Consider the following 114,772-nt stretch of genomic DNA (forward strand, 5'->3'; position numbering starts at 1 on the left):
AGAATCTAAAATTCAAACTGCAGTTGACACAATCACTCTTCTTCAGATGGAAGTTGAAGAGCTGAAAGAAGACAAAGTAAAACTAGAAGCAGAAGCAAACGAGCTTCGTTCTCAACGTGAAGATCTAGAGCAAAAAGCTCAGCAAGCTCAGCAAGAGCACGCACAGTGGCAGGAGCGCATTCGTGCACTACTTGGCAAAATGGACGAAGTGGAATAATTTCACTTCTTCATCCAGAATTAAAAACACCCGCTTCGGCGGGTGTTTGTGTATTTGGGTATGAGTAGCGCTTTAGTCAACGAAAAGTGACTGGCTACTGGAAGCTACTCTTCGACCGTATCATCTAACTCAAGGTCAATATTAAGTGGCTCTGGAGATAGGATGATGCCAGTGTTGTCGGCGTAGATGTAATCTTCTGGAAGGAAGCTAACGCCGCCGAAATTTACGGGTACATCTAGCTCACCAATGCCCTGGTTTGCCGCGCCAACAGGAATTGATGCCAAAGCTTGAATGCCGAGGTTCATGTCTTCTAGTTCATCGACTTCACGGACACAACCGTAAACGACAATGCCTTCCCACTCGTTTTCTTCTGCAATCGCAGCAATTTCTGCATCGATGAGCGCTTTACGTAAGGAACCGCCACCGTCAATCAACAACACACGCCCAAGACCATCTTGCTCTAAGGTTTCGCGGATCAGTGAGTTGTCTTCAAAACACTTAATGGTGGTGATTTGCCCGGCAAATGACGCGCGTCCGCCAAAATTACTGAACATTGGTTCAACCACATCAACCTGATCAAGGTAGATATCGCAGAGTGCTGAGGTATTGTATTCCATAGCGTACCTTTCTAAACAGAAACTGGTTGTCTTTGAGTATATCTAGGCATTAAGTCAATGCAATGACAATCCTTTTTTAACTTACCAGAGTTTGAGCTACCACAATTGTTGCAAACAAAACGTTAGTGACTAATGAGCATTTTACGATAACTGGCAGCATTGGAGCGATTTGTGCAGGTTTTTCTGTATCCCAAACGGCTTTACCATGATGAATGACGACATAAACGCTCAACAAGAAGGGTAGGCTAATCCACAGTGGTTTGTCTTGAATTAACAAGTAAGCCGCAAACGCTAAAATAGCCCCCCCAAGTAAGATAAAGTGGTACTGCTTGGCTTTGTGTTGACCCAAACGGACGGCGACCGTGCGCTTTCCACATTCGCGATCGTTCTCGATATCACGCATGTTGTTGATGTTCAGTACCGCTACCGCGAGTAAACCACAGCCCAGAGCTGGTAAGAATAGAGTGGTGTCTACATGCCCAGTATGCAGGAAGTATGTACCAGATACGCCTAGCAGACCAAAGAACAGGAATACGGAAATATCGCCTAAGCCGACATAACCGTAGGGCTTACTGCCCATCGTGTAAGCAATCGCCGCGATAATGGCAAGAATACCCAAACCGATGAAGGTGATGATGCTTTCTGGCGAGCTCAGCGCGTAAAACACCAAAACCAAGCCTGAGATGGCGGTAAGCACGATATTAAAAATGATCGCCTGTTTCATCTGTTTGGCACTAACGGCGCCGGTCTGCATTGCACGCTGTGGACCTAAACGGTTTTCATTGTCGGTGCCTTTTACTGCATCGCCATAGTCGTTGGCTAAGTTCGATAGAATTTGCAATAAGGTTGCCGTAGCAAAGGCCATAATTGCGATGGTCAAAGAGAAATGACCGGCTGAGTATGCAAGTACGCTACCAGTTAGAATAGACACCAGAGCGAGAGGCAATGTTTTAGGGCGAGCGGCTTCAAGCCAGATCTGCAAAGATTGTTTCATGGAAATTTCGTGCTAGTAACCAATGTGCCCAGTATAAGCACAAAGCAGCAGATACGCTATTGACCTAAAACAAGGCAGGCATGACTGTTGGTACGTATCTGAGAATAATCTTTACGCAAATGCCCGAAAAACAAAAAGGCTACCTCTTTCGAGATAGCCTTTAAAATCAAGGTGAAATCTGAGTTTACAGAATAAAGCGACTTAGGTCTTCGTTTTCGATCGTATCGCCTAAACGTTCTTTAACGTAAGCTGCATCAATCACAAACTTAGCACCAGATTGCTCTGCTGCATCGTAAGAGATTTCGTCCATCAGACGTTCCATCACGGTATGTAGACGACGAGCACCAATGTTTTCTGTGGTTTCGTTTACCGTCCATGCCGCTTCTGCGATTTGCGTGATACCGTCTTCGGTAAATTCGATATCGACGTTTTCTGTCTTCATCAGCGCAATGTATTGTTCAGTCAGCGACGCTTTAGGCTCAGTCAAAATACGTTTAAAGTCGTGGCTGCTCAGAGCTTCCAATTCCACGCGGATTGGCAGACGGCCTTGCAGTTCTGGAATGAGATCAGATGGCTTGGCAACTTGGAATGCACCGGATGCAACAAACAGAATGTGGTCTGTTTTTACCATGCCGTGTTTGGTTGAAACGGTACTGCCTTCAATCAGAGGAAGTAAGTCACGTTGCACACCTTCACGAGACACGTCCGGGCCAGAGCTTTCGCCGCGTTTACAAATCTTGTCGATTTCATCAATGAAAACAATACCGTTGTTTTCTACGTTGAAAATCGCGGCTTCTTTTAGCTCTTCTTGGTTTACAAGTTTTGCAGCTTCCTCTTCTGCTAGCGCTTTCATCGCGTCTTTGATTTTCAGCTTACGCTTTTTCTTGGTGTCGCCGGCAAGGTTTTGGAACATACCTTGTAGCTGGTTGGTCATTTCTTCCATACCAGGAGGTGCCATGATCTCCACACCCATTTGAGGCGCTGCTACATCGATTTCGATTTCTTTGTCGTCTAGCTGACCTTCACGCAGTTTTTTACGGAAGATTTGGCGAGTGTTTGAGGTGTCTTCTTTCTGCTCGACTTGACCCCAGCTATCGCGTGCTGGTGGCAGTAGTGCATCGAGAATGCGCTCTTCAGCTTGCTCTTCCGCGCGGAATTTTACTTTTTCCATCGCTTGTTGGTGGGTCATCTTCACAGCGACATCAGTCAGGTCACGAATGATGGTTTCGACTTCTTTACCAACATAGCCCACTTCGGTGAACTTTGTTGCTTCAACTTTGATGAATGGCGCATTGGCTAGTTTAGCTAGACGACGAGCGATCTCTGTCTTACCAACACCAGTTGGACCAATCATCAGAATGTTCTTCGGTGTGACTTCGACGCGCAAGCTTTCTTCTAGCTGCATGCGACGCCAGCGGTTACGAAGGGCAATCGCAACCGAACGTTTTGCTTTGTCTTGACCAATGATGTGACGGTTCAGTTCATGAACGATTTCGCGAGGGGTCATTTCAGACATATTCTTTCCTTACTTCGTTACGATTACGCGGCTGGGGTTTCAGGCTCTGCAGTTGAGTTTAGCTCTTCTACGGTGTGGTGATGGTTGGTGAATACACAGATATCACCAGCGATGTTCAGTGCCTTTTCCGCGATTTCACGTGCATCTAAGTCAGTATTTTCTAAAAGGGCAGTTGCGGCTGCTTGTGCGTATGCACCACCAGAACCAATCGCAATCAAATCATTTTCTGGCTGAACGACATCGCCGTTACCAGTGATGATGAGTGATGCTGTTTCGTCTGCAACAGCAAGCAACGCTTCTAATTTGCGAAGAGCTCGGTCGCTGCGCCAGTCTTTTGCCAGTTCTACGGCTGCTTTCGTCAGATGGCCCTGGTGCATTTGTAGTTTGCTTTCAAAGCGCTCAAATAGGGTGAAGGCGTCCGCTGTACCGCCAGCAAAACCAGCAAGCACTTTATTGTTGTATAGGCGGCGAACTTTGCGCGCGTTACCTTTCATGACGGTATTGCCTAGAGATACTTGGCCATCACCCGCGATGACGACTTTGTTATTTCGACGTACAGATACAATGGTAGTCACAGTCGACCTCTTAATTATTTCTCTTTGGATTTAATTCAGTATATGGGGGAGAGGAACTTGGGATTCAAGGGGAGGGCGTTTTTCACATTTGCTAACGCTGATGATGCCAATAACACGCGAGGAATAAAAAAGACCAACAGCGAATGCGGTTGGTCTTTGGAGATTAGAAGTTTTCTTTCCAAATTGCGCACGGTTCGATTTTCGCGCGTTGCAATTTGTGGCGATCTTTTTCTGCATCGCGTTTGAACTTGTACGGGCCAAGTACAACACGGTACCAAGAACTGCCTTCTTTCTTACGAATTTTGCTCGAAAGACCTTGGAAAGCAATAGTCAGTTTTCGTTCTTCGGCCTGCGCTTGGGTTTTGTAAGCGCCACACTGCATTACGTATGGGATTTTAGATACTTCGATTTCTTTAGCGACGACTTCCACTTCTCGCTTGGGTAAAGATTCGACGTATTCCCACTTCTCTTCAGGTGGTGGTGGCAAATCCTTTTTCGGCTTTGGCTTACTGACGGTCGTGGTAGGTTGTTGAACCACGGGTGGTTTCGGTTCTGGATCGTTACTTAATAAATACAGACCATAGCCAAAACCGCCCACAAGCAAGATTGCAAGTAGACCACTACGCCAAGGTTTTCTTTTGGGAGGTTGTTTTTTTGTCGACTTTTTTGGAGCGCCTCGCCCCCGTCTCACATAATCTCTGTTTGCCACGGTTACTTCTGGTCATCAAGGATTCTTCCAAATATGGTAATCCAGAACGGGTCGAGAAAACACCCTATTGATGTAATCTTGATAGCTACGTATCAGATAGAGAATACAAAAAGCGGCGCCAATGGGCACCGCTTATCGTTAGTTTACATGATAGTCGCGTTGGACTACCGAGCGCTTAGGCGCGTTGCGGTGGCGCTGCGCTACCACGGACAACAAGCTTAGTTTCTAGTAAGCGTGAACCTGAATGAACGTCATGACCTTTAAGTAGTTCAAGCATCATAAGCATCGCTTGGCGGCCAATTTCATAACGAGGTTGAGAAATGGTCGTTAACGGTGGATCGCAGTATTGAGCAAAGTTGATATCATCGAAACCAACCACTGACAGATCTTGCGGAACGCGCAGACCGAGTCGTTTCGCTTCTTGGATTGCGCCGATTGCCATGGTGTCGCAGTGGCAGAAAATCGCAGTTGGTGGCTCTGGAAGTTCTAGCAACTTACGTACAGCTTTCGCGCCGCCGTCAAAAGAAAACTCAGTGATAACGCTGTATTGTGGGTCTTTACTGATCCCCGCGCGACGCAAGGCTTGTTGATAACCTTGCTGGCGGAACTGGCACAATACCGCTGTGTCTGGCCCTGAAATTTGTGCTATGCGTTTATGGCCAAGTTGAGTTAGGTAATTGACCGCTTCAAAAGCAGACGTTAGGTTGTCAATGTGCACGGTTGGTAATTCTAGCTCTGGCGCAAACTCACAAGCCATGACCATTGGTGGCAGGTTTTTCTGTTCTGGCTTGCTGACATCAAATGGCAGGTCGGTGCCAAGCAGTAACATGCCATCGGCTTGTTTGGTGAACACTAGATTCACAAATGAGCTTTCACGCTTTTTCTGCTGGCCGCTGTCACCGAGCAGTACGAGGTAGCCATGTTCCATAGCTGCGTCTTCGATACCACGAATGATTTCAGAAAAGTAAGGATCACAGATGTCAGGAACGATGGTAACAATCGTTTTTGATTCGTTTCTACGTAGATTACGCGCTAATGAATTTGGAGAATAGCCCGCTTCAAGCACGGCATCTTCGACTCTTTTTCTTGTTGAAGAAGAGACTTTTTCTGGATTCATTAATGCTCGAGATACCGTAGCTGTCGACACTCCCGCAAGCTGGGCAACATCCTTCATTGTCGCCATAGTGTTTAACCTCTCAAATTTTTGCCAAGATGACGTTATTCCCTGTCAGAAGTCGTAGGTTTTTATCACTGGTAATCAGTGCCTATCTAATCACGTTGTTAGTGGTTATTTTTAGGGAGTAGGCGATAAAGCATCGCTTGGCTACTGCTTCAAATTTTGGGAATAGTCATTGTTTTAATCTAAGCCTATGGGGTAAACCCACTTTAGACTTTGCTAATTTGGATAGTCTATTCATTTCTATCGGGAAAGTTACGGTCTGTTTAACAAAAATTGCAATCTCGATGTGAGTTTCATCACATTAAAAGGTAATTCATTACATAGTTAAACGTTTGCTAGCTGAGATCTTGTGGTTCTATGTCTAAATTCCAGCGAACTTTTTTGGAATTAGGCAACAACTCAATAGCAGGTTTGGCACTGGTTAATAACTTTTGCATTAATGAACGGTGCTGGGTTTGGAGTAACAGCTGCCAACGGTATTTGCCTGCGCGTTTGGCGAGAGGCGATGGTGTTGGACCAAGCACCATGCAGGTGTCGTCAAATAAAGGGTGCGATTCTAAGGTAAAGCGAACTTGACGCAGAAAATCTTCTACGATCTCGCTCTGATTCGCTTCGGCTTTAAATAGAGTAAGGAAACTGTACGGTGGCAACTGCGCCAGTTTACGTTCCTCTAATGCCGTCATAGCGAAGTGTCGGTAGTCCTTTTCCAATAAGGCTTGCAACAAACTGTGCTCAGGATGGTGAGTCTGCAAAACCACTTCCCCCGGCTTACTTGCACGTCCGGCTCGCCCTGCGACCTGAATGAATAGCTGCGCTAATCTTTCGGAGGCGCGAAAGTCGCTACTATATAGAGAGCCATCAACATCTAGCAAGGCGACGAGCGTTACATTGGGGAAATGGTGTCCCTTAGCCAACATTTGAGTGCCAATCAAAATTTGATATTCACCCTTACGGATGGATTCCAACGCGTCTTCTAAGCTGCCTTTTCGGCGCGTGCTATCCCTGTCGATACGGATGGCTTTGTATTCGGGGAACAGTTGTGCCAATTGTTGTTCTAACTGTTCGGTACCGACACCAACGGTAACCAGTTGAGTTGAACCACAGCCCTGACACTGATGAATCACTGGTTGCTGTGAACCACAATGGTGGCAGCGAATCTCATTGCTGTATTGGTGGAAGGTGTAATAAGCATCACAACGTTTGCATTCGGCAATCCAACCACATTCATGGCACATGAGAGCAGGGGAGAAACCACGACGGTTAAGAAACAGCATCACCTGATTGCCTGCTTTAAGGTGTTTGCGCATTTCCGCAATCAATGGGGCAGATAAACCACTTTCTAAATACTGACCTTTAACGTCGAGCACTTTATTAGTAGTAGGAACCGCAGAGCCTGCGCGTTGGGTCAGGGTTAAATGGTGATACTTGCCTGATAAGGCATTGTGCAATGTCTCCAGTGCAGGTGTAGCTGAGCCCAGAACAATCGGAACTTGTTCTTTATGGGCGCGCATTACAGCAACATCGCGTGCATGATAACGCAAGCTATCTTGCTGTTTGTAAGAGGTGTCATGTTCCTCGTCCACAATGATAATCCCGAGATCAGCAAAAGGCGCGAGTAGGGCAGAGCGTGTGCCGATAATGATTCCGGCCGCTTTGTCGCGTGCAGAAAGCCACGCATTCAGACGCTCCGTCTCGTTTAATCCGGAGTGGATAACGTCAACTGGCACATTAAAACGGCGTTTAAAGCGGTTGATGGTTTGTGGTGTTAAGCCAATCTCTGGTACTAAAACCAAAGCTTGTTTACCTTTCTCTAAGACCGGCTTGATCAGGTTAAGGTACACTTCTGTCTTACCTGAGCCCGTGACGCCTTCTAATAAATAGCAGGCAAAACCTGTTTGGCTATTTACACTCGCAATAGCCAGCGCTTGTTCGTGGTTGAGCTTGGGCTTCTCGACGTCGCATTCAACGTGCTGTCCCCACTGGGTGATTGCAGGCTTCTTCTCGATACGTTCAATCCAGCCTTTATCTTCTAAAGACTTTAGTACAGTTGAGGCTATCTCTTGGTCGACAAATTCCTGGTGAGGCAAAGCGCCGTTAACCAACATTTGCAAGACCTTCTGTTGTTTGATCGCTCGACGATCAAGCCCTTGCATCAGCTTGTCTTTACCGGATTCGGTAATTTGCCACTCTTGTAGCGTCGCAAAATCTGCAGGCTTTCCTTTACGCAGAGCTGCTGGCATCGCATTGTGTAGCGTATCTCCAAGTGGGTATTGGTAGAACTGACTGCACCAAATCAGCAACGAATAAAGCTTTTCAGGCCATACCGGCTGAGAATCAAGAACTGCTTTGATTGGCTTGAGTTGATCTTTGGGAAAGTCCGAGTGATTAACCATCGCGGTGACGATGCCAACTAACGTTTGACGTCCAAAAGGTACGGATACGCGCCCGCCAATGATAGGAAACAGGTGTCCTGGGATGGCATAGTCAAATTGTTTGTCGAGAGGTACGGGCAGTGCCACTCTAGCAATGGATGGACGCATAGATTCGTAGCTATATAAAAGAAGAAAGGACTGTAGAGTTTATTAAAATCGTCCCAGGAATACGAGTCAACCTACGGAGTGTGTTCGGAAATATACTAATATCACCGGATTGGTGAAAAAAGTGGCGAAAAAATTGCCATACGTATTGATCCTATCTAGGGGATTCATTACTATATCGCGCCTTGAGATATGGCTTCAGCAATTGGTTGGTGCGGTATCCCATTTTATTATTAATTGCGTGTGGTGTGCGGCTTAGATTCGTATAGCGACACGGCCTACTATTGAGGTTATCCCATGAAAGCTGGTATCCACCCAGAATACAAAGCAGTAAACGCTACTTGTTCTTGCGGCAACTCTTTCGAGTTCAACTCTACTCTAGGTAAAGAGTCTATCCACCTAGACGTATGTGACAAGTGTCACCCATTCTACACTGGTAAGCAACGTATCGTTGATACAGGCGGCCGTGTTGATCGCTTCAACAAGCGTTTCGGTGCACTATCAAGCGGTAAGAAATAATAGCAACTGCTATTACGATTACAGTTTAGAAAAGGACGCTTCGGCGTCCTTTTTGTTTATGACCCATTTTGCAGGTGACCATAAAACAGCAAGTTAAAAATAGTTTCGATTATTTTTCATTCAGCCCTTGCAACCTAAAGTGTGATCTGTATAATGCGTCGCACTGGTTAAGCCAGTTGTGAACCAATGAGCAGTGAGGAGCTAACTTCCTTTTAGGACGGTTAGGTAATGTAGACTCAGCTTATGTTCGCGGTTAATACAATTAGCTATCTTTTCTTCGGAAAAACTATCCCCAAAGGTGACTTTGGCACGTAGGGATTGTTAATCGAAAATTAACTGACAATGCGTCCTAATCTTGGATGCTACGGTTTCACATAAATCAATCGGCATTCTCTCGTCTTGACGAGTTTGAGTGGCGATATTGTTTGTGTAATTTTTAAAATTGGAGCTCTGTCTCATGCAGAACCAACGTATCCGTATCCGCCTAAAAGCTTTCGATTACAAACTAATCGATGCTTCTACAGCGGAAATCGTTGAAACAGCTAAGCGCACTGGCGCACAGGTTCGTGGTCCAATCCCACTACCAACTCGTAAAGAGCGTTTCACAGTTCTTATCTCTCCACACGTTAACAAGAAAGCACGTGACCAGTACGAAATCCGTACTCACAAGCGTCTAATCGACATCGTTGAGCCAACAGACAAAACTGTTGATGCTCTAATGCGTCTAGACCTTGCTGCGGGCGTTGACGTTCAAATTAGCCTAGGTTAAGGGAGATTAGAAGTATGATTGGTCTAATCGGTCGTAAAGTGGGCATGACCCGCGTATTTACTGAAGAAGGCGTTTCTATCCCAGTAACTGTTGTTGAAGTTGAAGCTAACCGTGTTTCTCAAGTGAAAACTCTTGAAACTGATGGCTACGCTGCAATTCAGGTTACAGCTGGTTCTAAGAAAGCTAACCGCGTAAACAAAGCTGAAGCAGGTCACTTTGCTAAAGCTGGCGTTGAAGCTGGTCGCGGTCTTTGGGAATTCCGTTTAGAAAACGGCGAAGAGTTCGAAGTTGGTGCTGAACTAACTGTTGAACTATTCAACGAAACTAAGAAAGTAGACGTTACTGGTACATCTAAGGGTAAAGGTTTCCAAGGCGCTGTTAAGCGTTGGAACTTCCGTACTCAAGATATGACTCACGGTAACTCATTGTCTCACCGTGCTCCTGGTTCTATCGGTCAATGTCAGACTCCAGGTCGCGTATTTAAAGGCAAGAAAATGGCAGGTCACATGGGTGCTGAGCGTGTAACGACTCAAAACCTAGAGATCGTACGTGTTGACGCTGAGCGCAACCTGCTTCTTATTAAAGGTGCAGTCCCAGGCGCAACTGGCGGCAACGTGATCGTTAAACCAGCTGTTAAAGCATAACGTCTCAGGAGTAAGTAATGGAACTAATGGTTAAAGGTGCTGATGCACTAACTGTTTCCGAAACTACTTTCGGACGTGAGTTTAACGAAGCTCTTGTACACCAAGTAGTTGTTGCGTACGCAGCAGGTGCTCGTCAAGGTACACGTGCTCAAAAAACACGTTCAGAAGTATCTGGCGGTGGCGCTAAGCCATGGCGTCAAAAAGGTACTGGTCGCGCTCGCGCTGGTACAATTCGTAGCCCAATCTGGCGTACAGGTGGTGTTACTTTTGCTGCGAAACCACAAGATCACAGCCAAAAAGTAAACAAAAAAATGTACCGCGGTGCTATGAAGAGCATTCTTTCTGAGCTTGTTCGTCAAGAGCGTCTAATCGTTGTTGATAACTTCTCAGTTGAAGCACCAAAGACTAAAGAGCTAGTTGCTAAGCTGAAAGAGCTTGAGCTAACTGACGCTCTAATCGTGACTAGCGAAGTAGATGAGAATCTATTCCTAGCTGCTCGTAACCTATACAAAGTTGACGCACGTGATGTTGCTGGTATCGATCCAGTATCTCTAATCGCGTTTGACAAAGTTGTAATGACTGCAGAAGCAGTTAAGCAAGTAGAGGAAATGCTAGCATGATCACTGAAGAGCGTATCCTAAAAGTTCTACGTGCACCGCACATCTCTGAAAAAGCAACTATGGCAGCTGAGAAAGCGAACACTATCGTTTTCAAAGTAGCTAAAGATGCAACTAAAAAAGAGATCAAAGCAGCTGTAGAAAAGCTATTTGAAGTTGAAGTTAAGTCTGTAAATACTCTTATCACTAAGGGTAAGACCAAACGTCAAGGTCTACGCCAAGGTCGCCGCAGCGACGTTAAGAAAGCGTACGTTACTTTGAAAGAAGGTCAAGATCTTGACTTTGTTGGCGGCGCGGAATAACAGGAGTAGTTAAAAATGGCTATTGTTAAATGTAAGCCGACTTCCCCTGGTCGTCGTCACGTTGTTAAAGTTGTTAACGCTGACCTACACAAGGGCAAGCCATACGCACCTCTTCTAGAGAAAAACTCTAAGAATGGCGGTCGTAACAACAACGGTCGTATCACAGTACGTCACATCGGCGGTGGTCACAAGCATCACTACCGTGTAATTGACTTCAAACGTACTAAAGACGGTATCCCAGCGACAGTTGAGCGTCTAGAATACGATCCAAACCGTAGCGCAAACATTGCTCTAGTTCTTTACAAAGACGGTGAGCGTCGCTACATCCTAGCACCTAAAGGTGTTGTAGCTGGTGATGTTATTCAGTCTGGTGTTGATGCACCAATCAAAGCTGGTAACACTCTACCAATGCGTAACATCCCAGTAGGTTCAACTGTACACAATGTTGAACTTAAACCTGGTAAAGGTGGTCAGCTAGCTCGTTCGGCTGGTGCTTACGCTCAAATCGTTGCTCGCGACGGTGCGTACGTAACTATCCGTCTACGTTCTGGCGAAATGCGCAAAGTTCTTTCTGAAGGCCGTGCAACAATCGGTGAAGTTGGTAACTCTGAGCACATGCTACGCGAACTTGGTAAAGCTGGTGCTTCACGCTGGCGCGGCGTACGTCCAACCGTACGTGGTGTAGTAATGAACCCGGTTGATCACCCACACGGTGGTGGTGAAGGTCGTACTTCTGGTGGCCGTCATCCAGTATCTCCTTGGGGTATGCCAACTAAAGGCTTCAAGACTCGTAAGAACAAACGCACTGACAAGTACATCGTACGTCGTCGTAACAAGTAATCTATATAAAGAGGAATCGCCATGCCACGTTCTCTCAAGAAAGGTCCTTTTATTGACCTACACTTGCTGAAGAAGGTAGAGAAAGCGGTGGAAAGCGGAGACAAAAAGCCTATTAAGACTTGGTCCCGTCGTTCAATGATCATCCCTACGATGATCGGTTTGACCATCGCTGTCCATAATGGTCGTCAGCACGTACCAGTATTTGTAACTGATGAAATGATCGGTCACAAACTGGGTGAATTCGCACCAACACGTACTTACCGCGGTCACGCTGCGGATAAGAAAGCTAAGAAGCGCTAAGGAGTAGATAATGGAAGCAATTGCTAAACATAACTTTGCTCGCATTTCGCCTCAGAAAGCTCGCTTAGTTGCGGATCTAATCCGTGGTAAATCTGTTGACCAAGCTCTAGAAATCCTAACGTTCAGCAACAAAAAAGCTGCTGCACTAGTTAAGAAAGTTCTAGAGTCTGCTATCGCTAACGCGGAGCACAACGAAGGTGCAGATATTGACGATCTGAATGTCGCAAAAATCTTTGTAGATGAAGGCCCAACCATGAAGCGTATTATGCCTCGTGCTAAAGGTCGTGCGGATCGTATCTTGAAGCGTTCAAGCCACATCACTGTTGTTGTAGCAGATCGCTAGAGACTAGGAGAGTAAGCAATGGGTCAAAAAGTACATCCAAATGGTATTCGTCTAGGCATCGTTAAGCCTTGGAATGCTACATGGTTTGCTAACACCAAAGATTTCGCTGACAACCTAGACGGCGACTTCAAGGTACGTCAGTTCCTTACAAGTGAACTGAAAAAAGCGTCTCTATCACGCATCGTTATCGAGCGTCCTGCTAAGAGCATCCGTGTGACTATTCACACTGCTCGTCCAGGCGTTGTTATCGGTAAGAAAGGTGAAGACGTTGAGAAGCTACGCGCAGCTGTAGCTAAAATTGCAGGTGTACCAGCGCAAATTAACATCGCTGAAGTACGTAAGCCTGAACTAGATGCGCAACTTGTTGGTGACAGCATCGCGTCTCAGCTAGAGCGTCGTGTTATGTTCCGTCGTGCTATGAAGCGCGCAGTACAAAACGCTATGCGTCTAGGCGCTAAAGGTATCAAAGTGGAAGTAAGCGGTCGTCTAGGCGGCGCTGAAATCGCACGTTCAGAGTGGTACCGTGAAGGCCGTGTGCCTCTACACACTCTACGTGCTGACATTGATTACGCAACTTCTTCGGCTCACACTCAATACGGTGTGATCGGCATTAAAACTTGGATCTTCAAAGGTGAAATCCTAGGTGGTATGCCAGCAGCTAACGCTGTAGAGCCTAAAGGCGACAAGCCTAAGAAGCAGCGTAAAGGCCGTAAGTAAGGAGTCGACAGATGCTACAACCTAAACGTACTAAGTTCCGTAAGGTTCAGACTGGTCGTAACCGTGGTCTAGCTAAAGGTACTGATGTAAGCTTCGGCGAATTCGGTCTTAAAGCTGTTGGCCGTGGTCGTCTAACTGCTCGTCAAATCGAAGCGGCACGTCGTGCAATGACACGTCACGTTAAGCGTCAAGGTAAAATCTGGATCCGTGTGTTCCCAGACAAACCAATCACAGAAAAACCACTAGAAGTTCGTCAAGGTAAGGGTAAAGGTAACGTTGAGTACTGGGTAGCCCAAATCCAACCTGGTAAGGTTATGTACGAAATGGGTGGTGTACCTGAAGAATTGGCACGTGAAGCGTTCCGTCTAGCGGCACGTAAACTGCCTTTCAAAACTACATTTGTAACTAAGCAGGTGATGTGATGAAAGCACAAGATCTACGCGAGAAAAGCGTTGAAGAGCTTAACGCTGAGCTAATGAATTTGCTACGTGAACAGTTCAACTTGCGCATGCAAGCTGCAACTGGTCAACTACAGCAAACTCATACTCTGAAAGCTGTACGCCGTGATATCGCACGTGTGAAAACTGTTTTGACTGAGAAGGCAGGCGCATAATGAGCGAAGTAAAACGTACTCAACAAGGTCGTGTTGTTAGCGACAAGATGGACAAGTCTATCACTGTTGCAATCGAACGTTTCGTAAAACACCCAATTTACGGTAAGTTCGTTAAACGTACGACTAAAGTACACGCACATGACGAAAACAACGAGTGTGGCATTGGCGACACTGTTGAAATCGCAGAGTGTCGTCCACTGTCTAAGACTAAGTCTTGGACTTTGGTGAAAGTTGTAGAAAAGGCGAAGATGTAATCTTCACTCTTCTATGATAAGAAACGGCTCCAAAAATATTTTTGGAGCCGTTTATTTTTTGACTACCCAATCACAGAAAAGGGTGGTACAATTCGCGTCCCTTATAAAGAGGCAGCCCGACCCGTGATGGGTCTAGTTATTAATATTTAGCGGAGCACTAACATGATCCAAATGCAAAGTATGCTGGACGCAGCTGATAACTCAGGCGCACGCAGCGTAATGTGTATTAAGGTTCTGGGTGGCTCACACCGCCGTTATGCACATATCGGTGACGTCATCAAAGTTACTGTTAAGGAAGCAATTCCTCGCGGTAAAGTTAAAAAAGGTGACGTTATGAAGGCGGTTGTAGTGCGCACCCGTAAAGGCGTACGTCGTCCTGACGGTTCTGTCATTCGCTTCGACCGAAATGCTTGCGTACTGTTGAATAACACTACTGAGCAACCAATCGGTACACGTATCTTTGGTCCTGTGACACGCGAACTTCGTGGCGATAAGTTCATGAAGATCGTTTCACTGGCTCCAGAAGTTCTGTAAGGAGCACGTAGAAATGGCAGCTAAAATCCGTCGTAATGACGAAGTAATCGTTCTTGCTGGTAAAGACAAAGGCAAGAAAGGTAAAGTAACTAAGGTCCTAGCAACTGGTAAAGTTATCGTTGAAGGTATCAACCTTGTTAAGAAACACCAGAAACCTGTTCCTGCACTAGGTATCCAAGGCGGTATCGTAGAGCAAGAAGCAGCAATCGATGTTTCTAACGTGGCTATCTTTAATGCAGCTACTGGTAAAGCTGACCGTATCGGTTTCCGTTTTGAAGACGGCAAAAAAGTTCGTTTCTTCAAGTCTAACGGCGAAACCGTTTCTAACTAATAGAAGTAATTTGGAGTTCTACTATGGCGAAACTGCATGATTACTACAAGTCGTCTGTAGTCGCTGAACTGACCAAACAGTTCAGTTACACAAGCGTCATGCAAGTCCCTAGAATCGAGAAAATCACCCTAAACATGGGTGTTGGTGAAGCAATCAACGATAAGAAACTGCTAGAAAACGCAGCATCTGATATGGCAACGATCTCTGGTCAAAAGCCACTTATCACTAAAGCGCGTAAATCTGTTGCAGGTTTCAAAATCCGTGAAGGCTACCCTATCGGTTGTAAAGTAACCTTGCGTGGCGAACGTATGTGGGATTTTCTTGAGCGTTTGATTAACATCGCTCTTCCACGTGTACGTGACTTCCGTGGTGTTAGCGCTAAGTCTTTTGACGGTCGCGGTAACTACAGCATGGGCGTTCGCGAGCAAATCATCTTCCCGGAAATCGACTTTGATAAAGTTGATCGTGTACGCGGTCTAGACATCACTATTACGACGTCTGCTGGTACTGATGAGGAAGGCCGTGCTCTGCTGGCTGCCTTTAACTTCCCATTCCGTAAGTAAGGTGAAGGGTTACTGTTATGGCTAAACAATCAATGAAAGCACGTGAAGCTAAACGTGCAAAGCTAGTAGCTAAGTTCGCTGAAAAGCGTGCAGCGCTAAAAGCTATCATCAGCGATGTAAACGCATCTGAAGAAGATCGTTGGAACGCAGTTCTTACACTGCAATCTCTTCCACGTGATTCAAGTGCATCACGTCAGCGCAACCGTTGTAACCAAACTGGTCGTCCACACGGTTACCTACGTAAGTTCGGTCTAAGCCGTATTAAGGTTCGTGAAGCTTGCATGAAAGGCGAGATTCCGGGTCTTCGTAAGGCTAGCTGGTAATTGCCACTTAATCATTTGGAGTAAATCATATGAGCATGCAAGATCCGATTTCGGATATGCTGACCCGCGTTCGTAACGGTCAGGCAGCAAACAAAGTTGCTGTTAAAATGCCTTCTTCAAAGCTTAAAGTTGCAATTGCTGCACTACTAAAAGCTGAAGGTTACATCGTTGACTTCGCTGTTGAAGGCGAAGCAAAACCTGAGCTAGAAGTAACTCTTAAGTACTTCCAAGCTAAACCAGTAATCGAGCAACTTAAACGTGTTTCTCGTCCAGGTCTACGTGTTTACAAGAAGAAAGATGAACTTCCTTCTGTAATGGGTGGTCTTGGTATTGCTATCGTTTCTACTTCCAAGGGTCTTATGTCAGACCGCGCTGCACGTAAAGCAGGTCTTGGTGGTGAAATCATCTGCTACGTAGCTTAATAGGAGTAGAATATGTCTCGTGTTGCTAAAGCACCTGTCGCTATTCCAGCTGGCGTAGAGGTGAAACTAAACGGCCAAGAAATCACTGTAAAAGGTGCTAAAGGCGAACTAACTCGCGTACTAAACGACGCTGTAGTTATCGCTCAGGAAGAAAACAACCTAACTTTCGGTCCTAAAGAAGGTGTTGCTAACGCTTGGGCACAAGCAGGTACTGCTCGTGCACTAGTTAACAACATGGTTGTTGGTGTTACTGAAGGCTTTACTAAGAAGCTAACTCTTAAAGGTGTTGGTTACCGTGCTGCTATCAAAGGCAACGCTGTAGGTCTAACACTAGGCTTCTCACACCCAGTTGAGCACGAGTTGCCAGCGGGTATCAAAGCTGAATGTCCAAGCCAAACTGAAATCGTGATTACTGGTTGTGACAAACAACTAGTTGGTCAAGTTGCGGCTGACATTCGTTCTTACCGTCAACCTGAGCCTTACAAAGGTAAAGGTGTTCGTTACGCAGATGAAAATGTGCGTACTAAAGAAGCTAAGAAGAAGTAAGGTAACACTATGGATAAGAAAGCATCTCGCATCCGTCGTGCTACACGCGCACGTCGTAAGATTGCAGAACTGGGTGCGACTCGCCTAGTTGTACACCGTACTCCTCGTCACGTGTACGCACAGGTTATCGCGGCTAACGGCTCTGAGGTTATCGCAGCAGCTTCTACTGTAGAAAAAGCGATCCGTGAGCAAGTGAAATACACTGGTAACGTTGATGCAGCTAAAGCAGTAGGTAAAGCTGTTGCAGAACGCGCTCTTGAAAAAGGCGTAACTGCAGTTGCATTTGATCGTTCTGGTTTCCAATACCACGGTCGAGTAGCGGCGCTAGCAGAATCTGCTCGCGAAGCTGGTCTGAAATTCTAAGGTAGGGTTGGAAGATGGCTAAAGAACAACAAGTTCAAGCGAATGATTTGCAAGAAAAGCTAATCGCAGTTAACCGTGTTTCTAAAACGGTTAAAGGCGGTCGAATCATGAGCTTCACTGCACTAACAGTAGTTGGTGACGGTAATGGTCGTGTAGGTTTCGGTTACGGCAAAGCTCGTGAAGTACCTGCAGCGATCCAAAAAGCAATGGAAAAAGCGCGTCGTAACATGACTACGATCGCTCTAAACGAAGGCACTCTTCACCACCCAGTGAAAGGTCGCCACTCGGGCTCTAAAGTTTACATGCAGCCTGCAGCAGAAGGTACTGGTGTTATCGCAGGTGGTGCGATGCGTGCAGTACTAGAAGTTGCTGGTGTACACAACGTACTATCTAAAGCATACGGTTCAACGAACCCTATCAACATCGTTCGTGCAACGATCGATGCACTAGGTAGCATGAAGTCGCCAGAAATGGTTGCTGCTAAACGTGGTCTAACTGTTGAAGCTATTTCGGAGTAAGAACACCATGGCAACTATTAAAGTAACTCAAACTAAAAGCTCAATTGGCCGCCTACCAAAGCACAAAGCTACTTTGCGTGGTCTAGGTCTTCGTAAAATCAACCACACAGTAGAACTTGAAGATACTCCGTGCGTACGCGGTATGATCAACAAGGTTTACTACATGGTTAAAGTTGAGGAGTAATCAGAATGCGTTTGAATACTCTTGCACCGGCTGCTGGCTCTAAACATGCTCCTAAGCGTGTAGGCCGTGGTATCGGTTCTGGCCTAGGTAAAACTGGTGGCCGTGGTCACAAAGGTCAAAAATCACGTTCTGGCGGTAAAGTTCGTCCAGGTTTCGAAGGCGGTCAGATGCCTCTGAAACAACGTCTACCAAAATTCGGTTTCACTTCTCGTAAGAGCCTAGTGTCTGCTGAAGTTCGTCTAGCTGAGCTAGCGAAAGTTTCTGGTGACGTGGTTGATCTAAACAGCCTTAAAGCTGCTAACATCATCACTAAGAACATCGAATTCGTTAAAGTTGTTCTTTCTGGTGAAATTAACAAAGCAGTGACTGTTAAAGGTCTACGTGTGACTAAAGGCGCTAAAGCTGCAATCGAAGCTGCAGGCGGTAAAATCGAGGAATAATCTCGAGGAACGAGGTACAGATGGCTAAGAAACCAGGACAAGATTTTCGTAGTGCTCAGAGCGGCTTAAGTGAACTAAAGTCGCGCTTGTTATTCGTAATTGGTGCACTTTTAGTATTCCGAGCCGGCTCTTTTGTGCCGATTCCTGGTATTGACGCTGCTGTACTTGCCGATTTGTTCGAACAGCAAAAAGGTACCATCGTTGAAATGTTTAACATGTTTTCCGGTGGTGCTCTTGAGCGTGCATCTATATTAGCATTGGGCATCATGCCGTATATTTCGGCATCTATTGTTGTCCAATTGCTAACTGTAGTTCATCCAGCGTTAGCTGAACTCAAAAAAGAGGGTGAAGCAGGCCGTCGTAAGATCAGCCAATACACACGCTACGGCACGCTTGTACTTGCAACCTTCCAGGCTATAGGTATCGCAACAGGCTTACCAAACATGGTCGACAATCTGGTTGTTATCAACCAAACCATGTTTACGCTAATTGCTACCGTAAGTTTAGTAACCGGCACCATGTTCCTAATGTGGTTAGGTGAACAAATTACAGAGCGTGGAATTGGTAACGGTATTTCGTTACTAATTTTTGCAGGTATTGTTGCTGGATTGCCTTCTGCAATCGGTCAAACAATCGAGCAAGCGCGTCAAGGTGAATTGCATGTACTTCTTCTGTTGCTAATCGCGGTATTAGCTTTTGCAGTAATTTACTTCGTTGTTTTCATGGAACGTGGTCAGCGTCGAATCGTCGTTAACTACGCGAAGCGTCAACAAGGTCGTAAAGTATTTGCTGCACAAAGTTCTCACTTGCCACTTAAAATTAATATGGCAGGTGTTATTCCAGCGATTTTCGCATCAAGCATTATCCTGTTCCCAGGAACACTGGCTCAGTGGTTTGGTCAGAATGGTGAGAGCAGCGCGTTCGGTTGGTTAACTGACGTGTCTTTGGCTCTTAGCCCAGGTCAGCCATTGTATGTAATGCTATATGCAGCAGCAATTATCTTCTTCTGTTTCTTCTACACGGCGTTGGTTTTCAACCCGCGTGAAACAGCAGATAACTTGAAGAAGTCTGGTGCATTCGTACCCGGTATCCGCCCAGGTGAGCAGACAGCGAAGTACATCGATAAAGTAATGACACGTCTTACCCTTGCTGGTGCACTGTACATTACCTTTATCTGTCTGATTCCCGAGTTCATGATGGTCGCGTGGAACGTACGTTTCTACTTCGGCGGTACATCACTACTAATCGTAGTTGTTGTAATTATGGACTTTATGGCACAGGTACAGACTCATCTGATGTCTCAACAGTATGATTCTGTGTTGAAGAAAGCGAATCTGAAAGGCTACGGCCGTTAATCCGGCGGTAGACTCAGTTTCATTTACGGAGTTTAGCAATGAAAGTTCGTGCTTCCGTTAAAAAAATCTGCCGTAACTGTAAAGTAATCAAGCGTAACGGTGTCGTTCGCGTGATTTGCAGTGAGCCAAAGCACAAACAGCGCCAAGGCTAATTAGCAGAAATTTTTACTTGAAAATGAAGGTTGGGTCGAGTATATTCCTCGGCCTACCTTTTGCGTGCAAAAGAAGTAGTATTCCGCAGCGTATCCATAACGGGCTTTGCTGCGGCTAATTCTTTTATAGAAACACTTAGGAGTGAATAATGGCCCGTATAGCAGGCATTAACATTCCTGATCAGAAACACGCTGTAATCGCTCTAACGGCGATCTACGGCATCGGTAAAACTCGCTCTCAAGCTATCCTAGCTGAAGTGGGTATTGCTGAAGATGTTAAGATCAGTGAACTAACTGAAGAGCAGATCGATCAACTGCGTGATGGTGTAGCTAAGTACACTGTAGAAGGTGATCTACGTCGTGAAGTATCTATGAACATCAAGCGTCTTATGGACCTTGGCTGTTACCGTGGTCTTCGTCATCGTCGCAGTCTACCGCTACGTGGACAGCGTACTAAAACCAACGCTCGCACCCGTAAGGGTCCGCGTAAGCCGATCAAGAAATAATCGGGAAGGTAGAGTACAATGGCTAAACAACCAACTCGCGCTCGTAAGCGCGTACGCAAGCAAGTTGCAGATGGCGTTGCGCACATCCATGCTTCTTTCAATAACACAATCGTAACCATTACTGACCGTCAAGGTAACGCTCTTGCATGGGCTACTGCAGGTGGTTCTGGTTTCCGTGGTTCTCGTAAGTCTACTCCGTTCGCTGCACAGGTTGCTGCTGAGCGTTGTGCTGAAATGGCTAAAGAATACGGTCTAAAGAACTTGGAAGTTATGGTTAAGGGTCCTGGTCCAGGTCGTGAATCTACTGTTCGCGCACTGAACGCAGCTGGTTTCCGCATCACAAACATCGTTGATGCTACACCAATCCCTCATAACGGTTGTCGTCCACCTAAGAAACGTCGCGTATAACGTTTCTAGGACTATTGGAGAAGAATCATGGCAAGATATTTGGGTCCTAAGCTGAAGCTTAGCCGTCGTGAAGGCACTGACTTATTCCTTAAGTCTGGTGTTCGCGCGATCGATACCAAGTGTAAAATTGATAACGCACCAGGTGTACACGGCGCTCGTCGCGGTCGTCTATCTGAGTATGGCGTTCAGCTTCGTGAGAAGCAAAAAGTTCGTCGTATGTACGGCGTGCTAGAAAAACAATTCCGTAACTACTACAAAGAAGCTGCACGTCTTAAAGGCAACACAGGTGAGAACCTGCTTCAGCTTCTTGAAGGTCGTCTTGATAACGTAGTTTACCGCATGGGCTTTGGCGCAACTCGCGCAGAAGCACGTCAGCTAGTTAGCCACAAAGCTATCCTAGTTAACGGTAAAGTTGTAAACGTTCCTTCTTTCAAAGTAGCGGCTAATGACGTTGTTTCTATTCGCGAGAAAGCTAAACAGCAAGCTCGTATCAAAGCAGCTCTAGAAGTTGCTGAACAACGTGAAAAACCAACTTGGATTGAAGTAGATGGTGGCAAGATGGAAGGTACATTCAAGCGTATGCCTGAGCGTTCTGATCTATCAGCTGACATCAACGAACAATTGATCGTCGAGCTTTACTCTAAGTAAGGTTTAAACTAAAGAGAGGACACAATGCAGGGTTCTGTAACAGAATTTCTTAAGCCACGTCTAGTTGACATCGAACAAATCAGCTCGACTCACGCAAAAGTAACTCTTGAGCCATTAGAGCGTGGCTTTGGTCATACTCTGGGTAATGCACTTCGCCGCATTCTTCTATCTTCTATGCCTGGTTGTGCAGTGACAGAAGTAGAAATTGAAGGCGTACTTCATGAGTACAGCACTAAAGAAGGCGTACAAGAAGATATTCTTGAAATCCTTCTAAACCTTAAAGGTTTGGCAGTGCGTGTAGCTGAAGGCAAAGATGAAGTGTTCATTACTTTGAACAAATCAGGCTCGGGCCCTGTGGTTGCAGGTGACATCACCCATGACGGTGATGTAGAGATCGCTAACCCTGAACACGTTATTTGTCACCTAACGGATGACAACGCTGAAATCGCAATGCGTATTAAAGTTGAACGTGGTCGTGGTTATGTTCCAGCTTCTGCGCGTATCCATAATGAAGAAGACGAGCGTCCAATCGGTCGCCTACTAGTAGATGCTACTTACAGCCCAGTAGACAAAATTGCCTACGCTGTAGAAGCAGCTCGTGTAGAACAGCGTACTGATCTAGACAAGCTTGTTATCGATATGGAAACAAACGGTACTCTAGAACCTGAGGAAGCAATCCGTCGTGCAGCTACTATCCTAGCTGAACAATTGGATGCATTCGTAGATCTTCGTGATGTACGTGTTCCTGAGGAGAAGGAAGAGAAGCCAGAATTCGATCCGATCCTACTGCGTCCTGTAGACGATCTTGAACTAACAGTTCGCTCTGCTAACTGTCTGAAAGCAGAAGCGATTCACTACATCGGTGATCTAGTACAACGTACTGAGGTTGAGCTACTTAAAACGCCTAACCTTGGTAAAAAGTCTCTTACTGAGATTAAAGACGTACTTGCGTCACGTGGTCTATCTCTGGGCATGCGCCTAGAAAACTGGCCACCTGCATCAATCGCTGAAGATTAATCGATACTAGTTAGAAGGATTAGGTCATGCGCCATCGTAAGAGTGGTCGTCAACTCAACCGCAACAGCTCACATCGTAAAGCGATGTTTAGCAACATGGCTAGCTCTCTAGTACGTCATGAAGTTATCAAGACTACTTTGCCAAAAGCAAAAGAGCTACGTCGCGTAGTTGAGCCTTTGATTACACTAGCTAAGACTGACAGTGTTGCTAACCGTCGTCTAGCATTTGCACGTACTCGTGACAACGAAGTAGTTGCAAAACTATTTAACGAACTAGGTCCACGTTTTGCTGCTCGTCAGGGCGGTTACACTCGTATCCTAAAAGCTGGCTTCCGTGCTGGTGATAAAGCTCCAATGGCTTACATTGAGCTTGTAGATCGCCCAGCTGCTGAAGAAGCTGCTGAGTAATCAGTTCGTAAGAACGAGAAAGCCGAGCGTTAGCTCGGCTTTTTTGTATCTGTAATTTGTTCAAAAATGGGAGCCTACTGTCTGTAGGCTCCCATTCTTTTTACTTCTATTTCGATGGGGATTTCGCTTAAAGCGAAATTACTTACCGCTCGTCCATAGACCGCTTAAAGACTTCAATAGTCCCTCACTTGCTCCTTGCTCATTTAGGTAACCTAAAATCACTGGTGCAAATTGGCTGATCATCGACGGGTCTAGTCCTAGTGTATTAAATGCGCTTTGTACGGCACTCAAGCTTTCGATGTTACCTAACAGGCTTTGTGCACCTTTCAAGTTGGATAATCCAGGGATCAATGACTGCAATTCCGTGCTGTTTTGTTGAGACAGTTGGCTTTGAGCAAGTGCAATTAGGGCACTGCTGCCACCTGCAGCTTGTTCTGTCGAAACTGGTAGCTGACTCGTTAGTAGCTCAGTAAGAGGTGAAGATTCTGCATTTAGGCCTTGGCTTACCATATCCATAAGACCATTTTTGCTGCTCTTATCTACGACAGTATCCAAAAACGCATGTGCGCTGCCAATATTCATTGATAGGAGAGCTAAAGTTAGGAGAGTTTTACGCATAGTACCTCCGACGGTTGAGCGATTTAACTTATTTGTTGTATTTATTTTTTGAAGGTCATTTGACTGACAACTTCTATTATTTTATAAAAAAAGCGGCGCTAATGCGCCGCTTTATGTAGGTCATTGAGAAAAGTCTCAATTATAGAATGTCTAGTAGTTCAACTTCGAATACTAGTGCTGCGAATGGAGGGATTGCAGCGCCTGCGCCACGTTCACCGTACGCAAGGTCTTGTGGGATGTATAGTTTCCACTTAGAACCTACAGGCATTAGTTGTAGAGCTTCAACCCAACCTTTAATTACGCCAGTTACTGGGAACTCAGCTGGTTGGCCGCGAGATACAGAGCTGTCGAATACTGTGCCGTCTGTTAGTTCACCGTGGTAGTGAACACGTACAGATTTATCAGCTGTTGGGATTTCGCCAGTACCTTCATTGATGATTTCGTACTGTAGGCCAGATTCAAGAACATTAACTTCTGGACGTAGAGCGTTGTCTTTTAGGAACGCTTCACCATCAGCTGCTGCTGCTTTAGCAGCTTCTTGACGAGCTGCTTCTGCGCGAGTGTGTAGCTCTTGCAGTGCATTGTTGATTTCGTCAATTTCGATTGATGGCATTTCGCCAGTCAATGCTGTTGCGATACCCGCAGCGATAGCGTCAACGCTAAGGCCTTCAAGACCAGAGCCAGCTAGTTGCTGACCCATTTGCAGACCAATGCCGTAGCTTGCTTTTTGTTCTGCAGTTTCAAATTTAATTTCAGACATGAATGTCGCTCTTATTAGGAGTGATAAAGGTAACAGGATATCAGTTTCGAGCTTAGGTTTAAATAATTGCTGGCGATTGCGTTATCTGACCAGTCAGCGTGTGACTTATCTCTTACTCCAAGTGAAATTTCTGCTAATTTAAACCAAATTCCATTTTACTTTAGTCAAAACCATATACTCTCCGCGCTGGTATTTTTATACTGGTAGTAGAAGTATTAAGGGACACATCAACATGAATCGTCGCAGAAAGAAAAAGCAGCAAGTCGACTACGTCGAGTTGGTCAAACAAAAGTTCGCTGCTATCAACTGGAAGCAGCCGTTCAACAAAAGTAAGTGGTTGGAACGTGTAGAACCAATCAAGGCATTTTGGCAGCGCTTACCTAAATTCCATCAACGAGCTTTGATGGTGTTAATGCCATTATTACTTCTACTTCTGATTGTACCGTTACCGAAAAAAACGGAAGCGTTAGTCGAACAGCAGGGTGAAGTGGATAGCCAGCGTGTTGCGATCCAGTTAAATGCGCAAAGCCTGAGTCAGCAACGTACGTCGCAAAACTCGGGGCCTAAGTCAGAAGACTGGAAAGAGTACCATGTGAAGAATGGTGATACGTTAGCTCAAGTTTTTCGCAACAATCAGCTTTCTATGGCTGACCTTAGCGCCTTAGTAAAAATAGAAGGAAGCGACAAGCCACTGAGCCATATCAAGCAGGGGCAACTCATCCGTTTTAAACTCTCAGAAAACGGCCAGTTAGATATGTTGCAACTGGAAAAGAGCGATCATTCGGTTATGTTTTTTCGCCTATCGGATGGCAGCTTCGGCCGAAACAAATAGTTTCCATTGTAGATTTAAAAAAGACGCGATTATCTCGCGTCTTTTTTATTGCAGTTTTGTAGAGGTTTATTGAGTCGATTGCTTCCTACGCATGTCTACGTGTGGAATTCCATCTTCTAAGTAACTGTCAGAAATAACTTCAAATCCATGGTGAGCATAAAAATCGATAAGATGTTCTTGTGCACCAATGTCTATGGTTTTTTCGGGCCATAACGTAGAACATGCTTGGATGGCTCGTGTGATTAGCTGATGGCCTAAGCCACCACCTCGGGCTGTTTGTTTGGTCACGACTCGGCCAATACTGACGTTATCGTAAGTGGTTCCAGCTGGCAGAAGCCGAGCGCAGGCAACTAATTCATCATTGTGGTAGCCGAGTAGGTGATGAACGCCGTCAATAATATCCTTACCATCTAGCTCCGGGTACGGGCAAGTTTGCTCGACGACGAACACATCGACGCGTAAGCGCAGCATCTCATACAGTTGTAAAGTAGTTAGTTGAGTAAAAGGCAAAGTGATCCAAGTGGTCATGTCCGTCGTCCATAATGATAGTAGAGTGCCTGAATGTACTCGCTTTTGTTTCAATACTCATTAACAATGGTTAATTTTCACTGGTCTTCCCAGAAAATCTGGCGATAATGTGCCCTCTTTTTCATCCCACCTGAGGATATTTCCCTGTGAGCAAACAAACTTTTGACCAAGTAGGCCTGAACCCTGCGCTACTAGAAACGCTGGATTCATTGAACTACACCCATATGACGCCAATTCAAGCGTTAAGCTTACCGGCGATTTTGAATCAGCGTGACGTAATTGGTCAGGGTAAAACGGGCTCGGGTAAAACAGCGGCGTTTGGTCTTGGCGTGCTATCAAATCTAAACGTAAAACGATTTCGCGTGCAGGCTTTGGTGCTGTGTCCGACTCGCGAACTGGCGGATCAAGTTGCTAAAGAAATTCGAACGCTAGGGCGTGGTATCCATAACATTAAAGTACTTACGTTGTGCGGTGGTATGCCGATGGGACCGCAAATTGGTTCGTTAGAGCATGGTGCACATATCCTTGTTGGTACTCCGGGGCGTATTCTGGATCACCTTGAGAAAGGCCGTATTAACTTGGAAGAGCTGAATACACTGGTGCTGGATGAAGCCGATCGTATGCTAGAAATGGGCTTCCAAGACGCTTTGGATGCGATTATTAATGCGGCGCCTAAACAGCGTCAGACATTGCTTTTTAGCGCCACATTCCCAGAGAAGATCGAGAAAATCGCTCAGCGTATTATGAAATCGCCAGAGATGATCAAGGTTGAATCGACTCACGATACTTCCAGCATTGCTCAATACTTCTACAAAGTAGAAGGAACTGAAGCGCGTGATGAGGCGCTAGCCAATCTTCTTTTGACTTACCAACCAGAGTCGGCGGTGGTGTTCTGTAATACGAAGAAAGAGGTTCAAAATGTTGCGGATGAATTACACCATCGTGGCTTTAGCGTGATCGATATTCACGGTGATCTTGAACAGCGTGAACGTGATCAAGCACTGGTGCAATTTGCGAACAAGAGCGTTTCTATTCTTGTGGCAACGGACGTGGCGGCACGAGGTTTGGATGTGGACAATCTTGATGCTGTGTTCAACTTTGAGCTGTCTCGTGACCCAGAAGTGCACGTGCACCGTATTGGCCGTACTGGCCGAGCAGGCAGTAAAGGTTTGGCGTTCAGCTTCTTTGGTGAAAAAGACGGTCTACGTGTTGCTCGTATCGAAGAGTACTTAGAGATGGATGTGGTACCCGCGACCTTGCCAGCGAAATCAAATCAGCAGCCATACCAAGCGAAGATGGTGACCATCAACATTGATGGCGGCAAGAAGCAAAAAGTTCGTCCTGGCGATATTCTTGGTTGTTTGACTGGCAAAAATGGCATCCCAGGTGCGCAAGTGGGCAAGATTCATTTGTTCCCTGTGCGTTCTTACGTTGCTGTGGAAAAGTCTGCCGCGAAGAAAGCATTGCAAATTATCAGTACGGGTAAGATGAAAGGGCGTCAGTTTCGAGCGCGTCTTCTTAAATAAGTCATTAGATTGAACAAAGGCTCTTCGTTGGAAGAGCCTTTTTTTGTTTGGTACGTCTCTTATTCGCTGTCTTTTGCTAAACGCGCTTTAATACGGCTCAAGCTGATAGCTGTAATGCCGAGGTAAGCCGCAATTTGGCTATCGGTAATGCGTTGTTCTAAATCTGGGTAGTGGTGGCAAAATAGCTGATAACGTTCCTCAGGCGAATACAACAGCATAAAACGTTCTTTATTCTCTTTGTTCATCAACTGCGTTTCGAGCAATTTTAGGTAAATTGAGTGCTTTTCGGCGCGCCATTGATGCAATGCCTCGATAGGCAAACAGAATAAATGACATGCGGTCAGCGTTTCCAATAAGTACGGTGAAGGTTGACCTTTTATCACGCTTTCAAAGCCGATCACCCAGTCCTTTTCCCAATAAAACTCTTTGCTGAATTCTTTGCCTTTCTCTGTGAGATAGCTTGCGTGGCATAACCCTTCCAGAATGAAGTAGATGTGAGAACTAAATTCACCTTGATGGCTAAGAATGTGCCTAGTGGGTAATTCTAACTCTTGTCCATAGACCATGAGTTGTGAGGCTTCGTCTTCTGAAAAGCCATGTTGAGTGAGATCGAAAAATACGTCGTTTTGCATGAAGGTTATCTGCAGTGAAAGGGTTAGCGCATTTGAACTATCTTAACTGCTTTGCGCAGTAACAAAAAGCGGCTCACAGAGGAGCCGCTAGTTTGAACATCGAGTCGCTTATTTGTTTAAATCGATCTGATAAATCGCAAAGCCCACTTCGTCAGTTGCGACGCGTTTCATCGGGTATTGGCCTTTGTCTTGTATAAACTTCGAAGCTTTTTCGCTCGGTGAGGTTTCAAAGCGAATATCCAGTTTTTTGTCTGACTTAATTGGTGCGAACGACCAGTTATTGTCAGCGCTTGGCGTGACTTCGCCTTTTTCCTCACTGACGCGAGAAATGTACGCAGCAACCACAGAACGGTTTTCGTCTGGAGAGTCAAATGCAATGAAGTTCGGACCAGTGCCAGGGAAGGTATTGCTGTACGCGCGGTAATTGTTAGTCGCAATGATGAAATCTTGTTTCGGATCAACTGGTTTGCCATTGAAAGTTAGATTCACGATACGCTGGGAGTCCGGATTAATGACTTTACAATTCGCGTTGTACTTCGGTGGCTGAGTGATGTCGATTTGGTATTCCACACCATCAATCACGTCAAAGTTGTACGTACGGAAGTTATCCCAATCAATTAACGATTGTGGCTGTGTCGTATTGACATCAATGTGCTTGAATTGACCTGCGCTGCACTCTAGCCATTCATGTACTTCTTTGCCTTTCACCTTCATTGCGACGAGCGTATTTGGGTATAGGTACAAGTCGGCGGCGTTGCGGAAAGTCAGTTGGCCAGATTCAACTTCAGTGAAGCCGTTCGGATCATCTTTACGTCCGCCCACTTTAAAAGGCGCTGCCGCGCTCAAAACTGGAATGTCAGCAAGGTCTGGATCGCCTTGAATGAAATGTTCCACGTAGTCTTTTTGTGCAAGGTTAACGATTTGGATTGTTGGGTCATCTTGCACCAAAGCCAAGAAGCTGTACATCACGTCATTCGCTTTACCAATTGGTTGGTTAACGAATTCGCGAGTGCCTTTGTGATCGTCTTCGAGTGCTTTAATGATGCCTTGGTCTGCTTCTGCAAGCGATTTCTTAGTCGCTTTGTCGAAAATTGGTCGAGCTTCAGATTGTCCCTCCACTACTTGCCATTGGCCGTCTTTTTGCTCGATGACTAGATCCATGACTCCCACGTGGCTACCCCAACGGCCAGGCATGACGGCAGTGACACCGTTGATGGTGCCTTTGTTGTTGTCTACGCCTTGTAGATTCTCAAATCCTTTGCCTGGGAAGACCGCGTGAGAGTGACCAAACGCAATGGCATCAATGCCTTTCACTTGCGTTAAATAGTACACCGAGTTCTCCGCACCTAGTTTATATGGATCGGTTGAAACCCCTGAATGCGGAATTGCGACAATAATGTCCGCACCTTCCTTCTTCATCTGCGGAATCAGCTTCTCTGCAGTTTCTTTGATGTCTTTGGCAACCACGTTACCTTCAAGATTTTTCTTATCCCAAACCATGATTTGCGGTGGAACAAACCCGATGTAACCCACTTTTACTTGATGAACTTCGCCATCGGTATCTTTAAAACTGTGTGTTTTGATCAGGTAAGGTTGGAAGTAATGTTCGCCAGTTTTCTTATCAAACACATTGGCGTTGATGTAGGGGAAGTTTGCGCCGGCCAGCGTATTTTGTAGGAAGTCCAAACCATAGTTGAATTCATGGTTACCAATATTCCCCACATCATAGTGCAATTGGTTCATGGCTTTGTACACAGGATGAACTTCTCCAGCCTGTATGCCTTTTGCTGCCATGTAGTCACCCATCGGGCTACCTTGAATTAAGTCGCCGTTGTCGACCAACACGCTGTTTTCCACTTCGGATTTTGCCTGCTTAACTAATGTGGCTGCGCGGCTCAAACCAATTTGTTGTGATGGTTGGTCTTTGTAGTAATCGTAATCCATCACGTTGGTGTGGATGTCAGTGGTTTCAATAATGCGAAGCTTGATCGTGTCTGCCATTGCTGGCCCTACAAGCGTCAACATGCCACTCAAAACTGCGACGGAAATAGGATTAACTGCCATTTTCATGAGGTGCTCCAATTTAATGGGATAGGAAGTCGAGTGTAACGAATTTTAATGCAACTTAATGATTAAGGTGCAGAAAACTGTGAATCAACGACATTTTACTGAACCCTTTTCATATTAAACGCCGACTTTTTCACGATTTTGAATGAGACCAAACAAAAACTTCTTAGCAGATTTTTGAATAAAAAATGAAATTTTAGAATTTCAGGTAATAAAAACACCCCGCCATAATGCCTGCATCACAATATCAATGGACGATGAGCAAGCACATGGCAACGAATGATTCAGTCACCACTTTACCTGTACAAAAGCCGAGGTTGGTTTCTGACAACCAAGTGTCTGGCGTCACTCGTTTTGCAAAGCAGTCACTCAAACCAGGCGAAGTGGCATTGGTTGGTGCTGGCCCTGGCGACCCTGAACTTCTCACCATTAAAGCACTGAACTGTTTACAACACGCGGATGTGGTCTTGTACGACTATTTGGTGTCTGAAGAGATCATGGCGCTGATCCCAAGCGATACGATTTTAGTTTGTGTTGGCAAGCGTGCAGGGCACCACAGTGTACCGCAAGAAAAGACAAATCAACTTTTGGTTGATTTTGCTAAGCAAGGCTACCGAGTAGTACGAGTAAAAGGCGGCGATCCTTTCGTATTTGGTCGCGGTGGAGAAGAGCTAGAAGTGTTGGCTGATGCTGGCATTCGTTTTCAAGTGGTGCCTGGTATTACCGCCGCAGCAGGAGCGACAGCATACGCTGGCATTCCGTTGACGCACCGTGATTATGCTCAATCGGCCATTTTTGTTACTGGTCACTTGAAAGAAGAAAGTGATGAGATGGATTGGTCAACACTGGCTCGTGGTAATCAGACTTTAGTGATCTACATGGGACTTATGAAATCACACTATATTCAGAATCAGCTCATTCAGCACGGAAGAGCGGCTTCAACTCCGATTGCTATTATCGAGCGCGGTACCCAAATTCAGCAAAAAGTTTTTACGGGAGAACTTTCCCAACTGTCTGATTTATCGAAGGAAGCTCAGGCGCCATCTTTGATTGTCGTAGGAGAGGTCGTGCGATTGTCTCAAAAGTTAGATTGGTTTTTGTCTAGTACTGATTTCAACAAAAGTGCTATTGCCAACTCCATATAATTTCAGTCCAAAGATTAGAGACGTAACGCGCCTTCAAGCTTAAAAAGGAAATACAAAACATGGACCAACAACGTTTAACTCATCTTAAACAACTCGAAGCGGAGAGTATTCATATCATCCGCGAAGTTGCTGCTGAGTTTGATAACCCAGTCATGATGTATTCGATTGGTAAAGATTCATCAGTGATGCTGCATTTGGCGCGTAAGGCGTTTTACCCAGGAAAGATCCCGTTTCCGCTGCTGCATGTGGATACCGATTGGAAATTTCGCGAAATGATCGAATTCCGCGATCGTACTGCGGAAAAATACGGTTTTGAGCTTTTGGTTCATAAGAACCCAGAAGGCATCGCAATGGGATGTAGCCCGTTTGTTCATGGCTCGTCAAAGCATACGGACATCATGAAAACGCAAGGTCTTAAGCAGGCGCTAAACAAATATGGCTTCGATGCTGCTTTTGGTGGTGCTCGTCGTGATGAAGAAAAATCACGCGCAAAAGAGCGAGTGTATTCGTTCCGTGACAAGAACCATACCTGGGATCCGAAAAACCAACGTCCAGAACTTTGGAAAACCTACAACGGTCAAGTGAATAAAGGCGAGAGCATTCGAGTGTTCCCACTTTCTAACTGGACGGAGCTTGATATCTGGCAATACATCTACCTAGAGAACATCGAAATTGTCCCGCTTTATCTTGCTGATAAACGTCCGGTTGTCGAACGCGATGGCATGCTGATCATGGTGGATGATGACCGTATGGAGCTTCAACCGGGTGAAGTAATTGAAGAGAAAAGCGTGCGTTTCCGTACGTTGGGCTGTTATCCACTGACCGGTGCGATTGAATCCGAAGCGAATACGCTGACGGGCATCATTGAAGAGATGCTGGTGGCGACCTCAAGTGAGCGTCAAGGCCGAGCGATCGACCACGATCAGTCAGGATCGATGGAACTCAAGAAACGTCAAGGTTACTTCTAAAAGATCTAAGGAAAGAGAATGAACAGTGCAGTTGAAGCTCAATTAGCCGAGCTTGGTATCGAAGGCTATTTAAAACAACATCAGTACAAGTCTCTGCTTAGATTTCTGACTTGTGGCTCTGTGGATGATGGGAAAAGCACCCTGATTGGTCGCTTACTCCATGATTCAAAACAAATTTATGAAGACCAACTAGCCGCGGTTCACTCAGATAGCCAACGCGTTGGTACGACGGGTGAAAAGCCAGATTTGGCGTTGCTTGTCGATGGTCTGCAGGCTGAGCGTGAACAAGGCATCACAATCGATGTTGCTTACCGTTACTTCTCGACGCAGAAGCGTAAGTTCATCATTGCTGATACGCCTGGACATGAGCAGTACACGCGCAACATGGCGACAGGCGCATCGACGTGTGATTTAGCGGTGATCTTGGTCGATGCCCGTAAAGGCATTTTGGATCAAACGCGTCGTCACTCTTTCATTTCAAACCTATTGGGCTTGAAACATTTTGTTGTCGCAATCAACAAGATGGATTTGGTGGATTACTCGCAAGCGCGCTTCGAAGAAATTCGTGATGAGTACCTGAAGTTTTCTGAAAATCTAACTGGCGATATTGATATTCAAATTATCCCGATTTCAGCGCTGGAAGGCGACAACGTAGTGGATAAAGGACAGAACCTGAACTGGTTTGAAGGTCCATCGTTGCTTGAGTTGCTAGAAACGGTGGATGTGGACTACGAAAAAGGTGCGGGTGAATTCCGTTTCCCTGTTCAGTACGTGAATCGTCCTAACCTTGATTTCCGTGGCTTTGCGGGCACGGTGTCGTCTGGCTCTGTGAAAGTCGGTGATGCCATCAAAGCATTACCGTCAGGTAAAACGTCGACTGTCGCTCGCATTGTGACCTTCGATGGCGACATTGAAGAAGCACAAGCTGGTCTAGCCGTTACGCTGACTCTGAATGATGAAATTGACATCAGCCGTGGTGATTTGATCGTGCTTGAGAACGCGCAAGTACAAACCACCAACCATTTGCTTGCCGATGTGGTGTGGATGACTGAGCAGCCGTTGCAACCTGGTCGCGATTACGACATCAAGATTGCAGGTAAGAAGACCGTTGGTCACGTAGAGTCGATTCGTCACCAGTACGACATCAATAACTTGTCGACACATGGTGCTGCGGAACTGCCTCTGAATGGCATTGGTTTGTGTGAGTGGTCGCTCAATGAATCAGTAGCTTTGGACAATTACCAAGACTGTGCAGATACCGGTGGTTTCATCATCATCGATCGCCTAACTAATGTGACCGTTGGCGCTGGCATGGTGAAAGAAAGCTTAACAGAGCTTGAACGCGGTTTGGCTGATGTATCTGCCTTTGAACTTGAGTTGAACGCCCTTGTTCGCAAACACTTCCCGCATTGGGAAGCTAAAGACCTAAGCCAGTTACTCAAGAAGTAATGGCAGTAATAAACCTAGGGACGTTATCAGTGTCTAGGTTCACAGCCTAACCGAGTGCGAAATGCGGTTAGGCTGCCTCTAATACCGGAATGTTCAGTGAAGCCCAAGACAACTGAGCATTCTGGCACTCTTTTTCGCTTTGCTTTGCTCTGGTTACTTGTTTTATCGCTCTGCACACTGTTGTTGTGTTGCGGTTTGTTTTGCTCGTTTCGAGCTGTTTGGTAAGGAAAGGCTATGTGGGAACAAGGATTTGTATTAGCGATTTTGCTTGGCATTATCACTTGTTTGCTTGTGACTAAGATTAAGCCGAGCTACGTTTTTGCTGGTGCAGCCTTTATTGCTTTCATGGCGGGAATGATGGATTCCACGACCATTGCTGCGAACTTTACCAACTCATCATTGTTAACTTTGGTCCTGTTGATTCTCGCTTCTTGTGCATTAGAAAAAACGTTACTGATCAGTTGGGTGAGCCGTAGTATTTCAGAAGGTCATTTAGGCAGTGTGATCGCCAAGCTTGGGTTATCGACCGCCTTACTGTCTTCCTTTACCAACAATACGGCCGTTGTTGTGTCTTTGATTGGTGCGATTAAACGCAATCAACAGCACGCGCCTTCTAAGCTACTGATTCCACTTTCTTACGCGGCGATATTTGGCGGCACATTAACGCTTATCGGTACTTCGACCAACCTTATTATTAATAGCTTTGTGGAAGATGCAGGGCTACCGAGTCTGAGCTTTTTTACTCCGACGATGATTGGCTTGGCTGTCTTAGCGGGTGGTCTTTTAATTCTTATTCCGCTGAGCTATTTGCTGCCAAGTTACGATGACCAAAACCAAGAAGACTTACCGTATTTCCTTGAATCTCGTGTTGAACCAGGTTCCCCTTTGGTTGGCCGTACCATCAGTGAAAACAATCTGCGTGCGCTGCGTAAGTTGTTTCTTGCAGAGGTGGTTCGTGATGGCGTGACGGTATCGTCAGTAGGCCCCGACTTCGTGCTGAAAGCGAAAGATCGTCTGTTGTTTTGTGGCGATGTCGAAAGTGTGGCGACCTTGCAAGAAATTCCGGGGCTGACGCTATTTGGGCAACAGCATTTGAATGGTCAAAACTTTATTGAAGTGGTGGTCAGCTCCTCTGCAACCTTCTGCCATAAGACTTTGAAAGAAAGCCGCTTCCGCGATCGTTTTGATGCGGTTGTTGTCGCCATTCGTCGTGGGCATGAGCGTTTGGAAGGTGGGTTGGGCAGTATTACCTTAGCTCCGGGCGATACTTTAGTGTTGGTGCCGGGCAAGCGTTTCGAATCTGAGCGTCGAGCGCACCGTAAAGAATTTGTGTTAGTGCACGACTTAGATTCCAGCGCACGTTTAGACTCCAATAAATCGACGATTGTGTTGATTGGTTTTGCTGCGGTTATCGCCTGTGCACTACTAGAACTTGTGCCGATCATTAAAGGGCTCGCGGTATACATCATTGCACTCATTGCGTTTGGCATAGTGCAAATCTCTGAGCTTCGCCGCCGTTTTCCCATTGATATTGTGGTGATTGTGGGCTCTGCGCTCTCTATTGCGCAGCTGATGATTTCATCGGGCTTGTCCGTCAGGATGGGCGAAATGTTTATCGAAGCGTTTAACGGCTGGGGCGTATTTGGTGCGCTGGTGGCCACATACATCATGACCTTGGTGCTGACTGAATTGGTGACCAACAATGCCGCTGCCGCGTTAGCATTTCCGATTGGCTATAGTATGGCTGTCGGGTACGGAGTGGATCCGATGCCATTTATTATGGCGGTATTGTTTGGCGCAAGCGCGAGCTTTATTTCTCCCTACGGGTATCAAACCAACTTGTTGGTTTACAGTGTAGGTAATTACAAATTGACCGACTATGTGCGAATTGGTGTGCCGATTTCGATTGTGTATTCCGTATTGGTACTGACATTGATTCCGGTCTTCTTTCCGTTTTAATTCCGATAAATACAAGGATTCGTTATGACCGCTGAAACACCGGTAAAAGATGAAAACATTGTCTGGCATCAGCACACGGTTGATAAACAGTTTCGTGCTGAGCTGAAAAAACAGAAACCAGCAGTGCTTTGGTTTACTGGTTTATCTGGTGCAGGTAAGTCAACCGTCGCGGGCGCGCTGGAGAATCGTTTAGCTGAGTTGGGCTACCACACTTATTTGTTGGACGGTGACAATGTTCGTCATGGCCTGTGTAGCGATCTAGGCTTTTCTGAACAAGATCGCCGTGAAAATATTCGTCGTATTGGCGAGTTGGCGAAACTGATGGCAGATGCGGGTTTGATTGTGTTGTCCGCGTTCATTTCTCCTCACCGTGCTGAGCGTCAACTCGTTCGCGATTTACTGCCCGAAGGTGAGTTCATTGAAGTGTTTGTGAATGCATCTCTCGAAGTGTGTGAAGGCCGAGATCCAAAAGGTTTATACAAAAAAGCGCGAGCAGGTGAGATCCCAAATTTCACGGGTATTGATTCAGAATATCAAGCGCCAATCAATCCAGAAATCGATTTGCCAGCAGGCGAGAAGAGCGTCGAAGAGTTGGTTGAATTGTGTTTGAATGAGCTTAAACAACGTCGTGTGATCAGCTAACTCAGCTTTTGGATCATAGGTAGCCAAAAGCCTCGTGTACTGCTTGAGGAGCTTTTAGATCATGGGTGACCTAAAGCTCCTAGAGCGAAACTAAACGGTATAGTTCACGCTGCTGCTTGCTTCGGTGCTTACGCTAAACTTTTGATTTAACAAGGCGAGCATTTGGTCGTAGTACTGAGAATTTGGCTTGTTGCCAAGCAGCTTGCACAGTTCGTTACCCGTCGGCGTGAAACGGTAGTACAGCAGACGGATGCCCTTCGTATTCACTTGCAGAGACAAATTCTTGCCTTGATATGCCAGTATCAATGGCGTTTCAATGCCGATCTCTCCTGATTCCAGTTCTGTGCTATGCAGTAACCCCAATTCAATCAATACTAATAGACTTGAGTAAGGCAATTGAAAGCTGCCCATATTCAGATTGCTGGTGGTATCTCGTTTTCCAAAGTTGAATATTCCGCCATGTGCTTTATAGCCTATCAATAACTTTTTACTGTTATCACCGCCAAAACTGCACGCCAAAGAGGCCGCTCTTTGTAGTGTTTGCGCTTCTTTTGGGGACATATCCTTAAGGACTTTCAGCGCTTTCATCGACGTGGAACCTGGGTTGGTCACTTCACGCTTCATCACTTGCGCCCACAACTTCTGCATTGAACTGTTGTGGATGTCTTGGGCCATATCAAAAAATCGATACAACCAATCTTGATCGGGTTCGCCTGCGGTTTCATCGCGGCAAGCGCTGTGCGCGAGTTTTAGGATTTGCTCAAGGTTTTTTTGTCTTTGCTCTTGGCGTCGTTGGTCTCGCAGTTGTGCTCTTTCTAATGCGGATTTGGCAGGAGGGTCAGTTTGCAACAGAGCGTCGAGGCCATGAGATTGAGCGATGTTTTTAATTCTGCTCGCACTGTCTTTGATGTAACCCGTTTTCTTGTCGTGGTGACCGTTTTTCTGCGTATTAGGCTGGTGTTCAATCACTACAGGTTGTTTCGTTGGTTCTGCCATGTATTTTCCTACCAAGAGCTTGCGTTTGACGCTTGCCTCAATTTACACCTTAATCCGCGAGGCGACCAGAGAGAGCGTCTCAGATTTTGAAGGAATAGGTCTATCCAAAATGATAATGAGTTGTTAAAATTGTTATCGTTATTTTGGAGGGGCGATGAAGTTCTCGGAAGCAAGTAAACTGAAAAAGCACCTGTCGATAGCGTTTCTTTTGATTCTTTATGTGGGCGTGTTAGCGTACTTATCGCGCTACATTGTTTAACATTTAAAGATGACAAAGGCGCCGATACGACGCCTTTGGTGTACCTCGAAATCGAAGACTACATATCGTCGTAGGCTTCGATTTTTGAACCTTCAATCAAATACGCTGTTTCTGCCAGTTCATGGTTAATGGTTTCGGTTTTTAACGTTCCCACCACGTAAATGACATCCCAAAGTTCCTGTACTGGTGCGCCTTTCGGAAATTTCACGTAAATGATTTGGTTTGGTGGTGGTGGTGGCACGTGGATACACGCCCCAAAATACGGCACCAACAAAAATTCCGTCACTGTGTTGGCATCTCCCTCAAGAGGAATCACGAAGCCAGGGATTTTGACCTGACTGCCATTGAGCTCTGGTCTGACGTTACCGATTTTTGATTGCTGCGCCGCGCCACCACTGTGATCAGATGCGGGCATCCCCACGCTGTCGAACAGCTTACGTTCCGCTTCAGGAACCAGATCGATCCAGTCGAGCGTTAATGGCTCATCACTCGCCATGACCGGCGTCGTAAATGCAATCGCGAGTAAGCAACTGGCTAAAACTTTTTTCCACATCGTTAGATCCTTATGGTCATTCCGTCACTGAGTGACTGTCTGTAGGCGCGGAATGCTGGAATAAAACCAATCACAATACCGGCGCATTGTACAAAGCTAAGCAGCATCCATTCGTACGCAGAAAGCGTGCTTAACGTGAGATTTATACCGTAGTGTTGTTGAATTAGAGGCTGAAGTAGGGCGAGTATCGCATACAGCCCCAAAACGCCGGTGACGATACCTGCTGCTGTGAGTAAACTCGCTTCACTAATGAGCAGAGAAAAAACGTGGCGCGGGCGTGCTCCCATAGCGCGTAAGATGGCCATTTCTCGTCGTCGTTCTTGTAAGCTGGTCAGTAGGCTGCTTAACATGCCGAGTAAACCCGCGATAACCACAAAACCAGAAACCGCCATCAAGGCCTGTTCTGCGACAGACATCATGCCCCACAATTCGTGTAGCGCGACACCGGGCATAATTGCACTGAGAGGCTCTTTCGGGTAGTTGTTGATCTGCCTTTGCAACGCAAAAGTTTGAATGCGCGATTTCAAGCCCACAAGCATGGCAGTGATCTGTTTTGGTTGAAAATCCCTTTCTTGTAATACCTTGGCATCCGGCGTTGGGCCCAAGCGTGCGCCACTTTCCCAACCGACATGAATGGCTTCGATCGCTTCTAACGAGACGTGAACAGTCTTATCTACTGGTGTGCCAGTTGGAGCTAAAATACCAACAACTTTGAATGGCAGTTTATCGTGACGGCTGAAGCCAACATCGCTGATACCATGGGCAATGATGATTTCACTGCCTATCTGGTAACCCAATTGTTTGGCGACGTCCGAGCCGAGTACGGTTTCAAATAACCCATTGAACTCTTTCCCTTTCGAGAAAGTAAGTGGTTGCTTACTTCCGTACTTATAATGCTCAAAGTAACTATGATTGGTTCCCATCACTCGAAAGCCTTTGTGAGAGTCTCCGAGCGAAATGGGAATTGCCCAATCAACCGCGCGATGCTGGCTGAATTCTTGGTAGCTTTTCCAATCGATATTATTAGTGGCATTACCGATACGAAAGACTGAATACAGCAGTAAGTTCACTTGGCCTGAGCGTCCGCCGACAATCAGGTCCGTTCCTGAAATGGTGTTCGCAAAGCTGTCTTTTGCTTGAGTGCGGATACGTTCTACGCCAAGCAGCAAGATTACCGATATTGCTACCGTCATGATCGTCAACACTGCTGTCGCTTTGCGGTTCATCAAGCTTTTCCAAGCGAGTTTGATTACAGCACTCACGCTAGCACCTCCATGTTACTGCTTTGGTTTATTTCTGGCAGATTAATGGTGCGATCGAACAAGCTTTCCAGAGTTGGATCATGGCTGACAAAGATTAATGTCGCTTTGGCTTCATTAGCCTGTTCCATCAGCAGTTCGATGAACGCCATGCGATTATCATGATCGAGTGCAGATGTCGGCTCGTCAGCAATGACTAACGCAGGATGCCCTATCAGCGCACGAGCTGCAGCCACTCGCTGTTGTTGTCCAATACTCAGCTCTGACACTGGGCGAGAGTGTAAATTTGTCGGTAAATGAAGCCGCTCCAACAAGGTTGTCGCTTGTGATAAAAGCTCGGTTTTGGAGGCGTTTGGTGCCACGCGATCTTGTCTCACTTTACTGAACTGGCAAGGAAGTAATACGTTGTCGATGACATTCAAATACGGCAGCAAGTTGAATTGCTGGAAGATATAACCAATGTGGTCGGCGCGGAATCTATCTCTGCGGCTTGAGCTCAGCGTCGCTAAGTTCGTATTGAGTACTGATAACGAGCCTGAACTTAACGTATTGATTCCGGTGAGCAAAGCTAAAAGTGTGGATTTTCCACAGCCACTTGGCCCTTTGATAAAGACATGCTCACCCGTCGCTATCTGCAAATCAGGAATATTGATCACCGCGGTCTCTGAACCGGGCCAGACAAACTGAGCCTGTTTGAGCTCAACCACGTTTGATGCTGAATCAGTCATAGTAAATCACCAAAGCGAATTAAAAAAACACAGCGTGTAAGTGGGTACTTACACGCTATTTGGGTTATTTGATTGCGATTTGAGTGTTGCTTTTGGTTAAGCTAGTGGCTGATTGAGTCGTATCAGTGAATAGGTTTACATTTACCGATTCAGTACTTGGGAATTGGTTAAACCAATCAGTTTGAATACGGCTAAGTTCGCCGACTTGGGCACAATGAAAGCGATATTGCACGGTAAATTCACCGTGGTCGCTGTGCTCTGAATGGTCGTGACCTTCATGATCGTCGTGCTCATGTTTGTCGTGATCGTGATGGGCGTGTTCATCATGGTCATGGCCTTCATGATCATGGTGCTCATGTTCTTCATGTTGCCCCCCAAGCGAGTGTTCAACATGAACTTCTTCAATTTCGCATTGTGCTTGTGGGTTAATCGCAAACAGTGCGTTGCTATCTTCTAGCGTTGCGACCGCGTGTTGCAGAGTTTTCTCTTGCTCTGCATTTTCTGGTGCGTGTTCAAAGCCGACCACATCTGCACCAGGAGCTGTGATTTCGAGCAGCAAGTCACTGCCGTCTTGGGCAATATTAAATTCAACATGACCATGAACGTGTGCACTGTGTTGGCGGTATTCTTCTGCTGTTGCGACTGTCGATAGAGACAAACCGATAATGATCGCTAAAACCTGTTTAGATGGCATTTTACTTTCCTAATTTTGCTGATAAATCCGAGATCTGGTTGATTTCAGATTAGTACTCATTTGACGTTCTGTTATTGAAACGCGTCTATACACGTTGGAAATAACGTAATTGGTTGTGTTTGAGTGTTTACGCAAAATAAGGCGGTGCACGCGCAGCGCTGAATACTTCTTCTACATGATGCGAGCGCTCTGAGACATCATCATAATGGGCCCGTGTGTATGACGGCACTGGGATTGCTGGTTGTGCTTTAGCGAGACCATGTTGCGCGCCAGCAAAGAGTTGGCAGTGATGATGGGTATGATGCTCTGGTGTGAGGTCGACTTGATGAAAGATCGAAGCAAAATTCCAGATGATCAGCAAAGCAACACTGAAAAGTACAACAGTGCGATGCCAAGATCTGAAAATGGTTTGCCAAGAAAAGTACATCTGAACGCCTGAAATCCTAACGGGTGTTATAATATAACACTCATTATTGGCAAAAGTTCACTCTTTTGTCTGGTGAGGAAAATTTAACACAGCATATTAGTGGGACATGGTGTGATTGAGGCTCCTGATTGGTGCCGAGTCAGGAGCCGCATCTCGAACTAAATACTTTGCTTGATAAGGTCAATCACTTGTGTAATTTCGTCTTGCGTCAATGCGCCTTCTTTCACAAACAGAACTTTGCCTTGTTTGTCTTGTACGATGATCGCAGAGCTTTCTTCTTTTAGCCCCCAAGTGTTCGCCACCAGGCCATTTTCATCCAATACCATTGATGACCAAGGAAACTCTTTTTTACTGTCTTGTGCAGAAGATTTCACAAATGATCCAGTGCCCCAAATCGCATCATCTTGGTTGATGATGGTGGTGGTCTGGTAGCTATCTTCTGGGAATTTAGCGGCGGTAATTGCAGTCATCAGCGGTGCGTTCATCTCTTTTGAACTGCTGCGACCAGCAATCGCTTGAATTACGCGGACTTTACCTAACATATGCTGTGTTGCCCAAGGCTGGTAAGCCACACCTTCACCTTGTAAAACAATTTCACCGTATGCGCCGACTTGTGCAGGTGGAACGATTTCACCCACCGACAAGTTATGTGCGAAAGCCAAACTTGGAGAAAGAGCAAGCAGTATAGGTAGGAGAGTCTTAGTTTTCATATTGTTATATTCCGTTTGGGTTTGGGAGTTAAGCCAGTATATATCCAGTCCCGGCAAATTTGTAGAATTGTTGATAACATTTATTTAACGTATGCAGTGGTGTAATGTTGCGTTGTAGTTAGAATTTGCTACACTGAACTCCGTCGCAAAATGCGCATTAAGGTTGCAGAGAATAAGCAATCGGGGTTTTCTCAAAGGAATTGAGGTGAATTATGCTACGTGAGTTTGCTGTATATCGACCACTGCAAGTGGCCCGTTTCGTAAAGACGTTGTTTAAAGGGCAATTCTTCATTGTCGGAGTGGGAAGTTTCTGCTTTGATAATGGCAAAGTGCTGCTTCCTGATGTGAAAGATCAAAAGCGACTGGCTGTCTTTAAAGAAGTAAACCAAGCAATTTCATCATTATCCGCCTAAACCATTCATGGCGTGTTAACCCAAAAAACGAAAGATTAAAAAGAGCGACCTTGGTCGCTCTTTCTCGTTTCAGTGCAGTTTGATTAGCCTTGCAAGCTTGGTGGGAAGCAAACACCTGTGCCGCCTATGCCACAGTAGCCATCCGGATTCTTTGCAAGATACTGTTGATGGTAGGTTTCTGCAAAATAGTAAGTCCCTGCTAGGACGATCTCAGTAGTAATCGTTGAGCGAAGCTCAGCTTCTAATGCTTGTTGATACAGAAGTTTTGATTTTTCAGCAATTTCTTGCTGCTCTTGAGAGTACGTGTAAATCGCAGAGCGATATTGTGTGCCGAGATCGTTACCTTGGCGCATGCCTTGAGTCGGGTCGTGTTTTTCCCAAAATACCGCAAGGAGTTGTGCTAGTGAGATAACACGCTCATCAAACACGACTCTCACAACCTCAGTATGACCGGTTTTACCCGTACACACTTCTTCGTAGGTTGGATTTGGTGTAAACCCACCCGCATAACCCACAGATGTCGAAACCACGCCATCCAATTGCCAAAAAAGACGCTCGGCGCCCCAAAAGCACCCCATGCCTAACAAAATCTGTTGCTGATGATGGGCTAATGGTGCCGTTAGACTCGATTGATTTACAAAATGACAATCTTCAATCTGCATTGGTTGTTCTCTACCAGGCAGGGCATCTTCTATACTGATTAATGTCTGTTTGTTGAGCATGGTATTTGTCCTTTAATACGTGTCTTAAATTTGCGAACTTTTTCATTTCGTCTGTATCTGATGTTGTTATGACATAGACCGCAGTAAACCTATTAATATTACAGACTTAGCCTTTAATTGGCGTTATCATTATTTACGTTTATTTAACCTCATTCAGCTAAAAAAGCATGATAAAAAAAGCTCTCCCCATCATTGTTGGCTTGTTGGTTGTTTCTCAGAGCGCGTATGCCGATGTTTCTTTAAAGCTTAAAGGCATCGATGGCGCACTGGAAGATAACGTGAAAGCGTACCTGTCTTCGATTCCAGAGAAGGATTACTCCACTTCGCTGCGCTTTCAGGCGCGATTGGATCAAAGTATCACCGAAGCGCTTAATGCGCTTGGCTATTATCATGCAAAAATTTCATACTCTATTTCCGAAGGGAATGATGAGCTGATCGTTAACATCCACAAAGGCTTACCAGTTAAGATCAAAGTAATGGATGTCGTGATCAGCGGTGAAGCGAAAGAGGATGAAGAATTTGCGAATCTCATCGCCAAATCGCCTTTAAAAGTTGGGCGGATTTTAAATCAGGGTGAGTATGACAGCCTTAAATCAGGGATTCGTAACCTGGCTTTGCAACGTGGTTACTTCAATGGTGACTTTAAGCTCAACAAGCTGGAAGTGATCCCTGAATTGAATGAAGCCAATGTGCGTTTGCACTACGACAGCGGTATTCGCTATCACTTTGGTCCGGTAGAAATTACGGGAAGCCAGATCTGGGAAAACCGTGTTGAGTCGATGCGACCTTTTGAAATTGGTGAACCTTACCTTGTCTCTGATGTGGGTGAATACAACCAAAACCTCTCTAACACGGATTGGTTCTCCTCCGTGTTTGTTGAGCCTGACTTAAGTAAGCTTGAAGATGGGCGCGAGCTGCCGATTAAAGTCTCGTTAGCGCCTGCTGCGAAAAACCAAATTGAAACCGGTATTGGTTACTCCACCGATACGGGTGTGCGCGGTACTTTAAAATGGAAAAAACCATGGGTAAGTGCGCGCGGCCATAGCTTTAATACGGCGCTTTCTCTCTCCAAACCAGAACAAACCATCACCGCCGGCTACAAAATTCCATTAGACGACGTCTTACGTGAATACTATCAATTGCAATTTGGTCTGAAGCATTTGGACAACCGTGATACTGAGAGTTTGGAATCAAACCTTGCGGTAGAAAGACACTGGTTAACCGACGGTGGTTGGCACAAAACCGTGTACGTTCGTCACTTGTACGAAAACTTCTCGCAAGGTTTGCAAGATGATGGCGTGCAGTTTGTGCTTCCTGGCGCAACCTTTTCGCGTACTCGTGTCCGTGGTGGCAGTATGCCAATGTGGGGCGATAAGCAAAGCGTAACGGTTGAATACGGCGATCCGGCGCTACTGTCTGAAACGCGCGTATTGCGTTTGCTTGGGCGATCTTCGTGGATTCGTGGCATCGGCGAAAACCATCGTGGTTTGTTCCGTCTCGAAGGGGGGGCTAACATCACGGAGGAATTTGAAAAGCTTTCGCCATCGTTGCGTTTCTTTGCTGGTGGTGACAACAACATCCGAGGTTATGGTTATGAATCCATCTCACCTGTCGATGAAAGTGGCGCATTAACGGGTGCGAAATACATCTTAAGCAGCACCTTAGAGTATCAATATCGTGTTTACGGCAACTGGTGGGCCGCAACGTTCTACGATATTGGTGATGCATTTAATGACACACCTGAATGGAAATCTGGTGCTGGGGTTGGTATTCGATGGGCTTCACCTGTGGGACCGGTAAGCTTCGACTTTGCGTGGGGGCTGGATGAAAAGCCAAACAACGAATTCCGCATCCACTTCTCTTTGGGGCCTGAGCTATGATCAAAAAGATATTTAAGTGGACCAAGTGGTTATCACTAAGTTTGATTGGTCTGCTGTTGTTAATCACTATTTTTGTCGCAACGGTACTGTTTACCCATCCGGGATTGAAGTTGGCGATTTGGGGCGCAGAGAAAGCCTTACCTCAACTCAAAGTCGAGAACATTCAAGGTTCGCTATTCCCTCGTTTTGCACTGCAAAATGTCAGCTTTGTTGATGAGTCTTTACATATTGATGCTAAAGTCGAGCGCCTTGCGTTGGCGATTAACTTCCGCTGTTTCTTTGACCCAAAAGTGTGTGTTGATGAACTGGCGCTGCAAGGTGTTAACTTCCAAATGCCAGAATTGCCACCTGCCAGTGAAGAGCCTGAAGAAGAAACACCACCGCTGCGTTCTATCAGCACGCCAGTGCCAATTTTTGTCAATAAAGTCAGCTTTAATGACATCAACGTCAATGTGTTAGGCAATCAGATTGATTGGCAAACGTTTTCGACCGCTTTGTCGATGCAGGGCGATCGTTTGGTGATCGCACCAACCGCATTGAAAGACATCAATGTTGCGCTCGCACCAAGTGAAGCTGAACCTGAAGCGGCTGCCGAGGAGCCGAAAGAAACTGACGCTACGCCGCAAGATATTGTGTTACCAGAAGTATGGATTCCGCTGACGGTGGAAGCGCGACGTCTGGATATTCACAATTTTAAACTGGCAGGTGAAACGCCAGTGATCGTCAATCATCTTGGTTTGGTTGCAAGAGCGGGTGGTGAGCGTGTTGATGTCAAAACGTTAGAGCTCGACATGCCAGAAGTGGAAGGCAAGTTAAGCACACAAGTGACCCTTTCTGCTGATTACCCAATCAAAGCGCAATTGGACGCGTTAGTGAAGCAAGCGGATGCGAAGGGACAAAAACTGTCGCTTTCGGCCTCTGGTTCGGTTGGGGATTTATCGTTAAATGCTACGCTTTCTGAGCTTGTACAAGCGGAGATCAAAGGTGACATCCAACCGCTTAAAACGCAGTTGCCGTTTGATGTATCGATCAAAAATGTTCAAGCGCAATGGCCGCTATTTGGGCAAAGTGATTATCAGGTTTCTGTACCAAGTTTGGCGGCAAAAGGTTCACTTGATGGTTACGAAGTCGCATTAGAAACCAAAGCGTCAGGCAAAGACATTCCCGCCGTTGATGTTGCGCTGAACGGCAAAGGTACGCTGGAGCAAATCGATCTCGAAAGCCTTGTAGTGAAAACTTTGGGGGGCGAACTTTCCGGTAAAGTTATGGCGAATTGGGCGGCGCCAATCAACTGGCAAGCCGACCTGAACCTGAAAAACATTCAACCAGGATTGCAGTGGAAAGAAGCAGAAGGGGATATCAGCGGTAGCCTCTCGACTTCGGGATCGTTAACGGAACAAGGTGGTTGGCAAGTCAGTTTGCCTAAGTTAGACATCGACGGCATTTTGCGAGGTTATCCATTGAATGTCGAAGGGCAACTTGAAGCGTCTGATAAGAATGGCAAAGGTGAAGACATCCAACTTACCACCCAAGGTTTAGCGCTTTCTCATGGCCCGAACCAACTGAGTGCGAAGGGCAAGATCGACAAACAAATCTTGATGGATGTTGAGGTTAACTTCCCTGACTTTGCGAAAAGTGTTCCGGATCTTGCGGGTAAGATGCAAGGTAAAGTAGCGCTACGTGGTAGTTTGAAAGAGCCTGACATCAATCTTGATCTCGCTTTAAATCAGATCAACTGGCAGCAACAGGCGAATGTAGAAACGATCACCTTAAAGGGCGATGTGACGCCTCTGCCAGCACCCAAAGCGAACTTAAGTCTTATTGCGAATAACATTACCTACGACGATATTAAAGTTGATAGCGCGGATCTTGAAGTCTCTGGAGATGAAAAACTGCATCAACTGACGCTTGATGTGGTGTCTGATCTGGTTTCGACCAGTTTGGAAATCGAAGGGACGTTTAAGCAGAAGCCAGAAATGATTTGGGATGGGGCGCTGCGCCGCTTGACGCTGAGCTCGCAACAAGGTCCTTGGTCACTGCAAAAATCGACTGCGGTGAAGGTCAATATCGACAAACAGATCGCGAATGTTCAAGCCCATTGTTGGTTGCAAGCGAAGTCTAGTGTGTGTCTAACCGAAGATATTAGTGTCGGTAAGAGTGGCCAAGCGAAGTTAGCGATCAATGATTTTAATTTCAACCAAATTAAACAATTCCTGCCGCCAGAAACCAAGCTGCAAGGCTCAGTTAATGCACAGGCTTTTGCTAAATGGGCGCCAGAGAAAAAGCCTGAAGTTACCTTGAGTGTCAACATGCCAAAAGGCCAAGTTGAACAAGCACTAGAGCAGCCAATTAAAGTGGGCTGGGACAGTTTCAGCTTTAAAGCGGCATTAGCGAAAGACAAGCTTGATACTGAGTGGTTATTTGATGTGAAAGATAACGGTGACTTGTCTGGTAAGGTTTCTTTACTGAATGTCTCATCTGAGAAGCCAACTATTGACGGTAAGGTTGCGCTTTCTACGTTCCACTTGGACTTCTTGGCTCCGTTGATCGGGGAATACAGCTTGTTCAAGGCGAATATGAATACTGATTTGGCCTTGTCTGGTGATGTCATGCATCCAAAAGTGAATGGTCAGTTCCTTATCGATCAAATGAAACTGCAAGGCGAAGTGACGCCAATTGACATCAACTCCGGACAAGTCGTGATTAACTTTAAAGGTCACCAAGCGGATCTGGATGCTGGGATCATTACGCCTGACGGTAAGCTAGAAATCACCGGTGATGCTGACTGGCGTGACTTGCAAGACTGGCGCACTCGTGCCCGCGTGTTTGCAAAAGAACTAAAAGTTGATATGCCGCCGATGGTCAAAATCAAAGTTGAGCCGGACATGACCATCGATGTCACGCCGCAGTTGGCGAAGGTGGAAGGTAACATCAATCTGCCGTGGGGGCGTATCGTCATTGAGGAACTGCCACCAAGTGCGGTTGGGGTGTCGAGTGATACCGTGATTTTAAACAAGGATTTACAGCCAGTTGATGAAGTGGCGGCTATGCCATTCAACGTCGAAACGGACATCAACATCAAGATTGGTGACGACTTCCAACTTGCGGCGTTTGGCTTGAAGGGCGGCTTGAAAGGTAGCCTTAACGTGACACAAAAAGACAAAGGACCATTCATCGTTGGTGAGGTAAACATCGTTGACGGCTCTTACCGTTCATTTGGTCAAGATTTGGTGATCGAAGAAGGTAAGATTTTAATGAACGGTCCCGCGGATCAACCGTATGTATCGATCAAAGCGATTCGTAACCCTGACAATACTCAAGACGATGTGATCGCAGGTGTGCGTGTGACTGGCCCTGCTTCCGATCCGAGTGTGGAAATTTTCTCGGAGCCTGCGATGCCACAAGCCAACGCGTTGTCTTACCTGCTTCGTGGTCAAGATATTGATGGTGAGTCGGGTGGTAACGCGATGACGACTACATTGATTGGTCTGAGTTTGGCGAAAAGCGGTCGTGTTGTTGGAGAAATCGGTGAAGCCTTTGGCGTACAAGATTTACAGCTTGATACGGCAGGCTCGGGTGATGACTCTCAAGTGACGGTGAGTGGTTACATTTTGCCAGGTCTACAGGTTAAGTATGGTGTTGGCATCTTCAACTCGCTGGGTGAGTTCACGGTGCGTTACCGATTGATGCAAGACCTGTATTTAGAGGCGGTATCTGGTGTAGATAGCGCAGTTGACCTACTCTATCAATTTGAATTTGATTAGGGCGCACGTCCTAACCACACAGAACTCATAGCTAAGGAGTGGTTATGCAGCATTTGATTTTTGTCTACGGGACGTTACGTAAGGGAGAGTACAACCATCATTATTTGAGCTCGGCTCAATTTCTTGGTTTACATGAAACGGACGCCCAATTTTCGCTCTACGATGTAGGCTCGTACCCAGCGCTGTCAGAAGGGCAGCGCTCAATCCAAGGCGAAGTTTATCTGATTGATGATGATACTTTGGTGGCGCTCGATAAGCTTGAAGACGTACCTGTCGAATATCGTAGAGAGAGCATTGCAACGCCATTTGGCCAAGCGTGGATTTACTTGTATCAAGACACGGAGCAGCTTACGGAAGAAATAGCGTCTGGCGATTGGTGTCAAAGGGTGTGAACTATACTTAAGTAACCATCGTAAGAACGTTGTCGAGATTTAAAAACGTTTCTAAACACGTTAGAAAACGACAAGTCAGAAAAGTAAGGAGTGATGATGAGAGTGTTAATAATTGGCGCGATGATGATGCTTCTGTCTGCTTGTGCGCAAACCACCTTACCAGCTTCAACCAGTGTGACAGATTGGCAAGCATTCGGGAAACAGTCTGCCTTAGATGGATTACGAGAGTTGTCACAAGAGCGGATAGCTAAGTTGGATGGCACTAACCACGCAACGCCAGAACTGATCATGGCCTACCAAAACGGTTATCAAGAAGGCAAGCAAGAGTATTGTGAGCAAAGTGCCTATATGCTGGGTGTGGTTGGACGACCGTATTTCGGAATCTGCGATGACGTTGACCCGTTCTTCCAACACGATTATGACGCTGGTCGTATGTCCTCCGCGGGAGCTCCTATCTAAGGCAGCGTTTAGGTTATAAAGCAAAAGAGCTGCACTTTGCAGCTCTTTTTGTATTCGGGGTTGGCGTTTACGCTTATTTGTTTTGCGCACGCTCGTAAGATTGTAGAATCTCTGCTTTTGCCGCTTCTACATCTGCCCAGCCATCAACTTTCACCCACTTTCCTGATTCCAACTCTTTGTAGCGCTCAAAGAAATGCGTGATTTGCGCTTTTAGCAACTCAGGAATGTCGCCCACATCTTGAATGTGTTCATACTCTTTAGAGATTTTAGAGTGCGGTACGGCAACGACTTTGGCATCTTCGCCCGATTCATCTGTCATCTTCAAAACGCCAACAGGTCGGCAGCGAATAACAGAACCAGGCATGAGTGGGTATGGCGTTGGGACAAGGACATCTACTGGATCACCATCAAGCGAAAGAGTGTTGTTCACGTAACCGTAGTTACATGGGTAAAACATTGGCGCAGACATGAAACGGTCGACAAATACAGCACCAGAGTCTTTATCTACTTCGTATTTGATAGGGTCTGCATTGGCAGGGATTTCGATAACGACGTAAATATCTTCAGGTAGCGATTTACCTGCTGGTACATGGTTTAGGCTCATTTGAATATTCCTTTTCATTGAGGATGAGTAGCCAGAAGATCGCCCTCATCTATGATTAATTCGCATTTCACTTTAGCGACAAAAACGCGGCAGGTAAACACCTGCCGCGTTGGACAAAGGTCTGAGATTATTCTTCGTCACGGTGCAGTTCAAGGAACTCTTCAACTTTGCGAACCATGTTCTTCGAACCCACAAAGAAAGGTACACGCTGGTGTAGCTCAGTCGGTTTGATGTCCATGATGCGATTCACGCCATCTGATGCAATGCCGCCCGCTTGTTCGATGAGAAATGCCATTGGGTTGCATTCGTAAAGCAGGCGAAGTTTGCCTTGTGGGTGACTTTGCGTACTTGGGTAAAGGTAGATGCCACCTTTAAGCAGGTTGCGATGGAAATCCGCCACCAAAGAACCAATGTAGCGAGAGGTGTATGGACGACCGTCTTCAGGCACATTCTCTTGGCAGTATTTGATGTACTTTTTCACACCTTGTGGGAAACGAATGTAGTTACCTTCGTTGATGGAGTAGATCTTACCATCTTCAGGAATCATCATGTTTTCATGAGACAGGCAGAAGCTGCCGATGGATGGGTCGTAAGTAAAGCCGTTTACGCCGTTACCTGTGGTGTACACCAACATAGTTGATGAACCGTAAATTACGTAACCTGCTGCAACTTGCTTATGACCTGGCTGAAGGAAATCTTCTTCTGTCGCGGGTGTGCCAATAGGCGAAACACGGCGATAAATAGAGAAGATGGTACCGACAGACACGTTTACGTCGATATTCGAAGAACCATCAAGTGGGTCCATCAATACAACATACTTTGCGTTTTGGTTAAGTTCTTTGTTGAACGCAACCGCTTCATCTTCTTCTTCACTGGCAACGCCACAAACTTGGTCACGAGCTTCAAGCGCCGCTTTAAATTTGTCGTTCGCGTACACGTCTAGCTTTTGCTGTGCTTCGCCTTGGACATTTTCCGTGCCGACAGCGCCAGTGATATCACCAAGACCTGCTGCGTTGATTTCACGGTTAACGATTTTTGCAGCTAAACGAATGGATGCTAAAAGAGATGAGAGATCACCGCTAGCGTGGGGGAAATCCGCTTGTTTTTCAACAATGAATTCGCCTAGGGTGCGCATTCCTGACATGGTTAATCCTTACATTTACATTTCATTGGGGGTGTTGCGCTACGGGCATCTCTTTATGGATGTTAAACGTTTGCGCTAGATGTAATTTTAAGTCGTGGATCTTTTTAATGGTAATGAAGTAACTGTCTGAGATCTCAATTTATTTGTCTGCTCAAATCAGGGATTCATTCGCAGGTCAGAGCGCTGTACAGTCTCTGTTCAACCTTGTCATATTTGTGAAAGGGACTGCAAGAAGAAGGCTAAAGTCACTCGCTTTTCTGGTCGTTATCGCGATAATGAAGGCATCAAAGAACGCATTACAAGGTTTAGTTTATGCACATTCATATCTTGGGTATCTGTGGCACGTTTATGGGCGGCGCAGCAATTTTAGCGCGTCAATTAGGGCATAAAGTGACGGGTTCTGATGCCAATGTTTACCCACCGATGAGCACATTGCTAGAGTCTCAAGGTATTGAAATTATTGAAGGCTTCGACCCATCTCAACTCGATCCTCAACCTGACCTTGTGGTGATTGGTAACGCGATGAGCCGTGGCAATCCGTGTGTTGAGCATGTACTTAATAGCAACATGCGTTACACCTCAGGACCACAATGGCTGAACGAATTTTTACTGCATGACCGTTGGGTGTTGGCTGTTTCCGGTACACACGGCAAAACGACCACTTCGAGCATGCTGGCGTGGATACTCGAAGACTGTGGTTACCAACCTGGTTTCCTCGTTGGTGGCGTGTTGGGTAACTTCGGTGTGTCGGCTCGTTTGGGCGAAAGCATGTTTTTTGTTGTTGAAGCGGACGAATATGACAGTGCTTTTTTCGATAAGCGTTCTAAGTTTGTGCATTACCATCCTCGCACTTTAATCATGAACAACCTTGAGTTCGATCATGCTGATATTTTCGATGATCTAGAAGCGATCAAGCGCCAATTCCATCATTTAGTGCGAACGGTACCGGGCAATGGTTTGATCTTAGCTCCGAAGCAGGATCAAGCTTTGGCGGATGTATTAGAGCGTGGCTGCTGGACGGAAAAACAGTTCTCTGGTGAGGATGGTGACTGGCAAGCGCACAAATTAGTGCTTGATGGCTCAAAATTTGAAGTTGCTTTGCAAGGCGAGAAGGTCGGTACCGTCGAATGGGATTTGGTGGGTGACCACAATGTGGATAATGCACTGATGGCGATCGCTGCCGCACGACACGTTGGCGTAACGCCAGAACTTGCTTGTCAGGCGTTGGGGCGTTTTATCAACACTAAGCGTCGTTTAGAGCTCAAAGGTGAAGAACAAGGCATCACGGTTTACGATGATTTCGCGCATCACCCTACGGCAATTGAACTGACACTGGGCGGTTTGCGTAACAAAGTGGGTGAAAAACGTATCCTTGCTGTATTGGAGCCTCGCTCTGCCACCATGAAGCGTGGTGTTCATAAGAATACACTCGCGGATTCGCTACACAGCGCAGATGAAGTGTTCTTATTCCAGCCAGACAATATCGAATGGTCGGTGCAAGACATTGCTGATCAATGCAAGCAGCCAGCGTTTGTCGATGCCGATATAGATAACTTTGTGGCTAAAATTGTCGAACGTGCTCAGCCTGGAGACCAAATTCTGGTAATGAGTAACGGTGGCTTTGGTGGTATTCACGGAAAACTTCTTGAGCAGTTAAAACTAAAAGCCTGATTGATATGCACAACAAAATACAACCCTCTCAGAAAAAAGCCATCACGTTGGCATTAACGGGTGCCTCTGGTGCTCCTTATGGCCTTCGTCTTTTAGAATGTTTGGTCGCGGCGGATTATCATGTCTACGTTCTGATTTCTTCGGCGGCTCGCGTTGTGATGGCAACCGAACACAACCTTAAGCTGCCAAGTGGGCCAGACGCCGCAAAGCAAGCGCTGGTGGAACATCTCAACTGTGATCCAAATAACATCACTGTTTGTGGTAAAGATGACTGGTTCTCACCGGTAGCGTCTGGCTCAGCGGCACCAAAGCAAATGGTGGTTTGCCCATGTTCAGCAGGAAGTGTTGCGGCGATCGCGCATGGTATGTCGGACAACTTGATCGAACGGGCGGCTGATGTGGTAATGAAAGAACGCGGGCAACTGTTGCTCGTGGTTCGTGAAACGCCATTTTCAACGCTACATCTGGAGAACATGCACAAGCTATCGCAAATGGGCGTCACCATCATGCCAGCGGCTCCGGGCTTCTACCATCAGCCAAAGAGCATTGAAGACTTAGTGGATTTTATGGTGGCGAGAATTCTCGACCACTTAGGTATTGAGCAAGGTTTAGTGCCTCGTTGGGGCTATGACCAGCGCTCGTGAGCTGATTGTGTAACCACTCAAATACCTTTACAATCCATCCAACTCATCGGGGAGCAAACCCATTTTGCATTGAGTCAATCAATGCATTTGGGCGCTGAGACCTAAGTGCTTACTAGGGACCCGTATTACCTGAACCAGATAATGCTGGCGTAGGAATTGAGTCTGGATATTGGAAATCCTTAATAGCCGCCTCAAACCCTGTGCCGCTCAACTTATTTCTCTGAAATACTCATGGAGAGCGAGCAGTGAAAACCACTCTAAATCTGATTGCCCTAGCTGCAATCACTTCTACTTCAGCGTTTGCCGCTGAAAACACATTAACTATCTATACCTACGACTCTTTTGCTGCAGATTGGGGGCCGGGTCCTAAAATCGAGCAAGCTTTTGAAGCAAAATGTGGCTGTGACGTTAACTTCGTAGCGTTGGACGATGGTGTGTCGATCCTGAATCGTCTTCGTCTTGAAGGCGGTAATAGCAAAGCCGACATCGTGTTAGGTTTGGATAACAACCTGATGGCTGAAGCGAAGAAAACCGGTCTGCTTACCGAACACAATGTGGATACGGCCAACACAGTGTTACCAGACGGTTGGAGCGATACGACGTTTGTACCGTACGATTACGGCTACTTCGCGTTTGTGTACAACAAAGAGAAACTGGCTAATCCGCCGAAAAGCATGAAAGAGCTGGTGGAAACGCGCGACGATTTGAAAGTGATTTATCAAGATCCGCGTACGTCAACGCCAGGCCAAGGCTTGATGCTGTGGATGAAATCCATTTATGGCGACGATGTGACGCAAGCGTGGCAGAAGCTAGCAAGCAAAACCGTAACGGTCACGAAAGGTTGGTCAGAAGCGTATTCCATGTTCCTTAACGGCGAGTCGGACTTGGTACTTTCTTACACCACGTCACCTGCGTACCACTTAATTGCGGAAAACGATTCAAAGTTTGCGACGGCGAATTTTGCTGAAGGCCACTACATGCAAGTTGAAGTAGCTGCCAAAGTGAAAGGGTCAAAAAATTCAGAACTTGCTGATCAGTTTATGAATTTCATTTTAAGTGATGAGTTCCAATCAGCGATGCCAACGGGCAATTGGATGTACCCAGTTACTGACGTTGAGTTACCTAAAGGTTTTGAAACCTTGAGCGTTCCAAGCAAGTCGTTGAGCTTTAGTGCTGATGAAGTGGCAAAAATGCGTAAGTCTTGGATTCGCGAATGGCAAAGTGCACTGACGTTTTAGCTGACGTTTCCACCCTCATCTGAATGAGATAGGTTTTACCTTTGAATTCTGTTCCAAAAATAGGTTTAGGGGTCGCGATGATCATCGCGACCTTTGTTATTTCTGCCCTAGGTGCTTTGATTGTTCAAGCCCCTTCACTTGATGTGTCTGTGGTATGGGACGACCCGTATTATCAACATGTCACCAAGTTCAGCTTTTACCAAGCTTTTCTTTCCACATTGCTCAGTGTTGGTTTTGCCATTCCAGTTGCGCACGCGCTTTCGCGTCGCCAATTTTTGGGTAAATCATTACTGCTTAAGCTATTTGCATCGACACTGGTTTTGCCGGTTTTGGTTGGTGTTTTTGGGCTATTAGCGATTTATGGCAATAGCGGTTTGTTAGCGCAATGGCTGCAAGGTTTCGACACCAAACTTCCATTTTCTATTTATGGTTTGAATGGCATCTTACTTGCCCATGTGTTCTTTAATTTACCTTACGCGGCACGCTTGCTGCTGCAAGCCTTGGAGTCTATCCCTGCTGAGCAACACAAGCTGTGTGCGCATCTTGGTATGAGCCATTGGGATAAGTTTCGCTGGGTGGAATGGCCGCGTTTAAGGCAGCAACTTCCTCACGTTTGTGGCTTGGTATTTATGTTGTGCTTCACCAGTTTTGCCACTGTGATGGCGCTGGGTGGCGGGCCAAAATCCACCACTATTGAGCTAGCCATCTATCAAGCGATTAAGTTTGATTTTGATTTGCAAGCTGGTGCGTTATTGGCGCTGTGGCAGATGCTGTTGTGTGGACTACTTGCGATTGGAGTACAGAAGTTAACAAAGCCTGTTGCTATCAGTGCTGGCAGCACATCGGTACAGCAATTTTTAACGAAGGATCATGGGTGGTCAAAAGCTTGGGATAGCTTTTGGATCATAGGTGCCTTTTTACTGGTGATACCGCCGTTACTGATGGTGTTACTGAGTGGTATCAACCAACAAGTTTGGACGGTGTTAACCGATGAACGTTTTTGGTCTGCGTTATCTAACTCGCTCAAAGTTGCAGGGTTAGCCAGTGCGCTTGCGGTCGCTGCGGGAGTGTCTATATTGTTGACCAGTCGCCGTTGGCGTTTGCAGTATAAAAACACGCGAGCTGATCAGATAGAGTTAATCGGTACCATTATTCTAGTGACGCCGGGGCTGGTGATTAGCACTGGCCTATTCTTACTACTGCGATCATTTACCGATGTTTTTAGCTTGGCGTTTTTTGTCGTGATTTTGGTGAATGGTTTGATGGCTTTGCCTTACGTGATCAAAACGCTAGCGCAACCGATGCTGCACATTGAGCAACAGTATCAGTATGTCTGTGCCAGCTTAGGCATGCGTGGCTGGCAACGATTTAAAGTGGTGGAGTGGCAGGCGCTGCGCAAGCCGTTTGCACATGCGTTTGCGATCAGCTTTATGTTTGCAATAGGGGATTTAAGCGCGATAGCGCTGTTTGGTGGACAAGAATTTCGTACCTTACCTCTGTATTTGTTCCAGTTGCTTGGCAGTTATCAGATGGACGCCGCTGCAGTGGTGTCCGTGACGTTATTGTTGTTGAGTGTGGGCTGTTTTGCCTTGATTGAGAAAGTATTGAAAACGAAGGAGAAAGCATAATGCTAGTGTTGGATGATGTGCAGTACACCTACCAACGTGAACTGTTTCGTTTTGAGTTGAGCATTGGACGTGGTCAGATTGTATCGCTGATGGGACCAAGTGGGGCTGGAAAATCGACGTTGCTGGCGTTGGTGGCTGGGTTTATCCATCCTGACCAAGGTGACATTCGGGTTGATCGTGAGTCGATTGTGCACAAAGAGCCTTATCAGCGTCCTTTCTCCATGCTGTTCCAAGAGCATAACTTGTTTTCTCACTTGTCGGTGCGTGACAACATTGGCTTAGGTTTACACCCAGGGCTAAAGCTTACGGTAGACCAAAAACGTCAGGTTGAACAAGCGGCGCAGCAAGTTGGCGTTGCAGAGTACCTCGACCGTTTGCCTGAGCACCTTTCTGGAGGGCAGCGTCAACGTGTTGCCTTGGCGCGTTGTTTTGTTCAGCCTCATCCCATGTGGCTGTTGGATGAGCCTTTCTCGGCACTTGATCCGGTGTTGCGTGAAGAGATGCTGAGCTTGGTAAAAAAACTGGCTGCGGAGCGGGGAATTACCGTGTTGATGGTTACGCATCATCTTAGTGATGCCAAAGCGATTGCGAGTCACTTTGTCTTTGTTGCTAACGGAAAAGTAGAAGCGGTGGGTGAGATTGATGCCCTGACTGCCGAACATCCCAGCAAGACCTTACAGGCCTTCGTTTGCGCCGCCGGATAATGATGAGAGATACAAAAAAGGTTGATGCGAGCATCAACCTTTTTTCTTTTCTTGAGTGGTCGTAAGCTTAACCTTGCGGCTTCACTACCATCACGTTGATTGGAGAATACTCCACAACTTTACTTGCAACCGAACCAAGCATCACTTTGTTAATTTTCGAACGCTTGTGACTTGGCATGATAATAAGGTCTGCGCCCAAACGTTCGGCGTAATCAAGAATTGTTGCGTAAGCTTTGCCTTCGGCAACGTGCACTTTGTAAATCACTTCATCATCAATGTGCTCGCTGGCAAATGCTTTTAGCTGCTGCTTCACATCTTGCTTCATTTTCGCCGCTGCGTCTTTTGGGAAGTAAGTTGCGACCATCGACATGTGAATACCTGGCAAAACAGTGAGCAGGTGGATTTCTGCGTTTGCTTGTTTTGCTTGCCACACCGCCAGTTCAACCGCTCGGTCTGAGAAGCCTTGGTCATTTAGATCAACCGGAACAAGAATTTGTTTATACATTCAATGTCTCTCACTAAGGCCCCAGATGCGGGGCCAAATCGGTTATGCGCTCAGTTGTTCCTTGCGAGCACGACGTTTTTGGTTCATGGCAAGTACCAGCAGAAGAATCAAGCAAGGTACAAATACCCATTCTTTCATTGGACGATCTGCGTCTTGAACGACCCATTTGATTTCCCAATCAAAGTCGATACCAGATGACTCCGCAGGGCTACCAAATTCAACCATGTCGACGACCATTTTGCCGTCGTTCTCAGTCAGCATCAGACCCATTGAAGAGATACGCTCTTCAGCCGTCGTTGCTCTGTCTTCGAATGGCAGACGTACCGTTTTCTCGACGTATTCGCCTTCGAGGTTTTGTCCGGCAACACGTAACTCAATGGATTCTCCTACATTTAGGTTTTCCGTGATTTGAGCTATCTCAACCCCAGGAGAAAGAACTTTCGCTGGGTATAACATGTCCCACCAAAAACCAGGTCGGAAGAATGAGAAAGTTAATACTAATAATAGGACGGTTTCCCACCACTTGTTACGAGTCAGCCACCATCCCTGCGTAGCGGCAGAGAAGATCAGCATCGCAATGATGGAAGAGATTACCGTGAGTGCTAAATGCCACCAAGAATCGATACCCATCAACAATAATTGGGTATTGAAAACAAACATGAATGGCAGAATGGCGGTTCGAATATCGTAGGTAAAGCCTTGGATACCGGTACGAATTGGATCGGACTTCGCGATTGCTGCAGCGGCAAAGGCAGCCAGACCGACCGGTGGTGTATCATCGGCAAGAATACCGAAATAGAACACGAACAAGTGCACCGCAATCAGTGGAATGATAAGACCGTGCGCTGCGCCGAGCGTTACGATAACTGGCGCCATTAGCGTTGATACTACAATGTAGTTTGCTGTGGTAGGCAGGCCCATACCGAGAATCAGACTGATAACCGCAGTAAACAGCAGCATTAGGATGACACTACCGCCAGAGATAAACTCAACAAAGTCCGTCATCACCAAGCCGATACCAGTTAGTGTCACAACGCCAACAACCGTACCTGCCGCCGCTGTTGCGACACCGATACCGATCATGTTGCGAGCACCAGCCACCAAGCTTTCAGCGAGATCGACAAAACCCTCTTTGGTTTGCTGTACTAGGTCGCCTTCTTTCGCAAGTAACGCCATCAGAGGGCGTTGTGTTAGCAAAATGAAGACCATAAAGACGGTTGCCCAAAACGCTGATAAGCCAGGTGAGAAGCGCTCTACTGTTAAACACCAAACCAGTACCACGATAGGTAGCAGGTAGTGTAAGCCAGACTTCACTGTAGGACCCGGATCTGGCACTTCAGTCAGCTCCGCATCAATCTCAATTGCGCCATCTTTCATGTGGTTCGCAGAAATTTTTACGAGACCGACGTAGGCGATGAGTAGCGCGATCGTTACTATCGTAGTCGCTGCGTCGCCAAAGACATCTTTCGTCCAACCTACACCGTAGTACACCAAAGCGCTGATTACACAAAGACCTAAAATGGTAGCCGTGAATGAAAGTAGGCTTTGCAGTAACGTTGGATTATGACGACGAGGTAAGCCAGTCATGCCCGCTTTGCATGCTTCAAGGTGAACGATGTAAATCAACGCAATGTAGGAAATCAGCGCTGGAAGTAATGCCGCTTTGATAACCTCTACGTAAGAAATCCCAACGTATTCCACCATCAAAAACGCTGCCGCACCCATGATTGGCGGGGTGAGCTGACCATTGGTTGACGCTGCCACTTCAACTGCACCCGCTTTTGTGCCCGGGAAGCCGACTCGTTTCATCAATGGAATGGTAAAAGTACCCGTGGTTACGACGTTTGCGATCGATGATCCTGAAACCAGACCCGATAGACCAGATGCGACAACCGCGGCTTTAGCTGGGCCGCCTTTCATATGACCAAGTAGAGAAAATGCGACTTTAATGAAGTAAGCACCTGCACCCGCACGCTCTAGCATCGCGCCAAACAGTACAAACAAGAATACGAAAGAAGTGGATACACCTAACGCAACACCAAATACCCCTTCGGTGGTTAGCCACAGATGCGACATCGCTTTACCTAAGCTTGCGCCTTTGTGGGCTATGACATCTGGCATGTATGGGCCAGCAAATGTGTAAGTCAGGAACACGGCGGCCACAACCATTAACGGAGGCCCTAATGCACGACGAGTCGCTTCAAGTAGCAATATCATGCCAACGACCGCAACCACAATATCTGCAGTGGTGGGAGCGCCGGAACGTCCTGCGAGTTCGGTGTAGAAAAGGTAGATATAGGCAGCCGAAAAGCTACCCGCTAACGCGAGAATCCAATCCACAAGAGGAATGTGATCACGCGGAGAGTTCTTCATTGCTGGATAAGCAGTGAAGGCCAAAAATATCGCGAAAGTGAGGTGAATCGCTCGCGCTTCAGTGTCATTCAGCACGCCAAAATTGAAAATAAATGGTAGCGGGGAGGCGTACCATAATTGAAATAGTGACCAACACAGAGGGACTAACCAAAGGATTCGTCCTTGCACTCCCGAAGGGTTACGTGCGCCCGTGTCTGCTTGAGCCACCATTTCTTGCACATCTTGAGACGGAGTCTTATTCGTCGCCATGTACTTTTTCCTTATTATTGATGGTCCTGTCCGTTCTTCTATCGAGAACCACACTTCGCCTTTATCAGTGTAGTGAATGGAGCGAAGTTTGCTTTCGAGTATTCCGCTGCCGAATCACAAAGCAAGAGTACCGAGTGCTTTGTTGGCGGCGTTAAAGTGTTTTCTTGGGTATTGAGTGCGCAGTTCTAAGAAAAACTGGCAAATGAACAAAGCATGCTGGTTCAACGTGCTACAACCAGCATACTCAATCAGGCAGAAAACCATCTTTTTCTGCCTGAGATTGAAATAAGTGAGTGCTTACTTAATTAGACCCACTTCTTTGTAGTATTTTTCTGCACCAGGGTGAAGAGGGATAGAAATACCTGCTTTCACCATGTCTTCTTTTTTCAGGTTAGCAAAAGCTGGATGCAGACGTTTGAAGGTGTCGAAGTTCTCGAACACGGCTTTAGCAACGTTGTATGCAACTTCATCAGAAACATCAGATGTTGTTACCATTGTTGCCGCAACACCAAAGCTCTTCACGTCTTTATCTGTACCACGGTACATACCAGCCGGCACTGTGCTGAATGCGTAGTACGGGTTATCTGCGACGATCTTGTCGATCTTAGGACCAGTTGCAGGCACTAGCTTCGCATCACATGATGTTGTTGCTTCTTTGATTGAACCGTTTGGATGGCCAACCATGTAGATGAACGCATCAATTTTGTTGTCACAAAGGGCTTGAGAACGCTCTGAGCCTTTTAGCTCTGAAGCAAGTTTGAAGCTGTCATTTGTCCAGCCCATTGCATCCATTACTACGCCCATTGTCGCGCGGTCACCAGAACCTGGGTTACCGATGTTGACACGCTTACCAGCTAGGTCTTGAACGTTTTCGATGCCAGAGTCAGCACGTGCGATGATGTTGAAAGGTTCAGTATGAAGAGAGAACATTGCACGCAGTTTTTTGTACGGGCCTTGTTCCGCAAACTTGCTCGTACCGTTGTAGCCGTGGTACTGCCAATCCGATTGCACGATACCAAAATCTAATTCGCCTGCACGGATAGTGTTAACGTTGTAAATTGAGCCACCAGTTGATTCTACTGAACAACGGATGTTGTGGTCTTTACGACCTTTATTTACCAACTTACAGATAGCACCACCAGTAGGGTAGTAAACACCAGTTACAGAGCCAGTACCGATAGTAATAAACTCTTGAGCGTTAACTGCGCCTGCGCCCATTACAGCTGCAGCGATAGCGCCTACTTTGAGAAGTTTGTTAAATGCCATGAATTTCCCTTCCTTATATTCATTATTTACCCGGAAATAACCATAAATCACTTCTGGAGTTTCCTATTTGGAAACGGCATCTTTTCCAATCCAATTGTTTGAAAAAGCGAGCAAATCATAACAAAAAATTGGCAGAAAATTATCCGAATGTTAAATGTTATAGCGAATAAGTCTAAAGCTTGCGACAGGGTATGGTGATTGATCTTTGATTTAATTCTTTTTATAACAGTTAGTTAGGTGTGAATAAGGCAAGATGGTGAAAAAGATCAATTGCGTGATATTAATCACAAAAGTGGTGAGTGAAAAGTAGTCGCATGAAGCAATTTGTTTACATAAATAATGGGCTACAAAATAGTACTTCTTTCATAGCCCACAAAGAGTTACTTAAACCAATGTTCGTCGGTCTCAGCCTGTGTACTCGAATAGCTCACATACAGACTTGAACAATTGTTCAGTTGATACTGGCATTGTAGGGGTAATAAAAATGGTATCGTCACCCGCTACTACGCCAAGAATACCCTCGGATTTACCTAACGAGTCGAGTAGGCGAGCAATAAGCTGTGCTGCGCCAGGACCTGTGTGAATGACAACCAATGCCGCATTGTGATCGATGTCTAAAACCAGTTCACGTAGAGAGCTGCTTACTGTTGGTACGCCCAGCTCAGCCGGTAGGCAGTACACCATTTCCATTTTTGCGTTACGAGTACGAACAGCACCAAACTTGGTCAGCATACGTGAAACTTTAGATTGGTTAATGCTTTCAAAGCCTTGCTGCTTGAGTGCGTCAACAATTTCACCCTGTGAGCCAAAGCTCTCTTCTTTTAGCAGGGCTTTAAAGGCGCGGACTAGGTTATCTTGTTTCTCTGAATTGCGCATAGTCATTATGATTCTCTTAGTACGTGTCAGCAATTTTGCATATTCTCGCATATATATTCATGCAGTGCCAAAAAGTCCCGGCATTCTGTTAGTTGCATCACTGTAAACCATAAACAGAACAGGATTCTTTAAGATTATTCAACCAGTCTCGTTTTGTCCTATTGAATTTCTTGTCATTTCAACAGAATAAAAGAATAATCCAACCTTCATTTGTAGCACGACAACAGCGAGTTGCGCGAGGTCGCAAAGCTGGCGTTAATTGATTGTAATCAAGTTGTGATTCCGATAGCTTATTTCAGTTGGTTACAAACTACCCTACGAATACGTTTATAAGAGAAATACTCTCAAGGAGAACTACATGAAAGTAGCCGTTATTGGTGCCGCTGGTGGCATCGGTCAAGCCCTTGCCCTTCTGCTTAAGAACCGTCTTCCTGCTGGTTCTGATTTAGCCCTATACGATATTGCTCCAGTTACGCCTGGCGTAGCAGCAGATCTTAGCCACATCCCTACACCAGTATCGATCAAAGGTTACGCTGGTGAAGATCCAACTCCTGCGCTAGAAGGTGCAGATGTAGTTCTTATCTCTGCGGGTGTTGCTCGTAAGCCGGGCATGGATCGTGCGGATCTGTTCAATGTAAACGCTGGTATTGTGAAATCACTCGCTGAAAAGATTGCGGTTGTTTGTCCTAAAGCATGTGTAGGTATCATCACTAACCCAGTGAACACAACAGTGCCAATCGCTGCTGAAGTTCTGAAGAAAGCGGGCGTTTACGACAAGCGTCGCCTATTCGGTATTACCACACTAGACGTGATCCGTTCAGAAACGTTTGTTGCTGAGCTAAAAGGCAAAGATCCTAGCGATATCCGTGTACCAGTTATCGGTGGTCACTCTGGCGTGACAATTCTTCCTCTTCTTTCTCAAGTAGAAGGTGTGGAGTTTACAGCTGAAGAAGTAGAAGCTCTGACTAAGCGTATTCAAAACGCAGGCACAGAAGTTGTTGAAGCAAAAGCGGGTGGCGGTAGTGCGACACTTTCTATGGGCCAAGCGGCTTGTCGTTTCGGTCTAGCACTTGTAAGAGCTCTTCAAGGTGAAGAAGGCGTTGTTGAGTGTGCTTACGTTGAAGGTGACAGCGAGCACGCACCTTACTTTGCACAACCTGTGAAGCTGGGCAAAGAAGGCGTAGAAGAAGTACTAAGCTACGGCGAATTGAGCGACTTCGAAAAAGCGGCACTAGATGGAATGCTAGAAACGCTAAATGGCGACATCAACATTGGTGTTGAATTCGCTAAATAATCTCTATAACGCGAATTAAGAAGAAAGCCGAGCTTAGGATCGGCTTTTTTGATCTTTTTGCTCTGAATTACGTATCACAAGCGAACCAAAACAACATTGTTAAGGAGAAGATGATGGAAGCAAGTCGAATCCGAAAAGGCATGGTTGTTGAGTGCCAAGAAGGCGTCGGTACGATTTTGGTTGTCGACCGTGAAGCAGAGACCGTTTTGTTATCCAAGCAAGGCTCAGATCAACAGATAGCAGTGAGTTTTGATGAGATAGAGGACGATCCACAGCTGCACGGTGGAAGCGAACGATACTATTAGTCAGAGTCGTTGAAATTGTCTAGAGCTGAGACGAAAAAGGAAGAGCGAAATGCTCTTCCTTTTGTGTTTCTTGCTAAAGGGTCTGATGGTGCTAGCGGGTGCGTTTTACCGCAACATGAGCCAGCGTGATAAGCGCTTCTTTGTATTCTGATTCTGGTAGTACTTCCAGTTCAGCGATCGCCTTATCTGCTTCTTCTAACGCTTTCTGCGTAGTGTATTCTAACGAACCAGCCTCTTTCATAACGGTTAGGATTTCATCTAAGCGTTCCATGCCATTGGCTTTTTCAATCGCTTCGCGAATCATCAGCGCATTTTCTGGCGTCGTATTACGCATTGCATGCAACAGAGGCAGAGTCGGTTTTCCTTCAGCCAAATCATCACCAACGTTTTTGCCCATGTCTTCGCCATCGGATGTGTAGTCCATCACATCATCAATAAGCTGGAATGCAGTGCCTAGGTATTTACCATAATTCTGCAGAGCCAATTCAACGTGCTCTGGAGCATCATTTAAGATCGCGCCAATTTGCGTTGCAGACTCGAACAAGCGTGCAGTCTTTGAGTAGATGACTTGCATGTAGCTTTCTTCGGTCGTGTCAGGATCGTTACAGTTCATCAACTGTTGAACTTCACCTTCGGCGATCACATTTACTGCATTACTCATTAGTTGAAGGATCTTCATGGATCCTAGCTCAGTCATCATCTGAAATGAGCGAGTGTAAATAAAGTCCCCAACAAGTACGCTCGCGGCATTACCAAACGCAGCATTCGCTGTCGCTTTTCCACGGCGCATGTCTGATTCGTCCACGACATCATCGTGCAGCAAAGTCGCTGTGTGGATGAACTCGATAAACGCCGCTGCCATCGTATGGCCAGTGCCTTGGTACCCCAATGCACGTGCTGACAATATTGCCAGTAACGGTCGTAGACGTTTGCCTCCACCACTCACGATATAGAAACCGAGCTGGTTGATTAAAGAGACATCAGAATTTAGTTGGGCTTGAATTGTTTCATTCACTTTTGCCATGTCATCGGCAGTAAGCGCTTGGATAGTTTTAAAATCCATCGTATATCCGGCTGAAGTTAGACCCTGCAAGGCTTATTCGATTTATATAATTGTCGAATAATACACTAAAAAACGTTGATTAATACATTACTAAAGGGCATGATTGCCGCACTTTTCTTTGGCGATTAGCTTTTCGCCAATTTTTTCAAAATATGGCTTGTCATAGGGGCATCTCTTCTGTAGAATCTGCGCCCTATTGATGATTAGTTTAGCGCACACCCTCATGAAAAGGCTGTGCGGAAAAAGCGGAGTAAAATATGTACGCTGTTTTCCAATCTGGTGGTAAACAACACCGTGTAAGCGAAGGTCAAACTCTTCGTTTAGAGAAATTAGACGTTGAAACTGGTGCAACTGTAGAATTTGATAAAGTTCTTCTTGTTGCTAACGGCGAAGACATCAAAGTTGGTGCTCCTCTTGTAGAGGGCGGCAAAATTGTTGCTGAAGTTGTACAACACGGTCGTGGCGATAAAGTTAAAATCGTTAAGTTCCGTCGTCGTAAGCACTCTCGTAAGCAACAGGGTCACCGTCAGTGGTTCACTGAAGTGAAGATCACTGGTATCAACGCTTAATCTATTAGGAGAGTTTAACAATGGCACACAAAAAAGCTGGTGGTTCTACTCGTAACGGCCGCGATTCAGAAAGCAAACGTCTAGGTGTTAAGCGTTTCGGTGGTGAATCTGTACTTGCAGGTAACATCATCGTTCGTCAACGTGGTACTAAGTTCCACGCTGGTAACAACGTAGGTATCGGTAAAGACCACACTCTATTCGCTCTTACTGAAGGTAAAGTGAAGTTCGAAGTGAAAGGTCCTAAGAACCGTAAGTTTGTAAGCATCGAAGCTGAGTAATTAGGTTTTTACCAAGTTACTTAATAGCTTTAAGCTGAATTCAAAAGCCCTGCCGAATCGGCGGGGTTTTTTATTTATGGCAGTCGACATATCGAAGTTTCTCGTGAGAATCCGAGGCGATTTGAATCTGGGAGCTTAGATCTGTCATCTGCTAAAATTGTCGGATGACACAGTAGATTTAATCCACGCACGAAGTAGTCGGAGTAAAAGATGAAGTTCGTAGATGAAGCGGTAGTAAAAGTTCAGGCTGGTGATGGCGGTAGCGGCGTTGTCAGTTTCTGGCGTGAAAAATTCATCACTAAAGGTGGCCCTGACGGCGGTGATGGTGGTGACGGCGGTGATGTTTACATCCAAGCTGATGAAAACCTAAATACCCTAATTGATTACCGTTTCCAACGCTTCTACGAAGCGGAGCGTGGTGAAAACGGTCGCGGTGGTAACTGTACTGGTAAACGTGGTAAAGACATCGTTCTTCGCGTACCAGTGGGTACTCGCGCAGTAGATATCCACACTAACGAAATTGTGGCAGAAGTTGCTGAGCACGGTAAGAAAGTGATGGTCGCGAAAGGCGGCTGGCACGGTCTTGGTAACACGCGTTTCAAATCTTCAGTAAACCGAGCGCCTCGTCAAAGAACGCTAGGTACGAAAGGTGAAATTCGTGAAATCCGTCTTGAGCTACTGCTGTTGGCGGACGTTGGTATGCTTGGCTTGCCAAACGCAGGTAAATCGACGTTTATTCGCGCGGTATCAGCGGCAAAACCAAAAGTAGCAGACTACCCGTTTACCACGTTAATCCCAAGCTTGGGTGTGGTGAGTGTTGTTCCTGAAAAGAGCTTTGTGGTTGCTGACATCCCGGGGCTTATCGAAGGGGCTGCTGATGGTGCGGGTTTAGGTATTCGTTTCTTGAAACACCTAGAACGTTGCCGAGTGTTGCTGCACATGATTGATATCATGCCGATTGATCAGTCTGATCCTGTACAAAATGCACTAACCATCATTGATGAGCTAGAGCAATACAGTGAAAAACTGGCAAGCAAACCTCGCTGGTTGGTGTTCAACAAAGTTGATCTGATGCCTGAAGAAGAAGCGAATGAAAAGATCCAAGAGATCTTGGATGCGCTAGGTTGGGAAGACGAGTACTTCAAGATCTCTGCGATCAACCGTTCTGGCACAAAAGAGCTTTGCTACAAACTTGCTGACTTTATGGAAAACCTACCTCGCGAAGAGGAAGAAGTGGCTGAAGAAGATAAAGTTAACTTCATGTGGGATGATTACCATAAAGATGCAATGGCAGGAAAAGACGTTGTTACTGAAGATGACGACGACTGGGATGATTGGGATGACGAAGAAGATGACGGTCACGTTGTCTACGTTCGTGACTAATTGTTCTCTCCAAGCGATGTCTTGCTAGAAAATTTAATAAAGCCGCAAAATCTATTGCGGCTTTTTTTGTATCTAAATCATATTTAGATGATGTGATTTGCGGCACAATAGTGGCTTCGCGTGATAATTCGGGACTGTTTGGCCTCCTTCACGTGAGAGTAAGCAACACCCTAAAAGGACTTAGACCTATCTATGAATCTAGAAACCATACCGTCTGGAGAGTTGACGGTATCTAACCAACGCTCCATTTCTCGACTTGTCGCTCAAGCCGGACAAATGCTGTTGGCCCATGGCGCAGAAAGTACACTTGTGTGCGATATCATGCGTCGTATTGGCTTAGCTTGTGGCGTGCATGAAGTGGCTGTAGCCCTCTCAGCCAATGCCTTGGTTGTCACGACCGTAATGGATGGACATTGCATCACAACTACTCGAAGCTGTGCCGATCGTGGCATCAACATGCGCGTTATTACGCAAATTCAACGTATCTGTATCATGATGGAGCGCGGGTTACTCGATGCTGCCATGGCGCAGAAAAAACTGAATACCATCAGCCCAGAACGGTACAACCGCTGGCTAGTGGTGCTTATGATTGGCTTATCATGCGCGGCATTCAGCCATTTAGCGGGTGGCGATTGGGGCGTATTTATTATGACCTTCTTGGCCTCGGCTGGTGGCATGATCGTGCGCCAAGAGATTGGCCATCGTCACTTCAATCCATTACTTAACTTTGCTGCTACCGCATTTGTAACCACGTTGATTTCTGCTCAAGCTGAAATTTATCAAATTGGTAATTTACCAACCGTAGCGATGGCATCGTCGGTATTGATGTTGGTGCCTGGTTTTCCACTGATTAATTCGGTAGCAGACATGCTAAAAGGTCACATTAACATGGGTATTGCTCGGTTTGTAATGGCCAGTTTGCTGACGTTAGCAACGTGTTTGGGCATTGTGGCGGCAATGAGTGTAACTGGTATTTGGGGGTGGGCAATTTAATGAATATTTTTGATTTAACGCTCGGTTTGCTCAATGACATGTTTTTTGCAGCCATCCCTGCAGTCGGCTTTGCGTTGGTGTTTAATGTGCCACAGCGAGCTTTGATCTATTGCGCGGTAGGTGGTGCGATTGGTCACGGAAGTCGTTACTTGATGATGCAGTTTGGAGTACCGATTGAGTGGGCGACCTTCTTCGCTGCCACCTTGGTTGGCATGATAGGGGTTCATTGGTCTCACCGCTTTTTGGCTCATCCAAAAGTGTTTACTGTCGCTGCATTGATACCTATGGTTCCGGGCGTTTTTGCTTACAAAGCGATGATTGCGATGGTGGAGATTAACCATTTGGGTTACTCGCCAGAGTTAATTGCGACCTGCATGGAGAATTTTCTTAAAGCCATGTTTATTATTGCTGGTCTAGCAGTTGGCCTCGCTGTTCCTGGGCTGTTATTCTACCGCCGCAGACCGATAGTATAAGGACCCGACATGATCATTAGTATGATTGCCGCGATGGCAGACAACCGCGTTATTGGCAAAGATAATCAAATGCCTTGGCATCTTCCTGCGGATTTTGCTTGGTTTAAACGTTGTACGATGGGGAAGCCCGTCGTAATGGGAAGAAAGACTTACGATTCAATTGGTCGCCCTTTGCCAGGACGTTTGAATATTGTCATTAGCCGAGATGAATCATTGAGTATTGAAGGCGTTACGACGGTGACTTCAGTTGAAAAAGCGTTAGAGGCTGCGGGTGATGTTGAAGAAGTAATGATCATTGGTGGTGGTGCTATCTATGCTTCTTGTTTAGCGATGGCAAATAAACTGTACGTTACACATATTGATGCTGTAGTTGAAGGTGACACACAGTTCCCAGACTGGGGTAATGAGTTCAAAGAGACATATTCTGAAACGTACCAAGCGGATGAGAAAAACGCTTACAACATGCGTTTTACTATTTTAGAAAAGCAATAGTTAGAAAAGTCTCTCGAAGCAGAATAGAAAAAGCACCGTAAACACGGTGCTTTTTGTTTTCGGAGTAACGATCTAGTGATTAATCGAGAGCGTCTTGGGTAAAGAGTTGTTTGTCTTCCCAACGGATCATCGTCAGCGAACCACCCCAGACACAACCTGTATCGAGTCCAATGACTTTTTCATCGATATAGCCCTGCAATGCTGCCCAGTGGCCGAATAACACTGTTTTTTCTAACGGTATGCGGTGCGGCAGTTCAAACCAAGGTACCAATTGGTCACCTGTGACTTCTTGCGGAGGCAGTTTGCAGTCCATATCTAAACGACCATCAGAAAAGCAGAAACGCATTCTTGTAAAGGCATTGATGATATAGCGATAGCGATCCAGACCTTCCAGTGAGTCATCCCAAAGATCTGGTAAGTTGCTGTACATGTTTTTTAGCAACCACGGCAACTCTTCGCCTTGGATAATATGTTCTACTTCGCGAGCGCATTGTCTGGCTGTTTCTAAATCCCATTGCGGTGAGATACCCGCATGACACATCACAAACTCGTCGTGCTCTGCCAGAAGAGGTTGTTTAGCTAGCCAAGAGAGCAGTTCTTCGCGGTCTTTAGCGAGGAAAATTGGGGTCGTTTTATCTTTGTCTTTTCGCTTTTTCAGGCCGTAAGATACTGCCAGTAAATGTAAGTCATGATTGCCGAGTACGACTTTTGCGCTGTCACCGAGTGACTTTACGAAGCGCAGTGTTTCGAGTGATTTTGGGCCGCGAGCCACCAAATCTCCTGCGAGCCAAAGTTGGTCATGTTGAGTGGAAAAGTTGACGCGCTTGAGTAGCTGCTGTAGTTCGTCAAAACAGCCTTGGATGTCACCAACGATATAGGTAGCCACTGAATCTCCAATCTTATTAATTTAAAACGTTCGGAATCGCTAAACGAAATGGCTCAATTTCAGTGATGAATTCCTGGCCTTTTTCATCCAGCATTTTGTAGTGTCCTTGCATGACACCAACAGGCGTTTCTAACGCGGTACCACTGCTGTAAGTGTATTCATCGTTGCTTGGAATAAACGGCTGCTGCCCAACAACACCTTCTCCCTCTACCGTCATTTGTTTACCGTTGGAATCGGTAATCAACCATCGGCGACTTATGAGCTGCACTGTCTGCTGGCTGAGGTTTTTAATGGTAATGACGTAGGCGAAAACAAAGCGTTGTAGCTCTGGATTGGATTGCTCTTCGACGTATTTGGTGTGAACTTGAATCTTGATGCAGGGTTGAATGACGTCCATGTGCACTCCTTGATAAACTTAATAATAAGCCAAACTGGCAAGGGTTTGGCTTATTGTTTGAGTTATTAGTGCTGCGGGTTGTCCGCTAGCCAGTTCGCCATCGCGACGAATTGTTGTAGCGTTAGGTTTTCTGGACGCATGCTTGGGTTTACACCTAGCTCTTCCAGAACTTCTGCGCTCAACAGAGATTTGTAGCAGTTACGCACGGTTTTACGGCGTTGGTTAAAGCCTTCACGACAAACGCGATCGAGTAAACGTAGATCTTTCGCTGGGCATGGTAGCTCTTCATAAGGTACTAGGCGAACAACAGCGGAGTCTACTTTCGGTGGCGGAACAAATGCGGTTGGTGGCACTTCTAGTACAGGTACAACTTTACAGTAGTACTGCGCCATTACCGTTAGACGACCGTAAGCTTTACTACCCGGGCCTGCTGCCAAGCGATTCACCACTTCTTTTTGAAGCATAAAGTGCATGTCTTGAATGTCTTTATGGAATTCAAATAGGTGGAACATCAAAGGTGTAGAGATGTTGTACGGCAAGTTACCGAAGATACGCAGCTTGTTGTTTGGCTTCACTAACTGAGTGAAGTCAAAGCGCATGGCGTCGCCTTCATGAATCGTTAGTTTGTCTGCTAAATCAGGGTGGTTACGTAAACGCTCGGCTAAGTCACGGTCCAGTTCGATGACGGTGAACTTATCAACTTCACGACCAACGGGTTCTGTGATTGCACCAAGACCCGGGCCGATCTCAACCAGATTCTGACCTGGCTTTGGGTTAATTGCTGATACGATGCCATCAATAATGTATGGATCGTTCAGGAAGTTTTGACCAAAACGTTTACGCGCTTTGTGTCCTAAATGGACATCATTTCTCATTGTTTCTTCTCTACCAATTCTATCGCATGCGTGAGCGCTGTTCGGAAGCTCCCTGTATCCGCTTGACCTGTCCCTGCCAGTTCTAATGCAGTACCGTGATCTACCGAGGTTCTAATAAAAGGTAGACCAAGAGTAATGTTTACTGAACGTCCAAAGCCTTTGTATTTTAATACTGGCAATACTTGGTCGTGGTACATGCCTAAAACAGCATCTGCATCGTTTAAATATTTTTCATTGAAAATGGTATCTGCCGGCAGTGGGCCGATCAGCTTGATACCTTTTTCTTTTTGAATCTTTTCCAGTGTCGGAGTGATGGTTTCGATCTCTTCACGACCTAAACAGCCATCTTCACCTGCATGAGGATTAAGCCCGCAAACATAGATGTTTGGCTCTGCGATGGCAAATTTTTCTACGAGGTCTTTATGAAGAATATCGATGATCTTCTCTAGTCGCTCTTCGGTGACCGCTTTTGACACATACGCCAATGGAATATGTGTGGTAACCAATGCGACACGCAGTCCTTCTGTTGCCAACATCATCACCACTAACGGTGTATTTGATTTCTCGGCAAAGAATTCAGTATGACCACTGAATGCAACACCTGCGCGATTGATCACCCCCTTGTGAACAGGGCCGGTGACAATAGCATCAAATTCATCATTCATACAGCCCAAAGCGGCTCTTTCTAGCGTTTTTAATACGTAGTGGCCGTTGGCTTCATTAAGTTGACCAGCAATCGCGTTTTCCGAAATTTCAACGTGGTCAACGATAAGTGTGCCCGCTTTTTGCGCCTTAGGTGCTTCTTCAGGATTGTAATCAAAGAGTTGGACATCAATGCCAAGCATTTTGGCACGTTCCTGCAACATGTTTTTATCTGCGTAGACGACAATCTGGTGTGCCCAATCTTCTTTTGATAGAGCCAGCACTAAGTCAGGGCCGATGCCCGCAGGTTCCCCTGCGGTTACGACAATTCTGCGAATTGAATTAGTTGTCATTGTTGTCATCCACGATTTCAACAAACGCACTTGCACGCAGCTCTTGCATCCATGCGCCTGCTTCTTCATTAAACTTACGATTGAATAGAATGCGGTAAGCTTTATTCTTCATTGCTGAATCTGTGCGGTCGACTTGGCGTCGGTCTAACACTTCAACAATGTGCCAGCCATGAACCGTTTTGAATGGTTCACTGATTGAGCCAACTGGTAGCGTTTCAACTTGGTGTTTAAATTCAGGAACATAAAGATCCGGTGTTTGGTAACCAAGTTCACCATCTTGAGCCGCAGAGCCTGGGTCTTGGCTGTATTGTGAGGCCAATTGAGCAAAGGTCGCTTCGCCAGCTTTGATGCGACGAACGAATTCATTCAACTGCTTTTTAGCGCCTTCATCACTAAGAATCACGGTTGGTTTGATCAGAATATGGCGAGCGTTAACTTCCGTCACCGCAACGGTTTCTAGACCCTTCACATCTTCAATTTTTAGGATGTGGAAACCAACGCCACTACGGAATGGACCAATGATGCTGCCTTTGTTCTGCATCTTGATTTGATCAGCAAAGATGGTTGGCATTTCTTCTTTACGCATCCAACCCCAATCACCACCTTGGAGAGCTTTCGGACCTTTAGAGTAGGTGTAAGCCATTTCGGTGAAGTCTGCGCCGTCATTGAGTTTTTTAACCAGGGCTTTCGCTTGTGCTTCTACTTCTGATTTATCTTGACCGTCGGTGAAACGCAGTTGGATATGACCGATTTTGTATTGCACGGTTGCGTTGGTTTCTTTAGCTAGCTGGTCTGCAAGGCTATCAACTTCTGCTGGAAGGATATTGATTCGGCGACGAACTAGCGCATTACGAGCTTCTGACGCTGCAATTTCTTTACGGATTTGCTCGCGGAACTCTGGGTAGCTTAGGCCTTCTGCTTGCACTGATGCTGCCAGTTCTTCCACGCTTTGGTTATTGTTGCGTGCGATTTCTGCAATGGCTTGGTTTAGACGGTTATCGTCGATGCGTACACCAATGCGGTCAGCTTCTTGGCCTTGTAGCGTATCGATGATCAGTTTTTCTACCACTTGCTCTTTGAGCACGCTTGCCGAAGGTAGACTTTTTCCGCTTTGACGAGCATTGGCTTGTAGGGTTTTCATCGCAGTATTGATGTCGCTTTGTAGAATGACACCGTCGTTAACGATGACAGCAACCTTATCAAGCTCTACCGGTGCTGCTACTGCTCCACAAGAGAGTAGGGTCGTGAATAAGATTGATTTCCAAATTTTCATTTAAAATTCCGTCAGTATTTTTTGAAGAAGCGTCTTATTTAGAGTAAGACGCTTAATTCGATTAATTGTTCAAATAGAATGGGCGACCGTATTTAATCGCGTTGTCGGAACCATCCAGTTCTTTGACTGCTGTACCGGTGCTTTGATTTGTCGCAAAGCCTTGAATACCGAAGTTAACACTAAAGTTGTTTTCGTATTCAGGAGAGGAGCCCGTACTGCCGATGGCTTGATTTTCCCAACCGAGTAATTGGTTAGAGTATGTCAAACCAATGTACCAACAATCAGATTGGTAACGCAGGCTTGCTAGCCATTCCATATCGGTATTTTCATTTAGGTCATAGTAGTACTGACCGCTTGCAGACCAGTTACGGTTGAACTCGTATGCCGCTACGATACCTGCTTGTGAAATACCTTTACGAGTAATAGTGTCGAGGTTTTCGAGAATGATCGTATCTTCGATGTATTCGCGAGTGACATAGCGGTAGTTACCTTGAATAAAGCCGCCGTTAAACTGATATTCCAACGTACTGTTGGCAAGCTGCATTGAGCTTAAGTCGATGTCGTACTGAACGCCACCGTGATAGAACAGGTAGTCGTTGTAGTTGAAATCAGCTTCAACTGCCCATGAAGAGTAGTTGGTTGTCTCGTCTGGAATGTTCGGGCTATTGCTGATTTTCGTCTTCTTATCGAAGTAGTAGATCTGACCAAACGACACGTTCAAACGTTCTTTGTAGTCATCATCAAAGAAGCGCGTACTTGCACCGTAGCTCAGCTGGTTAGCCGATGCGATCTTATCAATACCACTGTACTTACGACTGCGGAATAGACCGTAGTAGTCAGTTTGCAGCAGCGTTGTATCGTAGTTGTAGATGTTGGTTTGATCTTCTTCTGGTACGTATAGGTACTGAAGCTGTGGTTCTAGCGTTTGTGTGTAGCCTTTGATCCAACTGGTGTCACGCTCTAAGTAAATCTGAGCATGGGTACGAAACTCAGGAATAACACGAGAAACTTGTTCATCAAGCTGGTTTTTCAAGTCCACGTCTGTCAAGCCAGTAAGGTCTTGAGAGTAGTAAGTGGAAAGTACGCGCGCTTCCGTTGTCCAAGTGGCCCAAGAGTTTGACAGCGGCATGGTTAATCCCGGCTCTATGTGAACGCGAGTCGCATTTGGTCGAGCGGTATCACTAGTGTCAAAACGGCTGACTTGGCTTTTTACGTCGAAGTTAAGGTGATCACCCCACAACGGCGTGTAGTAGTTCAAATCTAATTGAGGAAGCAAACGATATGGACGGTTTTCTTCTTTCAAGAGGATTTGGAAATCTCGAACGGTTAAAGACGCATCCCAGAAATCTGAACGGTACTGCACATGTCCTTCTTGGACTAACTGGCCGTCTTCACGGTTACCGATGTCAGAGTCCAAATCTAGGAAGTAATCAATGTCACTGACTTGTGAGTAATCAACTTTAACAATCCACTGTTTATTGATAATACCATCGTGCTTAACTTGGTAACCCCAGCGAGAATCATCTTGATATTTTTTATCGCTGTTGAGGTATTCGCCTTTCAGTTTACCTTCACCCCAACCATCGGTTAGGTAACGGAAATCGGTGTCGAGTTTGGTGCCACGTTGCTGCATGTAGAGTGCAGTGAGTGTCATGTCGTATTGAGGTGCGATGTTCCAGTAAAATGGCACTTCCACTTCCATACCGTCACTAGAACCGTAAGAAAGAGAAGGGAATAGGAAACCGGTTTTACGCGTATTACCAATAGGCATAGTCATGTATGGCACGTAAAACACGGGCACATCCATGATCTCAAAACGAGGGTGGTGCAGCGTGGCGGTCTCTTCGTCTTGGTCTACGTCAATACCAGACGCAACCAAACGCCATGAATTATCGCCTTCCGGACATGATGTGATTGAGCCATCTTCTAGTTCATAGACAGACTGACCTGTACGCGCAATGTAAGCAGCAGTACCACGACCTTGTTGGCAAAGAAATTGGTATTCGGTGTTTTCAAGCGAGAAGGTATCTTGGTTGATGTCGTTGGTAACACGATCTGAACGGGCTTTAACTTGTCCGTCATTGAAGGTCACGTTGCCTTCTGCCACCACCACGTTGTCTTGTTGGTGCAGGGTTACGCTATCTGCGGTGATTTTCTTCGGACCTTGCGTTACTTGGACGTTTCCAGAGTATTGTGCTTTGTCACCATTAATGGCTTGCAGGTTGTCCGCTTCTACCACTACTGGGGTATTAAGAGCGTCCTCCTCGCCACTTGTTTCGACCAAACATTGATCTGTGGCGGGCATTTCCTGCACACTATCATTTATATTCGCTTCAGCTTGAGTGGTGGGTACAAACAAGGCGGTGCTGATAGAGGCCGCTATAAATGTGCGGGAGAAATGTTGCATTGAATTGAACTTTCCTGTGTCACTACTACTCGATGGCTATAGGGCTTGTTGTACCCTAGCGTCATAGCCAAATGAATCAACTATAGTCGCAATTGTCCCAGCGTATTGATTTGCTATGGCATAATGACGACAAAAATAGCTGCAAAGATAAGCAGGCGAAATGGCCTAGCCGAAATAAAACTAATTCCATTATCATAAAGGAAATCGTTCCATCCGGCACTATAAGACCGTCGTCGTCGATAAAAATTCATTGATAGAGAACACATAATGCATATTTTTGGCAAAATTCTGGGTGCCTTTTTTGGCTTGTTACTGGGTGGTCCATTCGGTTTGCTGTTTGGTTTATTTATTGGTCACCAATTCGATAAAGCCCGACGTTTAAGTCAAGCTGGGTTCTCTACAGGTGGCTTTGGAAAAGGACCGAGTCAGGCACAGCGTCAGGAAGAATTCTTTAAAGCGGCGTTTGCAGTAATGGGACATGTGGCAAAAGCCAAAGGTCAGGTCACTAAAGAAGAGATCCAACTTGCGACTGCCATGATGGATCGTATGAATTTGCATGGCGAACAACGCCGTGCGGCGCAAGATGCGTTCCGCGAAGGGAAAGAGAGTGATTTCCCATTAGAAGATGTGCTGGTGCGTGTAAAAATCTCGACCGCTGGCCGTTTTGATTTGCTGCAATTCTTCCTTGAACTGCAAATTTCCGCGGCCTTTGCTGATGGAGCTATCCATCCAAGCGAACGTAATGTGTTGCACAAAATTGCTCGTGGTTTAGGTTTCTCCTCTGAGCAACTAGAGCGTCGCCTACAAATGCAAGAAGCGGCGTTCCGTTTCCAACATCAAGGTGGTTTCCATGGCCAGCAACAAGGTCAATACCAGTCGTCAGGTTGGCAGCAAGCCTCACAGGCGGATCAATTGGCCGATGCGTACAAAATTTTGGATGTGTCACCAGAGGCGGACGGTAAAACCGTTAAACAAGCTTACCGTAAGTTAATGAATGAGCATCACCCTGATAAATTGATGGCCAAAGGTTTACCGCCAGAAATGATGAACGTCGCAAAAGAAAAATCGCAAGAAATTCAAAATGCTTACGATTTAATTAAAAAGGTTAAAGGCTTTAAGTAAGCCAAAATCTAGCAAGCAAACTAGAAAGTAAAAAGGGCACTTGGTGCCCTTTTTAGCTTTTGGGTTATCGGTGGCTAAAAGCATGTCAAGCTGAACAAGGATGGATAAATCAGTCGGCTTGGTTCAAGTTCCAATCGTAGCCGTACTTCACCCGACCTGAAAAGCGGCTGTATTGTGGCGCGTACTTTCTGATGTGGTTAAACACCTCTTTCTCACCACCAAAATCAACGGCAAACCACTCATAAATTGAAGATATTTTCGCCGTGTCGCCTTCAATAGAGACGCCTTTTTTGCTGTTGATAAAGGTCTTTGCGGCACTCTCTAGCAAGGCTTGAGTATTCTCAGCGGTAAAAGCTTGAGTTTGAAGATTCGGGCAGCCTAGGCTTGCACAATTGACAGCGTAGTGCGTTCTTGGGTCTTGCCAGATTGGTCGTAAAATTCGGTGCTCAATATCATTCAAGGTCAGACTTTTTCCGTTAATGGTGATGACATCTTGATCCCATGGGCCAAAGCTAAACAGCCCGCCTAACTTGGTGATCGACGTTATCGGGTAGTTATCCAAAATTAGGTCAACCGTCAGCGCGTTGTACAGATTTACCCAATACGCGTATTGTTCGGCTTGGCGGTATTGCAATGGATTTAAACTAGCAAGACGTTGAATGTACTGCTTTAACTTTGTTTTATCGGCGAACGAAACTTGGTTGTAACGAAATAAAGTGTTGTCACCTCGGGTAACTAGATAGCTGTCGAGTAACTGTTGCCACTCCAGATGAGAGATTGAGGTTTGGTTGACCCCGTTGGACTGCTGCCAATAAGGCCATAAGTCGGCTTTTGGTGCGGCCAGAGCGGAAAAGGAGAATAGGGCACACAGTAGCAATAAGAAACGCTTCATAGAGAGACCTTTAGTGAGACTTGATTGTTAGTGTAGACCCGTCTAGTTGTTGTTTTCTTTCTTTAATCTACGCATAAAAACAAAACAGGCTGACAATGGTCAGCCTGTTATTTGTGTATTCAAGGATGCGTTTTAACGCAGGAAGCTCGGGATATTGGTTTCATACTCAGCGATTTTGTCTTCGTGCTGAAGCGTCAAACCGATGTTATCTAAGCCATTAAGCAGGCAGTGACGACGGAACTCGTCGATTTCAAAGTCATACTCCTTGCCGTTTGCGCGCACCTTTAGGGCTTCCAGATCCACTTCAATTTGCGCACCTTCATTGGCTTCAACGAATTGGAACAGTTCATCCACTTCTTGCTCAGTCAGACGAACCGGAACCATTTGGTTGTTGATGGAGTTACCGTAGAAAATGTCCGCAAAACTAGGTGCGATCATCGCTTTAATGCCGTAATCAGCCAAAGCCCAAGGTGCGTGTTCACGAGATGAGCCACAGCCGAAGTTTTCACGCGCAAGTAGGATAGAAGCGCCTTGGTAACGTGGCGCGTTCATTACAAACTCAGGGTTTGGCTGCTCGCCTGCATCATCAAGGAAGCGCCAGTCATGGAAAAGATGCTTACCGAAACCTAGGCGAGAAACTTTTTGTAAAAACTGTTTTGGAATGATGGCATCCGTGTCAACGTTGGCGGCATCTAGAGGCACAACCAAACCAGTATGTTGTTTAAAACCTGACATGATTGTTCTCCTTAATCCTGTTTATCAAAAGTTAATTCACGAATGTCAACAAAGTGACCAGCGATAGCTGCCGCGGCTGCCATTGCAGGGCTAACCAAGTGAGTGCGACCATCACGGCCCTGACGGCCTTCAAAGTTACGGTTTGATGTTGATGCACAACGCTCGTGAGGACCTAAGCGGTCGTTGTTCATTGCTAAACACATTGAACAACCTGGTAGACGCCATTCAAAGCCCGCTTCTTTAAAGATGACATCCAAGCCTTCGGCTTCTGCTTGTGCTTTCACCTGTTCTGAGCCCGGGACAATCAATGCTTGAACGTGCGATGCGACCTTACGGCCTTTCGCCACGACGGCGGCAGCGCGCATGTCTTCGATGCGAGAGTTCGTACAAGAGCCAACAAACACTTTATCTACTTGGTAGTCAGACAATGATTTGCCTGCTTCTAGGCCCATGTAAGCCAATGCTTTTTCAGCAGACGCTTTTTCGATTGGATCAGCGAAGCTTTCTGGTGCTGGAATCGGTTGGTCAACGGCAATGACCTGACCTGGGTTTGTGCCCCAAGTTACTTGTGGTTTGATGTCAGCAGCGTTTAGCGTTACTACGGCATCAAATTCGGCATCAGCGTCAGTTTTTAACGTCTTCCAGTACTCTACTGCAGCATCAAAATCTGCGCCTTGCGGTGAGAACTTACGACCTTTGATGTATTCAAACGTGGTTTCATCTGGTGCAATTAGGCCTGCTTTTGCGCCCAATTCAATGGCCATGTTACATACCGTCATGCGGCCTTCCATAGAAAGGTCAGTAATCGCTTCACCGCAGAATTCAACCACATAACCAGTACCGCCCGCAGCCGTTGTTTTGCCGATGATCGCTAGAACGATATCTTTCGCGGTAATACCCGGTGCGACTTTACCTTTCACTTCTATTTTCATTGTTTTCGCACGTGCTTGTTTTAGCGTTTGAGTCGCTAGTACGTGTTCAACTTCAGATGTACCGATACCGAAAGCCAGTGAGCCAAATGCCCCGTGTGTTGCGGTATGAGAGTCACCACAAACGATGGTCATACCCGGTAGAGTAATGCCTAGCTCTGGACCCATAACATGGACGATGCCCTGATATTTGTGGTTTAGGTCGTAAAGGGTAACACCGAACTCTTCGCAGTTTTTCGATAGCGTTTCCATTTGGATACGCGCCATCTCGCCAGAGGCATTGATGTCTTTGGTTGTGGTCGAAACGTTGTGATCCATCGTGGCGAACGTTTTGCTAACCTGACGAACTTTACGACCTTTTTCACGCAAGCCATCAAAGGCTTGTGGAGAGGTCACTTCGTGTACCAAGTGACGATCAATATAAAGAATAGGGGTTTCCCCTTTTGCCGCGACGGCAACGTGTGCGTCGTAGACTTTTTCGTATAGTGTTTTGCCCATTGCTTCCTTTCCTCGTCGTCCTTGTCACCGCAACGGGATGCTCCGCTGCGGTGATGGCAAACGACAGTTATATTTATAATGTCAGTCTGTTTATGAGTTCAAAATGTACTCAGCGATCTTGTCACCCATTTCTGATGTCGTCAGTGCAGGCTTGTCGCTTGCTAGGTCTGCGGTAAGCTCGCCTGCCGAAAGTGCTTTAGATACTGCGGATTCGATATCTTGCGCCGCAGCTTCTTCGCCAAGGCTGTAACGCAGCATCAGTGCAGCAGAAAGGATCTGCGCAACTGGGTTAGCAATGTTTTTGCCTGCGATATCTGGTGCGCTGCCACCGGCAGGCTCGTATAGGCCGAACTTGCTTTCGTTAAGACTTGCTGAAGGCAACATGCCCATAGAGCCCGTGATCATTGCACACTCATCAGAGATGATGTCGCCAAAGATGTTTGAACATAACATGACGTCAAACTGGGCTGGGTCTTTGATTAACTGCATAGTCGCGTTGTCGATGTACATGTGAGACAACTCGACATCTGGGTAGTCTTTGGCAATCTCTTCCACAACTTCGCGCCATAAGATAGAACTCTGCAGAACGTTTGCTTTGTCAATTGAGCACACTTTCTTGCGACGTAGACGAGCCGATTCAAACGCGATTTTTGCAATACGTTCGATTTCGTAGCGGTGGTACACCTCGGTATCAAATGCTTTTTCGTTAGCGCCTTCACCCTCGCGGCCTTTCGGTTGGCCGAAGTAGATGCCACCAGTTAATTCGCGTACAACCACAATATTAAAGCCACGACCTGAGATGTCTGCACGTAGCGGTGAGAAAGCTTCTAGACCAGCGTGGATTTGCGCTGGACGAAGGTTACAAAACAGTTGGAAGTGCTTACGTAGTGGCAGCAATGCACCGCGCTCTGGCTGGTCGTTTGGTGGCAAATGTTCCCACTTAGGGCCACCCACCGAACCAAATAGAACCGCGTCAGACTCTTCACACGCTGTTACCGTACTTTCTGGAAGTGGGCAACCATGATTATCGATAGCGATACCACCAACATCATGTTCTTCGCGCTCAAATGAGATGCCATGTTTTTGCTCGATCGCATCCAGAACTTTATGCGCTTGAGCCATCACTTCTGGGCCGATGCCGTCACCAGGAAGTACGGCAATTTTGTATGATTTGTCTGTCATGTTATTCCTTTAATCTTCTAATTTTTTAGCTTAATTATTTGAAATCGTGTTATTTGTCCCTGAGCGATAAAGCTCAGTATGACTATACCGTAGCAATCTTTTTCTGCTTCATCTCGGCAATGGTGTCTGCGCGATGGATGCTGTTGATAACATGCAATAGCGCTTGACCAGAAGCTTCTACGATATCGGTTGAAACGCCCGTACCGTGGTATTTTCTACCTTTGTAGTTGGCAATGATGTCTGCTTGACCTAGACCATCCTCACCTTCACCTTTTGCGGTTAGATCGAATTTATCTAGTACGATTTCGTAACCTGTCACGCGGTAGATACATTGGTATAGCGCATCAACAGGCCCATTACCGACCGCCGCTTCACACATTTCCGCATCACCACATTGCATCTTGATGCTGGTGGTTGCCATCACGCTGCCCGATTGCACGCTTAGGTAATTCAACTTGTAGAAGTCATCTTCTTCACGCAAGTTGGAGAAGTGCATTAGTGCTTCCAAATCGTAATCAAACACTTGGCCTTTACGGTCGGCCAGTTTCAAGAAGTCGGCGTACAGTGCGTCTAGGTTGTACTCATCTTCTTTATAACCCATGGAATCCATGTGGCTCTTCACCGCCGCTCGGCCGCTACGACTGGTTAGGTTAAGCGCTTGGTTCTTAAGACCAATCGACTCAGGCGTCATGATCTCGTAAGTGTTCTTGTTCTTTAACATGCCGTCTTGGTGGATACCTGAAGAATGGCTGAATGCATTGGCACCCACGATCGCTTTGTTGCTTTGGATCGGCATGTTGCACAGTTGACTCACCAACTTGCTAGTACGATGGATTTCTTCGTGTTTGATCCCCGTGCTTACGCCCAGCAGCTCTTGACGCGTCTTGATGATCATCGCGATCTCTTCTAGTGAGCAGTTACCCGCACGCTCGCCGATACCATTGATGGTGCCTTCAATTTGGCGAGCACCGGCTTGTACTGCTGCAATTGAGTTTGCGACCGACATGCCCAAGTCATCATGACAGTGCACAGAAATGATGGCTTTGTCGATGTTCGGCACACGGTTGAAAAGCGTTTGGATGATGCCACCGAACTCGCTAGGTACGGTGTAGCCAACGGTATCGGGAATGTTGATGGTGCTTGCTCCAGCATCAATTGCGGCTTCAACCATGCGACATAGATTGTCGATTGGTGTTCGGCCTGCGTCTTCACAAGAAAATTCGACATCATCGGTGTAGTTACGCGCGTGTTTAACGGCGTTGACCGCCATTTCAAGTACGTCATCGTAACTGCGGCGTAGTTTGTCTTGAACGTGAATCGTGGAAGTGGCTAGAAAAGTGTGGATACGGAATTGGTCAGCAACTTTTAGCGCTTCAGCTGCGGCATCGATGTCTTTCGCAACGGCACGCGAAAGGGCACAAACTCGGCTATTTTTGATGTGTTTTGCAATAGTTTGTACGGACTCGAAATCGCCCGGGGAAGAGATAGGAAAACCGGCTTCGATAACATCAACGCCCAGCCTTTCAAGCGCATAGGCAATCTGCAGTTTTTCTTTAACCGTCAAGCTTGCTGACAACGCTTGCTCGCCATCACGCAAGGTGGTGTCGAATATAATGACCTGATCGTTCATGTTTGCTTCCTTCCTGATTTCTGCACTTTCGTGCAAGTTAATCGTTTACTTCCAGTATTTAGATATAAAAAAACCCGCATTTTCATGCGGGTTTCTAAGAAATTGGTGTGGTTATTTTTCTTCCACAGCCTACCCGCGCGAACTGGTCACGATCAGGAGGAGGCTAAGCAGGATAGAAAAATGAGCTGACATAGTTGTTAAGCTTTCCACAAATTTAAGTTAACAAATTAGTACCGCACTCCTTGGAGCGCGTCAACCCTAAAGTCGATTTTTTATTCATATCGGATGAGTGGTTTAATAATAGTCAGCGAATACATCGACACATTCAATCAATTCAAAGTGCAATCAGTTAAAAGTGAAGGAAACGTGCTAGAACCTGAGCGTGGCGACAAAGATCACAGCCTAAAGCTTTGTGTTATCAAAATTCAGGTATAGGGATTGCGACTTATCACACAAAGGTCTTAATTGCTTGGCGAAAATACGCGCTGACCATTTATAGTAGTGCAGTTGCATTAGGTGAAGAGAAACAGAAGGTAAAGGATTCATGGTCACAGCAAAACAACTTGGACGTTCGGCACTCGCATTAACATTGATCAGCTTATCTGGTTGTCAGCTGTTTCAATCAAACACGAATGCTGAGGTGGCTTCTCCGGTGATCGTGAACGATCATGCGCAAAGTATTATGGTGATCAGCGATCAAATGGACATGTACTTAAGCAGTGAAGGGCGGGAATCTTTCTTAAATCAAATGCTGGTGGCGCTTGAGTCGGACAGCCGAGATAAATTCAAAGGCAAAGATCCTGACACCTATTCGTGGTGGAAGATCCGCGTGCAACCTAATGAGTGGCAACAAGCTGAGATAGTCAGACCAGTAGAAGAGGGAGTGGATACCTCTAACAAGCTGGAGTTTATGGATGTCTCCTATCGTTCAAAAACGGGGTTAAATTTACGCTCTAAACCGAGTGTAGAGAGTACAAAGCTGGGGCAACTTGAAAAAGGCGAAGTGTTCAATGCGTTGGCGAGAGTAGAAGGAGAACCTTGGATTCTGGTTGAACAAAAAGGCGTTATTAAGGGCTACGTGCATCAAGATTACGTACGCAGCAACGTAGTGAATCGCGATATTTTGTCGACTCAACCGAATCCGTTGTTCGATGCTCAGCAAGCGACTCATTCTGTATCGAGTGCCCGACACGAGCTGCTGGGCAGCTACACTTGTCGAGCGCTGAGCTATGAGTTAACCAAAGACGGTGATGTTACCACGGGGTCATTACGCGCATGCCGCAAAAAACGCAAAGTTTGGTATATCGATACGCCGTCAGCCTCACCAGCTAACCCTTCGTAATTCTTATTGCTTTTATTGATGTGTTTAACGGTATGGTTGGGCACATCAATGTGCGCTATTCCGTCCATTCTACTTTTGTCACTAATTGTCCAACTTCCCGTCATGTAGCTGTCACCTAAACCTCCTACTTTGCACACAAAGGCGTTGTCAAAGTAAGGGAAGGTCACATGCGAACCATTGAGACAATCACACAGCCAATAGCAACCATCGCTAAGTTTGATTTAGCATTCTCTAGCGTATGTCTTCAGCATCGTTTTAACCAACAAGTTGCCAACATCAGTAAAGGCGTTTCGCACAGTGGAGATGGGCATCTCTACGTCGTCTTAGGGCTGTTAGCTTGGTATTTAGATAAAGAACACGGCTCTTGGTTTATGTTAGCCGGATTGCTGGCATTTACCGTCGAGCTACCCATTTACTGGACGCTAAAAAACAGCTTTAAACGCCGTCGTCCCGAAGAACTGAGCGCTTTGTTACCTGCTTTTATCACCCCTTCTGATCGCTACAGTTTACCGTCTGGACATACTGCTGCTGCGTTTGTCATGGCAACACTTATCAACCATTACTATCCAGAACTCGGTTATGCCGCATTCTCTTGGGCGAGCTTAATTGGCACGGCGCGTATTTTGCTTGGTGTCCATTTCTTTACTGACGTCATCATAGGGGCGCTGTTGGGAAGTGCGTGTGGTGCTCTAGCTATTGCGATCGTAGGAGGCTAATGAATGAAAATTCTATACGGTGTTCAAGGTACGGGAAATGGCCATATCGCACGTGCTCGTGCAATGAGCAAGGCATTTGAATCGCACGATGTGCAGGTCGACTTTCTTTTTTCTGGGCGAGCACCGGAGAAATACTTTTCAATGGAAGCGTTTGGCGATTATCAGACTCGTCGCGGTTTTACGTTTGTGACGGAAAAAGGCTCGGTCAATTACGCCAAAACGGCCTTGAACAACAATTTGATTCATTTTTTCAAAGAAGTGAACCAACTCAACCTGGCGCCTTATGATTTAATCATCAACGACTTTGAACCCGTCACGGCTTGGGCTGCTCGTCAACAAAATAAGCCGTGTATCGGTATCAGTCACCAAAATGCGTTTCGCTATCCAGTGCCTCTGAAGGGGGCGAGCTGGCTGGATAAATCAGTACTTGAGTATTTTGCTCCATCTCAACATCAGCTTGGATTGCACTGGTATCACTTTGATCAGCCGTTGCTACCGCCCATCGTTCACACTTTGGATAACCAAGCGGATAACGATGATTTCGTGTTGGTGTATTTACCGTTTGAGTCGATTGAGGACATCTGCGACTTGTTGTTCCACTTTAATCAGCAGACGTTTATTTGTTATCACCCCGAAGTGATAGAAGTAGAGAAAGTGGAGAATATAGAATTGCGTCCGCTGTGCCACACCAACTTTCAGCACCATCTACATCGTTGCTGTGGGGTCATCGCCAATGGTGGTTTTGAATTGCCTTCAGAAGCACTTTCTCTTGGCAAAAAACTGCTAATGAAACCACTGGCAGGACAATTTGAACAGCAGAGCAACGTAGCCACACTTGAAGATCTTGGGTTAGCCACTGCAATGGACAGTTTAGACATTTCTACCGTACGTCAGTGGCTCAAAGAGCAGCAAGCTGAGAGTGTTAAATACCCCGACGTTGCACAAGCCATCGTGAATTGGGTTTTACAAGGGGCGTGGGATTCGCAAGAAGAACTCTCCAAACAGTTGTGGGAGCAGGTGGATTTTCCGAGCTATGTATCCAATATCTAAGTTTGTTTGCTCGGATTGTTTGTGGCAAACACATAATAACTATTAACTACCTATTATTACGTTTCTTCCAACATTCCTACATGGTACTTGATGCAGCTTTTCGATTTCGAAGGGCTGCATTTTTATTCCCTCTCGTTCATTTCTATTCATTGTTTAATTGCAGATTATTTGACTGATACGCGCAAATTTACGCCAAAGACATAGGCTGTGTTTTTTGGTCTGTTGGTTATTGATAGGTGGGGTAAATGTGTTTCGATGTTTGTTCTTAGTCTTATCAATTTGCTAAATACATACTCAAAGAGTGTGGTTTTAGTTGTTTTATAGTTTTTTATGTTTTTCTCAATTTGTTGATTTTAAATGACTAAATACCTAAGTGGCTAAAATTTAGTGATTAAATATCAATCTAGTTGCTAAACCCCAATCGATTAGTTGATAGTACGCTTCGAGCCGGAATTATCCGGACGATAAATATAATAAAAATTAGGTTTCTATTCGTAAAAATGATTCGAATCCAGCCGCCGTCTTTTGTGCGAGATGGGATTCTATTCGTTATGAATTCATTGAAACAATTTGACGATTACAAAAGAGGCGCACTCAATGTTAGAGAAGAAAGATGCGATGAGCGCAATTGCTAGCTACCGTATGGAAAGCACTTTGCGTGGTGTAGATTTGAACCTACTGACTGTATTTGATGCTGTGATGCAAGAGCAAAATATCACTCGTGCAGCACACAACTTAGGCATGTCTCAACCGGCAGTAAGTAATGCCGTGGCACGCTTAAAAGTGATGTTTAACGATGAACTGTTCATGCGTCAGGGCCGTGGTATTCAACCAACTCAACGTGCGCGTCAACTGTTTGGCCCTATCCGCCAAGCATTGCAACTGATCCGTAATGAATTGCCAAGCTCGGTATTCCAACCAGAGTCGTCAACTCGTCTATTCAAGCTGGCGATCTGCAGCCCATGTGACATGCGCTTTGCGCCAAAAATCATGGCGAAGATTAATCAACAAGCACCTAACGTTCAGCTGCATCTAGACGCGGAATTTGACCGTCTTCTTTCTGAGCGTATGCGTTACCAAGAAATCGACTTCGTGATCGATTACGCTCGTTTTGATGAGCAAGGTTTCTCAAGCACAGAAATCTTCAAAGATGAATTGGTGGTTATCGCTTCGAAAACGCACCCACGTATTCAAGGTGGCGTAAGCGCCGAGCAGCTAATTAACGAAAAGCACGCGAAACTGTCTAAAGTTCACGGTCAACGTAGCTTCTCTGAGCAGGCGTACCGCGAGCTTGACTGCCAAGCTGCGTACGAAGGTTCAAGCCTAAGCAACTTGCTTTACGTTGTTAGCCAATCTGAGTTAGTGACTATCGCACCACGCTGGATGGCGGAAAATGCGGTGAACAGTGACCAACTGCAGATTCTAGACTTCCCATTTGCGAACAAAGAAATCAGCGGCTTCCTTAGCTGGCATGAATCAAGTGAAAAAGACAAAGGCCACATTTGGCTACGTGACCAGCTAATGGTGACGTGTGGTGAAGTGGTTGCATCAAAATAAGTTTATTATTTGGTCTGATGAACTGGTCAGACTGGATTTGTAATCATCAATTTTTACAATTGTTTGGCCCCGAGAGACGCTTGCCTTTCGGGGCTTTTTATTTAGGTTAATTAATAAGCGAAACAGCAAGTTATTTTGCCTAAACCTCCATCAACTTCAATTGGGCCTTGAGTTCATTAGTGATAGTTGTCTCTTATTAGTGATAAGTTTGATACTGGTCAGTTGCGTTTTAGCATTGCGTGAGTACACTTGTTCGCTCAAATAGCTTACGCCTGTAAGCCAAAAGGTAAGTAAAAGAATGGCCAAGTTAGATTTTCATATCGTTAAACGTATTCGTGAACAAATTGCGAACGGTGGTACCCGCGTTGCACTGAAACATAAAGTAGCAGGAGCATGGCAAGGTATTACTTGGGAGCAGTTTGGTCAGCAAGTTGATACTTTATCGCTTGCACTTTTGGCTCAGGGTTTAGGAGTCCAAGATAAGATCGGCATTTTCTCAAACAATATGCCGCAATGGACGATTGCTGATTTCGCCGCACTGCAACTGCGTGGCGTGACGGTGCCTATCTACCCAACCAATACTGCTGCTCAGTCGGCATACATCATCGACAACGCAGACGTAAAAGTTCTGTTTGTTGGCGAACAGCCTCAGTTTGATGCTGCTGTGAGCATTTTTGAACAATGTGAGCAGTTAGAGCTGATTGTTGCGATGTCGGACGATATTGAGCTTGGCGATCATGACTTTGTTATCTCTTGGAAAGACTTTGTCGCAAAAGGTGATACTAGCCATCAAGCTGAACTTGATGAGCGTTTGGAACAAGCGAAAGTCGAAGATTTGCTTACGCTGATCTACACCTCAGGTACTACGGGTCAACCTAAGGGCGTGATGTTGGATTATGGCAACATCGCAGCTCAGCTAGAAGGTCACGACCAACGCTTGAGCTTATCTCAAGATGATGTTTCTTTGTGTTTCCTTCCGCTTTCACACGTATTTGAACGCGCTTGGACATTCTACGTATTATACAAAGGTGCGACGAACTGTTACTTGCAAGACACTATGCAGGTGCGCGATGCCTTGAGTGAAGTGCGTCCAACCGTGATGTGTGCGGTTCCTCGTTTCTACGAAAAGATTTTCTCAGCGATTCACGAGAAAGTGTCTCGAGCACCGATTCATCGCAAGATCATGTTTACTTGGGCGGTGAACATGGGCGCGAAAATGGCACTTTGCCATCAAGAAAAGCGCAAACCTTCGATGATGCTGCGCAAAGCACACGCATTAGCTGACAAGCTGGTGCTCAGTAAGCTGCGTGCACTGCTCGGTGGTCGTATCAACTTTATGCCATGTGGTGGCGCGAAGTTGGATGAAACCATTGGTCGCTTCTTCCATGCTATTGGTATCAACGTGAAGTTGGGCTACGGCATGACAGAAACCACCGCGACGATTTCGTGCTGGGATGACAAGTGCTTTGATCCGGATTCTATCGGTATGTCGATGCCTGGCGCGCAAGTGAAGATTGGCGAAAACAACGAGATTCTAGTTCGTGGCCCGATGGTGATGCGCGGTTACTACAAAATGCCAGAAGAGACCGAAAAGACGTTTGATGAGCACGGTTTCTTAAAGACCGGTGATGCTGGCCATATTGATGAAAATGGCAACCTGTTCATCACCGATCGCATTAAAGAACTGATGAAAACCTCTGGTGGTAAATACATTGCACCGCAAATGATCGAAGGTGCGATTGGTAAAGACCACTTCATTGAGCAGATTGCGGTGATTGCCGATACACGCAAGTTTGTTTCTGCGCTGATTGTGCCGTGTTTTGACTCTCTTGAAGAATATGCGAAAGAACTGAACATTGCATACCATGACCGAGTTGAGCTTATCAAACATCACCAAGTGGTCGAAATGCTTGAGAAGCGAGTGAATGAACTGCAAAAAGAACTGGCGAAATTTGAGCAAGTTAAGAAGTTCAAACTGCTACCAAGAGCTTTCTCTATGGACGATGGAGAGTTAACGCCAACGCAAAAACTGCGTCGTAAAGTGATTAACGATAAATACCAAGACGAAATCGAAGAAATGTACAACGAAAAGTCAGATAAAAAGTAACAAGCACTGACTTAGATTTCAGATTGATGAAAAGATCCCCAGCCATACCTTTTGGTATCGTTGGGGATTTTTGTATGTGCAGCAGTTCGGCTTGATGATGCAGATAACGGGTGAATTTCTGATGTTTGGGTAAATCTCTGTGAAATTATGTTCTTTTTTTTGTCGTTATGTTTTTTGATCGTGCTGCTTATTTGCGCTTAGTTGGCTTCTATTCCTGTTATCGTTCTGCTTTCTAGTGTCTTGTTTAAAAACTAGACATATCTCTCATTAGACCCGTTGCTAATAAACCGTTACATTTGTTGATGAACCTTGCGGGATATTATGACGAACGCAAGACATAGCCGAAAACGTGGAAGTATTTCGATTAGGCTACGAATAAGACCTAGACTATGTAAAACCAGACCAAACCGTTGACCTTACGGTGTGGAATTCTGGGTAAGGAGAGCAATTATGACAGCAATGTTGTCAGGTGCAGAGATGGTGGTGCAATCTCTGATAGAGGAAAACGTAGAGCAGATCTTCGGTTATCCGGGTGGTTCCGTTTTGGATATCTATGATGCACTGCACGCAAAAACCGACCAAATTAAACACGTACTAGTAAGACACGAACAGGCTGCGACGCACATGGCTGATGGCTACGCTCGCGCAACAGGTAAGCCGGGTGTGGTACTGGTATGTTCAGGGCCTGGCGCAACCAATACCATTACCGGTATTGCAACGGCGTACATGGACTCCATCCCGATGATCGTGATTTCAGGGAACGTGCCAAACAGCCTGATTGGTAACGACGCTTTCCAAGAATGTGACATCGTGGGCGTCTCTCGTCCGGTAGTAAAACACAGCTTTTTGGTGAAAAAGGCGGAAGATATCCCTGAAACGATCAAAAAAGCCTTCTACATTTCAACAACGGGTCGTCCTGGGCCAGTTGTGATTGATTTGCCAAAAGACGTAATGAATCCGCAAATCAAACTGCCTTACCAATATCCAGAAAGCATCTCGATGCGTTCATACAAGCCAACCACTTCGGGTCATAAAGGCCAAATCAAGAAAGCACTGAAGTCTTTGATTGAAGCGAAAAAACCGGTGCTTTATGTCGGTGGTGGCGCAGTCATTTCTGGTGCTCACGAACATATTTTAGAACTGGCAGACAAACTTAACCTGCCAGTTGTCAGTACCTTAATGGGCCTAGGTGCATTTCCGGGCACTCACAAAAACTCGCTTGGTATGTTGGGGATGCACGGTACCTACGAAGCCAATATGGCGATGCACGAAGCGGATCTGATCTTCGGTATTGGGGTACGTTTTGATGACCGCACCACCAATAACCTTGAGAAGTACTGTCCAAATGCGAAAGTGATGCACATTGATATTGATCCGTCGTCGATCTCTAAAAACGTCAAAGTGGATCTTCCAATCGTAGGCTCTGCTGAAAAAGTACTGACTACTATGCTTGGTCTACTGGCAGAGCAAGATTGTGGCAACGATGAAGCGGCGATCACTAAGTGGTGGGATGATATTCAAGTGTGGCGTGATCGTCAGTGCTTGTCTTACGAAACGTCGTCGGATCGTATCAAGCCACAGCAAGTCATTGAAACACTGCACAAGCTAACCAATGGTGATGCGTATGTGGCGTCTGATGTAGGCCAGCACCAAATGTTTGCGGCGTTGTACTACCCATTCAACAAACCTCGCCGTTGGATCAATTCGGGTGGCTTGGGCACAATGGGCTTCGGTCTTCCTGCTGGTATGGGCGTTAAGTTCGCGATGCCTGAAGAAGAAGTGGTGGTGGTGACGGGTGATGGCAGTATCCAGATGAACATTCAGGAGCTATCGACGGCCATGCAGTACGATATTCCTGTGAAGATCATCAACCTTAATAACCGATTCCTCGGTATGGTAAAACAGTGGCAAGACATAATTTATCAAGGTCGCCACTCTAACTCTTACATGAGTTCTGTTCCGGATTTTGCTGCGATCGCAGAAGCTTATGGTCACGTCGGCATTCGTATCGAAACGCCAGATCAGCTCGAAGAAGGGCTACAAAAAGCGTTGGATATGAAAGATCGTTTGGTGTTTGTTGATATCAACGTAGACGAAACCGAGCACGTATACCCGATGCAAATTAAAGGCGAAGGTATGGACAAGATGTGGCTAAGCAAAACGGAGAGAACTTAATATGAGACACATTATTTCATTGCTATTGGAAAACCAACCGGGTGCGTTGTCTCGTGTTGTCGGCTTGTTCTCTCAACGTGGTTACAACATTGAATCATTGACCGTATCGCCGACGGATGACGAAACGTTATCGCGTTTGAACATCACAACCACATCGGATGAAATGCAGCTGGAGCAAATCCAGAAACAGCTACACAAGTTGATTGATGTACTGAAAGTGCAAGAAGTTACTGAGTTTGAACACATTGAACGTGAACTGATGATGGTGAAAGTGAAAGCCAGTGGTTTTGCTCGAGCGGAAGTGAAACGTACGGCAGATATTTTCCGTGGACAGATTGTGGATGTCACCGCTTCTCAGTACACCGTGCAGCTTGCTGGCACCAGTGAAAAGCTCGACGCGTTCATCCAAGCCATCTCCGAAGTCACCGAAGTGGTCGAAGTAGCACGTAGCGGGGTAGTAGGTATTGCCCGTGGAGAACGAGCGTTAAAGCCTTAACAAGCCTCATATCTGACCGAAAAGCCACTGTATTACAGTGGCTTTTTGTTTAGATGCTGCCAAATAATGATATAATTGTCGTTTTAGTAGGCATCATAGGCTGTAGGACGCGTGAAAGTAAAAAAGCTGGTCGGCACATTATTGGCGACAGCACTATTCTTTAGTGCCCTCACCGCCACCTACTACTACCAGAAATACCAAGCCCTCTTAGCGAATAATGTTGAAAACACCGCCAAAGAAGCCTTACACCAACTGGCTTACACCGGGCGCGAATACAACAATATTCAAGATCAGATAGAAACCATCAGCGACCTACTTGGTCACAGTCAAAGCCTTTACGATTACTTACGTGAACCCAGTAAAGCCAATCTGACCATCTTAGAGAACATGTGGAGCTCGGTTGCTCGCAACCAAAAACTGTACAAGCAGATCCGTTTTCTCGATACCTCTGGCACCGAAAAAGTTCGCATTAAATACGATTTCAAAACCAGCATCGCTGGCCCATCATTGATCCTTCGAGATAAATCTGCGCGAGAGTATTTTAAATACGCGCAGAGTTTGGATAACGAGCAAATCTCAGCTTGGGGGATTGAACTTGAAAGGGACAAAGGTGAATTGGTTTATCCGCTAAGTCCGTCACTACGCATTTTGATGCCAATTTCAGTGAATGACGTTCGACAAGGTTACTTAGTGTTGAATGTCGATATCGAGTATCTGTCATCCCTTCTCAACTATTCACCAGTGCGAGATTTCCACATCGAGTTGGTTAAGCACAAAGGCTTTTATATCGCGAGTCCTGACGAGTCGCGCTTGTATGGCGATATTATTCCTGAGCGTTCTCAGTTTAATTTCTCGAACATGTATCCAGATATATGGCCGCGAGTGGTATCTGAGCAAGCGGGGTACTCTTATAACGGTGAACATTTGATTGCGTTTAGCTCGATTAAGTTTGTCTCCAACGAGCCTTTGCATCTCATCATCGACCTCTCGAATGAGCAGTTGTCAAAAAGAGCGACGCGCGACATCAATGACCTTATTCAAGAATCCTTGTTTGTATTAAGTCTTGTACTGGTTTTCACTTTGCCAATTACCGCGTTGGCGCTGCATTACCGTCGCCATAGTGTGGAATCGAAGTTAGCCCGTGCCGCACTCGATGGTATGACCGCCGTCATGATTTCTGACGCATCGCTCCGCATCATCATGGTCAACCAAGAGTTTGAAAACATGATGGGTTATTCTACCGAACAAGTGAAAGGCTCGAATGCCCACAGCCTGATTTTGCTTCCTGAAGACCTCGAAGAGACGCTAAACATTTGGAATAAGTTAGGGCGCGAGAATGTTTGGGAAGGCGAAGTACGCTGCCGTACCCAATTGAATCATGTGTTTACGGCGATCATGCGTATCCAAGCGAACTTAACAAAGTCCGGTAAAATCAGCTATTACATCACTTCGCTGGTGGATATTTCTGAACGTAAAGCGTTGGAAGAGCAGCTGCGCAACTTAAGTGAGAAAGACGGTTTGACTGGACTGTGGAACCGCAGAAAGTTTGAAGAACAATTAACCCACTACGCGAATATTGTAGAACGTTATCCTGATACACCGACGACGTGTTTGGCTTTGTTTGATATTGACCACTTTAAGCGCATTAACGATGAACGCGGTCACGATGAAGGGGATAAAGTCATTTGTAGCGTCGCAGAAACGTTACTCCGTGAAGTACGCACTACGGATTTTGTTTCTCGTGTTGGTGGTGAGGAGTTTGCGGTGATCATGCCTCATACTACAGTTAAAGAGGCCGAAGTGGTGCTCAATCGTTTACGAGTCGCGGTTCAGCTGCGAAGCAATATGACCGTTACCGTCAGTGCGGGTTATAGTGACCTCACTGCCGACCGAACTCGAAGTTATAAGTGCGCAGATATCGCGCTGTATGAATCCAAAAGCGCTGGCAGAAACTGTGTTTCTTTGTGTCATAGCATTGATGATATTGCTTAGTTCACATGAGCGAGAGAACCGTTTATACCAAAAAGAAAAAATCGGGATATACCCGATTTTTTCGTTAATAAGCGAGTTGATTTGGCGTGACGTTTATAGCGGGTTGTCGATGGCGGTTTCGACACATTGCAACGACTTCAACAAATAACGATCCAGAAACTGCACCGCATCGTCACTATTTTTAGACAGCGACAACTTCATGATCATCTCTTGTTCATCGATATTACAGTGACCTTGATTGTTCGTTCCTAGCACTTGCATAGCAAAGTAATGGTAACGCTTGATCTGGTTTAAAATATCTCGGAAGAAGGTAAACAAATTGTGCGAGTTCGCCCCCTCAAGCAACGCCTCAAGAAAGTGATAGTGGCGTTCTTCCCATTCTCTCCAGCAAAAGCCTTGGTCGAGATTCACTCTAGATAGTTTGTGGTATGAAGTTAGGACGTCCAGTTCCCAGTTCTCATCACCTGTCATGATCGCCTTTTTCAATAGAAATGAAGCCGTCATCCGTAGGCTTTCATACAAGTCATTCAACTCATGCTTACACACTGGCGCAACCCAGCAGCCTTTTTGTGGCGCGAGTTTGACGTATTTGCTCCACGATAGCTGAACCAATGCTTCGCGAATAGGGGAGGCACCTACGTTGTATTTCTCTTTTAGCTCTGCAACCACAAGTTTTTGACCAGGTTTTAGCTCACCAGTCAGGATATCCTGACAGATCATTTTTGATACTTTGTCGGTAAGAGTGGGACTGGACACATACACCTCATAGAATTTTTTATCGTGACGACAAAATTAAACAGTACGCAGTTCTGCGTGAGGTGAATGATACAGGTAGCGTATTATTAGAGCAAGAAAGCCATATAAAAAAAGAGGGCATAAGCCCTCTTTCTCAATAAACTGAAGTGTTAAAAATTCAGTCTTATAGTACGTGTACAGAAGCTGTGTTCGTAGTACCTGAAGCGACTAGAGCACCAGAAACCATTACTACGATGTCGCCTTTGTTACCTAGACCAGATTCTAGAGCAAGTTCTTTACCTGCTACGTAGAATGCGTCAGTGCTTTCGATAGCGTCAACAACAACTGGAGTAACACCCTTAGTTAGAACTAGCTGTGCAGCTGTCTTAGTGTTAGTCGTTAGCGCTAGGATGTTTGCAGTTGGGAAGTACTTACGTACTGAACGTGCAGACTTACCACCTTCCGTTGCAACAACGATAAGAGGTGCAGCTAGTTTTTCAGCTGTGTCTACAGCGCCTTTACATACTGCTTCAGTGATGCGTAGACGTGGGCTATCTAGACGTGAACCTAGCTCAGCTTTTAGTACAGAGTCTGTACGTTTAGCGATTTGAGCCATGATAGTCACTGCTTCTACAGGGTACTTACCTTTAGCAGTTTCACCAGAAAGCATTACTGCATCAGTACCGTCCATTACTGCGTTAGCAACGTCGCCTGCTTCCGCACGAGTAGGACGTGGGTTGTTGATCATAGAATCAAGCATTTGAGTCGCAGTGATAACCATCTTACGTGCACGGTTACACTTCTCGATCATCATCTTCTGAGCGAAGATTACTTCTTCTGCTGGGATTTCAACACCTAGGTCACCACGAGCAACCATGATGCCGTCAGAAAGTTCTAGGATCTCGTCGAAGTTATCAACACCTTCTTGGTTTTCGATCTTAGAGATGATGTGGATGTTCTCGCCGCCGTTTGCAGCAAGTACTTCACGTATTTCTTGAACGTCAGAAGCTTTACGGATGAAAGAAGCAGCAACGAAGTCAACGCCTTGCTCACAACCGAATTTAAGGTCGTTCTTATCTTTTTCAGATAGAGCAGGTAGGTTTACAGAAACGCCAGGAAGGTTAACACCTTTGTTTTCGCCTAGAGCACCGTTGTTAAGAACTTTACATTTAACTTCAGTGTCAGTTGTTGCGATAACTTCCATTTCGATTAGACCGTCGTCTACTAGGATAGTGTTACCAACGTTTAGGTCAGCTGCGAAGCCAGCGTAAGTTACTGCAACTTTGTCTTTGTTACCTACAACTGAAGTGTCAGTTGTGAAAGTGAATTCTTGACCAGCTACTAGATCAACGTCGTTACCGCCTTCTAGTTTGATAGTGCGGATTTCTGGACCTTTAGTATCTAGAAGGATTGCTAGTTGTTTGCCAGTAGCTTCCATTACTTTGCGGAAGTTCGCGATACGAGTGCCGTGTTCTTCGTAGTCACCGTGAGAGAAGTTAAGACGCATTACGTTCATGCCTGCGTTTACTAGTTCAGTTAGCTTCTCTACAGATTCAGTTTTAGGGCCAATCGTACAAACGATTTTGGTCTTTTTCATGGAAGATACTCTCCGGTAAGTATAGTTACAATTTGAAAGTCGGTTATTTACTCTGAAGTTAGGCGCTTTTGATGACATTTAGTGCCTGCCATCCACCGATTTTCCGCCGTATTATTGAACTTCAGATTCTGAAAGTCTTTCACCAAGTTTAGTCATTTTATGACTAAAAGATCGGCGATTTTGGTTACCTTTTTGTGACTAATCCCACTTTATATGCAGAAAGTTGCAAAAAAATAGCCGTCAGTTCTGTAATTTTTTTTCTTTTCGGTGGCGAATTCTACCACCGAATGAATCCAATATCACTGTTTAAGAATTGTCTTAGGACAAGGTTTTATCGAGAAATATTAATTTTTTGGATCAAAATAAATGGACTTGAAAGTTTCGGTTTGACTATAATAAGTTTCACATCGAAACTTAAATTCAAAACGTAAATGTCGAAACGAAACACTCAACTGAGAAGACACGCGATTTCCAACATGGTAAATGAGCTCGGAGAAGTCAGTGTTGATGAACTGGCTCAAAAGTTCGAAACCTCAGAAGTCACGATTAGAAAGGACTTAGCTTCTCTAGAAAAAAATGGACAACTTTTACGCCGATACGGTGGTGCGATTGCCATCCCTACGGAAGTTATTCATGAAGAACTAAGCTCTAATGTTTCGACTCGAAAGTTAAGTTTGGCGAAAGCTGCGGCATCATTGATTCGCGACCATAATCGCATCGTGATAGACAGTGGTAGCACGACCGCTGCGTTGATTCAGCAACTGAACGACAAACGTGGCTTGGTAGTCATGACCAACTCATTGCATGTCGCCAATGCCCTTAACGAACTAGAGAGTGAACCCACTCTGCTAATGACCGGCGGAACTTGGGATACGCACTCTGAATCCTTTCAAGGCAAAGTAGCCGAATCTGTATTACGAGCTTACGACTTTGACCAGCTGTTTATTGGTGCGGATGGCATCGATTTGGAGCGCGGAACCACAACATTTAATGAGTTGGTTGGCTTAAGTAAGGTGATGGCAGAAGTTTCTCGTGAAGTCATCGTTATGATCGAGTCCGAAAAAATCGGCCGTAAGATCCCTAACTTAGAGCTCGCTTGGCATCAAATTGATGTGCTGGTCACCGATGCGGATATCCAACCAGAGCACAAAGTACAGATTGAACAACATGGCGTGAAAGTCATTTGCGCCTAATCTAATAATGTAATCAGTTTCATATTTCGCTTCCCTCTGAATACAGGCCTTTGCTTGCTGCCTCTATCTGAAACATGGCTAGGGAAGAACAAAACTACAAACGGAGATAAACACATGTGTGGAATCGTAGGTGCAGTAGCACAACGAGATGTTGCAGAAATTTTAGTTGAAGGCTTACGCCGCTTGGAATACCGCGGTTACGACTCTGCGGGCGTGGCAATTGTTGACGCTGAAGCGAACCTAACGCGCATTCGTCGCCTAGGTAAAGTACAAGAGTTGGCGGACGCGGTTGATGAAGCGAAAGTGGTTGGCGGTACTGGTATTGCTCACACTCGTTGGGCGACGCACGGTGAACCTTCTGAAATCAACGCTCACCCGCACATGTCTGGCGACATCACGGTGGTTCACAACGGTATTATTGAAAACCACGAAGAGCTGCGCGAGCTGCTTCAATCTCGTGGTTACGTATTCGAATCGCAAACGGATACAGAAGTTATCGCACACATGGTTGAGTGGGAACTGCGTACAGCTGAATCTCTACTAGAAGCGGTACAAAAAACCGCGAAACAACTTGAAGGCGCATACGGCACAGTGGCGATGGACCGTAAAGACCCATCTCGCATCGTCGTAGCACGTTCTGGCAGCCCAATCGTGATCGGTTTTGGTGTCGGTGAGAACTTCCTTGCTTCTGACCAACTTGCACTTCTTAACGTAACACGTCGCTTCATGTACCTAGAAGAAGGTGACGTAGCAGAAATTACTCGCCGTGACGTAACGGTTTTCGATGTGACTGGCGAACGTGTTGAGCGTGAAATTACCGAATCAAACGCAGAGCACGATGCAGGTGATAAAGGCCAATACCGTCACTTCATGCAAAAAGAAATCTATGAGCAACCTAAAGCGTTGATCAACACAATGGAAGGCCGCATCACGGCTGACTCTGTTGTAACTGATGCGATCGGTGTGCATGCGGCAGACATTCTAAGCAAAGTAGAACACGTACAAATCGTCGCGTGTGGTACGTCTTACAACGCAGGTATGACAGCGCGTTACTGGTTTGAAGACATTGCTGGCGTGAGCTGTGACGTCGAAATCGCATCTGAGTTCCGTTACCGTAAGTTTGTGACTCGTCCAAACAGCCTTCTTATTACGTTGTCTCAGTCTGGTGAAACAGCTGATACGTTAGCCGCTCTTCGCTTAGCAAAAGAGAAAGGTTACATGGCGGCAATGACCATCTGTAACGTAGCGGGTTCTTCTTTGGTTCGCGAATCCGATTTTGCATTCATGACTCGCGCTGGCGTCGAAATCGGCGTGGCTTCAACCAAAGCGTTCACGACTCAGCTTTCTGCACTACTTATGCTGGTAACAGCACTGGGTAAAGAGCAAGGTCGCATCAGCAAAGAGAAAGAAAAAGAGATTGTCGAAGCGCTACACGCACTTCCTAAGCAAATCAACGCGGCACTTTCTTTCGAGAAAGAAATTGAAGCACTAGCAACGGATTTTGCAGACAAGCACCACACATTGTTCCTAGGCCGTGGCGAGTTCTATCCAATCGCGATGGAAGCGTCTCTAAAACTGAAAGAGATCTCTTACATCCACGCAGAAGCGTACGCGGCGGGTGAACTGAAACACGGTCCTCTTGCGCTGATTGATGCAGACATGCCTGTTGTGGTGGTTGCACCAAGCAACGACCTACTTGAGAAGCTAAAATCAAACGTTGAAGAAGTGCGTGCACGTGGCGGTCTTCTATACGTATTCGCAGATGCAGACGCAGGCTTCGAAGGCGATGAAACAATGAAGATCATCACGATGCCTCACGTTAGTGAAATCACGGCGGCGATCTACTACACCATCCCAATGCAGTTGCTGTCTTACTACGTAGCACTGATCAAAGGTACGGACGTAGACCAACCACGTAACTTAGCGAAAGCGGTAACGGTTGAGTAATAACGCTTAACAGAAAAAATCCTAAGCGGCACATGCGAGAGTATGTGCCGCTTTTTTTGTCTTGTGCTAAGCGTGATGGAGCGCTCAAGCGCCTTCGCCAGTAAGTTGCTTTCATGACAAAAATGTCATGTTGTTGAAAGGGTGGTGTCAGAGGCGGTGTTCAATAATGACCTCATTGAAAACAAGCACTCAAAGGTTAACAACATGAACGCAATCAAAACTGCTCTTTTTGTAACGGTAATGGCAATGACTAGCGCATCTGCATTCGCTCAACCACTTTTCACTGGTGGCAACTACGTGAGCCGCGAAGAGATGAAAACAATCTCAGTTACGCCGACGGCAACGTCAGATGAGGCTTATCAACAGGCACTGTCTGAACTCAATTCACTTAAAACCATGACGGCTCGTGAATTGAATAAAGAGCTCAATATCCTGACGTTTAATGTGAAGTCTCGCAGTACGCATTTAAAAGATGGTGGCTTCGTGACCGTGCAAGAACGCATGAATGAAGATGGTCAGTTGGAATATTTGGGCAAAGTGAATGTCAAAGTGCATTATGCCGAACGCGATAACAATCGATAATGGTTTGCCAATGGGGAAGAGTATGGTGTGGTTCACATCATGCTCTTTTTCGAGCTTTATACTGGGTTCTCATCCTCCCGCTAACACACTAGGTAAGTAAAGTTGAAAATATTGATCGTCGAAGATGAGCACAAAGCCGGAGAATATCTGCAAAAAGGTTTGATTGAATCTGGGTATGTGGTGGATTTAGTGCATGATGGGGTCGATGGGCTTTATCACGCTACCAGTGAAGAATATGACTTAATCCTCCTCGACATTATGTTGCCTAAACTCGATGGTTGGCAGGTGCTTAACACATTGCGCAGTAGTGGGATTCACACCCTAGTGATCATGCTGACAGCGAAGGAGCAAGTGGAAGATCGCGTGCGCGGTTTTGAGCTGGGTGCCAATGACTATGTGGTAAAACCTTACGCGTTTGCAGAGCTACTGGCGCGTGTTCAAAACGTATTTCGTCATCATATTACCGCGCAAGTGGTCGCATCGCCGCAAACATTACGTGTGGCAGATTTAGAACTTGATATGATCAAACGCGTTGCCACGCGCGCGGGGCAGTCGATGTCGCTTACCGCCAAAGAATATGCTCTGCTTGAGTTGTTGATGCGCAAAACTGGCCAAGTGCTTTCACGTACCACCATTGCGTCGTTAGTGTGGGATATGAACTTTGACAGCGATACCAATGTGATTGATGTGGCGGTCAAACGTCTGCGTAGCAAAGTGGACAAACCGTTCGATAAACCTCTGATTCACACTGTCAGAGGGATGGGCTACAAACTCGAAGAGAGTCGTGATGCCTAAGTTCTCGCTGCCTTTTTCCATGAAAAACAAGCTCGTGCTGATGTTTGTTAGTATGACGTTTGTGACCTATTTTTCTTTGGCTTTCATCCTACAGTACGCCATTGAGCGCCACTTTTATTCGCAAGATTTCAGCTATATTTCCAGTAAGTTCAATGCCATTGAGAACGAGTTAAAACGCTCGCCAGAGGATGTGTTCAAGCAAGCGAATAACAGCACGCTCTACATGTGGGTGTTTGAAGGCAAGCAGAACGTGTATCAGAATTCGAGCCTGACGATTCCTCAGAGCCGAGCCTACAGCATTAGCTCACCTCAGGTCTTAAATCACGAGCGCGCCATCGAATGGAGTGAGGACTCGCTGAATATTCGCGCGTTTGCGTTTCAAGCTGGGGAATATCAGGTGGTGTTCGGTATGAGTATCAATCACCATATTTTGTTTTTGGATAAGCTCGACTGGATTTTGTTTTGGGCGCTCGGTTTGGCGTTTGTGATTTCTTCAGCGTTGAGCGGTTGGATGGTAAAACGTGGGTTGAAGCCGATTGTGGGATTGAATCAGCACATTCAACAGATATCCCCAGAGCAAATGGGCATTCGTCTCGACCCCGATTCGTTGCCAATAGAACTGCGCGAGTTAGCCAACAAACACAACGCGATGCTCGATAGGTTGCAAACTGGTTTTCGCCGCTTGAGCGAGTTTTCTTCTGATATAGCACATGAGTTAAAAACGCCACTCACCAACATTACTACGCAAAATCAGGTCATTTTAGGTGCGTGTCGAACGCCTGAAGAGTATCAGGATGCGATTGCCTCAACGTTGGAAGAACTCAACCGCATCACGAAAACCATCAACGATTTGCTCTACATTGCCAAGGCTGAAAACAAGCTCATTCATCGCCATGACGAAGTGTTTGCGGTGCAGGAGGAAATTGACCGCTTGGTCGCGTATTTTGAAATATTGGCCGAAGATGCCGAGGTGCGAATCGTGAGTTCAGGCGACGGTCAGCTCTATATGGACAAAAACATGTTTGAGCGTGCGGTGGGCAATTTGCTCTCCAACGCGATTCGTCATGCGTATGCTGATTCAACCATTGTGATTGACGTTCAAGAGGTTGATGAACAGGTTACGGTATCGGTCAGCAACCAAGGTGATACCATTGCCGAGCAAAACTTACCGTACCTTTTCGACCGTTTTTATCGCGCAGACAAATCTCGCCAACATGTAGGTAGCGTAGGTGCAGGGCTAGGTTTGTCGATTACCCAATCTATCGTGCAGGCGTATGAAGGACAGATAAAAGTAACATCAGATAAAGACAAGACGCGGTTTGTTATGATGTTGCCATCGGCAGGTGTCAATGGAAGTGATAAGTCAGTTGAAGCATAAAAGGCAAGCCTTGACTTGCCTTTTGAGACTCAAACTTGTTTGAAGTTATTTGGGTTATTGGCCCAGTTGATGAGCGGTTAGAATAGCAGAGTAGACATTTTCTGCCGTAACTGGGAATGGCATATTGTGGATGGTTTCTCCCTCGGCCGTTGAAGCTTCGGCGACCTCGCGCAATTTATCGTGATTAAGCTCTTTAACGCCCATATCAAATAAGTTGGTTGGTAGACCTACAGAGCGGCAGAAGGCGAGAACCGTATTAATCTCTTCCATCGCTGCGTTTTCTAGCACCAATTGAACAAGTGTGCCGAACGCGACTTTCTCACCATGATAGAGATGGTGACACTCTTCGAGCTTGGTTAGGCCGTTATGAATAGCGTGAGCGCCCGCCAGGCCACTGCTTTCAAAACCGATACCGCTTAGGTATGTGTTGGCTTCAATAATATTTTCTACCGCTTTGGTGCTCACACCATTTTCTACCGCAGCTTTTGCTTTTAAACCATCTTCAAGCAAGGTTTCATAACAGAGCTTCGCAAGCGCTTGCGCTGAACGTGTCGCTAAACCACCAGCCATTGTTGCCTTACCAGAGGTCATGTTGGCTCTGGCTTCAAAGTAGGTGGAAAGCGCGTCACCCATCCCCGATACCAGTAGGCGAACTGGGGCTTTGGCGATGACTGATGTATCCATGATGACCATGTCTGGATTTTTAGGGATCATCAAGTATTCCGCAAATTCACCTTCTGGTGTGTATATCACCGCAAGAGCAGAGGTTGGCGCATCAGTCGAGGCAATCGTAGGAACCACCACGACAGGAATTTTGGTGTAAAACGCAACGGCCTTTGCTGTATCTAAGGTTTTACCACCACCAATACCGACAATGACATCATGTTTTTGAGTCGCACAAATGTCCGTGATGCGTTCAATCTCAACGCGCGAACATTCGCCACCAAAAATGTTCATAGTGAGTGGAAGCTTCTCGTCAGCAAAGCTTTGTTTGACGTCATCACCAACCAGGTTAGTCACGAACTCATCAGCAATTACTAACGGACGTTCACCTAATGTTTTCACATAGTGAGCGATAGATGTAAGTACTTGTTCACCTTGGACGTATTTGCTTGGGCTGATAATAATTTTGTCCATAATTCAAACCTTTAACCTTTTTTATGTGTGTTTTTGACTGCAATGAAAATCCATTGTAGCGATAAGGTTTATATTAGGTTTGGTGTGGTAAGTGGTGAAGGATATCTCTGGTTTTGTTCCATGCTTTTATGACCTCTGTGTCAAACCGACTGTCAGAAGTAATAAGCATCAGCATGCTTTATGGCGACGATCACTATTCAGGAAAATTTGTCGTTTTTCGTTTCATATTGAAACAAGAATGTTGAAGGTTTCGTTTCAATATGAAACGGATTGATTTTTGTTGAGTACGCATTTTCTCTGTTTAAGATGAATTCATACCCTACATAAAAATATAAATGGAATGAGATAGAACGATGAAAAAGTTAATTAACCAAGTCGATGATGTTGTATTGCAGCAAATGGAAGGCCTGGCATTGTCCCGCCCTGAGCTAAAAGCCAACTACGAACCTCGTTACATGTGGCATGAGGAAACGCCGGGGCAAGTGGCATTGGTTTCTGGTGGTGGCTGTGGTCATGAACCTTTACACGCAGGTTTTATTGGTAAAGGCATGCTGACAGGCGCTTGCCCTGGAGAGGTATTTACTTCACCTACGCCAGATCAAATGTACGAATGTGGTAACCAAGTGAATACTGGTGAGGGCGTACTATTTATCATTAAAAACTACACCGGAGACGTGTTGAACTTTGAAACGGCCGTGGAGTTGCTTCATACCGATGGCATCAAAGTTGGGGCGGTGTTGGTGGATGACGATGTTGCGGTCAAAGACAGCCTGTACACCGCTGGTCGTCGTGGTGTTGCTGGAACGGTATTAGTTGAGAAGTTAGTTGGTGCTGCCGCGAACAAAGGTTATTCGCTGGAGCAATGTGAAGCACTGGCTCGTCGCGTTAATAATCACTGTCGTTCATTTGGCGTGGCGCTTAATGCTTGTGTTGTGCCAGCTGCGGGTAAACCATCTTTTGTTCTGGAAGATGATGAAGTGGAGTTTGGTGTTGGTATCCATGGTGAACCAGGTATCAAGCGAGTGAAATACACCGACGCCGATACGTTAGTGGATGAGATGTTTGCTGAAGTTGCTGAAAACACGCCTTATCAGCGCACATTGCGTATTTGGAATCGTGACGAAGGTGAATGGGATGAAGTGGAATCCAGCATTGAGCCTTTCGCCGCTGAACACGACTACATTGTGATGGTGAATGGTATGGGCGGAACGCCAATTTCTGAGCTTTACGGAGTGTACCGCCGTCTTGCCCATAACTGCAAGCAAGCGGGGTTCCGTATCGTGCGTAATATGGTCGGTAACTTTTGTACCTCACTTGATATGGAAGGCGTTTCAATTACGTTGCTGAAAGTAGATAAAGAGATGTTGGAGCTGTTTGATGCTCCTGTCGATACGGCTGCGATCAAGTGGTAACAGGGGGGAGCAAACATGCAAATTGAAAAACAACATATCGTTCACTGGTTAGAGTTATGTGCAAAAACGTATCAAGAGAATCAAGATTTTCTGACCGACCTTGATCGTGATATTGGTGACGCAGACCATGGTCTCAATATGAACCGAGGCTTTAAAAAAGTTGCTGAAAAACTGCCGCAATTTGCGGACCAAAATATCGGCAGCATTCTCAAGAATACGGGCATGACTTTGCTTTCTAGTGTCGGTGGGGCAAGTGGCCCGCTGTATGGCACGCTGTTTATTCGCACGGCTGCCGCTGTCGGAACTCGAGAGCAATTAACGTTTGAAGAGTTAGTGGATGCACTAAAAAGCGGTGTGGATGGCGTGGTGTCTCGTGGTAAAGCAGAACTGGGTGATAAAACCATGTGTGATGTTTGGTTACCCGTTTTAGTTAGCGTGAAGGCGTCGTTAGAAAATGGCATGAGCGCTGAGCATCTATTGAATGAAATGGTTGAGCTAGCAGAAACGAACGCGGTTGCCACGATTGAAATGTTGGCGAAAAAAGGGCGAGCAAGCTATCTGGGGGAACGTAGTATTGGCCACCAAGATCCCGGTGCAACCTCTTCTTTGTTAATGATTAAAGCATTACAGCAGGCAATAGCAGGTAATTAAGATGGTGGGAATTGTAGTTGTATCTCATAGTCGTCGCCTTGCTGAAGGGGTGGCCGAACTTGCCACCCAAATGACGCAAGGCAAAGCCAAGCTTGCGATTGCGGCTGGGATTGATGATCCAGAGAATCCGATCGGAACTGATGTCATTGCCGTGATGGAAGCGATTGAGCAGGTACATGATCAACAAGGGGTTGTTGTATTGATGGATCTTGGCAGCGCGTTGCTTAGTACGGAAATGGCTCTGGATCTGATTGATGATCATGTGAGGGAAAATGTCACCCTTATCTCGGCCCCTATTGTTGAAGGAACCATGGCGGCGTCGGTGGCTGCTGCCGCCGGACTACCTTTATCGACAGTAGTCGAAGAGGCACAGAATGCGTTAAGCGTAAAACGAGAGCACCTTGGTGAGCAGCCACTAACATCCGCTGAGATAGTGCCAGTATCAGAGAACTTTGAGCAAGAGCGGACATTTGATTGGGTAGTGCAAAATCCGCATGGGTTACATGCTCGTCCCGCTGCGGCCATTGTTGGTGCACTCGCGCCTTTTGATTGCCAATTATGGTTGAAAAAAGGCGAGCGCCGTGTGAACGCGAAAAGCTTAAACAGCATCGCGAAACTTGGCGTTCGTAGCCAAGAGACGATCACGCTGTGCGCACTCGGCTCTCAATCCAGTGAAGCAATCAAGGCATTTGAAGCCTTAGCTAGTGAGCACTTCGGAGAAAAAGAGGCGGTTGAGCAAGGCATTATCGAATCTGAAGAGTGCTCGGATACTTTGCTCGATGGCATGGCCTCAAATCAGATTGAAGGTGCTGTTGTTGGTATTCGAGTCAATGACGGTATCGCTACTGCTCCGGTTGTCCTTTTTACTCATGAAATGCCAGCAGTGCCTGAACGTGATTTCCAAAGTGAACAAGGTGAAATTGAACGGGTTAAGCGTGCGATAGGCGTGGTTGTTCAACATTTGCAGGAGCAAGCGAAGCAGCCGAAAGGGGAAATATTTTCTGCTCATAGCATGATGCTCAGTGACCCAGAATTATGGACATCGGTCGAGGCGCGAATTCAAACGGGCATGATAGCCGAGCAAGCTTGGATAGAATCACTGCAAACGTTGGCCGAAGAGTTTCGCCATGCTGAAAGCCAGTACATGCGGGAACGCGAAGCAGATGTGCATGATATCGCACGCCAAGTTATGGTCGAAATGACAGGAGTAACGCCTAATGCCATCGACATTCAGGAACCGAGTATTTTGTTGGCTCGTGACCTTATGCCTTCTGATGTGGCCGGGCTTGATAAATCGAAAGTGCTTGGTATCTGTTTGAGTGAAGGAGGGAAAACCTCTCACAGTGCGATTCTTGCTCGTGCGATGGGGATTCCTGCCATCGTTAAAGCTCAGGGCTGTCTTGATGCTGTGCGTGCTGGTCAAGTGGTGACTATTGATGGCTTCCGAGGATATTTATGGTTCTCTCCTTCAGATGCCATACAACAGGAATTAGAAGCGCAACAAATTGAGTGGCAAAGCACCCGACAAAGTGCACTAGCGAGTGCTCAGCAAGCCGCAGTCACCTGTGATGGCGTCCATATTCCAGTATTCGCCAATATTGGTGGACCAAAGGATATTGATGATGCGCTAACATCGGGGGCTGAAGGCGTTGGTCTATTTCGGACTGAGTTTCTATTTCAAAACAGTGATGAGTTGCCAACTGAGGAAGCGCAATACCAAGTGTATCGTGATATTGCTGCCGCACTTGGTGATAAGCCACTTACGATTCGTAGTCTAGATGTTGGCGGTGATAAGCCTTTAGCCGCTTATCCTATGCCATCGGAAGATAATCCATTTTTAGGTTTGAGAGGGGTGCGGTTGTGCCTTCAACATGAGCCATTGTTTACCGCCCAACTTCGAGCCATTCTGAGAGCTTTTCACGAGCAACCGAATATTCAATTGATGATACCGATGGTGGCCCAGGTTGAAGAAGTGAGAAAAGTAAAAGCGCTGTTGGCACATCAAGCCAACCAACTTGGCTTGGATGCGACTCATTTGCCTGTCGGTATTATGATTGAAGTACCAGCCGCGGTATTAAATGCTGATGCGTTAGCCCAAGAAGTCGACTTTTTCTCTATCGGTACCAATGATTTGACTCAATATGTTATGGCAGCCGATCGAGGCAACGCTACCGTTGCTGAATTGGTGAATTACTTTGAACCTTCGGTACTAAAAGCCATTGAACTCACTTGTGCTGCGGGCGATCGCGCGGGCATACCGGTCAGTATGTGCGGTGAGATGGCAGGCGATCCAAATGCCACAGAAACATTGCTTCGCGTGGGGTTGCGAAAATTCAGCGCCAGTTCGAGTCTGCTACCGGGACTAAAAGCGCAGATTCGTCAGCTGTCTGTTGATGTTTAATCGACACCGTATCGTTAGTACATCTACACCGGCGTGCTTACGCCGGTTTTACTTTTGTAGGAACGCCATTTCTTGGCTTAATACAGCTTCATTTGTTCCTGCAGCCCAAACTTATTAATTTTTCTCCATAGGGTCGTGCGGCCAATTTGCAATGCTTTCGCCATATCATGCATTTTGCCATCACACTGATTCCAAGCCTGAACGATAGCTCTTCTCTCAGCTTCTTCTAGCGTGATTACCGGCGTATTCTCTGCGGTATGGCGAGAATTCAGTTTAATGTCTTCTGGAATATCATTCAGCTTGATTAAGTTCGAACTGCGGTTAAGCAAAATTCGCTCAGTTCGGTTTCTTAATTCAGAGTTATTGCCTGACCAACGAAAATTCATCAACGCTTCCAGTGCGACTGGCTCTATCGAGATCGTCACATTGTGGCGGCGCTCATAATGGCTGATAAGCTGCTGGACGAGAAATTCAATATCTTCTTTGCGCTTTCTTAGTGGCGGAATATGCAGCTCGTTCGAAGAGATTTCATAATAAAGTTGCCGACCAAATGAGCGCTGAGTGACATACTCGCTGATCTCTGAAGAGGTGCTGGTAATAAGTTGAAAGTCTACGGGGATCAATCGCAAACTGTCGCTGCGGCTGACGAGCCCAGTTTTTAACAACTTAAGTAGCACGGCTTGTAAATCGGGTGACAGATATTCCACCTTTTCCAAAAAGAGCGTGCCGCCATGGGCGAGTTCAAACTTAGAGGGCATGCCTTGTCCCTCGTCGTATCCCAGGGTTTCTTTGACCAGTTGCTCTGTATTGATGGAGCGGCAGTTGAGTGTAATGAACGGCCCTTCTTTGTAGGCGCTTTCATTATGAATCGCCATGGCGAGAGTAGCTTTTCCTACACCTTCTTCACCCGTAATTAGAATCGGTGATTTGGACTTTATGGCCCGCTTTGCCACGGTAATGACGTGCTTCATTTTTCGTGAAATGACAGGCAAAGTGCTGAATGTATAGCGCGCACTGCCACCTATTTGTTGTTGAGCAAGTTCGCGAATTTTATCGATAGGGTGCAAGAACAATAAGTGTGTGCCGTCGTTTAGTGGACGCAAGGTAATGATCGCTTCAACAAACTCGCCACGAACCTCTACCGTTGTGAGTTTGCGGTTGATGCTTGCACCCGACTCAATACTATTGAGGACATTTGGCGGGAAACGTAAAACCGAAAAGACTTCTTTATCCAAAACCTGACTGGCTTCAATGTTTAACAAGCGCTCTGATTGGTGATTTACCATGGTGATACGGCTTTCTTCATCCCAGGCCAGAAGGCCGTCATCCATGCATTCTAACGTTGCGTTGTGCGCACAAGTGAGGCGGTTAATGTTTTCTTGTTCCGACTGAATATGGATTTGCAAACTGACTTCTTTCGCGCTCGACGCGATGATGACTAGGTTTTCTTTCTTGTAGCTCTCTGCTTTTTTGAGAAGGCATGTTGTGCCGCGTAACTTGCCAAACTGGTCGAAAACAGGCGCTGCTACAGAGGCATAAGGGTGTAAGTGGCGATTGAAATGTTCTGCTGCGAACACTTCACACGGGATATGAGTACTAATACAGAGATTGACCGCATTTGTGCCAATTTTCCCTTCAGACAGAAAGCAGCCTTGTTTAATACCGAGCGCCTGCATCTCTTGTTGCATTGAGTCATGTCCCACAACAGATAGAACGCAGCCGTTGCCGTCAGTCACCATTAATAGCAGGTCTTCGTCCCCTAGCATGTCGTAAGTGTCTTCAAGTACGGTCGTGGCGCATTCGATGAGGTGCTCGTTGCGTTTCATCAGAGATGAGAAGGTAAAGCCAGAGGCAATATGTGGTTTTGACCAGGTATAAGGGCTGCATTGCTTTATGCAACGCTCCCACGACTCAAGTACGGGAGTGCGGGAAAATTCTGGAGATACCCAATGGTGTTTTTGGAAAAACTCCCATTTGGTTTTAGTGTCTTCGATTGAAAGCATGCCATACCGTTTCAATACCAGCGATAGATTGGTCTGATATTACAGAGACATACGAATATGGACTGTGATGGCTTTCACGCACGTCATACAGAAAGGATACGCAAAGAAAAGAGGCTAGTAGAGAAGGCGTTCCTTGCCGGAGGTTGGGTTAAAAAGGGCTGTCTTTGCCCAGTTCGTTACAGATCTCGACAATGGCGAGCGAGAGACCTGATTTTATTATTTGTTGCTGGCGCTGAAGCTGGAGTTGGTAAAATTCAAGATCGATGTCGTCATCGGGTTCGTTGACTTCCAATTGTACCATGCCCATTTTCTTTACCAGATGCAGCTTTTTGATTGGCTCTAGAATATTTGGATCAGTGAACTCGTAGTCGGATGCATCGCTATTGAGTCGGTTTTTAAGCTTAATGATGTCTTCAATATCATGATAAATATCGTCTGGGAGTACGCCTAAGCCAAATAGGAGTTTCAAACGAACGGAGAGATCGCCCAGCGGTCCGGAGTCTTGCAGTAATGGGCCGACAACCGATTGCACGGCGAAGTTATCTTTACGAAAGATCCTTTGTATTAGCCCGTCGATGGAATCGTTGAACACATCGACTGCTGCAATAAAAAAGCCTCGTACCGATGGTGCGCTGTTGAGTCGTTCAATAATCTCGGTTTCGTTGATGTTATCTGCCATATACTGATCAGTTGTTTCATTATTATATTAAGAGGAGCAGAGCTCCCCCTGAGTCAATCAAAGCTGGTTGTAAAGCGACTCGATTTGAGCCACTTCAACACTGTCTTCAGCCAGACCTGTGTATTTTGCTAGCGTTTTTGTCACGCCAACCTCTTTTAATGAGGTCTGTAGCTCAACCGCTTGCGGATCGGTGTCGTTGGTGTATTTCAACGCCGCCGCGATCCCTTTCAAAAGTGTTTGATTTTCAGTGCAATACTCGATTGTACCGAGTAATGGCTTCACTAATCTATCATTTGCACCCAATTTACGAATTGGTTGTCGCCCAACTCGATCCACTTCATCCACTAAATATGGGTTGGCGAAGCGACCTAAAATCTTTTCGATGTAGGCATTGTGCATGTCGCGGTCGAAGCCGTAACGACGAATCAATACTTCGCCACTTTCCTGCATTGCTTGTTTTACTTCGGCATGAATGCTTGGGTCTTCAATCGCTTCGCGAATGGTGCGATGGCCTTTCAAACAGCCTAAATAAGCGGTAATGCAGTGACCTGTGTTTAGGGTGAACAGCTTACGTTCGACAAAGGCCATTAGGTTGTTGGTTTTTTCCATGCCAGCAATGTTTGGGATGTCGCCCTTGAACTGTTGCTCATCGACAATCCATTCGCTGAAGCTTTCAACCGTCACTTCCAATGGGTCATCGTTGGCCGCTTCTGCTGGTGGCACGATGCGATCGACAGCGGAATCAACAAAGCCAACCAACTCGTCTGCTTTTGCATGCAATGATTTATCTAAGTGTTTGTACACTTCACCTTTTAGGTGCGTTGTGCCACGCACCATATTTTCACAGGCGATGATGTTAAGTGGCGCGTCATTGCCAGCTTCAAAACGTTTGGCGATACCTTTCGCGATGGTTTTCGCGATGATGTCTAATACGTTTGGACCAACTGCTGTGGTGACTAAATCGGTTTTGACGATGCGATCAATCACGTCTTCACTGGCTGAGTTTACCGCTGTGACGTGGGTAACGGTGTCGATTTGACACTCAGTACCGACCACTTTTACTTTGTATTCTTGTTTGTGGCTGAGCTGGTCTACTAGCGGTACATCAACGTCAGCGAAAGTGACCTCGACTTCTGCGTCTGCTAAGAGTTTACCGATGAAACCACGACCGATGTTACCTGCACCAAAATGAACTGCGTTTTTCATAATTCTTACCTACCAATATCTGAAAATGTTGACTTACGAAACTAGGGTGAGGCCAACCGCATAGGGGGTGACAGCTGACCTCGTTTGCCTCAGGAGCAAATTAAAGGAGTAATTAAGCCGCTTGTTGACCGCCAAGGATGTTTAGAATTTCTTCTACATCGTTGGTGCTGGTTAGCTTCTTAATTGCTTCCGGCTCATCGAGCGCGTTCGTTATGGTGGTGATCACCTGGATGTGCTCATCGTTCTTAGCGGCAATGCCGATAACCAGTTTCGCGACATCGTCGTCATCTTCAGTAAATTGGATACCCGATGGGTATTGGCAGATTACAATGCCAGTTTTCTTCACGCGGTCTTTCGCTTCTACGGTGCCATGAGGAACCGCGATAGACTCGCCAAGGTAAGTTGGAACCAACGCTTCACGTTCAAACATCGCGTCTACGTATTCTGGTTCTGCGTAGCCAAGTTCAACCAATTTGTTGCCTGCAAAGCGGATGGCTTCTTCTTTGTTGGCTGCTTTCAAACCTAGATGAATGTTTTCACGCTGGATTTGGAAAACCGATGGCTGTTGTGGCTCAAAGCTGTCGTCGTTGGCAGCAAGCACCGATACTTTGACCATTTGATCGTCATTCGCAGCCGACTGTTTTTGTGCTGCCAGTAACTTGGTGACTAGCTGGTTGTACATTTCGCTGTCTAGGAAGTTAGTCAATGAAATGTGGTGTGCGTTTGGAGCATGCTTACGTGCACGATCCGTTAAGTCTTTATGAGTAATCACGATATCTGCACTCTCTGGTAAGCTGTTGATAGCAAGGTTGGTTACGTGGACGTTCAGACCTGCGTCCTGAACTTTCTTACGTAGCATGCTCGCACCCATGGCGCTTGAGCCCATGCCCGCATCACAAGCGACAATGATGCTTTGTACTGTCGCTAGGTCTACGTCACCTTTGCTTTCGTTGTTTACCACTGCGCCGTTTTTCGATGCAGATTTCATGTCTTTCATTTGTGATGTGGCTTTTTCTAGTGCCGCTTCATCGCCATCTTCTTCTGTCGAGGTTTGCGTTTTCATCAGCAGAGATGCAACCGCGAATGACACGCCTGTTGCTGCCGCGATAGAGGCAAGAACGCCAACAATTGAGCCTTTTTGAGTCATCAATAAGATGGCGAAGATAGAACCTGGAGAGGCTGGAGAAACGATGCCCGCGTTAAACATGGTTAGAACGAACACACCAGTCATACCACCTGCAATAGCCGCAAGGATCAGACGTGGGTTCATTAGAATATACGGGAAGTAAATCTCGTGAATGCCACCGAAGAAATGGATGATGGATGCACCGCCAGCCGTTTGGCGAGCCGTACCTTTGCCAAACACCATGTAAGCCAGCAGGATACCCAAGCCCGGACCAGGATTCGCTTCGATCAAGAAGAAGATCGATTGACCAGTCTCAGACGCTTGCTGAATGCCCAGTGGAGAGAAGATGCCGTGGTTGATCGCGTTATTTAGGAACAGGATCTTCGCTGGCTCAACAAAAATAGAAGTCAGTGGCAGAAGGTGTGCTGAAACAAGGAAGTTTACGCCAGCTGCCAATGCGCCTGAAAGCACTTTGACAAATGGGCCGATAAGGAAGAAAGCCAGAATGGCGCACAGCATACCGATGATGCCCGCAGAGAAGTTGTTGACCAACATCTCGAAGCCGCTTTTTACTTTACCGTCGATGTAGTTATCGAATTTTTTGATTGCCCAGCCACCCATTGGGCCAACCATCATTGCGCCCATAAACATTGGGATGTCGGTACCGACGATCACGCCCATGGTTGTGATTGCACCAACGACCGCGCCGCGATCGCCGCCCACTAACTTACCACCGGTGTAACCGATAAGTAGTGGCAGCAAGTAAGTGATCATAGGCCCAACCATGGAAGCTAACGTCTCATTTGGTAGCCATCCGGTTGGGATAAATAGAGCAGTGATAAAGCCCCACGCGATAAACGCGCCGATGTTAGGCATTACCATGTTTGACAGAAAACGACCAAAATTTTGTATCTTGATCTTGGCATCTGGTGATATCATAACAATTCCCCGTTCGATGTTCTGATGAATATGTTGTCGTAAACGGTTCGCCAAAACCGCTTGTTTGATTGCTTAGTACCCAATCAATTTACCACACATTTTCCAATTGGAACTGACGACGGGTTTTTCGTGATCAACCCCCGCATTTCTTCGAATGAAAAGCATTTTTTAAGTGATGATGATCAATTAATTGATATGTAACTTAATAACAAAAAATGACTTTCAAATCTGTCAATAAAAATATTAGTGATCAATTCGATCTTCTGACAAATATAAAATCAAAATTCATTGTGATTTAGATCACCTTTAATTTCTTTTTTAATTCAAATTAAATGCCTGAAACGATCAATATCACATTTTGTTTGGGGTTCGGTTTGATTTGAAATGTGATCTATAACCATTTTGAGGTTTTGTGAAAGTTTATAACGTGAACGTTTGCGCGATGTTGGCGTTTTGTGGATTAAAGCTTGAGATGGCTGGCCTTTTTGCGATGAGTTTAACTAAACACTTTGTTTTTAATGTCTTATGGGTAAATAACGCATCACGCTGCTCGCGTTGTGTTGTTTAGAGCGATTTTGAGCAGCGCGATACCTCCGACGACGGTTAATGGTTCAGAGCTAA

The 114,772-nt window shown here is 46.0% G+C and carries 118 protein-coding genes and 1 riboswitch (2 of these 119 only partly in view); of the genes, 72 read left to right on the top strand and 46 right to left on the bottom strand.

All coding sequences use genetic code 11. The annotated features are described in order from the left end of the window. Positions 1–217, top strand: partial view of a cell division protein ZapB gene (gene zapB / locus UF05_RS20690; protein ID WP_005481417.1) — the 3' portion only. 26 nt of this gene lie to the left of the window's left edge; 217 of the gene's 243 nt are visible here — the last part of the coding sequence; its start codon lies off the left edge, out of view; the stop codon is at positions 215–217. A gap of 104 nt (positions 218–321) precedes the next feature. On the opposite strand, the gene rraA is transcribed toward zapB, so the two are convergent. From rraA to priA, 7 genes are all read right to left on the bottom strand, one after another. Further along, the gene (rraA, locus tag UF05_RS20695; RefSeq protein WP_005457192.1) at positions 322–834 is read right to left on the bottom strand and encodes a ribonuclease E activity regulator RraA; all 513 of its coding nucleotides are present in this window, start codon (positions 832–834) and stop codon (positions 322–324) included. A gap of 76 nt (positions 835–910) precedes the next feature. Next, the gene (locus UF05_RS20700; protein ID WP_005457195.1) at positions 911–1,828 is read right to left on the bottom strand and encodes a 1,4-dihydroxy-2-naphthoate polyprenyltransferase; all 918 of its coding nucleotides are present in this window, start codon (positions 1,826–1,828) and stop codon (positions 911–913) included. 184 nt (positions 1,829–2,012) lie between these two features. Further along, a complete protein-coding gene (hslU, locus tag UF05_RS20705) occupies positions 2,013–3,344 on the bottom strand; it encodes an HslU--HslV peptidase ATPase subunit (RefSeq protein ID WP_005489452.1) in 1,332 nt (443 codons plus the stop codon). A 23-nt stretch (positions 3,345–3,367) separates the two neighbouring features. Further along, positions 3,368–3,919 carry an ATP-dependent protease subunit HslV gene (gene hslV / locus UF05_RS20710; RefSeq protein ID WP_025789387.1) on the bottom strand — a complete coding sequence of 184 codons (552 nt, stop codon included), beginning with the start codon at positions 3,917–3,919 and terminating at the stop codon, positions 3,368–3,370. A gap of 163 nt (positions 3,920–4,082) precedes the next feature. Beyond that, entirely contained in the window at positions 4,083–4,628 is a 546-nt protein-coding gene (gene ftsN, locus UF05_RS20715; RefSeq protein ID WP_045544829.1) for a cell division protein FtsN, read from the bottom strand. 175 nt (positions 4,629–4,803) lie between these two features. Continuing rightward, the gene (cytR, locus tag UF05_RS20720) at positions 4,804–5,850 is read right to left on the bottom strand and encodes a DNA-binding transcriptional regulator CytR (RefSeq protein WP_254894148.1); all 1,047 of its coding nucleotides are present in this window, start codon (positions 5,848–5,850) and stop codon (positions 4,804–4,806) included. Between the two features lie 293 nt (positions 5,851–6,143). Continuing rightward, the gene (gene priA, locus UF05_RS20725; RefSeq protein ID WP_025509504.1) at positions 6,144–8,348 is read right to left on the bottom strand and encodes a primosomal protein N'; all 2,205 of its coding nucleotides are present in this window, start codon (positions 8,346–8,348) and stop codon (positions 6,144–6,146) included. A 294-nt stretch (positions 8,349–8,642) separates the two neighbouring features. Between priA and rpmE the strand changes: the two genes are divergently transcribed. From rpmE to rplQ, 29 genes are all read left to right on the top strand, one after another. Further along, positions 8,643–8,864 carry a 50S ribosomal protein L31 gene (gene rpmE / locus UF05_RS20730; protein ID WP_005457203.1) on the top strand — a complete coding sequence of 74 codons (222 nt, stop codon included), beginning with the start codon at positions 8,643–8,645 and terminating at the stop codon, positions 8,862–8,864. 457 nt (positions 8,865–9,321) lie between these two features. Further along, positions 9,322–9,633 carry a 30S ribosomal protein S10 gene (gene rpsJ, locus UF05_RS20735; RefSeq protein ID WP_004410492.1) on the top strand — a complete coding sequence of 104 codons (312 nt, stop codon included), beginning with the start codon at positions 9,322–9,324 and terminating at the stop codon, positions 9,631–9,633. 14 nt (positions 9,634–9,647) lie between these two features. Next, positions 9,648–10,277: a 50S ribosomal protein L3 gene (gene rplC, locus UF05_RS20740; RefSeq protein ID WP_005456132.1), complete on the top strand. Its 630-nt coding sequence runs from the start codon at positions 9,648–9,650 to the stop codon at positions 10,275–10,277. 17 nt (positions 10,278–10,294) lie between these two features. After that, the gene (gene rplD, locus UF05_RS20745) at positions 10,295–10,897 is read left to right on the top strand and encodes a 50S ribosomal protein L4 (protein WP_005379556.1); all 603 of its coding nucleotides are present in this window, start codon (positions 10,295–10,297) and stop codon (positions 10,895–10,897) included. Then, positions 10,894–11,196 (top strand): 50S ribosomal protein L23, encoded by a 303-nt coding sequence (rplW, locus tag UF05_RS20750; protein ID WP_004398471.1) that lies wholly within the window; start codon positions 10,894–10,896, stop codon positions 11,194–11,196. The genes rplD and rplW overlap by 4 nt, the downstream gene beginning before the upstream one ends. A gap of 15 nt (positions 11,197–11,211) precedes the next feature. Then, complete coding sequence (rplB, locus tag UF05_RS20755; protein ID WP_005489461.1) at positions 11,212–12,036, top strand: 50S ribosomal protein L2; 825 nt, start codon at positions 11,212–11,214, stop codon at positions 12,034–12,036. Between the two features lie 21 nt (positions 12,037–12,057). Then, positions 12,058–12,336 carry a 30S ribosomal protein S19 gene (gene rpsS, locus UF05_RS20760; protein ID WP_004394525.1) on the top strand — a complete coding sequence of 93 codons (279 nt, stop codon included), beginning with the start codon at positions 12,058–12,060 and terminating at the stop codon, positions 12,334–12,336. Between the two features lie 10 nt (positions 12,337–12,346). Continuing rightward, positions 12,347–12,679, top strand: a complete 333-nt coding sequence (rplV, locus tag UF05_RS20765; protein WP_005383164.1) for a 50S ribosomal protein L22 — start codon at positions 12,347–12,349, stop codon at positions 12,677–12,679. Between the two features lie 18 nt (positions 12,680–12,697). Further along, on the top strand, positions 12,698–13,396 hold the full coding sequence (gene rpsC / locus UF05_RS20770; RefSeq protein WP_005383161.1) for a 30S ribosomal protein S3: 699 nt from the start codon (positions 12,698–12,700) through the stop codon (positions 13,394–13,396). 11 nt (positions 13,397–13,407) lie between these two features. Then, the gene (rplP, locus tag UF05_RS20775; RefSeq protein WP_005379577.1) at positions 13,408–13,818 is read left to right on the top strand and encodes a 50S ribosomal protein L16; all 411 of its coding nucleotides are present in this window, start codon (positions 13,408–13,410) and stop codon (positions 13,816–13,818) included. Beyond that, on the top strand, positions 13,818–14,009 hold the full coding sequence (rpmC, locus tag UF05_RS20780; RefSeq protein WP_005379576.1) for a 50S ribosomal protein L29: 192 nt from the start codon (positions 13,818–13,820) through the stop codon (positions 14,007–14,009). The genes rplP and rpmC overlap by 1 nt, the downstream gene beginning before the upstream one ends. Beyond that, the gene (gene rpsQ / locus UF05_RS20785; protein WP_005461671.1) at positions 14,009–14,263 is read left to right on the top strand and encodes a 30S ribosomal protein S17; all 255 of its coding nucleotides are present in this window, start codon (positions 14,009–14,011) and stop codon (positions 14,261–14,263) included. Before rpmC ends, rpsQ begins: the two co-directional genes overlap by 1 nt. Positions 14,264–14,425: 162 nt before the next feature. Then, entirely contained in the window at positions 14,426–14,797 is a 372-nt protein-coding gene (rplN, locus tag UF05_RS20790) for a 50S ribosomal protein L14 (protein WP_005489425.1), read from the top strand. Between the two features lie 13 nt (positions 14,798–14,810). Continuing rightward, positions 14,811–15,128 carry a 50S ribosomal protein L24 gene (gene rplX / locus UF05_RS20795; protein ID WP_005455662.1) on the top strand — a complete coding sequence of 106 codons (318 nt, stop codon included), beginning with the start codon at positions 14,811–14,813 and terminating at the stop codon, positions 15,126–15,128. A gap of 23 nt (positions 15,129–15,151) precedes the next feature. Continuing rightward, the gene (rplE, locus tag UF05_RS20800) at positions 15,152–15,691 is read left to right on the top strand and encodes a 50S ribosomal protein L5 (RefSeq protein WP_005455660.1); all 540 of its coding nucleotides are present in this window, start codon (positions 15,152–15,154) and stop codon (positions 15,689–15,691) included. Positions 15,692–15,708: 17 nt separating this feature from the next. Next, a complete protein-coding gene (rpsN, locus tag UF05_RS20805) occupies positions 15,709–16,014 on the top strand; it encodes a 30S ribosomal protein S14 (RefSeq protein WP_005455658.1) in 306 nt (101 codons plus the stop codon). 29 nt (positions 16,015–16,043) lie between these two features. Beyond that, positions 16,044–16,436 (top strand): 30S ribosomal protein S8, encoded by a 393-nt coding sequence (gene rpsH, locus UF05_RS20810; RefSeq protein ID WP_005455656.1) that lies wholly within the window; start codon positions 16,044–16,046, stop codon positions 16,434–16,436. 12 nt (positions 16,437–16,448) lie between these two features. Further along, positions 16,449–16,982 carry a 50S ribosomal protein L6 gene (gene rplF / locus UF05_RS20815; RefSeq protein ID WP_005455654.1) on the top strand — a complete coding sequence of 178 codons (534 nt, stop codon included), beginning with the start codon at positions 16,449–16,451 and terminating at the stop codon, positions 16,980–16,982. A gap of 9 nt (positions 16,983–16,991) precedes the next feature. Then, positions 16,992–17,345: a 50S ribosomal protein L18 gene (gene rplR, locus UF05_RS20820; protein WP_005435088.1), complete on the top strand. Its 354-nt coding sequence runs from the start codon at positions 16,992–16,994 to the stop codon at positions 17,343–17,345. A 14-nt stretch (positions 17,346–17,359) separates the two neighbouring features. Then, positions 17,360–17,863 carry a 30S ribosomal protein S5 gene (gene rpsE / locus UF05_RS20825; protein ID WP_005435090.1) on the top strand — a complete coding sequence of 168 codons (504 nt, stop codon included), beginning with the start codon at positions 17,360–17,362 and terminating at the stop codon, positions 17,861–17,863. Positions 17,864–17,870: 7 nt separating this feature from the next. Then, positions 17,871–18,047: a 50S ribosomal protein L30 gene (rpmD, locus tag UF05_RS20830; protein ID WP_000201159.1), complete on the top strand. Its 177-nt coding sequence runs from the start codon at positions 17,871–17,873 to the stop codon at positions 18,045–18,047. 5 nt (positions 18,048–18,052) lie between these two features. Beyond that, the gene (rplO, locus tag UF05_RS20835; RefSeq protein WP_005450562.1) at positions 18,053–18,487 is read left to right on the top strand and encodes a 50S ribosomal protein L15; all 435 of its coding nucleotides are present in this window, start codon (positions 18,053–18,055) and stop codon (positions 18,485–18,487) included. Positions 18,488–18,507: 20 nt separating this feature from the next. After that, the gene (secY, locus tag UF05_RS20840) at positions 18,508–19,842 is read left to right on the top strand and encodes a preprotein translocase subunit SecY (RefSeq protein ID WP_005481401.1); all 1,335 of its coding nucleotides are present in this window, start codon (positions 18,508–18,510) and stop codon (positions 19,840–19,842) included. Between the two features lie 38 nt (positions 19,843–19,880). Continuing rightward, positions 19,881–19,994 carry a 50S ribosomal protein L36 gene (gene rpmJ / locus UF05_RS20845; protein WP_000868186.1) on the top strand — a complete coding sequence of 38 codons (114 nt, stop codon included), beginning with the start codon at positions 19,881–19,883 and terminating at the stop codon, positions 19,992–19,994. Between the two features lie 149 nt (positions 19,995–20,143). Further along, positions 20,144–20,500, top strand: a complete 357-nt coding sequence (rpsM, locus tag UF05_RS20850; RefSeq protein WP_005450559.1) for a 30S ribosomal protein S13 — start codon at positions 20,144–20,146, stop codon at positions 20,498–20,500. Between the two features lie 18 nt (positions 20,501–20,518). Further along, positions 20,519–20,908, top strand: a complete 390-nt coding sequence (gene rpsK, locus UF05_RS20855; RefSeq protein ID WP_001118870.1) for a 30S ribosomal protein S11 — start codon at positions 20,519–20,521, stop codon at positions 20,906–20,908. 27 nt (positions 20,909–20,935) lie between these two features. Beyond that, positions 20,936–21,556 (top strand): 30S ribosomal protein S4, encoded by a 621-nt coding sequence (gene rpsD, locus UF05_RS20860; RefSeq protein ID WP_005383146.1) that lies wholly within the window; start codon positions 20,936–20,938, stop codon positions 21,554–21,556. Between the two features lie 24 nt (positions 21,557–21,580). Next, the gene (locus UF05_RS20865; RefSeq protein WP_005383143.1) at positions 21,581–22,573 is read left to right on the top strand and encodes a DNA-directed RNA polymerase subunit alpha; all 993 of its coding nucleotides are present in this window, start codon (positions 21,581–21,583) and stop codon (positions 22,571–22,573) included. A 26-nt stretch (positions 22,574–22,599) separates the two neighbouring features. Beyond that, complete coding sequence (gene rplQ / locus UF05_RS20870; RefSeq protein WP_005383141.1) at positions 22,600–22,980, top strand: 50S ribosomal protein L17; 381 nt, start codon at positions 22,600–22,602, stop codon at positions 22,978–22,980. Positions 22,981–23,118: 138 nt separating this feature from the next. On the opposite strand, the gene UF05_RS20875 is transcribed toward rplQ, so the two are convergent. Both UF05_RS20875 and UF05_RS20880 read right to left on the bottom strand, forming a co-directional pair. Continuing rightward, positions 23,119–23,598, bottom strand: coding sequence for a DUF2780 domain-containing protein (locus tag UF05_RS20875; protein ID WP_031814142.1), 480 nt, complete (start codon positions 23,596–23,598; stop codon positions 23,119–23,121). 139 nt (positions 23,599–23,737) lie between these two features. Further along, a complete protein-coding gene (locus tag UF05_RS20880) occupies positions 23,738–24,358 on the bottom strand; it encodes an FKBP-type peptidyl-prolyl cis-trans isomerase (RefSeq protein ID WP_005496936.1) in 621 nt (206 codons plus the stop codon). Between the two features lie 232 nt (positions 24,359–24,590). On the opposite strand from UF05_RS20880, the gene UF05_RS20885 reads away from it, so the two are divergent. Then, positions 24,591–25,190, top strand: coding sequence for a LysM-like peptidoglycan-binding domain-containing protein (locus UF05_RS20885; RefSeq protein WP_020904298.1), 600 nt, complete (start codon positions 24,591–24,593; stop codon positions 25,188–25,190). Between the two features lie 66 nt (positions 25,191–25,256). Here the strand turns inward: UF05_RS20885 and UF05_RS20890 are convergent, their stop codons facing one another. Then, positions 25,257–25,718, bottom strand: a complete 462-nt coding sequence (locus UF05_RS20890; RefSeq protein WP_045544830.1) for a GNAT family N-acetyltransferase — start codon at positions 25,716–25,718, stop codon at positions 25,257–25,259. 146 nt (positions 25,719–25,864) lie between these two features. Here UF05_RS20890 and dbpA point away from each other — a divergent pair, with 146 nt between their 5' ends. Beyond that, positions 25,865–27,244 (top strand): ATP-dependent RNA helicase DbpA, encoded by a 1,380-nt coding sequence (gene dbpA / locus UF05_RS20895; protein WP_005454697.1) that lies wholly within the window; start codon positions 25,865–25,867, stop codon positions 27,242–27,244. A 59-nt stretch (positions 27,245–27,303) separates the two neighbouring features. On the opposite strand, the gene UF05_RS20900 is transcribed toward dbpA, so the two are convergent. Continuing rightward, positions 27,304–27,876, bottom strand: coding sequence for a Crp/Fnr family transcriptional regulator (locus UF05_RS20900; RefSeq protein WP_025506136.1), 573 nt, complete (start codon positions 27,874–27,876; stop codon positions 27,304–27,306). 108 nt (positions 27,877–27,984) lie between these two features. Beyond that, positions 27,985–29,946, bottom strand: coding sequence for a 2',3'-cyclic-nucleotide 2'-phosphodiesterase (gene cpdB, locus UF05_RS20905; RefSeq protein WP_045544831.1), 1,962 nt, complete (start codon positions 29,944–29,946; stop codon positions 27,985–27,987). Positions 29,947–30,212: 266 nt separating this feature from the next. Here cpdB and cobA point away from each other — a divergent pair, with 266 nt between their 5' ends. The 5 genes from cobA (at position 30,213) to cysC (ending at position 36,106) form a co-directional block, all read left to right on the top strand. Then, positions 30,213–31,088, top strand: coding sequence for a uroporphyrinogen-III C-methyltransferase (cobA, locus tag UF05_RS20910; RefSeq protein WP_031859012.1), 876 nt, complete (start codon positions 30,213–30,215; stop codon positions 31,086–31,088). Positions 31,089–31,147: 59 nt separating this feature from the next. Beyond that, entirely contained in the window at positions 31,148–32,056 is a 909-nt protein-coding gene (cysD, locus tag UF05_RS20915; RefSeq protein ID WP_005454659.1) for a sulfate adenylyltransferase subunit CysD, read from the top strand. Between the two features lie 18 nt (positions 32,057–32,074). Further along, complete coding sequence (cysN, locus tag UF05_RS20920) at positions 32,075–33,505, top strand: sulfate adenylyltransferase subunit CysN (RefSeq protein WP_005454657.1); 1,431 nt, start codon at positions 32,075–32,077, stop codon at positions 33,503–33,505. Between the two features lie 234 nt (positions 33,506–33,739). Next, positions 33,740–35,464, top strand: a complete 1,725-nt coding sequence (locus tag UF05_RS20925) for an SLC13 family permease (protein WP_005454668.1) — start codon at positions 33,740–33,742, stop codon at positions 35,462–35,464. A gap of 24 nt (positions 35,465–35,488) precedes the next feature. Next, the gene (gene cysC / locus UF05_RS20930) at positions 35,489–36,106 is read left to right on the top strand and encodes an adenylyl-sulfate kinase (RefSeq protein ID WP_005454655.1); all 618 of its coding nucleotides are present in this window, start codon (positions 35,489–35,491) and stop codon (positions 36,104–36,106) included. Between the two features lie 90 nt (positions 36,107–36,196). Here the strand turns inward: cysC and UF05_RS20935 are convergent, their stop codons facing one another. From UF05_RS20935 to UF05_RS20965, 7 genes are all read right to left on the bottom strand, one after another. Then, on the bottom strand, positions 36,197–37,102 hold the full coding sequence (locus UF05_RS20935) for a TIGR03899 family protein (protein WP_005454670.1): 906 nt from the start codon (positions 37,100–37,102) through the stop codon (positions 36,197–36,199). 317 nt (positions 37,103–37,419) lie between these two features. Beyond that, a complete protein-coding gene (locus UF05_RS20940; RefSeq protein WP_020840012.1) occupies positions 37,420–37,914 on the bottom strand; it encodes a DUF3299 domain-containing protein in 495 nt (164 codons plus the stop codon). Positions 37,915–37,916: 2 nt separating this feature from the next. Continuing rightward, on the bottom strand, positions 37,917–39,176 hold the full coding sequence (locus UF05_RS20945) for an ABC transporter permease (RefSeq protein ID WP_005454685.1): 1,260 nt from the start codon (positions 39,174–39,176) through the stop codon (positions 37,917–37,919). Next, positions 39,173–39,901, bottom strand: a complete 729-nt coding sequence (locus tag UF05_RS20950; RefSeq protein WP_025795670.1) for an ABC transporter ATP-binding protein — start codon at positions 39,899–39,901, stop codon at positions 39,173–39,175. Before UF05_RS20950 ends, UF05_RS20945 begins: the two co-directional genes overlap by 4 nt. Positions 39,902–39,965: 64 nt before the next feature. Continuing rightward, positions 39,966–40,595: a zinc uptake protein ZrgA gene (gene zrgA / locus UF05_RS20955; protein WP_021454062.1), complete on the bottom strand. Its 630-nt coding sequence runs from the start codon at positions 40,593–40,595 to the stop codon at positions 39,966–39,968. 127 nt (positions 40,596–40,722) lie between these two features. Continuing rightward, positions 40,723–41,022 (bottom strand): DUF2607 domain-containing protein, encoded by a 300-nt coding sequence (locus UF05_RS25215; RefSeq protein ID WP_005454649.1) that lies wholly within the window; start codon positions 41,020–41,022, stop codon positions 40,723–40,725. Between the two features lie 158 nt (positions 41,023–41,180). Next, positions 41,181–41,732 carry a YtfJ family protein gene (locus UF05_RS20965; RefSeq protein ID WP_025795672.1) on the bottom strand — a complete coding sequence of 184 codons (552 nt, stop codon included), beginning with the start codon at positions 41,730–41,732 and terminating at the stop codon, positions 41,181–41,183. 212 nt (positions 41,733–41,944) lie between these two features. On the opposite strand from UF05_RS20965, the gene UF05_RS20970 reads away from it, so the two are divergent. Then, a complete protein-coding gene (locus UF05_RS20970; RefSeq protein WP_005454667.1) occupies positions 41,945–42,145 on the top strand; it encodes a DUF1107 domain-containing protein in 201 nt (66 codons plus the stop codon). Positions 42,146–42,228: 83 nt separating this feature from the next. On the opposite strand, the gene msrA is transcribed toward UF05_RS20970, so the two are convergent. Continuing rightward, entirely contained in the window at positions 42,229–42,867 is a 639-nt protein-coding gene (gene msrA, locus UF05_RS20975; RefSeq protein ID WP_017449017.1) for a peptide-methionine (S)-S-oxide reductase MsrA, read from the bottom strand. Between the two features lie 167 nt (positions 42,868–43,034). Between msrA and tamA the strand changes: the two genes are divergently transcribed. From tamA to UF05_RS20995, 4 genes are all read left to right on the top strand, one after another. Continuing rightward, entirely contained in the window at positions 43,035–44,747 is a 1,713-nt protein-coding gene (gene tamA, locus UF05_RS20980) for an autotransporter assembly complex protein TamA (RefSeq protein ID WP_005489530.1), read from the top strand. Beyond that, a complete protein-coding gene (gene tamB / locus UF05_RS20985) occupies positions 44,744–48,511 on the top strand; it encodes an autotransporter assembly complex protein TamB (protein WP_045544832.1) in 3,768 nt (1,255 codons plus the stop codon). The genes tamA and tamB overlap by 4 nt, the downstream gene beginning before the upstream one ends. A 44-nt stretch (positions 48,512–48,555) precedes the next feature. After that, positions 48,556–48,903, top strand: coding sequence for a gamma-glutamylcyclotransferase family protein (locus UF05_RS20990; protein WP_005454676.1), 348 nt, complete (start codon positions 48,556–48,558; stop codon positions 48,901–48,903). A 96-nt stretch (positions 48,904–48,999) separates the two neighbouring features. Further along, on the top strand, positions 49,000–49,362 hold the full coding sequence (locus UF05_RS20995) for a DUF2799 domain-containing protein (protein ID WP_005479645.1): 363 nt from the start codon (positions 49,000–49,002) through the stop codon (positions 49,360–49,362). A 73-nt stretch (positions 49,363–49,435) separates the two neighbouring features. On the opposite strand, the gene ppa is transcribed toward UF05_RS20995, so the two are convergent. Both ppa and fbp read right to left on the bottom strand, forming a co-directional pair. After that, on the bottom strand, positions 49,436–49,966 hold the full coding sequence (gene ppa, locus UF05_RS21000) for an inorganic diphosphatase (RefSeq protein ID WP_005454643.1): 531 nt from the start codon (positions 49,964–49,966) through the stop codon (positions 49,436–49,438). A gap of 127 nt (positions 49,967–50,093) precedes the next feature. After that, positions 50,094–51,110 (bottom strand): class 1 fructose-bisphosphatase, encoded by a 1,017-nt coding sequence (gene fbp, locus UF05_RS21005; RefSeq protein ID WP_005454699.1) that lies wholly within the window; start codon positions 51,108–51,110, stop codon positions 50,094–50,096. A 312-nt stretch (positions 51,111–51,422) separates the two neighbouring features. Between fbp and mpl the strand changes: the two genes are divergently transcribed. The 5 genes from mpl (at position 51,423) to thiQ (ending at position 56,995) form a co-directional block, all read left to right on the top strand. After that, positions 51,423–52,781 carry a UDP-N-acetylmuramate:L-alanyl-gamma-D-glutamyl-meso-diaminopimelate ligase gene (gene mpl, locus UF05_RS21010; protein WP_021453261.1) on the top strand — a complete coding sequence of 453 codons (1,359 nt, stop codon included), beginning with the start codon at positions 51,423–51,425 and terminating at the stop codon, positions 52,779–52,781. 5 nt (positions 52,782–52,786) lie between these two features. Next, entirely contained in the window at positions 52,787–53,425 is a 639-nt protein-coding gene (locus UF05_RS21015; protein WP_005489583.1) for a flavin prenyltransferase UbiX, read from the top strand. A 37-nt stretch (positions 53,426–53,462) separates the two neighbouring features. After that, positions 53,463–53,598, top strand: a riboswitch (TPP riboswitch). 72 nt (positions 53,599–53,670) lie between these two features. Next, a complete protein-coding gene (gene thiB, locus UF05_RS21020) occupies positions 53,671–54,663 on the top strand; it encodes a thiamine ABC transporter substrate binding subunit (protein ID WP_005485357.1) in 993 nt (330 codons plus the stop codon). A gap of 41 nt (positions 54,664–54,704) precedes the next feature. Beyond that, complete coding sequence (gene thiP, locus UF05_RS21025) at positions 54,705–56,291, top strand: thiamine/thiamine pyrophosphate ABC transporter permease ThiP (RefSeq protein ID WP_082064079.1); 1,587 nt, start codon at positions 54,705–54,707, stop codon at positions 56,289–56,291. Beyond that, the gene (gene thiQ, locus UF05_RS21030; protein WP_045544834.1) at positions 56,291–56,995 is read left to right on the top strand and encodes a thiamine ABC transporter ATP-binding protein; all 705 of its coding nucleotides are present in this window, start codon (positions 56,291–56,293) and stop codon (positions 56,993–56,995) included. The genes thiP and thiQ overlap by 1 nt, the downstream gene beginning before the upstream one ends. A gap of 67 nt (positions 56,996–57,062) precedes the next feature. On the opposite strand, the gene UF05_RS21035 is transcribed toward thiQ, so the two are convergent. From UF05_RS21035 to argR, 4 genes are all read right to left on the bottom strand, one after another. Further along, positions 57,063–57,500: a universal stress protein gene (locus tag UF05_RS21035; RefSeq protein ID WP_005454686.1), complete on the bottom strand. Its 438-nt coding sequence runs from the start codon at positions 57,498–57,500 to the stop codon at positions 57,063–57,065. A 42-nt stretch (positions 57,501–57,542) separates the two neighbouring features. Continuing rightward, positions 57,543–60,122, bottom strand: coding sequence for a TRAP transporter permease (locus UF05_RS21040; protein WP_021487174.1), 2,580 nt, complete (start codon positions 60,120–60,122; stop codon positions 57,543–57,545). Between the two features lie 297 nt (positions 60,123–60,419). Then, entirely contained in the window at positions 60,420–61,388 is a 969-nt protein-coding gene (locus tag UF05_RS21045) for a TAXI family TRAP transporter solute-binding subunit (RefSeq protein ID WP_021454067.1), read from the bottom strand. Positions 61,389–61,793: 405 nt separating this feature from the next. Then, complete coding sequence (gene argR, locus UF05_RS21050; protein ID WP_005430583.1) at positions 61,794–62,264, bottom strand: transcriptional regulator ArgR; 471 nt, start codon at positions 62,262–62,264, stop codon at positions 61,794–61,796. A gap of 358 nt (positions 62,265–62,622) precedes the next feature. On the opposite strand from argR, the gene mdh reads away from it, so the two are divergent. Then, positions 62,623–63,558 carry a malate dehydrogenase gene (mdh, locus tag UF05_RS21055; RefSeq protein WP_005454639.1) on the top strand — a complete coding sequence of 312 codons (936 nt, stop codon included), beginning with the start codon at positions 62,623–62,625 and terminating at the stop codon, positions 63,556–63,558. A 113-nt stretch (positions 63,559–63,671) separates the two neighbouring features. Beyond that, positions 63,672–63,863 (top strand): hypothetical protein, encoded by a 192-nt coding sequence (locus tag UF05_RS21060; RefSeq protein ID WP_005479653.1) that lies wholly within the window; start codon positions 63,672–63,674, stop codon positions 63,861–63,863. A gap of 91 nt (positions 63,864–63,954) precedes the next feature. Here UF05_RS21060 and ispB read toward each other — a convergent pair whose 3' ends face one another. Beyond that, positions 63,955–64,926 (bottom strand): octaprenyl diphosphate synthase, encoded by a 972-nt coding sequence (gene ispB, locus UF05_RS21065; protein ID WP_025627606.1) that lies wholly within the window; start codon positions 64,924–64,926, stop codon positions 63,955–63,957. 257 nt (positions 64,927–65,183) lie between these two features. On the opposite strand from ispB, the gene rplU reads away from it, so the two are divergent. The 6 genes from rplU (at position 65,184) to folA (ending at position 69,114) form a co-directional block, all read left to right on the top strand. Then, positions 65,184–65,495, top strand: a complete 312-nt coding sequence (gene rplU / locus UF05_RS21070; RefSeq protein ID WP_005383096.1) for a 50S ribosomal protein L21 — start codon at positions 65,184–65,186, stop codon at positions 65,493–65,495. A gap of 20 nt (positions 65,496–65,515) precedes the next feature. Then, a complete protein-coding gene (gene rpmA, locus UF05_RS21075; protein ID WP_005383095.1) occupies positions 65,516–65,773 on the top strand; it encodes a 50S ribosomal protein L27 in 258 nt (85 codons plus the stop codon). 210 nt (positions 65,774–65,983) lie between these two features. Continuing rightward, a complete protein-coding gene (gene cgtA / locus UF05_RS21080) occupies positions 65,984–67,156 on the top strand; it encodes an Obg family GTPase CgtA (RefSeq protein ID WP_005489537.1) in 1,173 nt (390 codons plus the stop codon). 192 nt (positions 67,157–67,348) lie between these two features. Further along, the gene (locus UF05_RS21085; protein ID WP_005459610.1) at positions 67,349–68,149 is read left to right on the top strand and encodes a threonine/serine exporter family protein; all 801 of its coding nucleotides are present in this window, start codon (positions 67,349–67,351) and stop codon (positions 68,147–68,149) included. Beyond that, positions 68,149–68,622: a threonine/serine exporter family protein gene (locus UF05_RS21090; protein ID WP_005459611.1), complete on the top strand. Its 474-nt coding sequence runs from the start codon at positions 68,149–68,151 to the stop codon at positions 68,620–68,622. The genes UF05_RS21085 and UF05_RS21090 overlap by 1 nt, the downstream gene beginning before the upstream one ends. 9 nt (positions 68,623–68,631) lie before the next feature. After that, the gene (folA, locus tag UF05_RS21095; RefSeq protein ID WP_005459612.1) at positions 68,632–69,114 is read left to right on the top strand and encodes a type 3 dihydrofolate reductase; all 483 of its coding nucleotides are present in this window, start codon (positions 68,632–68,634) and stop codon (positions 69,112–69,114) included. Between the two features lie 79 nt (positions 69,115–69,193). Here the strand turns inward: folA and apaH are convergent, their stop codons facing one another. The 6 genes from apaH to lptD all read right to left on the bottom strand — a co-directional run bounded on the left by apaH (position 69,194) and on the right by lptD (position 75,947). After that, positions 69,194–70,000 carry a bis(5'-nucleosyl)-tetraphosphatase (symmetrical) ApaH gene (gene apaH / locus UF05_RS21100; protein ID WP_017449023.1) on the bottom strand — a complete coding sequence of 269 codons (807 nt, stop codon included), beginning with the start codon at positions 69,998–70,000 and terminating at the stop codon, positions 69,194–69,196. A gap of 16 nt (positions 70,001–70,016) precedes the next feature. Then, positions 70,017–70,397, bottom strand: coding sequence for a Co2+/Mg2+ efflux protein ApaG (gene apaG, locus UF05_RS21105; RefSeq protein WP_045544835.1), 381 nt, complete (start codon positions 70,395–70,397; stop codon positions 70,017–70,019). A 65-nt stretch (positions 70,398–70,462) separates the two neighbouring features. Next, positions 70,463–71,272 carry a 16S rRNA (adenine(1518)-N(6)/adenine(1519)-N(6))-dimethyltransferase RsmA gene (gene rsmA, locus UF05_RS21110; RefSeq protein WP_005459622.1) on the bottom strand — a complete coding sequence of 270 codons (810 nt, stop codon included), beginning with the start codon at positions 71,270–71,272 and terminating at the stop codon, positions 70,463–70,465. After that, positions 71,269–72,267, bottom strand: a complete 999-nt coding sequence (gene pdxA / locus UF05_RS21115) for a 4-hydroxythreonine-4-phosphate dehydrogenase PdxA (RefSeq protein ID WP_045544836.1) — start codon at positions 72,265–72,267, stop codon at positions 71,269–71,271. Before pdxA ends, rsmA begins: the two co-directional genes overlap by 4 nt. Then, entirely contained in the window at positions 72,257–73,540 is a 1,284-nt protein-coding gene (surA, locus tag UF05_RS21120; protein WP_005459625.1) for a peptidylprolyl isomerase SurA, read from the bottom strand. Before surA ends, pdxA begins: the two co-directional genes overlap by 11 nt. A 61-nt stretch (positions 73,541–73,601) precedes the next feature. After that, positions 73,602–75,947 carry an LPS assembly protein LptD gene (gene lptD, locus UF05_RS21125; RefSeq protein ID WP_005459627.1) on the bottom strand — a complete coding sequence of 782 codons (2,346 nt, stop codon included), beginning with the start codon at positions 75,945–75,947 and terminating at the stop codon, positions 73,602–73,604. A 267-nt stretch (positions 75,948–76,214) separates the two neighbouring features. Between lptD and djlA the strand changes: the two genes are divergently transcribed. Beyond that, complete coding sequence (gene djlA / locus UF05_RS21130) at positions 76,215–77,069, top strand: co-chaperone DjlA (RefSeq protein ID WP_045544837.1); 855 nt, start codon at positions 76,215–76,217, stop codon at positions 77,067–77,069. 109 nt (positions 77,070–77,178) lie between these two features. Here djlA and UF05_RS21135 read toward each other — a convergent pair whose 3' ends face one another. The 5 genes from UF05_RS21135 to leuA form a co-directional block, all read right to left on the bottom strand. Beyond that, entirely contained in the window at positions 77,179–77,961 is a 783-nt protein-coding gene (locus UF05_RS21135) for a DUF547 domain-containing protein (RefSeq protein ID WP_045544838.1), read from the bottom strand. A 132-nt stretch (positions 77,962–78,093) separates the two neighbouring features. Continuing rightward, on the bottom strand, positions 78,094–78,696 hold the full coding sequence (gene leuD, locus UF05_RS21140) for a 3-isopropylmalate dehydratase small subunit (protein ID WP_025501710.1): 603 nt from the start codon (positions 78,694–78,696) through the stop codon (positions 78,094–78,096). An 11-nt stretch (positions 78,697–78,707) separates the two neighbouring features. Beyond that, complete coding sequence (leuC, locus tag UF05_RS21145) at positions 78,708–80,123, bottom strand: 3-isopropylmalate dehydratase large subunit (RefSeq protein ID WP_045544839.1); 1,416 nt, start codon at positions 80,121–80,123, stop codon at positions 78,708–78,710. 90 nt (positions 80,124–80,213) lie between these two features. Continuing rightward, complete coding sequence (gene leuB / locus UF05_RS21150) at positions 80,214–81,305, bottom strand: 3-isopropylmalate dehydrogenase (RefSeq protein WP_045544840.1); 1,092 nt, start codon at positions 81,303–81,305, stop codon at positions 80,214–80,216. A gap of 82 nt (positions 81,306–81,387) precedes the next feature. Then, positions 81,388–82,935: a 2-isopropylmalate synthase gene (gene leuA, locus UF05_RS21155; RefSeq protein WP_017449029.1), complete on the bottom strand. Its 1,548-nt coding sequence runs from the start codon at positions 82,933–82,935 to the stop codon at positions 81,388–81,390. Positions 82,936–83,479: 544 nt separating this feature from the next. On the opposite strand from leuA, the gene UF05_RS21160 reads away from it, so the two are divergent. The 8 genes from UF05_RS21160 to UF05_RS21195 all read left to right on the top strand — a co-directional run bounded on the left by UF05_RS21160 (position 83,480) and on the right by UF05_RS21195 (position 94,370). Further along, the gene (locus UF05_RS21160; protein WP_005459508.1) at positions 83,480–84,277 is read left to right on the top strand and encodes an SH3 domain-containing protein; all 798 of its coding nucleotides are present in this window, start codon (positions 83,480–83,482) and stop codon (positions 84,275–84,277) included. Positions 84,278–84,444: 167 nt separating this feature from the next. Then, a complete protein-coding gene (locus UF05_RS21165; protein WP_005496985.1) occupies positions 84,445–84,993 on the top strand; it encodes a phosphatase PAP2 family protein in 549 nt (182 codons plus the stop codon). Positions 84,994–84,996: 3 nt separating this feature from the next. Continuing rightward, the gene (locus UF05_RS21170; protein ID WP_005480521.1) at positions 84,997–86,043 is read left to right on the top strand and encodes an MJ1255/VC2487 family glycosyltransferase; all 1,047 of its coding nucleotides are present in this window, start codon (positions 84,997–84,999) and stop codon (positions 86,041–86,043) included. Positions 86,044–86,640: 597 nt separating this feature from the next. Continuing rightward, a complete protein-coding gene (calR, locus tag UF05_RS21175) occupies positions 86,641–87,600 on the top strand; it encodes a LysR family transcriptional regulator CalR (RefSeq protein WP_005459522.1) in 960 nt (319 codons plus the stop codon). A 298-nt stretch (positions 87,601–87,898) separates the two neighbouring features. Beyond that, a complete protein-coding gene (locus UF05_RS21180; RefSeq protein WP_045544841.1) occupies positions 87,899–89,707 on the top strand; it encodes an AMP-dependent synthetase/ligase in 1,809 nt (602 codons plus the stop codon). 450 nt (positions 89,708–90,157) lie between these two features. Further along, complete coding sequence (locus tag UF05_RS21185) at positions 90,158–91,882, top strand: acetolactate synthase 3 large subunit (protein WP_005480580.1); 1,725 nt, start codon at positions 90,158–90,160, stop codon at positions 91,880–91,882. Position 91,883: 1 nt separating this feature from the next. After that, the gene (ilvN, locus tag UF05_RS21190; RefSeq protein WP_005459526.1) at positions 91,884–92,378 is read left to right on the top strand and encodes an acetolactate synthase small subunit; all 495 of its coding nucleotides are present in this window, start codon (positions 91,884–91,886) and stop codon (positions 92,376–92,378) included. A 111-nt stretch (positions 92,379–92,489) separates the two neighbouring features. Beyond that, on the top strand, positions 92,490–94,370 hold the full coding sequence (locus UF05_RS21195) for a sensor domain-containing diguanylate cyclase (RefSeq protein WP_024700383.1): 1,881 nt from the start codon (positions 92,490–92,492) through the stop codon (positions 94,368–94,370). 93 nt (positions 94,371–94,463) lie between these two features. Here the strand turns inward: UF05_RS21195 and UF05_RS21200 are convergent, their stop codons facing one another. After that, entirely contained in the window at positions 94,464–95,132 is a 669-nt protein-coding gene (locus tag UF05_RS21200) for a GntR family transcriptional regulator (RefSeq protein WP_005480529.1), read from the bottom strand. A gap of 157 nt (positions 95,133–95,289) precedes the next feature. Beyond that, positions 95,290–96,702, bottom strand: coding sequence for a pyruvate kinase PykF (pykF, locus tag UF05_RS21205; RefSeq protein ID WP_045544842.1), 1,413 nt, complete (start codon positions 96,700–96,702; stop codon positions 95,290–95,292). Between the two features lie 431 nt (positions 96,703–97,133). On the opposite strand from pykF, the gene UF05_RS21210 reads away from it, so the two are divergent. The 5 genes from UF05_RS21210 to UF05_RS21230 all read left to right on the top strand — a co-directional run bounded on the left by UF05_RS21210 (position 97,134) and on the right by UF05_RS21230 (position 102,597). Further along, positions 97,134–97,895 (top strand): DeoR/GlpR family DNA-binding transcription regulator, encoded by a 762-nt coding sequence (locus tag UF05_RS21210; RefSeq protein ID WP_005453786.1) that lies wholly within the window; start codon positions 97,134–97,136, stop codon positions 97,893–97,895. Positions 97,896–98,009: 114 nt separating this feature from the next. Continuing rightward, positions 98,010–99,842, top strand: coding sequence for a glutamine--fructose-6-phosphate transaminase (isomerizing) (gene glmS / locus UF05_RS21215; RefSeq protein ID WP_005453795.1), 1,833 nt, complete (start codon positions 98,010–98,012; stop codon positions 99,840–99,842). 204 nt (positions 99,843–100,046) lie between these two features. Continuing rightward, entirely contained in the window at positions 100,047–100,424 is a 378-nt protein-coding gene (locus UF05_RS21220) for a DUF3316 domain-containing protein (protein WP_005496993.1), read from the top strand. Positions 100,425–100,526: 102 nt separating this feature from the next. Continuing rightward, the gene (locus UF05_RS21225) at positions 100,527–101,219 is read left to right on the top strand and encodes a heavy metal response regulator transcription factor (RefSeq protein WP_045544843.1); all 693 of its coding nucleotides are present in this window, start codon (positions 100,527–100,529) and stop codon (positions 101,217–101,219) included. Further along, positions 101,212–102,597: a heavy metal sensor histidine kinase gene (locus UF05_RS21230; RefSeq protein ID WP_045544844.1), complete on the top strand. Its 1,386-nt coding sequence runs from the start codon at positions 101,212–101,214 to the stop codon at positions 102,595–102,597. Before UF05_RS21225 ends, UF05_RS21230 begins: the two co-directional genes overlap by 8 nt. Before the next feature lie 54 nt (positions 102,598–102,651). On the opposite strand, the gene UF05_RS21235 is transcribed toward UF05_RS21230, so the two are convergent. After that, positions 102,652–103,734, bottom strand: coding sequence for a glycerol dehydrogenase (locus UF05_RS21235; RefSeq protein WP_025631419.1), 1,083 nt, complete (start codon positions 103,732–103,734; stop codon positions 102,652–102,654). A 353-nt stretch (positions 103,735–104,087) separates the two neighbouring features. Between UF05_RS21235 and dhaK the strand changes: the two genes are divergently transcribed. Genes dhaK through ptsP form a run of 3 tightly spaced genes read left to right on the top strand, consistent with a single transcriptional unit; the run spans position 104,088 to position 108,198 of the window. Then, positions 104,088–105,146, top strand: a complete 1,059-nt coding sequence (gene dhaK / locus UF05_RS21240) for a dihydroxyacetone kinase subunit DhaK (protein WP_045544845.1) — start codon at positions 104,088–104,090, stop codon at positions 105,144–105,146. A 15-nt stretch (positions 105,147–105,161) separates the two neighbouring features. After that, the gene (gene dhaL, locus UF05_RS21245) at positions 105,162–105,797 is read left to right on the top strand and encodes a dihydroxyacetone kinase subunit DhaL (protein ID WP_020840039.1); all 636 of its coding nucleotides are present in this window, start codon (positions 105,162–105,164) and stop codon (positions 105,795–105,797) included. 1 nt (position 105,798) lies between these two features. Then, entirely contained in the window at positions 105,799–108,198 is a 2,400-nt protein-coding gene (gene ptsP / locus UF05_RS21250) for a phosphoenolpyruvate--protein phosphotransferase (RefSeq protein ID WP_045544846.1), read from the top strand. A 77-nt stretch (positions 108,199–108,275) separates the two neighbouring features. Here the strand turns inward: ptsP and dhaR are convergent, their stop codons facing one another. The 5 genes from dhaR to UF05_RS21275 form a co-directional block, all read right to left on the bottom strand. Continuing rightward, a complete protein-coding gene (dhaR, locus tag UF05_RS21255) occupies positions 108,276–110,201 on the bottom strand; it encodes a dihydroxyacetone kinase operon transcriptional regulator DhaR (RefSeq protein WP_045544847.1) in 1,926 nt (641 codons plus the stop codon). Positions 110,202–110,349: 148 nt separating this feature from the next. Further along, complete coding sequence (locus tag UF05_RS21260; protein ID WP_012841150.1) at positions 110,350–110,880, bottom strand: MltR family transcriptional regulator; 531 nt, start codon at positions 110,878–110,880, stop codon at positions 110,350–110,352. Between the two features lie 57 nt (positions 110,881–110,937). Next, positions 110,938–112,086: a mannitol-1-phosphate 5-dehydrogenase gene (locus UF05_RS21265; RefSeq protein WP_045544848.1), complete on the bottom strand. Its 1,149-nt coding sequence runs from the start codon at positions 112,084–112,086 to the stop codon at positions 110,938–110,940. Positions 112,087–112,198: 112 nt separating this feature from the next. Beyond that, on the bottom strand, positions 112,199–114,151 hold the full coding sequence (locus UF05_RS21270) for a PTS mannitol transporter subunit IICBA (protein WP_045544849.1): 1,953 nt from the start codon (positions 114,149–114,151) through the stop codon (positions 112,199–112,201). A 603-nt stretch (positions 114,152–114,754) separates the two neighbouring features. Further along, on the bottom strand, positions 114,755–114,772 hold the final stretch of the coding sequence (locus tag UF05_RS21275) for a lysophospholipid acyltransferase family protein (protein WP_045544850.1). 1,731 nt of this gene lie beyond the right edge of the window; only the last 18 of its 1,749 coding nucleotides appear in the window; the start codon falls outside the window, past its right edge; its stop codon occupies positions 114,755–114,757.

It is taken from the genome of Vibrio sp. S457-15, from assembly GCF_000960545.1.
Taxonomy (GTDB): Bacteria; Pseudomonadota; Gammaproteobacteria; order Enterobacterales; family Vibrionaceae; genus Vibrio; species Vibrio parahaemolyticus.

Excerpts from the sequence above, each read along its gene's own strand:
- rpsK (WP_001118870.1), top strand. The coding sequence starts at position 20,519 with ATGGCTAAACAACCAACTCGCGCTCGTAAGCGCGTACGCAAGCAAGTT.
- UF05_RS21270 (WP_045544849.1), bottom strand. The coding sequence starts at position 114,151 with ATGATATCACCAGATGCCAAGATCAAGATACAAAATTTTGGTCGTTTT.
- UF05_RS20865 (WP_005383143.1), top strand. The coding sequence starts at position 21,581 with ATGCAGGGTTCTGTAACAGAATTTCTTAAGCCACGTCTAGTTGACATC.
- rpsM (WP_005450559.1), top strand. The coding sequence starts at position 20,144 with ATGGCCCGTATAGCAGGCATTAACATTCCTGATCAGAAACACGCTGTA.
- UF05_RS21060 (WP_005479653.1), top strand. The coding sequence starts at position 63,672 with ATGGAAGCAAGTCGAATCCGAAAAGGCATGGTTGTTGAGTGCCAAGAA.
- ppa (WP_005454643.1), bottom strand. The coding sequence starts at position 49,966 with ATGAGCCTAAACCATGTACCAGCAGGTAAATCGCTACCTGAAGATATT.
- msrA (WP_017449017.1), bottom strand. The coding sequence starts at position 42,867 with ATGCTCAACAAACAGACATTAATCAGTATAGAAGATGCCCTGCCTGGT.
- ilvN (WP_005459526.1), top strand. The coding sequence starts at position 91,884 with ATGAGACACATTATTTCATTGCTATTGGAAAACCAACCGGGTGCGTTG.
- UF05_RS21260 (WP_012841150.1), bottom strand. The coding sequence starts at position 110,880 with ATGGCAGATAACATCAACGAAACCGAGATTATTGAACGACTCAACAGC.
- UF05_RS21220 (WP_005496993.1), top strand. The coding sequence starts at position 100,047 with ATGAACGCAATCAAAACTGCTCTTTTTGTAACGGTAATGGCAATGACT.
- secY (WP_005481401.1), top strand. The coding sequence starts at position 18,508 with ATGGCTAAGAAACCAGGACAAGATTTTCGTAGTGCTCAGAGCGGCTTA.
- rpmD (WP_000201159.1), top strand. The coding sequence starts at position 17,871 with ATGGCAACTATTAAAGTAACTCAAACTAAAAGCTCAATTGGCCGCCTA.
- rpmA (WP_005383095.1), top strand. The coding sequence starts at position 65,516 with ATGGCACACAAAAAAGCTGGTGGTTCTACTCGTAACGGCCGCGATTCA.
- rplW (WP_004398471.1), top strand. The coding sequence starts at position 10,894 with ATGATCACTGAAGAGCGTATCCTAAAAGTTCTACGTGCACCGCACATC.
- calR (WP_005459522.1), top strand. The coding sequence starts at position 86,641 with ATGTTAGAGAAGAAAGATGCGATGAGCGCAATTGCTAGCTACCGTATG.
- surA (WP_005459625.1), bottom strand. The coding sequence starts at position 73,540 with ATGAAAATTTGGAAATCAATCTTATTCACGACCCTACTCTCTTGTGGA.
- fbp (WP_005454699.1), bottom strand. The coding sequence starts at position 51,110 with ATGTCAGGAATGCGCACCCTAGGCGAATTCATTGTTGAAAAACAAGCG.
- rplO (WP_005450562.1), top strand. The coding sequence starts at position 18,053 with ATGCGTTTGAATACTCTTGCACCGGCTGCTGGCTCTAAACATGCTCCT.
- cgtA (WP_005489537.1), top strand. The coding sequence starts at position 65,984 with ATGAAGTTCGTAGATGAAGCGGTAGTAAAAGTTCAGGCTGGTGATGGC.
- UF05_RS21265 (WP_045544848.1), bottom strand. The coding sequence starts at position 112,086 with ATGAAAAACGCAGTTCATTTTGGTGCAGGTAACATCGGTCGTGGTTTC.
- lptD (WP_005459627.1), bottom strand. The coding sequence starts at position 75,947 with ATGCAACATTTCTCCCGCACATTTATAGCGGCCTCTATCAGCACCGCC.
- UF05_RS21135 (WP_045544838.1), bottom strand. The coding sequence starts at position 77,961 with ATGAAGCGTTTCTTATTGCTACTGTGTGCCCTATTCTCCTTTTCCGCT.
- rpsQ (WP_005461671.1), top strand. The coding sequence starts at position 14,009 with ATGAGCGAAGTAAAACGTACTCAACAAGGTCGTGTTGTTAGCGACAAG.
- rplC (WP_005456132.1), top strand. The coding sequence starts at position 9,648 with ATGATTGGTCTAATCGGTCGTAAAGTGGGCATGACCCGCGTATTTACT.
- UF05_RS21085 (WP_005459610.1), top strand. The coding sequence starts at position 67,349 with ATGAATCTAGAAACCATACCGTCTGGAGAGTTGACGGTATCTAACCAA.
- rpmE (WP_005457203.1), top strand. The coding sequence starts at position 8,643 with ATGAAAGCTGGTATCCACCCAGAATACAAAGCAGTAAACGCTACTTGT.
- rpsE (WP_005435090.1), top strand. The coding sequence starts at position 17,360 with ATGGCTAAAGAACAACAAGTTCAAGCGAATGATTTGCAAGAAAAGCTA.
- cysC (WP_005454655.1), top strand. The coding sequence starts at position 35,489 with ATGACCGCTGAAACACCGGTAAAAGATGAAAACATTGTCTGGCATCAG.
- UF05_RS20900 (WP_025506136.1), bottom strand. The coding sequence starts at position 27,876 with ATGCAAAACGACGTATTTTTCGATCTCACTCAACATGGCTTTTCAGAA.
- rplB (WP_005489461.1), top strand. The coding sequence starts at position 11,212 with ATGGCTATTGTTAAATGTAAGCCGACTTCCCCTGGTCGTCGTCACGTT.
- UF05_RS20990 (WP_005454676.1), top strand. The coding sequence starts at position 48,556 with ATGCAGCATTTGATTTTTGTCTACGGGACGTTACGTAAGGGAGAGTAC.
- mpl (WP_021453261.1), top strand. The coding sequence starts at position 51,423 with ATGCACATTCATATCTTGGGTATCTGTGGCACGTTTATGGGCGGCGCA.
- UF05_RS20875 (WP_031814142.1), bottom strand. The coding sequence starts at position 23,598 with ATGCGTAAAACTCTCCTAACTTTAGCTCTCCTATCAATGAATATTGGC.
- UF05_RS20950 (WP_025795670.1), bottom strand. The coding sequence starts at position 39,901 with ATGACTGATTCAGCATCAAACGTGGTTGAGCTCAAACAGGCTCAGTTT.
- UF05_RS20995 (WP_005479645.1), top strand. The coding sequence starts at position 49,000 with ATGAGAGTGTTAATAATTGGCGCGATGATGATGCTTCTGTCTGCTTGT.
- leuA (WP_017449029.1), bottom strand. The coding sequence starts at position 82,935 with ATGAACGATCAGGTCATTATATTCGACACCACCTTGCGTGATGGCGAG.
- UF05_RS21160 (WP_005459508.1), top strand. The coding sequence starts at position 83,480 with ATGGTCACAGCAAAACAACTTGGACGTTCGGCACTCGCATTAACATTG.
- UF05_RS20970 (WP_005454667.1), top strand. The coding sequence starts at position 41,945 with ATGCTACGTGAGTTTGCTGTATATCGACCACTGCAAGTGGCCCGTTTC.
- rplD (WP_005379556.1), top strand. The coding sequence starts at position 10,295 with ATGGAACTAATGGTTAAAGGTGCTGATGCACTAACTGTTTCCGAAACT.
- mdh (WP_005454639.1), top strand. The coding sequence starts at position 62,623 with ATGAAAGTAGCCGTTATTGGTGCCGCTGGTGGCATCGGTCAAGCCCTT.
- rplP (WP_005379577.1), top strand. The coding sequence starts at position 13,408 with ATGCTACAACCTAAACGTACTAAGTTCCGTAAGGTTCAGACTGGTCGT.
- UF05_RS21235 (WP_025631419.1), bottom strand. The coding sequence starts at position 103,734 with ATGGACAAAATTATTATCAGCCCAAGCAAATACGTCCAAGGTGAACAA.
- rpmJ (WP_000868186.1), top strand. The coding sequence starts at position 19,881 with ATGAAAGTTCGTGCTTCCGTTAAAAAAATCTGCCGTAACTGTAAAGTA.
- dhaR (WP_045544847.1), bottom strand. The coding sequence starts at position 110,201 with ATGCTTTCAATCGAAGACACTAAAACCAAATGGGAGTTTTTCCAAAAA.
- UF05_RS21170 (WP_005480521.1), top strand. The coding sequence starts at position 84,997 with ATGAAAATTCTATACGGTGTTCAAGGTACGGGAAATGGCCATATCGCA.
- cpdB (WP_045544831.1), bottom strand. The coding sequence starts at position 29,946 with ATGAAAATGGCAGTTAATCCTATTTCCGTCGCAGTTTTGAGTGGCATG.
- argR (WP_005430583.1), bottom strand. The coding sequence starts at position 62,264 with ATGCGCAATTCAGAGAAACAAGATAACCTAGTCCGCGCCTTTAAAGCC.
- UF05_RS20925 (WP_005454668.1), top strand. The coding sequence starts at position 33,740 with ATGTGGGAACAAGGATTTGTATTAGCGATTTTGCTTGGCATTATCACT.
- UF05_RS21040 (WP_021487174.1), bottom strand. The coding sequence starts at position 60,122 with ATGGCGACGAATAAGACTCCGTCTCAAGATGTGCAAGAAATGGTGGCT.
- glmS (WP_005453795.1), top strand. The coding sequence starts at position 98,010 with ATGTGTGGAATCGTAGGTGCAGTAGCACAACGAGATGTTGCAGAAATT.
- UF05_RS21045 (WP_021454067.1), bottom strand. The coding sequence starts at position 61,388 with ATGGCATTTAACAAACTTCTCAAAGTAGGCGCTATCGCTGCAGCTGTA.
- rplE (WP_005455660.1), top strand. The coding sequence starts at position 15,152 with ATGGCGAAACTGCATGATTACTACAAGTCGTCTGTAGTCGCTGAACTG.
- UF05_RS21230 (WP_045544844.1), top strand. The coding sequence starts at position 101,212 with ATGCCTAAGTTCTCGCTGCCTTTTTCCATGAAAAACAAGCTCGTGCTG.
- rsmA (WP_005459622.1), bottom strand. The coding sequence starts at position 71,272 with ATGAGAAATGATGTCCATTTAGGACACAAAGCGCGTAAACGTTTTGGT.
- rplQ (WP_005383141.1), top strand. The coding sequence starts at position 22,600 with ATGCGCCATCGTAAGAGTGGTCGTCAACTCAACCGCAACAGCTCACAT.
- rplF (WP_005455654.1), top strand. The coding sequence starts at position 16,449 with ATGTCTCGTGTTGCTAAAGCACCTGTCGCTATTCCAGCTGGCGTAGAG.
- UF05_RS20880 (WP_005496936.1), bottom strand. The coding sequence starts at position 24,358 with ATGTCTGAAATTAAATTTGAAACTGCAGAACAAAAAGCAAGCTACGGC.
- rplX (WP_005455662.1), top strand. The coding sequence starts at position 14,811 with ATGGCAGCTAAAATCCGTCGTAATGACGAAGTAATCGTTCTTGCTGGT.
- rraA (WP_005457192.1), bottom strand. The coding sequence starts at position 834 with ATGGAATACAATACCTCAGCACTCTGCGATATCTACCTTGATCAGGTT.
- ispB (WP_025627606.1), bottom strand. The coding sequence starts at position 64,926 with ATGGATTTTAAAACTATCCAAGCGCTTACTGCCGATGACATGGCAAAA.
- UF05_RS21090 (WP_005459611.1), top strand. The coding sequence starts at position 68,149 with ATGAATATTTTTGATTTAACGCTCGGTTTGCTCAATGACATGTTTTTT.
- UF05_RS21180 (WP_045544841.1), top strand. The coding sequence starts at position 87,899 with ATGGCCAAGTTAGATTTTCATATCGTTAAACGTATTCGTGAACAAATT.
- rplV (WP_005383164.1), top strand. The coding sequence starts at position 12,347 with ATGGAAGCAATTGCTAAACATAACTTTGCTCGCATTTCGCCTCAGAAA.
- UF05_RS21165 (WP_005496985.1), top strand. The coding sequence starts at position 84,445 with ATGCGAACCATTGAGACAATCACACAGCCAATAGCAACCATCGCTAAG.
- tamB (WP_045544832.1), top strand. The coding sequence starts at position 44,744 with ATGATCAAAAAGATATTTAAGTGGACCAAGTGGTTATCACTAAGTTTG.
- tamA (WP_005489530.1), top strand. The coding sequence starts at position 43,035 with ATGATAAAAAAAGCTCTCCCCATCATTGTTGGCTTGTTGGTTGTTTCT.
- UF05_RS21185 (WP_005480580.1), top strand. The coding sequence starts at position 90,158 with ATGACAGCAATGTTGTCAGGTGCAGAGATGGTGGTGCAATCTCTGATA.
- cobA (WP_031859012.1), top strand. The coding sequence starts at position 30,213 with ATGGCAACGAATGATTCAGTCACCACTTTACCTGTACAAAAGCCGAGG.
- UF05_RS20885 (WP_020904298.1), top strand. The coding sequence starts at position 24,591 with ATGAATCGTCGCAGAAAGAAAAAGCAGCAAGTCGACTACGTCGAGTTG.
- thiQ (WP_045544834.1), top strand. The coding sequence starts at position 56,291 with ATGCTAGTGTTGGATGATGTGCAGTACACCTACCAACGTGAACTGTTT.
- leuD (WP_025501710.1), bottom strand. The coding sequence starts at position 78,696 with ATGTCAGGTTTTAAACAACATACTGGTTTGGTTGTGCCTCTAGATGCC.
- rpsS (WP_004394525.1), top strand. The coding sequence starts at position 12,058 with ATGCCACGTTCTCTCAAGAAAGGTCCTTTTATTGACCTACACTTGCTG.
- leuC (WP_045544839.1), bottom strand. The coding sequence starts at position 80,123 with ATGGGCAAAACACTATACGAAAAAGTCTACGACGCACACGTTGCCGTC.
- rpsD (WP_005383146.1), top strand. The coding sequence starts at position 20,936 with ATGGCAAGATATTTGGGTCCTAAGCTGAAGCTTAGCCGTCGTGAAGGC.
- cysD (WP_005454659.1), top strand. The coding sequence starts at position 31,148 with ATGGACCAACAACGTTTAACTCATCTTAAACAACTCGAAGCGGAGAGT.
- dhaK (WP_045544845.1), top strand. The coding sequence starts at position 104,088 with ATGAAAAAGTTAATTAACCAAGTCGATGATGTTGTATTGCAGCAAATG.
- rpsJ (WP_004410492.1), top strand. The coding sequence starts at position 9,322 with ATGCAGAACCAACGTATCCGTATCCGCCTAAAAGCTTTCGATTACAAA.
- UF05_RS20700 (WP_005457195.1), bottom strand. The coding sequence starts at position 1,828 with ATGAAACAATCTTTGCAGATCTGGCTTGAAGCCGCTCGCCCTAAAACA.
- priA (WP_025509504.1), bottom strand. The coding sequence starts at position 8,348 with ATGCGTCCATCCATTGCTAGAGTGGCACTGCCCGTACCTCTCGACAAA.
- apaG (WP_045544835.1), bottom strand. The coding sequence starts at position 70,397 with ATGGACGTCATTCAACCCTGCATCAAGATTCAAGTTCACACCAAATAC.
- UF05_RS20935 (WP_005454670.1), bottom strand. The coding sequence starts at position 37,102 with ATGGCAGAACCAACGAAACAACCTGTAGTGATTGAACACCAGCCTAAT.
- ptsP (WP_045544846.1), top strand. The coding sequence starts at position 105,799 with ATGGTGGGAATTGTAGTTGTATCTCATAGTCGTCGCCTTGCTGAAGGG.
- cysN (WP_005454657.1), top strand. The coding sequence starts at position 32,075 with ATGAACAGTGCAGTTGAAGCTCAATTAGCCGAGCTTGGTATCGAAGGC.
- hslU (WP_005489452.1), bottom strand. The coding sequence starts at position 3,344 with ATGTCTGAAATGACCCCTCGCGAAATCGTTCATGAACTGAACCGTCAC.
- djlA (WP_045544837.1), top strand. The coding sequence starts at position 76,215 with ATGCATATTTTTGGCAAAATTCTGGGTGCCTTTTTTGGCTTGTTACTG.
- UF05_RS20940 (WP_020840012.1), bottom strand. The coding sequence starts at position 37,914 with ATGTGGAAAAAAGTTTTAGCCAGTTGCTTACTCGCGATTGCATTTACG.
- UF05_RS20965 (WP_025795672.1), bottom strand. The coding sequence starts at position 41,732 with ATGAAAACTAAGACTCTCCTACCTATACTGCTTGCTCTTTCTCCAAGT.
- rpsH (WP_005455656.1), top strand. The coding sequence starts at position 16,044 with ATGAGCATGCAAGATCCGATTTCGGATATGCTGACCCGCGTTCGTAAC.
- dhaL (WP_020840039.1), top strand. The coding sequence starts at position 105,162 with ATGCAAATTGAAAAACAACATATCGTTCACTGGTTAGAGTTATGTGCA.
- UF05_RS25215 (WP_005454649.1), bottom strand. The coding sequence starts at position 41,022 with ATGTACTTTTCTTGGCAAACCATTTTCAGATCTTGGCATCGCACTGTT.
- rplN (WP_005489425.1), top strand. The coding sequence starts at position 14,426 with ATGATCCAAATGCAAAGTATGCTGGACGCAGCTGATAACTCAGGCGCA.
- folA (WP_005459612.1), top strand. The coding sequence starts at position 68,632 with ATGATCATTAGTATGATTGCCGCGATGGCAGACAACCGCGTTATTGGC.
- rpsC (WP_005383161.1), top strand. The coding sequence starts at position 12,698 with ATGGGTCAAAAAGTACATCCAAATGGTATTCGTCTAGGCATCGTTAAG.
- UF05_RS20890 (WP_045544830.1), bottom strand. The coding sequence starts at position 25,718 with ATGACCACTTGGATCACTTTGCCTTTTACTCAACTAACTACTTTACAA.
- leuB (WP_045544840.1), bottom strand. The coding sequence starts at position 81,305 with ATGACAGACAAATCATACAAAATTGCCGTACTTCCTGGTGACGGCATC.
- rpsN (WP_005455658.1), top strand. The coding sequence starts at position 15,709 with ATGGCTAAACAATCAATGAAAGCACGTGAAGCTAAACGTGCAAAGCTA.
- UF05_RS21015 (WP_005489583.1), top strand. The coding sequence starts at position 52,787 with ATGCACAACAAAATACAACCCTCTCAGAAAAAAGCCATCACGTTGGCA.
- pdxA (WP_045544836.1), bottom strand. The coding sequence starts at position 72,267 with ATGACAACTAATTCAATTCGCAGAATTGTCGTAACCGCAGGGGAACCT.
- rplU (WP_005383096.1), top strand. The coding sequence starts at position 65,184 with ATGTACGCTGTTTTCCAATCTGGTGGTAAACAACACCGTGTAAGCGAA.
- rpmC (WP_005379576.1), top strand. The coding sequence starts at position 13,818 with ATGAAAGCACAAGATCTACGCGAGAAAAGCGTTGAAGAGCTTAACGCT.
- pykF (WP_045544842.1), bottom strand. The coding sequence starts at position 96,702 with ATGAAAAAGACCAAAATCGTTTGTACGATTGGCCCTAAAACTGAATCT.
- zrgA (WP_021454062.1), bottom strand. The coding sequence starts at position 40,595 with ATGCCATCTAAACAGGTTTTAGCGATCATTATCGGTTTGTCTCTATCG.
- UF05_RS21210 (WP_005453786.1), top strand. The coding sequence starts at position 97,134 with ATGTCGAAACGAAACACTCAACTGAGAAGACACGCGATTTCCAACATG.
- rplR (WP_005435088.1), top strand. The coding sequence starts at position 16,992 with ATGGATAAGAAAGCATCTCGCATCCGTCGTGCTACACGCGCACGTCGT.
- UF05_RS21035 (WP_005454686.1), bottom strand. The coding sequence starts at position 57,500 with ATGTATAAACAAATTCTTGTTCCGGTTGATCTAAATGACCAAGGCTTC.